Source organism: Bradyrhizobium yuanmingense (assembly GCF_029167105.1).
Lineage (GTDB): Bacteria > Pseudomonadota > Alphaproteobacteria > Rhizobiales > Xanthobacteraceae > Bradyrhizobium > Bradyrhizobium yuanmingense_A.
In genome coordinates, this window is sequence record NZ_JARFML010000007.1 from 1 (window position 1) to 110,018 (window position 110,018).

Below are 110,018 nucleotides of genomic sequence, written 5' to 3' on the forward strand. Positions count from 1 at the left end.
CCCCTCCCCCCATACCCCCCCTGCTGCTGGAAGGGGGCGCGGTGCTGGTAGCACCGCGCCCTCCCAGCAGGGGGAGGTCGGGGTAAGGGAGAAACTTTGAAATGCTGACGCGACTTCCCGCTCACCTTTTCCACTTCGTCGGAACGTCGGTCGTCGAAATCAATGGGGCGCGTCGACAGGCGCGCCCGACAACTTCGAAAAGGAACAATGGATCGTGAGTGCCAGGGCTCGCACGGCAACCCAGCGGAAACAGGATCAGCGCCAGCGCGAGCGGCTCGGCGAGTACATCGTCGCCTGCCGTGTCGGGCTGGATGTCGTCGACCTCTTGGTGGACAAGGGATACTTGCAAATGCACGAAAGCGAAAATCGTGCGCGGATCGCCGAAGCGTTCGCGCAGTGGGTCGAAGATATGGCCGACGCTCACGCGCGCTAGGGCGTGTACTCTCATAAACGCTTGCCGCGGATCAGCGCGTCGATGTCTGCTCTACGCCCGACAGCGGCGGAATAGCGGACATCCCTTAACCGCGCGGCTTGGGGCCAAAAAGCCGGACACACGTCCGACGAGAGCGAGCTAAACCGGCGCCGGTATGTAACCTAGGGCGCCGGCACGCCCAACGACTTGAGTCCGTCCATGGCATTCGCGTTCTTTGGATCAATCGCCAGCGCCGCCTTGAAGTCGGCAACCGCTTCATTGCTTTTGCCAAGGCTCTGGTAAGCAGTACCACGCCACGCCAGCGCAGTGCTCGATCGCGGCACGACCCTTAACACCGCGTCGAAATCGGCGATCGCGTCTTGATAGTGACCGAGACGCAACGACGCGTAGCCGCGTCCAAGATTGGAGTCGGCAGCTTCGCGCGGGATTGGAATTGAATAGCCGAGAGCGAGAGCCAGAGCCTTGTCATAGTCGGCCTTGGCCTCCTTGAACTTGCCGAGACGGTTGTAAGCACTGCCGCGCTCGCGATAATAGCGCCAGACTTGAGAGTTCCGTCGTATCGCCTCGCTGTACAGTTCGGCCGATTTTTCATGCTGCCCGAGCTCTGCATAGACTTCGCCTTCGCCGAACGGGAAGGTGCCGTCGCTAGGAACAAGTTCGCCACCCTTGCGGAAATCGGCCAGCGCATCGTCGTAACGTCCGCGCCTGATAAGATAGAAGCCGCGCTTGGCATAGAAGGAGGGATCAAGCGGCTCGATCTGCAAGGAGGCGTTGTAGTCGGCCTCAGCGCGGTCGTACTGTTTCAAATCCTCATAGGCGAAGGCCCGCTGGCGGAGCAGGGCGCGGCGAGCGTCGGCGCCATACGAGCTCTCCTCCAATCCTTGGGTGTAAAGGTCAACCGCACGCTGGTAGTCATGTGAGCGCTTGGCCTGACGGGCGCGCTTGTTAAGGGCCGTCAGCGAATCGTCAGTCGTCAGGACCTCGTCGCTAGGCGGAGGTCCATTCAAGAGGCTTGCGAGTCGCCACTGATGCCAAAAATGCAGGGCAGAACGCAGAATGCCCGCAGACATCACGATCATGAGAATGAACGCGGCGATTACAATGATCCAGCGGCGGGGCGTCATGGCGGTAAGTCTAAGCGCGACTGGTAAACAAGCAAGCAACACTTTAAGGTTGAGTAACGATGGATCCCCAAAGCGGGAAAGCATCTGCTCGGGTTGAGCTTTACCGCTTTTGACCCGAGGCGGCTGAGTCACGCGTGACAGTTTTAGGTTTTGCGGCTGCTAATATTCGCGGCATGACCCATAAACCAGTTACTATTCGCCCCCGCCCCGGCGCCCTCGGCGCTCCGAAACATCTCCCGTTTGTCCGGGCCGCCTTCGCGGTCGCGCAAGGGAGGGCGATGGGCGTCGACACCGATCAAGTCCTGGAACGCCTTGGGTGCGAGGTGGCCCCCCTGATCTTGAACCGCGCCAACGCGACGCCCGGCTCGACCACGACGACCGGTTGGGCTGCAGAACTCGCAGAACAGAGTTTCGGCGCGTTCCTGGCGGACCTTGGCGCCTACAGCGGGGCCTCGCGTTTGATCGCGCAGGCTGTCCCGGCTCGCCTGGGCACGAGTGTGTCGGCCGTCTATCCCGCCCGCACCGGTGCCCCTGTCGCGCCTGCATGGGTTTCCGAGAGCGGCGCGATCCCGATCCGCTCGGCTGCATTCAGCAACGTCGAGATTGGCCCGGCGCGCGAGATGGCTCACATCATCGCGTGGAGCCGCGAACTCGGCAAGCGCTCCGACGCCATCGCGATTTTTGAGCGGATGCTTCGCGAAGATGTCGCCGCCGGCATCGATGCCGCGTTCTTCGCAACGACCGCCGGCTCGGCATCGGCCCATGAGGGCCTGTTGCACGGCGTCTCGCCGATCACTGCCTCGATCGCTGCGGGCAAGGCCGGTGCCGAGGATGATCTCGCCGCGCTAGCCTCCGCCGTTGCGACTGGCGGGTCCGGCGCCGTCACCTTCATAGCGGCCCCGGCGCGACTTGCGCGGTTGCGCATCATCGCACCAGAACTTGCGGCCCGCATCGACATGGTGCCGAGCGCCGCCCTGCCGGCCGATCGCGTGATCGCGGCCGACGGCGCGGGACTGCTCGTCGCGATCGATGAAGCGCCGGACATTGTTGAGGGCAGCGACGGCGTCGTTCACATGAGCGATACGCCGTTGGAGATCGTCAACGACACAGGCCCGACCACGGCAGACCCCGTGCGCAGCTTCTGGCAGACTGCGACTGTCGCGCTGCGCATCATGCATGATCTTGCCTTTGCAAAGCGCCGCTCGACGGCGGTGGCTTATGTCGACGGGGCGGATTGGACGTGATTGACGAAACTCATAAGCGGGAGAATGGTGGTGGTGACACAAGCAGACCTGGAAAATTTCGCTGGTATGATCGGCGAGGAAGTTGGCCGCGCGCAGAAAACCGAGCGCGAGCAAATCGAACGTCAATTCGAGCGGATGCGCCGCAGGATCGCCGATCTCGAAGCGATGATTGCGACGCCGCGACGTTCTGCTACGACGCCGGCTGAGAACACTGCTAGTCTGATCGCAGGCCGCGCGTCATGATCGAAAGCCAAGTTGCAAGCGAAGCCGCCGATAAGATCTTTCGGTTTCTCTCGGCGCACATGACGCCGCAGGTCGTCGCCGACGCCATGATCGTCGCTGCCGTCGCCGAGATGGTCGCCGCCGTCGGCCGCCCCGGAGCAGCCGACATGCTGCGGCGACTTGCTGATCGCGTCGAAGCCGAAAAGCCGCCCGCTGTTCATTGACCGGGGGGCGGCGAGTAAAATCTAGACGCGGCGGCCCCCGCGACCGGTCCGGGGGTCCAAATGGAGAGGCCGCAGGTATCCCGAGATGGTGGAAAACACAGTTATGAACGCCTCCAAGCCCGGCCCGTCCGGCGCCAAACGCCGCGTCATCAGGTTTGAACGCAAGCGGCAAGCTTTGCTCGGCAACCAGCGTGCGGTCACGCATGGCCGTACCACCGCAGCAGCCAAAGCGGCCCGCCTGGAGGCCCTGAAAGAGCACCAGTCTGCCGAGAAGGCACGTTCGGACACCTGGGCCAGGACCGTCCCGCAGACCGACTACGGCGCGATCGTCGATCAGTTGCGCGCCCTTCGGCGTGCGAAGCGGTAGCGAATGAGCGGCAATTCGGAGAATAATTTCCCGATCGGGATTCGGATTCCAGATTCGCGCAGGGCGGCCCTGGAGCGGGCCGCCGCGATGCGCGGGCTGTCGGTCGCCTCGTTCGTCGAGTTGCTGGTTGATCGCGCGCTGGCCGAGGCTGAGGCGCAGAAGTCGGCTGTTGGTGGCTAAGCAGAATCCTCTGCTCAGTCAGAGCATTGCCGGTTTTGACCCTAAGCAGACCAGAGATCGATCTTGTGGTAAGGCTTTCCCAGTCCAATTTCGTCGAACGGGTCAGCCTGCGATGCACAACATTCGTCGCCTTTCAGTCCTGCAATTTCTCGCAGCATCAGCAATTGCTCACGGTTCGCAGCGAAGCGAGAACTGCGCATGACGGAATTTTGGGCGATCACTTCAGAGTACGCCCGTCAGCCTCAGGTGCAGGTCTGGTTTCTTGTCGGCGTCATCGTCGGCTCGATCTTCGGCCTCTACTTTCGGAAAAGCGCTGGGCCGCCGATAATCAGCGCATTAGTGTTTCTAGCTCTCTTGTTGCCCGCGCGGTTCTTGACGCCGCCGACGTGGTTCACCATCACCTACGCTATCCTTTTTGTCCTGACGGGTTTCGTTGGCTTCTGCGCCGGTTGGCTACCCGGACTATTGCTTGGTCACGTTTGGGGCTTGGTATTGGACCGCACCAAGGGACGGGCAGCATCCCAGCCACCACACGATGACTAGCCACGCAGACGAGACTCGCCCAAACCGACGTGAATGACCCGAAGCGGAAGTTCAGTGGGACGCCTTCCAGCTACGGCGCCGTGCCAAGTGCTCTTACTGACGCGATGACCGTCCTAGCGCGCTCGGGATCAAACCGGCCAAGGCCCATGTGGACGGACTAGCCCATTCGAGATACTTCATCAGAGCCTCGTCGGTCGCATTGTCGCGAACCATGGCGGCGATAGTACCAACATAGCCATCGTATTCATCGGCGGGACATCCGCCAATTGGGTCCCACTGCTGATTCAAAATATCTCTGATCTGACCGCGCCAGATTCGAGAGGCTTCTTTGTCTATTGCCATAGACCCGATCCTCACTTGATTGGCGGCATCTTTCACCATCTCATAGGACATGTTGCCTCATTCAATGGCCGCACGTATGGGGCTGATTTACCGCCCGATCTTCTTGATGCAAGTGGGCTCGCCGCTGGGGTGAGGCGTGCAATCCCAGTCCGGTCCAAAGCCCGCATTGGAGTTCCGCTGTGGCAGAAATGGGTTATAAATGACAACTGTCGCAAAGATGGCGACTGCAATAAATGCTGACACCAGCATCCATACAATGCCTGCACGATCCGGACTCCAGTGGAGTTGCCGAATGGATCGATGTTTTCTTGGATTGGGATGCTTCACAGCCGAACCATCGATTGCATGCGATCTGCACTAACGCTTTCGATTATGTTGATCACAACTTAAGCGGTAATCTTCCAAATCGCACGCCAAGCACGCGCTCACAATTAACAGATCGTTGCTGGAGACTTTACAGGCGGCTGATGTCCGGAATTGGCCCTTAACGGCCCTGCCGCGATACCCGCATTGACGCCCGCTGCTGAGGGAAAGCGGACATTCGGGCCGTGCCGTACTCGCGACGTTCTTCGCCGAGCTGTCGAGGTACGAGGTGCTCGGCATCGGCATCATCGGTCGCGTCGTCGCCAAGGTGTAGCGCCAGCACCTCGCCCCGCGCACGGGGGGCAACGTCAGCAGCAAGTACGGCTAACTGCCCCTCGCTCGCCGAAAGAGGAGATCATTCACTAATTCTGCGCCTCGGCGCGGCTTCTCATTGTCCCGACGAGAGTAGGTGAACTCTGTATCGTGCGCGTAAACTTGACGCTCGGCATACGCCACAACCGCGCCATTCACGCGGGCAACGTTTTCCTCCGTCAACTCGATCTCATCCTCTTCAAGCTCGAAAGCTCCGACAACCGCCAGACGCCTGCCGACAGGGAAAATGATTTCGGTGCCAGCGACACCATGCCCCGGTCCGTAAAACTTCCCTCGCATTTTTGGATCGGAAAACATCAAGCAAACAGGATGATCAGAGGTGATGAAGCCGCTTGAATCGGCGGGAGGAGTGAGGCTGACCCACTTGCGTTTGAACAAGGTGGGAAGGATGGCGTCAAAACCCTTCAATTCGCTGGCTATGTGGAATCCCGTGTTGAGCTCGATCCGATATTCTTTCCTGCGAACAAAATCCCGCATCTCCTCATGAGAGACGTGCTTTGAGTCGCTCGTAATGTAACCCCTCTCGCGCATCTTTTTTTGTTGTGCTTGCCATCTATCCTTGTCGGCGGTGACGAGGTTCATCATTTGGTTGAGAACCTGCTCATTGAATTCACGGAATGTCTCGCGAAATCGCGGGTTTCGAATTGCAATGAGCCCGAGGAAATTGAATAGTATAGTTCGATCTTCTGCGTTTCGCAGATTGCGGGCCTGAAGCACGCGATTGAGTGCAGGACCAAGCTCACCTTCAAAGGCAGCCATTATTTGCTCGAAGACATCCGGGGCGTGGCCGTCGATTTCGACCCGGTTGAAATCTTGCTCCACGGCGATGTTGAGAATGTTAGACGTGAACGATTTGCCGTCTCGATCAAACACCACAACTTGGTGTGTCTTGCCCCGCTTTTTCGGTCGGCTAAAGCCCTTGAGATAGCATTGCGGCAGAAAATGATGCCGACGAGCGACCATCAACTTTCTTCCTATGATCATTTGTTGAAGTAAGCCAAAACACCAAAGATGCTGCCGATCAGAGCTAGTCCCAAGGTAACTCTGTTCGCCCAGTAATCCCAATCAGCCTTTTGCTCTGCCCGGATATCAGCCCGCAGCTTTTGAGCCGCCGCCGCCGTCAAGTAGCGTTCTTCGGGAGCGGTAGCATAGGGATGCAGCTGCCAATCCTCTTCCTTCGTTGGAATAGGAACGTGATATCTGACTGCCTGATCCAAAAGATATTTGGATCGAAACATGTCCAGCATGGTGGATTGGAAATTTAGCGCTTTGCCTGCCGAGTATTTGGAAAAATTAGTGCCGTCTGGGTCTGGCTCATCTGGCGTCTGATCGTATGATCGGCGCGCCGCATGGTGCCCTTTCAGAAATTTCCTTAGCGCCCAACGATACCGAAGCTCATCAAACATGCCCCACCTTCACCGGTTTTGAACTTCCTTAAAAACCCTTTCCATTGCTTCGATGACGGTCCGGATTTGAGCCTGCCCTACCACGATCCACACATCATCCTCTTCATCCCATGCGCGGCGACGCCTGATCACGAGGTCACCATCCGGGTTACTGTAGACGGCAATGGCGTCCTGCTGGCGCACGACTACAGCGTCTGCGTCTTGCCAGCTAAAATCTTCGCTGTTGTCATTCATGGCTTTGACCTTTGCGAATCGGGGAGGCGCACACGATGGCACAATGCAGGGTAGTGATACGAGGATTGGGATGTTTTTCCCGGTTATTCACAGTCGTGCCTGGATCAAGGTCAAGAAACGGGCGCATCCAGCGTTCGCCCGCATGCTAGTTACAGAACGCTGGAGACGGATCGAACCAAAGGAGCCGAAACTCATGCCGCAGCCCGATTATGACCTGGATGATCCCGACGAGGTGTGGGACCATGTGCAGGCAACGATACTCGATGCCGTGAACCCGAAGGACCTCGAAACACCGCAACTCTATGCCGCGATCGCCGTGCGACTCCTGCCCGAAATTCCAAAACTCCAGGCCGTGCAGCTCGCGCTTCAACTGTTCATAGATCAACACGGCGAGGCGAATGAGTTTCTCGAAGAAGCCTCCGTCGAGAATGCAAAGATACTCTTGGACGACATCGAAACGAACCTGCCGCCGCACGCTCCGGGATTCGCGAAAAATCCGCCAACGCTCGGAGATTGAGAGAACGGGGCTGCGAGGGGGCGCCGATCTCCTGGACGCTTACAGCCGCAACAATGATCCGGCCAGCTGTCGCGCGGCTCTCGGCAGAATGGCTGAGGTCGCGAGTAGACACGTGCCGACGCCAAATTCACATCCAAGAGGTGCACCTCTTGGCGTTCGGTCCAAGGTGCACGCCACTAATCGCAAGTGCACCCAAATGTGCACCCAAATCGGGCTTTCGCTGATTTCCTGCGCCGAGGGATTAGAAGGCTAAAAATTCAGAAAACGCCTGTATTGCAGGGGGTTTCTGCTGGTGCCGGCTGAGGGGATTGAACCCCCGACCTTCGGTTTACAAAACCGCTGCTCTACCGCTGAGCTAAGCCGGCGATGCCTCAAGAGGCAGGGACGGAGCTCGGCTCGCGCCGGGGCCGTCCACCCGTGCGCGCCGCAATACCAGACTTGATCGGAAAGTGCCAGAAGCGGGAGGACGTCGTCGCAGGACGCGAATCGGGCGGCCGCGCGGGCCGCCCGATGTGTCGCGGTCGGCTCAAGCGGCCTTACTGGCAGAGTTGCCGGCGGCCGTCTGCGCCCTTGAACCAGGTGCCGGGCGTACAGACGAAGCCATTGCGTTCGGCGTAGCTGCGCCTGTCCCAGCTACGATTGTCCCAGCCGCGGTCCCACGAATTGTCATAGGCGTAGGAATTGTCCCAGCCGCGGAATGGTGCGGTGGCAATCGCACCGGCGGTGCCGATCGCAGCGCCTGCAACGCCGGCCGCCGCGCCCGCTGCGCCAGCCGCAACGTCGGTCGGCCAGAAGCCGGTGGGGCTCCTGTTCCAGTCGTTATTCCAGTCGCGGTTCGCCTGACGATAGGCCGCGCGGCGATGGCGATAGCCGCTCTCGGTGGTGGCCTGTCCCGGTCCGAAAGTCTGGCAGTTGGCGTTTGGGAATTGCGCCGAGCAGCGGCCCTGATTGTTGACGACGGTCTGCGCCATGGCAGAGCCTGCCAGCATGGTCGCTGCGATCGCCGTGGCCCCGAGAAGCTTGATGGTCATGGTTGTTCGCTCCCATTTTGTTGACAGGAGCTAAACGCTGACGGCGCGGGACGTTCCGATGCAACCCTGGGATTTTTCGGGTGCGAGCCGTCAAACCGATGTGAGCAGCGTGAGTGTTCCAGCCGCGCGGTTCCGCGCCGTTAACGCTTCGCTAGCTCGCCGTGCAGCATTTGAGCGGCGCGCAATCCTTGCACGTTAGGCTTACCGGAAATTGGTGAGCAGGCCTTAACTCTCTCTGCGTCGCGATCGGTTAGGTTGCGCCCGGATAACCGGGGTCTCCTCATGCGTGCCGTGGCACTCGCCGCCTTTCTGATCGGACTGCCTGCGACGGCGTTTGCAGCCGGCTTCGAGGTCGTCGTTCCCGGCCGTCCCGGCGTGCCGATCATTATCAACAACATCGATGCGTCCTACGCCGTCGTCGAGGGCACCTGGGGCCTCGGCAAGGGCCAGCAGGTGCAGCCCACGATCTATGGCGGTCGCTATATCGCCGAGCGGCAGCCCGACCACGTCGGCCATTATTATCCGACGCTGGGCTTGCGACCGGGCTACGGCCGGCTCGAGGTCGAGCCGCCGGCGAACCGCAAATTGCCCAAGCCCGCCGAGAGCTACCACCAGAGCTGGGGCGCATCGTCCGCGCCGCTGCCGGTGCAGATGGATCCGCCCGTCGATCCGCCGCCGGTGATCTACGCGCCCGAGATCAACGACCGTCCTCGGCCGCCTCGGCCGCGGCCGCGCACAGAGATCCCCGGCAGGCCGCCGGGTTGAGAACGTCAAAACCAAAAACGGAAATCAACAGGAGAGAGTAATGCGTCAGATGATTTCGGGACTGGTCGCGGCAACTGCCGTGATGTTCGCCGCCACCGCGCCTGCCGCGGCCTGCGGCTTCACCACCTGCGCGCCGATTGCGCCGGTCTATTCCGGCTGCAACACCGGCTGCGGCGGTTACGGCTACGGGTATGGTTACGGCTACGGCACCTATGAGCGTCTCGCCGAACCGACCACGCAATATTACTACGTCAATCAGGGTCCGACCTATACAGGTCCGGGCGCCTTCGCGCCGTATCCGACCTATCGCGAGGACGCGGTCGTCGCGCCCGCCAATTACGGCTATGGCTATGGCTATCGTGCCGCTGCGGTCGCGCCGCCGGCCGCTTATCCCTATCGCCGCCCGTACTTCCGTCCCTATCGCTACGGCTACGGCCCGCGCTACGGCTATCTGCCGCGCGTGCACTACGGCCATGCTCACCGCTACGGCTACGCCCACCGCCATGCGCCGCGTTATTATGGCGGTCACCGCGTGCTGCGCCGCTATTACTGATCTCTGATCGGTCGAGTGAAGAGACGCCCGTTCGCGTGATGCGGACGGGCGTTTTGCTTTATCTTGAAAACAACCCCATGCACAGTAGCCGGCAACAGGGAAATCAAGGACTTGAAGCGCAATGTGCGCGAGATGAGCGAGCATCGCTCATTAGCCCGTTGTTCGAGCCCAGATTTCGGAAAAACAGAGATCTCGAATTGATCCGTCGGGCAAAACAGGGCTAGTATGGCATCGTCCGGATATGCGCGGTGCCCTAAGCGCTAGCGCTTCATCAGCCCCAGCCGGGTCGCGCCGACATAAAGCGAGAGTACGGCCGCATTCGAGACGTTGAGGCTCTTGATCTCGCCTGGCATGTCGAGCCGCGCCACGACGCTGCAGGTCTCGCGCGTCAATTGCCGCAAGCCTTTGCCTTCGGCCCCGAGCACCAACGCGAGCGGCTCGCGCAATGCGACGTTCGAGAGATCCTCGGTACCTTCGCTGTCGAGACCGACCGTCTGGAAGCCGCGCTCGTTCAACGCCGTCAAGGCGCGGGCGAGATTTTGCACCGTGACGACAGGCACAAGCTCCAGCGCGCCGGAGGCGGCCTTGGCGAGCACGCCGGTCGCCTCGGGGCTGTGACGCGCCGTGGTGACGATCGCGTTCACAGCGAAGGCTGCGGCCGAGCGCAGGATGGCACCCACATTGTGGGGATCGGTGATCTGATCCAGCACCAGCACCATGCCTTCCTGCTTGAGCGTCTCGATGTCCGGCGAGGGCAGGGGATCGGCCTCGGCGAGCAGGCCCTGATGCACGGCGTCGGGCGACAGCAGCCGGTCGATCTCCTGGGGACGGACGATCTCGGGCGCGATGGGGGTCGCGATGTTTTCGTCCGCCAGCCGCCGCGCGGCGTTCTCGGTCAGGGTCAGCTTGCGGATCCGCCGCTGCGGGTTGGCGAGCGCCATGGTGACGGTGTGCCAGCCATAGAGAATGACCGGGCCGTCGCCTTGCGAATCACGGTCGCGCCAGGCCGGCCGGCCGGCCGATTTTCCGGGCCTGTTGAAGGGCTTAGCCCCGCCGCGAGCCCCCTTGGGGCCGAATTTTCGATCCTTCATGGGCTCGCTTCTGTCATGGGTTCCGGAATATGGCAATTTCGATGCCTGCGAGGGCGATTTTAGCTGCCTGCCTCGGTTGACTTTGCCCCACCGCTTCGCCCATAAACGCGCCCGGTCGCGCCCCGATCCGGGCTGTCGCGGCCTTCACGTTCCATGGCCGTCTTCGGTCCGCCGGCAAGGTCCGGCCCGATTGTGCTGCCGTCGAGCGGGGGAGTGTCCCGAGTGGCAAAGGGAGCTGACTGTAAATCAGCCGCCTCATGGCTTCGCAGGTTCGAGTCCTGCCTCCCCCACCATCCTGCTTCGCGCTGACGCGCTTCGCAGGATTGTAGCCTTTCACTGCGCGAAGCAGGATGCCCTCCGAAGCCTTGGCGAAGGAGGGCGGCGTCGATGCACTATGTCTATCTTCTGGAGAGCGAAGCGTTCGTAGGTCAGCGTTATATCGGCCTGACGACGAATCTCAAGCAGCGCTTGGCAAACCACAATGCAGGCAAGTCACCGCACAGGTCGAAGTACATGCCCTGGCGACTGGTGACTTACGTGGCCTTCTCGGACATCGCGAAGGCACGTGCGTTTGAGCGTTACTTGAAATCTGGTTCGGGCCACGCCTTCGCGAAGAAGAGACTCTGGTGAGCGAACACGCTCCGAAACCGCTACCCCATCATCTCCCGCACCATCGGCACCACCTTCCGCCCGTAGAGCTCGATGCTCCGCATTAGCTTCTCGTGCGGTAACGGCCCCGCCGAATACTTCAGCTGAAACCGCGAAAGGCCGAGCGCCTTCGCCGTCTTCGCGATCTTGCGCGCCACCGTCTTGGGCGAGCCGACATAGAGCGAGCCGTGCTCGGCCTCGTGGACGAACTCGTCGCGTCCCATCGGCGGCCAGCCGCGCTCCTTGCCGATGCGGTCGCGCATCGCCTTGTAATCGGGCCACAGTTCCTCACGCGCCTGCGCGTCCGTCTCGGCGACGTAGCCCGGCGAATGCACCCCGATCGGCTGGGCCGGGCGGCCGAATTCCTTGAATGCGCGGTGATAGAGCTCGACGTAAGGCGTAAAGCGCGCGGGATCGCCGCCGATGATCGCGAGCATCAGGGGCAGATCGTAATGCGCGGCGCGCACCACCGATTGCGGACTGCCGCCGACGCCGATCCAGGTTTTCAGCTTGCCGTTCTCGACCGGCGGATAGACCAGTTGATCTTTCAGCGGCGGACGCAGCTTGCCTTGCCAGGTGACCGGCTGCTGCGACAAGAGCGCGGCGAACAGATCGAGCTTCTCCTCGAACAGCTCTTCGTATTTGCGCAGGTCGAAGCCGAACAGCGGGAAGGATTCGGTGAACGAGCCGCGGCCGAGGATCACCTCGGCGCGTCCGTTCGAGACCGCATCCAGTGTGGCAAAGCGCTGGAACACGCGGATGGGATCGTCCGAAGACAGCACCGTCACGGCGGAGCCGAGATGGATGCGCTTCGTGCGCGATGCGATCGCCGCGAGCACGGTTTCAGGCGAGGAGATCGCAAAATCGGCGCGGTGATGCTCGCCGAGTCCGATGAAGTCGAGCCCAAGCTCGTCGGCCAGCACCGCCTCGTCGACGACGTTGCGGATCACCTGCGCATGCGGGATCATGTCGCCTGAGGTGTTCCTGGTGACGTCGCCAAAGGTATCCAGTCCGAATTCGAGCGGTGCGGTCATCGATCAAGTCTCTGTGGGAGCATGGACGACACTTAATGGGCAGGTGCACCGTCACAAGGCAGCATTTCGGAAATGCTCGGTTTCCGTTTGCTTGACCGCGGCAGCGCTACCGCCACATCCCGCGCATCCTTGCCCCGATGTCGATCTTCGGCCCCTGCGCCGCGCTGCGCGCGGCGCCGCTTGCTGCCTTCGGCCAGGCCGTGCGCTCGAACAAATAGACCAATTGCTCCGGGATGAAGCGGGTGCGCGAGGCATAGACGTGGCGGTCGCCCCTGGCGGCCTGGCCGTGCACGAAGAAGCGCTGCGGCACGACGAGGTGGAGATCGTCCTTGGCGCGGGTCATCGCGACATAGAGCAGGCGGCGCTCCTCCTCGAGCTCGGCGCTGGTCCCGGCGCCGAGATCGGACGGCATGCAGCCGTCGACGACGTTGAGCACGAACACCGATTTCCACTCCTGGCCCTTGGCGGAGTGGATGGTGGAGAGGATCAGGTAATCCTCGTCGCGCAAGGGTGGACCTGATTTGTCGCTGGTCGCATCCGGCGGATCGAGCGTGAGCTCGGTCAAAAATTTCTCGCGCGAGGCATAGCCGCTCGCGATCTGCTCGAGCTGCATCAGATCGGCGCGGCGCGTCTCGGCATCCTCGTGCATGCGATCGAGGTGCGGCTCATACCAGAGCCGCACCCGTTCGAGGTCGACGGGCCATTCCGAATAGCGCAAGTTCTCGACCGTGCGGACGAAACAGGTCCAGTCCTCGCCCGTGCGCGCCGGCCCCGGCAGCCGGCCGAGCGCGGCGAGCGGGTCGGTGCTCTCCGCCATCTGGTCGAGCACGCGCTGTGCGGTCGCGGGGCCCACGCCTGGCAGCAGGTGCAGGATACGAAAGCCGGCGACGCGGTCGCGCGGATTCTCGGCGAAGCGCAACAGGGCCAGCACGTCCTTGACATGCGCGGCATCGAGGAATTTCAGCCCGCCGAACTTGACGAAGGGGATGTTGCGGCGGGTCAGCTCGATCTCCAGCGGACCCGAATGCGACGAGGTGCGGAACAGCACCGCCTGGTGCTTGAGCAGCGCGCCTTGCTCGCGGTTCGCCAGCACCGCCTCGACGATGTAGCGCGCCTGGTCGGCCTCGTCGTGCACGGTGACGAGCTGCGGCTTTTGCCCGGAAGCGCGGTCGGTCCAGAGGTTCTTGGTGAAGCGCTCGCGGGCGAGGCCGATCACGCCGTTCGCCGCCGACAGCACCGCCTGCGTCGAGCGGTAATTGCGGTCGAGCGTGATCATCTCCGCGCGCGGCGAGAAGCTCTGCGGAAAGTCCAGGATGTTGCGCACGGTGGCGGCGCGGAACGAATAGATCGACTGCGCGTCGTCGCCGACCACGGTGAGGCCGCGTCCGTCGGGCTTGAGCGCCAGCAGGATCGAGGATTGCAGACGGTTGGTGTCCTGATATTCGTCGACCAGCACGTGGTCGAAGCGGCCGCCGATTTCTTCGGCGATCAGCGCATCGCTCATCATCTGCGACCAGTACAGCAGCAAATCGTCGTAATCGAGCACGTGCTGGGCCTGCTTGGCCTCGACATAGGCGGCGAACAGACCCTTCAGCTCGGCGGCCCAGCCCGCGCACCAGGGATAATGCTGGGCGAGCACCTTCTCGATCTCCATCTCGGCATTGACGCAGCGGGAATAGATCGACAGGCAGGTGCCCTTGGCCGGAAAGCGGCTCTCGGTCTTCGACAGGCCGCGCTCGTGCCGAACCAGGTTCATCAGGTCGGCAGAATCCTCGCGGTCATGGATTGTGAAGGCGGGATCGACGCCGATCCGCTCGGCATATTCGCGCAGGAGCCGCGCGCCGATGCCGTGGAAGGTGCCGGCCCAGGTCAGCGCATCGCGCATGATCGCGGCGTTGTTCTCGCCCAGCACCTTGCGCGCGATGCGCTCGACCCTTCCGGCCATTTCCGCGGCCGCGCGGCGGGAGAACGTCATCAGCAGGATGCGGCGGGGATCGGCGCCCGCGACGATCAGATGCGCGACGCGGTGCGCGAGCGTGTTGGTCTTGCCGGAGCCGGCACCGGCGATGACGAGCAGGGGGCCGCCCACGATTGCCCCATCGGCCATGCCATGCTCGACGGCGCGGCGCTGCTCCGCATTGAGCGTGTCCAGATATGTCGCCACGAATCGCCCCGGTGAAAGGATGAGACTCGGCGATCCCGGCGCGAATCGCAATGCGGCTGGACGGAACTGGAATTAGGATTTAGGGGGAAGACGGCCCTTTGGTTCCAGCACCCCATGGCGAGATGACCGAGCTCAAGCCCGAACAATTCGAGATGCGGCGGCTGGAGTCGCTCAGCAACACCATTTTCGGCGTCGCCATGACGCTGCTGGCCTACGACCTGCCGAAGTCGGCGGTGTTCACGAGCGCCCCTGGCTGGAGCGAACTGGCCCATGTCTATTCGGGCAAGCTGGCTGGGCTGGCGCTGAGCTTCATCATCGCGGGCGTGTTCTGGATCAGCCATCACCGCCGACTGGCGCGCCAGCCGATCGGCACTCGTGGCGACGTCATCCTCAATCTGTTCTTCCTGCTCTCGATCGTGCTGCTGCCGGTCACCAACGGCCTCTACACCAACTACGCCATGAGCAGCGCGGTGGCGGTGCTCTACGGCCTGCACCTGACCACGATCGCCGGGCTCAATGCCTTGTTGTGGTGGGCCATCCTGCGCGGCTGGGGCCGCGAGATCATGGCTTCGCTGTTTCCGGTCGCCGTGTTCATCCCGGGCACGATCGTTGCGGCGTTCGCGCCGCAAGCCGCACCCTTCCTTTGGTTCATCGCTTTCGGCGGCATCGTGATCCGGCGCTTCCTTCCCAAGGGGGCCGGGCCGGACGCGTAGGGCTCAGCCGGATGTCGCGCCGAACCCATCGGCCGGCACGTAAAGCTTGACCGGGCGGATCTCGTACACCGCCGTCGGATTGACCGCGCGCAGCTTCCGCGCCGCTTCGATCGCCTCCTCCTCGGAGGCGCATTGCATCAAGTGGAAGCCGAGAAGCTGCTCCTTGGTCTCGGCAAACGGCCCGTCCAGCACCATTCCCGCGCCGGGGCCCCGCAAGGTGCGGGCCTTCCGGGTCTCATCCAGCCGGGCCGCCGGTCCAAACTGCCCGCTGGCCCGCAGCGGCGCCTGAACCTCGATGACTTTGGCGACGACCGCGGCGTCCTGCTCCGGCGTCCAGGACAGGACCTCGTCTTCCACGTGATAGGCCAGGATGGCGTACAGCATCGTCACCTCGTTCTTTTCTGCTTTTGTTTCTGCGCAAGTCCTGAGGACGTGGCATGGCGGCCCGTGCCGACACTCGAAGCAAAATATTGCGTGGCCGGCAAGCGGTGAAACCGTCCTGAAACCCGATTGCGCCCTTGCCACATGAACGCCGCCGGAACGGGTCGCGACTGATGAACCACAAACAACAAGTTCTTTGCTGGAGGCGGCAATGTCGGGTCACACCATCAAGATCATCTGCGACGCGCGGCGGGCGGGACAATCGGAGCCGGCCGATCTGCACGACCAGGCCGGCCACCACCGCTATTACGGCAGCTCGGCCGAGAACGGCGGCGAACGAATTGTCGAGAGCCGGCGCGGCAAACGGCGGCGCGTGCTCGGCATCTTCGGCTTCTGAAGCCTTTCGCCGAGACCGGCGTTCGAAATGGACCTCCTGCAGATATCGATCGCGGCGATTCCGTTCCTGCTCGCGCTGATGAGCCGGACCTCAAAGGCCATCGTCCCCTGCCTTCTGACGAGCCTGTTCACGGTGCTGCTCGGCGAGGCGCCGCATCGCGCGGTCGTGGCCTGGTGCGTCGGCATGCTGATCGCCGCCGTCGCGCTGCGCGAGCGGCTTCGCGCCGGATGACCCGGCCGATCCCATTTCCAAGGAAATCTGAGAGAGAGACATCCAAAGAAAAGGCGCGGCGGGGAAGCCCCGTCGCGCCCGATTTCTTGCTCGCTGGTCCAGGGCTGAGAGCGCCCCGATGCCAAGCCCAATCAAAGCCTAGCGGGCGATCCCAGCGAGGTGACAGCGCTTGAGATAAGACACTGGATCACCTCCTTTCGTTGGTTTCGGAAGTCTCCAATATAGGCGGCGATCCCCTCGCTGTTAAGGGGCGGGCGGTCAAGTCGGAGCCTGCCGTCTGGGCAAAGCCGCGAAAAGCCGCCGACCGGGCAGTTGAGACCGCCGCCGAGCCGTGTTAGGGGATCGCCCGACGCGGGTGTAGCTCAATGGTAGAGCAGCAGCCTTCCAAGCTGAATACGAGGGTTCGATTCCCTTCACCCGCTCCAACACCTGTTGGGTCGATATCCTGGCAGGGCGGTTTGTTCGACAGTCATCTGTGGCGCGTCGTGCAGGCTCTATCGCCTGTGATCGTCAATTTCGGCGGCGACCTGTCCGTAGTTCAGCAGCGCAACCAGGGTCGTTCCGCCCAGGATATTGCCGAGCAGCGTCGGCATGAAGAAGTCGGAGGCATATTGGCTGAACGAGGCCAGGCCGCTCTGCACCAGAAAGGCGCACTCGATCGAGCCGGCGACGATGTGCAAGAACTGGCCGAGTGCGACCACATAGGTCATCACCACGATGATGTGTGCGCGCGAGCCTTTGGCGGCCGGAAGTAGCCAGGCCATCGACGCGATCAGCCAGCCGGCAAAGATGGCCTTGACGAAGGTGGTTGAGAATGTCCCTTCGATCGTCGGCCGGCTGAGATCGATGAAGGCGTCCACGATGCGAGGTTCGAAGATGCTGGTGCGAGCGAGCACGGAGGCAGCTGCCCAGGTCCCTGCGATGTTCGAGGCGAGAACCAGGATCCAGAGCTTGAGCACGCTTGCCAAGGTGCCGAGATCTCTATTGTGCAACAGCGGCAGGATCGGTGTCAGCGTGTTCTCGGTGAAGAGCTGTTGTCGTCCCAGCACGACGACCAGGAAGCCGACGGTATAGCCGAGCGGAGCAACCAAGCGGCGGGTCGCCTCATCCGCGATCAGCGCATGAAGCTCGCCCTGAACGATCAGCGACAGGCTTATCGAAAGGCCGGCGGCAAAACCGGACAGCACGATGGCCCACCATCGCCGCTCCAGTTCCTGCTCGCCTTCGGCGCGGATCGTCTCATGGATCAGCGCGGCGCTTGGCCTGCTCTGCGATTCGATCTGCCTGGTCTGGCGCCGCGACACGCCGTCGAGCTTGGATGCTGGGTTGAATGAGGCACCATCGTCAGGCTGATCCACGCTGCGATCTCCGAAAGAATGATCCCAGTCAAGACTTTCGGATGTCCCATTCAGTTCCGCGTGACGGTGTGCCCTAGCTCGGTGCGATGCAGAGTGCGGAGGAACCTTCGTCATGAGCGGGAGTTCGCCGTACGGGCAAGGGTAAAAGTCACGAGGCCAACCGTGCGAGACGACATGCGCGTGCGCTCCACCGCGCAGATCGCGGGACATCCGATTCATCCGATGCTGGTGCCGATCCCGATCACGTGTTTTGTCGGGGCGCTGCTGACCGACATCGCCTATGTCGCCAGCGCCGAGATCATGTGGGCGGATTTTTCGGCCTGGCTGCTGCTCGCCGGAATCATCTTCGGCGTGCTGGCGGCGATCGCGGGCCTGACCGATTTCCTCGGCAATCGGCTGGTGCGGGCGCAGGCGCCGGCCTGGCCGCATCTGATCGGCAATGCCGTGGTGCTGATCCTTTCGATCGTCAATCTGATGATCCACATGCGCGATGGCTGGACCTCGGTGTGGCCGAGTGGGCTGATTCTGTCGGCGCTCACCGTGCTGATCCTGCCGATCACCGGCTGGCTGGGTTGGGCCATGGTCTATCGCCACGGTGTGGGAGTTGCGCGATGAGGTCTGCGATGATCCGCGCACTGTTGTGCGCGTCGCTGCTGGGCTTGGCCGGCTGCAATGACGGCAGCGGCGATCCCAACGCGCAGGTCGGCGCCAACCCCGCACTTCCCGAGATCCAGCAATATCTGCTGCCGCCGGTCCGCATTGCCCGCATCGTCGGCTGGAAGAAGGACGAGACGCCGACGGTTGCGCAGGGCTTGCAGGCCAAGGCCTTTGCCACGGGCTTGCAGCACCCGCGCTCGCTCTACGTGCTCCCCAATGGCGACGTGCTGGTGGTGGAATCCAGGCCGCCGAAGCGCGCGCCGATCAAGCGGCCCAAGGAGATCCTGGTGGGCTTCGTCATGTCCTTGGCGACCTCCGGCGGCGACAGCGGCGAGAGCAACCGCATCACGCTCTTGCGCGACAGCAACGGCGACGGCGTGCCGGAGACGCAGAGCGTCTTCCTCGACCAGCTCAACTCACCCTTCGGCGTGGCGCTGGTCGGCAACGATCTCTACGTCGCCAACACCGATGCCATCGTCAGATATCCCTACACGGAAGGGGAGACCAAGATCACCGCGCCGGGCACGGTGCTGACGCCGCTGCCGGGCGGTCCGATCAACCAGCACTGGACCAAGAGCCTGGTCGCCAGCCCCGACGGCTCGAAGCTCTATGCCGGCGTCGGCTCCAACAGCAACGCCGCCGAGAGGGGCATGGAGGCCGAGCACAACCGCGCCGCGATCCTCGAGATCGATCGCGCCAGCGGCCGCTGGCGCGTGTTCGCAAGCGGCCTGCGCAATCCCAACGGGCTCAGCTTCGAGCCGCAGACCGGTGCACTCTGGACGGTGGTCAACGAGCGCGACGAACTCGGTCCCGATCTCGTGCCCGATTACATGACCTCGGTGAAGGACGGCGGCTTCTATGGCTGGCCCTACAGCTATTTCGGCCAGCACGTCGATCCCCGCGTCAAGCCGGAGCGGCCGGATCTCGTCGCCAAGGCGATCGTGCCGGATTATGCGCTGAGCTCGCATGTCGCCCCGCTCGGGCTCGCCTTCAACACCGGCAGCGGCCTGCCGGCCGCCTATCGCGGCGGCGCCTTCGTCGGGGAGCACGGCAGCTGGAACAGGCATGTGCTGAACGGCTACAAGGTCGTGTTCGTGCCGTTCACGGACGGCAGGCCGAGCGGCCCGCCGCAGGACGTCGTCACCGGGTTCCTCAACAGCGACAACCAGGCGCGCGGCCGCCCGGTCGGTGTCGCCATCGACAAGACCGGCGCGCTACTGGTTGCGGACGACAGCGGCAACACGGTGTGGCGGGTGAGCGCGACTCCGCAGCTGACGCAACGTTAAGCCCGCCGGCGCGTTATCGGGCAGACAGTGCTGAAAGCCAGATTCTGACTCAAGCCAGGAGTGGACAATGGGCCTTGCGCAATATGCCATCGTGCCGGTGCGAGACGAGTGGGGCGTGCTTCATGACGGCGACGTCAAGAACACATACGCCACCAAGGAAGCTGCGTTCGAGTCCGCGGTCGCCGCCGCATCCCTCGCGCTGCGTGAGGGACATGAAGTTCAGGTCAGCGTGCCCGGCCGCGAGGCGGGAGGCAACGCGCTCGGCGTCCGGGACAACGCTTGAGAAGGCAGACGCGATGACCAAGCCCCGTGAGCCCAACGGCGTCGAGCCATCCCGCTCCGAGGACGACATCCAGCGCGACCAGCTCGGCCCGCGCGGCGTGCCGGGCGCGCCCGATCCGGCCAGGATGACACCGCAGCGCGAGAAGAAGACGCCCAAGCACGTGGATCCCGGCCACACCGCGTGAGGCGAGCGCGGCGGGCTATCGGCTCGTCGAACGTCGCGGCGTTACGCCCTGGTCGACTTAAGCGATTGCTGCGATATCGGTCATTGCAAAGTCATCACCGACATAGAGCAGCGCGCAGCCATTCTCCTTCGCGATATCGTAGGCGAAACAGTCGCCAAAGTTGAGGCCGGCAGGATGGTTGCCTTTGCCCCAAAGCGAGTAGATCTGCGCCACGCGTTCGGCGGAGGCCTGGGTCACCGAGATCACGTTCAGGCCGAGATGCGCGATCAGATTCTTCATCTCTTCGTACACGCCGCGGCGTGCCGCGACGATCAGGCTCTCCGCAGCGGTGGCGGCCGAGATCAGGATCTCGTCCGCGGTCTGAAGCGCAGCGATGCAGGCATCGGCTTGCGGCTCGTCGAGCACGATCGCCATGAGTGCCGACGTATCGACTGCGATCATTCCGGCAGTCCATCGTTGCCGAACAGAAAGTCCTGGCTGCGCGCCGCATCCGGGCCGGGAAGAGCTTTGGCCGCGCCGCTCTTGCGGGCGGCCTCGAGCACCGCGCGCCGGGTCGCAGCGTCGGCGGGACGCTTGATCGGAACGAGCCGCACCGCAGGATGTCCATGACGCGTCAGGATCACCTCGTCGCCGGCTTCCGCACGACGGACAAGATCGGTCAATTGTCCCTTGGCCTCGGTGACGGAGACACGCATCGCATTGTTCCTCTTCGCATTTCCATAAAATGGACCAGAGAGTGGTCCATGTCAATCAGCTCCTGGCCTTCGCCGCTCTGCGAAGCAGGCTTCCATGGCATTCGGAACTGACATTCCTCGAGTCTACGATCTCCCGCTAAGAGTGTGCGCCGGCGCAATCTGCGCCTGCCGGGCAGGCGACGTTTGGAATGCAGTTCTTGAAATATGACGGCGGGCTCATCGGGGTCCTGCTGATGCTTGCCACCACGCAGCTGGTCGGATGGGGCACGATCGGGCTTCCCGCCGTCGTCGGGCGCGATCTCGCCGCCGATCTCGGCATGAGCCTGCCGGCGGTGTTCACCGGTACGTCCGTTCTCTACGTCTCGATGGGGCTGTGCGGCCCGTTGCTCGCCAAGTCGTTTGCGCGGCATGGCGCGCGGACGGTCATGATGGTCGGCACGATCGTCACCGCGCCGGGCTTCGTGCTGCTGTCGCTGGCGCGCGAGCCGGTGTTGTATTTCGCCGCGTGGATCGTCCTCGGCATCGCCGGCAGCGCCACGCTGTCGACCGGCGCCTATATTATGCTGAACGAGATCGCGGGGCGGCAGGCCAAGAACGCGATCGGCGCGCTGATGCTGGTGACGGGCCTGTCCAGCAGCATCTTCTGGCCGACGACCTCGTTCCTGAGCGGTCACCTCGGCTGGCGGGGGACGTGCCTGGTCTACGCCGCGATGATGCTCCTCGTCAGCCTCCCGCTCTATGCGTTCGGCGCGCCGCGCCGGAAGATCACAAAGGACGCGGGCGCCGCGCCGGTCAAGCGGTCGCCGCCGCCCGCGATTGCACGGAGCACGTTCGGCCTCGTCGTCGCCGCGATCACGCTGAACGCCTTCGTCAATTTCGGCATCGGCGCGATCCTGATCGAGCTGTTGCGGGCGGAGGGGCTGGCGCCGGCTCAGGCGCTGATGTTCGGCTCGATGCTGGGTGTGATTCAGGTCAGCGCCCGCGGGCTGGATTTTCTCGGCGGCGGACGATGGGACGGCATCACGACCGGGCTCGTCGCGGGCAGCGCATTGCCGGTCGCCATGCTGCTGCTGATGTCGAGCGAGGGCGCCACCTGGGCGGTCGCGGTCTTCATCCTGCTCTATGGCGCCGGCAGCGGCGCAATGGCGGTGGCGCGGGCGACCATCCCGCTGGTGTTCTATGACCAGGCCGAGTTCGCCAAGGCGATGTCGATGATCTCGCTGCCGCTCAACCTCGCCTCCGCGATCTCGCCGCCATTGCTCGCGGGCCTGCTGACGGAGTTCGGCAGCCGTGCTGCGCTCGGTCTCACGCTGGTGTTCTCCTGCGCGACGGTGCTGATCCTCGTTCTGCTCGCTCGCCGCCGGCCGCGACAGCCGGCGGTCGTGACCTGAGCCGATCACGCAATATTCGCGGCGCGGAAAGTTTGCGGACGGCGATCACCTCCGGCCCGGCAGGAGATAGCCGTATGCCGCCAGTGCAGTGCTCAGCGTGCGAAAATGGTGGTATCCGCAGGGAGCGCGGCCTGCGATCCCGCCGCCGCGCCAAGGTTAGTTCCCCGGAGGAAATCGACATGTCGGCCCTGCCGCTCTCAGGCATCAAGATCCTTGACCTCACCCGCGTGCTGGCCGGGCCGCTGTCGGCCCAGATGCTGGGCGATCTCGGCGCGGAGGTGATCAAGATCGAGCGGCCGGGCACCGGCGACGACGCGCGCGCTTTCGGCCCGCCTTACCTGGCCGACCCCGAGGGCAAGGCCAACAACAACAATTCGTTCTATCTCTGCGCCAACCGCAACAAGAAGTCGGTCACCGTCAACATCGCCAAGCCCGAGGGGCAGGCGATCGTCCGCGAGCTCGCCAAGGACGCCGACGTCTTCATGGAGAACTACAAGGTCGGCGATCTCAAGCGCTACGGTCTCGACTACGAGACCATCAAGGCGATCAATCCCGGCATCATCTATTGCTCCGTGACCGGCTTCGGCCAGACCGGACCTTACGCGCCGCGCGCCGGCTACGACGCCATCCTGCAGGCGATGGGCGGCCTGATGAGCGTCACCGGCCATATCGACGGCGAGCCCGGCGAGGGCCCGATGAAGGTCGGCCCCTCCATCGTCGACTACATGACCGGCATGAACGCCTCGATCGGGATTCTCTCGGCGCTCTACCATCGCGATGCCAATGGCGGGCAGGGACAGCACATCGACGTCTGCCTGTTCGATACCGTGATCGCATCGCTGTCGCACTGGCTGCAGATCTATCTCGTCAACGGCAAGATCCCGCCGCGTCGCGGCACCTGGGGCAATGGCGGCATGCCGGCCGGCGTGTTCCGCTGCACCGACGGCGAGCTGATGGTCGTGGTCGGCAATGACGGCCAGTTTCAGCGCACCTGCGCCGTGCTCGGCGCGCCCGAGCTCGCAAGCGATCCACGCTTCGTCAAGAACAACGACCGCGTCGTGCACGGCAAGGAGATCATGGCGATCTTCGCCGGCCTGTTCTTGAAGCAAAAGGTAGCCTACTGGCTGGAGAAGCTGGAGGAGGCCGGCGTGCCCTCGGGGCCGATCAACGATTTCGAGCAGGTGTTTTCCGATCCGCACGTCCAGTCGCGCGGCATGCGCGTGAAGGTGAACCATCCGTTCGAGCCCGATCTGTCGCTGGTCCGCAACGCGCTCACGCTCTCGGAGACCCCGATCAAGGACTATCGCGCCCCGCCGCTTCTGGGCGAGCACACCCAGGAGGTGCTCGGCGGCAAGCTCGGCTATGATGCCGGCAAGATCGAGCAGCTGAAGCAGCAGGGCATCATCTGACGCTCTCCTCCGCGCCTGGGGCCGAGAGGCTGGGATTCAAGCGCAGCGCGACTATTGCGACGGCCATGGACGCGCGCGCCATGCCGGGGCTTGCGTGAAGCTTGCCCGCAATCCCCAGATAATCCCGGTCCGTAGTCGCACAGGCTTCCGCTTTGCCTCCGACTCTGATTCGATCTCTCCACTTGAAGTCGGGGAGGGAAGTGAATTGTCCTACACGATCGGGTTCCAGGCCAAGGACCAGAAGGCCATTCTGGCGACCGAGGCGGCCACCGCCAATCAGGCCGTCGCCATCATTGCCGCGCTGCGGCAGGGCGCCGACGAGATCAAGTTCATCCGCTCGCCGCAGGAAGGCGAGATGGGCATCGAGATGCTGCTGCTGCTCGCCAAGGAAGAGGCCGAGGAGATGCCGCAGCGGGCGTAGTCCCGCCCACCAATCATTCTTCGATCAGATCGACTGCATCGCCTGTTGTGAGGTGAATGACGCTTACTTCACCTCTCCCCGCTTGCGGCGAGAGGTCGGATCGCCCCCGGCGATGCGAAGCATCGTCCGGTGCGATCCGGGTGAGGGGGTACAGCTCTCCCGAAGACCGCACGTGTGGACAGAGGCCCCTCACCCCGACCCTCTCCCCGTAAGAACGGGGCGAGGGAGCGCACCGCGAATGCGGCTTCCAGTTCCGTACCGTCAACGCCCATCCGCGCTAACGCGCCGCCACCTTTGATGGCGCCTTCGGCTCCATCCGTCCCGCCGTCAGCGCCATCGTCGCCACGCTGACGACGCGGGCGATCACGTCCTCGACGTCGTCGAGGTCGCATTTGCCTTCCGACAGCTTGGTCAATCGCTCGCTCTCGCGGATGGTGTGATGCGCCATCGCGAGCGCGAAATTGAGGCCCCAATAGATATCGACCTCGCTGCGGTCGGGCAGGGACCGCCGCATCGCGCCGACAAATTTGCGCAAATGGTCGATCTCGCGGTTCTTGATGCGCCGGATCGGCGGCACGGATTCGATCGAAGCGCGGATCATGAAGCGCGCGGCAGTCGATCGCTGGTTCTCAGGCCCCAGGCAGCCGCGCAAGGTCGGCCCGACCAGCGCGCGCAGGATTACCTCGATCGGCGCGCGGCAGCCGCCATCTTCCTCAGCGGCCTTCAATTCGCGCAGGCGCTCGCGGTTGGTGGCGATCGACCGCGAGACGAACAGTTCCGCGATCAACTCGTCCTTCGAGCCGAAATGATAGTTCACCGCGGCGAGGTTCACGCCCGCCTCCGCGACGATGTCGCGCAGCGTCACGTCGCCGAAGCCGCGATCGGCATAGAGCCGCTCGGCGGCGGCGAGAATGGCAGACCTCGTATGATCGCTGGCCATAGGTGCCCTCGGGGAGGGAGTTGCAATTCAAACAGTTGTATGAAACTATCGTTTGAAGGCCGGGAAAAGTCAATCCGCAATCGGGACTCGTTCGCAGCTGCGACCGGGTGTCGACAGGCCCGCATGACGCGCATTCGCGCTTGCGGGCCGCGCAAAGCGGGAGGACAGTCCGGCGCAAAAGCACTAGTGAGAGAGAGGAGCGTCGCATGGACTTCGATATGTCGCCCAAGCAAAAGGAATGGCTCGACCGCGTGCGGTCCTTCATGGCCAAGCACGTACGCCCGGCGGTGCCGATCTACGATCAGCAGGACAAGGGCGGCGACCGCTGGAAGGTGATCCCTGTTCTCGAGGACCTCAAGAAGAAGGCGAAGGCCGAAGGCCTCTGGAACATGTTCATGCCGCCGTCGGAGCACGAGGACGACGAATTCCGTGGCGCGGGACTGACCAATCTCGAATACGCGCTGCTGTCGGAAGAAATGGGCCGCATCACCTGGGCCTCGGAAGTGTTCAATTGTTCCGCGCCCGACACCGGCAACATGGAAGTGTTCATCCGCTACGGCACCAAGGAGCAGAAACGGAAATGGCTACGGCCGCTGATGGACGGTGAGATCCGCTCCGCCTTCCTGATGACGGAGCCGGCGGTGGCCTCGTCCGACGCCACCAACATCGAGACCCGCATCGAGCGCGACGGCGACCATTACGTCATCAACGGCCGCAAATGGTGGTCGTCCGGCGTCGGCGATCCCCGCTGCAAGATCGCGATCCTGATGGGCAAGACCGACTTCAAGGCCGCCAAGCACCAGCAGCAGTCGCAGATCCTGGTTCCGCTCGACACGCCTGGCATCAAGGTCGAGAAGATGCTGCCGGTGTTCGGCTTCGACGATGCGCCGCACGGCCACGCCCAGGTGCTGCTCGAGAACGTGCGCGTGCCGAAGGAGAACATCCTGCTCGGCGAAGGCCGCGGCTTCGAGATCGCGCAGGGCCGCCTCGGCCCGGGCCGTATCCATCACTGCATGCGCACCATCGGCAAGGCCGAGGAGGCGCTGGAGAAGATGGTGAAGCGGCTCGCCTCGCGCACCGCGTTCGGCAAGAAAATCGTCGAGCACAGCGTGTGGGAGCAGCGCATCGGCGAGGCCCGCACCAACATCGAGATGACGCGTCTTCTGTGCCTCAAGGCTGCCGACATGATGGACAAGGTCGGCAACAAGACCGCGCAGGCCGAGATCGCCATGATCAAGGTCGCCGCGCCCAACATGGCGCTGAAGATCATCGACGAGGCGATCCAGGCCTTCGGCGGTGCGGGTGTGTCGGACGAAGCCGGCCTTGCCAAGGACTACGCCCACATCCGCACGCTCCGTCTCGCCGACGGCCCGGACGAGGTGCATAACCGCGCCATTGCCAGGCTCGAACTTCGGAAGTATGCAAACTCTACAAGTCACTGAGAGGGAGTCCCCGCGGCGCTCCCGACCTGAAGAAACGACACGACGTGATCCGGTGACCGCTTGACGCAAGTGCGTCAGCGGTTACCGATTAGGATCATGCTCGACCCGAAATGGTCAGGACTGAAGAGGGAGCGTCATCGTGGCTGACGGCGTCAGAAAGGACGAAGAATTCTCGGGCACCAAGCCGGTCGAGGAGCGGCATCGTTTCGACGAGATGCGCCTGGAAGCCTGGATGCGCGAGCACGTCGAAGGCTATGAGGGCCCGCTGGTCGTCCTGCAGTTCAAGGGCGGCCAGTCCAACCCGACCTATCGGCTGAACACGCCGAACCGTTCCTACGTGATGCGCCGCAAGCCGTTCGGCAAGCTGCTGCCCTCGGCGCATGCGGTCGACCGCGAATATCGCGTCATCGCGGCCCTCGGGAAACAAGGTTTCCCGGTCGCGCGCGCTTATGCGCTGTGCCAGGACGACGGCGTCATCGGCGCGGCCTTTTACATCATGTCGATGGAGGAGGGCCGCGTGTTCTGGGATCCGACGCTGCCGAGCCAGGATCCTGACGCGCGACGCAAGATCTTCACCAGCAAGATCGAGACGCTGGCCAAGCTCCACATGTTCGACCCTGTTGCCATCGGGCTCGGCGACTTCGGCAAGCCCGGCAACTATTTTGCCCGCCAGATTGACCGCTGGACCAAGCAATATCGGGCGTCCGAGACCCAGCACATTCCGGAGTTCGAGAAGGTCGCCGAATGGCTGCCGAAGACGGTGCCGGAGCAGGCGCGCGTCTCCATCGTCCATGGCGACTATCGCCTCGACAACATGATTTTCCACGCGACGGAACCGCGCGTGCAGGCGGTGCTGGACTGGGAGCTGTCGACACTCGGCGATCCCATGGCCGACTTCACCTATCTCTTGATGCAGTGGATCATGCCGGGCCTGGAGGGAGCCGACCTCAAGGCGCTCAACATCCCGAGCCTCGAAGAGGCCGCGCAGATCTATTGCAACGTCACAGAGATGACGGTGCCCGATCTCAACTGGTACTTCGCCTACAATTTGTTTCGTCTCGCCGGCATCACCCAGGGCATCGCCGGCCGCGTCCGCGACGGCACCGCCGCCAACGCCAAGGCGCTCGAATCCGCCAAGCGCACCGTGCCGCTGTCGAAGGCCTCGTGGGAATACGCGCAGAAGGCGGGGGCGGTGTAGGAATGACAAAGGCGCGGCCGATGGCTGCGCCTTTTGCTTCACCGGAGCTCTTGTTGGGTGGGCAAAAGCGCGCAGCGCCGTGCCCACCATTTCTTCGGTGACCGCGGTGAAAGTGGTGGGCTCGCTTCCGCCTTCGCTCTCCGAGCTACGGTGGACAAGTCGCTTTGCCACCGTACGGCAGCTGCGCTCCTCGCAATGACGGGCGACGAGTGGTGAGCCCAGCATCTGTTCAGGTAGAGACCGACGCATGATCGACCAGGCCACCTTCATCACCTACATCCTCATTGTCCTCGGCTTCGTCTTTATCCCCGGGCCAGCGACGCTGCTGACAATAGCGCGGGCGGCGAGCTCCGGCACAAAGGTAGGCATCGCGACCGGAGCGGGAATTGCTGCGGGCGACATCATCCACACCTGCATGGCCATCGTCGGACTGTCGGCGATCATCGCGACCTCGGCGCTGCTGTTCAGCATCGTCAAATATGCCGGCGCCGGGTTCCTGATCTATCTTGGCATTCGGGCGATGCTGGACAAGACACCGATCGAGTTGAACGGCAGCGCCCCCACGATCGGCGCAGGTCGCGCATTCCGCGAGGCCGTGCTGACCGAGGTGCTCAATCCCAAGACCGCACTGTTCTTCCTGGCGTTCCTGCCGCAATTCGTGAAGCCGGAGCACGGCGCGCCTGCACTTCAGCTTGCCATTCTCGGTGTCGTCTTCGTGCTGCTTGGTCTGCTCAGCACTGTCGTGTTTGCCGTCGGCGCCGGTCGTCTCGGCAACCTACTGCGCCGCCATCCGGCGGTGGTGCAGTGGCAGGGCAAGGTGGTCGGCGCGATCTACTGCGCCGTCGGTGTGCGGCTGGCCCTGCAGGAGCGCTGAGGCGCGGTGAGCCCGTAGCGGCAATGAGTGCGACGATATCCGACAGGTGGTACGCACACGCTCCGTCATTGCGAGCGAAGCGAAGCAATCCAGAGTCCTCCCGCGGTGGCAGTCTGGATTGCTTCGTCGCTTCGCTCCTCGCAATGACGACGAGCTACCCCTTCGCACAATGCGCGATCAGCTTTTCCACGAACCCCGCGCATTTCTCCAGCTCCGCCATCTCCACGAACTCATCAGGCGTATGCGCTTGTGCGATCGAGCCCGGGCCGATCACCACGGAGGGAATGTCGGCGATGTCGGCGAACAAGCTCGCCTCGGTGCCGAAGGCGACCTTGGCGTGGTCGTTGCGCCCTGAGAGGCTCTTGGCCAGCGTGACGATGGCGGCGTCGGCGGCGGTGTCGAGTGCGGGATAGTCGAGGATCTCCTCGAAATCGATGCCGCAATCGGGATGTCTCGCCTTCATCGCCGGCTCGATCTCGGCCTTGGCCCAGGCGACGATCGCATCGGTCACCTCCTTGGACTCGGTGATGCCGATGCCGCGGCATTCGAAATCCACGGTGCAGGTATCAGGCACGATGTTCAGCGCAGCGCCGCCGTGCACGATGCTCGTGAGCAGCGTCGAATGCGGGACGTCGTAGAGGCTGTCCGTCGACCGCACGGCCGCGAGCGCCACGGCGCGGCGGCGGATCTCGACGATCAGCTCGGCGGCATATTCGATCGCATTGACGCCGTCGGGCGCGATCGAGGAATGACGTGCAAGCCCGTGGAATGTGGCGCGCACGCCGTGCTTGCCCTTGTGGCCGATGATGACCTGCATCTGGGTCGGCTCGCCGATGAAGGCGCCGAGCGGCCGGACCCTCTTCTTCGCGACCTCGTGCAGCATCGGCCGCACGCCGACGCAGCCGATCTCCTCGTCATAGGAGATCGCCAGATGAATCGGCGTCTTGAGTCTCGCCTCCACCATCTCCGGCACCATGGCAAGGCACACCGCCACATAGCCCTTCATGTCGGTGGTGCCGCGGCCGTACAGCTTGCCGTCGCGCTCCACCAGCTTGAACGGATCATGGCTCCAGTCCTGGCCCACGACAGGCACCACGTCGGTATGGCCCGACAGCACAAAGCCCGGCCGGTCCTCCGGTCCGATCGTGACCCAGAGCGAAGCCTTCTCGCCGGTCTCGTCGACGATGCGCTCACCCTTGAGGCCGAACGCGGCGAGATAGCTCTCGATATGGGCAATCAGGGGCAGGTTAGTGCAGTCGCTGACGGTGTCGAACGAGACGAGGTCGGCGAGGAGTTTTCGGATGCGGTCGGGTCTTGAGCTTGGCATTGTCTCGGTCTTGTCAGGGAATGGAGGCTGAGTTGCCTGCAGGAACCATACCAACGTGGCGGTCGGTCGGGCAAATCAACACAGTCCCGCAGCCCGGATGGAGCGCAGCGCAACCCGGGACGGCTGTATCCGTTGGTGAGAGCCCCGGATTACGCTCCGCTCCATCCGGGCACCCGGTTTCCCTACGCCCTCTTTCAATGATGAGGGTGAGCAAGAAGCAAAGCTTGGGCGAGTCCGCCGCGAGGATGCGAAGGCGTGTCCGCGACCGAAATGCGAATTGAGGAACGCGCTTCCCACCGCACACTCCGTCGTTGCGAGCGCAGCGAAGCAATCCAGAGTCTTTCCGCGGAGGGATTCTGGATTGCTTCGCTGCGCTCGCAATGACGATGCGGGAGCAGTATCGCGCCAAACTCCGCTCTCGTGCCCCGGACGCAGCGCAGCGTCTCTTCGACGATGCGCTGGAGAGCCGGGGCCCATGTCACAGCGAGCTGTGCGGATTCCTGGGTCCCGGCTCTGCAACGCAAGCTCACGCGCCGCACCGCGTCCGGGACGCAAGACCATGCTACACCGGCTTGCCCGTATACGGCATCGATGCCGTCAAACCGCCGTCGACCGGGAACGCCTGCCCGTTGACATACGAGGCCTCGTCGCTCGCCAGGAACAGTCCCATCGCCGCGAGCTCGTGCGGCTGTCCCGGCCGCTTGAGCGGGTTGAGCTGGCCGATCTTGTCTTGGGTGCCGCGCTCCTTGGCGCGATCGAAGATCGGCTTGGTCATGCCTGTTTCGATCAGGCCGGGGCAGACCGCATTGATGCGCACGCCGGTGCCGGTGAGCGAATAGGCCGTGGTCTGCACCAGGCTGATCACGCCGGCCTTGCTCGCGGCATAGGGGTGCCCGCTCGCGCCGGCCTTGAGGCCCGCGACAGAGGCGGTCAGCACGATCGCGCCGGACTGCTGCTTGACCATATGCGGCATGGCGTACTTTACCGCGAGGAACGGCCCGATCAGGTTCACGCGCAGGATTTCCTGCCAATGCTCGACGGTCTGCTCGGCGAGCGGAACGAGTCCGCCGGAGACGCCGGCATTGGCCCAGATCACGTCGAGCCGGCCGTGCGTCTTCACCGCCTTGTCGATCACAGCGATGACGTCTTGTTCGGAGCCGGCATCCGCAACCATCGCTTCCGCGACGCCGCCGGCCTTCTTGATCTCCTCGACCGTCTCCTTCACCGCCTCGGTGCGATCGACCGCGATCAGCTTGCCGCCCTCCTTGGTGAACAGCAGCGCAGCCGCCCGGCCGATGCCGCTGCCGGCGCCGGTGATGATGACGGATTTGCCTTGCAGGCGACCCATGCGTTTCTCCCTTTGCTCGTGCACGACGCTTGCCGCGCGACGGAATTTCAAACAAGATTTCAAACGGCAAAGTGTCTTGAGACACATTCACTACTCACGTACAGCGACAATAGACGGGATGGAAGGGTTTCGATGGCAGGTGCAGACAAGCCGAACGTGGTCATCACGCGGTGGTGGTGGGTCCGTCACGCGCCGGTGCGCAACGACGGCGGCAACATCTACGGGCAGAGCGACATCGCCTGTGACACCAGCGATACTTATGTGTTCAATGCTGTTGCCAAGGTGCTGCCACGCCAGGCGGTCTGGTATTCGAGCAATCTGATGCGCACCCATCAGACCGCCGAGGCGATCTGGGCCGCGGGTTTTCCAAGGCCGGCAGCGCTGAAATGGGAGGCGGATCTCGCCGAGCAGAACCTCGGCCGCTGGCAGGGCATGAACCGCGCCCAGTTCATTGCGAGCCGCCCCGTCGGCGCGAGCTGGTTCGCCGACATCAACGAGCCCGCGCCCGGCGGTGAAAGCTTCATGGACCTGTACAACCGCACGCGCCGCACCATCGAGCGGATCAATGCCGAGGCGGCCGGGAAGGACATCATCGCAGTCGCGCATGGCGGCACTATCAGGGCGGCAGTGGGGTTCGCGCTCGGCGGGCAGCCGGAACGCGGGCTGTCGTTCGACATCGACAATTGCTCGGTGACGCGGCTGGATTATTTTGCGAGTCCCGATCGCACGGTCTGGCGGCTGCCGATGGTCAATCAGCAGCCGTGGATCGCCGATCCCGCGCACGCGGCGATGCATCAGCCGGCGGGACCGGAAGTCAAGAAGCTGGCCTGAAGTGAACTGTCATTCCGGGGCGATGCGAAGCATCGAACCCGGAATCTCGAGATTCCGGGTCCGGTCCTGCGGACCGTCCTGGAATGACGTTGAAGATAAAAATCAATCTGGGAGAGAAACATGACCTTGTTCGACATGAAGGGGAAAGTCGCCGTCATCACGGGCTCGACGCGGGGCATCGGGCTTGCGATCGCCGAGCGCATGGCCGAGCACGGCGCCAAGGTGGTGATCTCCTCGCGCAAGGCCGACGTGTGCGAGCAGGTGGCGAAAGGCATCAACGACAGATTTGGCAAGGGCACCGCGGTCGCGGTCGCCGCCAACATCTCCTCGAAAGAGAATCTGCAAAACCTCGTCGACGAGAGCAACCGCGCCTTCGGCAAGATCGACGTGCTGGTCTGCAACGCCGCATCGAATCCATATTACGGCCCGCTCGCCGGCATCTCCGACGATCAGTTCAGGAAGATCCTCGACAACAACATCGTCGCCAACAATTGGCTGATCTCGATGGTGGTGCCGCAGATGATCGAGCGCAAGGACGGCTCGATCATCATCGTCTCCTCGATCGGCGGCCTCAAGGGCTCGACAATCCTCGGCGCTTACGCCATCTCGAAAGCCGCCGACATGCAGCTCGCGCGCAACCTCGCCTGCGAATACGGCCAGCACAACATTCGCGTGAACTGCATCGCGCCGGGCCTGATCAAGACCGATTTTGCCAAGGCGCTGTGGGACAATCCGGAGAACCTGAAAGCCTCGACCTCGCGCTCGCCGCTCTTGCGCATCGGCATCCCCGACGAGATCGCCGGCGCGGCCGTGTTCCTGGGCTCGAAGGCCGGCGACTTCATGACCGGCCAGACCATGGTCATCGACGGCGGCGCGACGATCAGTTGACGCGATAGAGCGTCATCCCGGGGCGCGCTTAGCGCGAACCCGGGATCTCGAGATTCTCAGGTGCGCAACTGCGCACCATACGGTCCTGCGGACCGCCCCGGAATGACCCTTCGGGTCACTCCACCGCCGCGTAAACCAGATCCCGCACCATGGTCCGCGTGTAGTCGCGCTGTCCCGGCCCCTGGCTCATGAACACTGCGAACAGATCCTCCTTCGGATCGATCCAGAAGAACGTGCCGGCAATGCCGCTCCAGAAATACTGGCCGACGCTGCCTGGGAAGGGCGCGATGCCGGCCTCGCGGCGCACGGCAAAGCCGAGGCCGAAGCCATGGCCCGGCGATAGCAGCGTGCCGTTGGTCGGCACGCCTGGCCCGAGGTGATCGGAGGCCATCAGCTCCAGGGTCTTGCGGCCGATGATCCTGTTGCCGTCGAGCGTGCCGCCATTGCGCAGCATCAGGCAGAAGCGGGCGTAATCCATCGTGGTCGAGACCAGGCCGCCGCCGCCGGATTCCATCACGGGCTGCTCGAGCATGTTGAACAGGGCGACCTTGTCGCCGGTCCACGGGTCGGCCGCGAACGGCTCGGCAAGGCGGCCGGCATTGGCCTGGCTTGTCGAGAAGCCGGTTTCGGCCATCTGCAGCGGCGCAAGCACGCGCTCGGTGAGGAACGCGCCGAGCGATTTGCCGCTGACGACTTCGATGATGCGGCCCAAAATATCTGTGGAGCGGCTGTAGTTGAACTCCGCGCCGGGCTGGCAGACCAGCGGGAAGCTCGCCACCAGCGCGGCATGTTCGGCGTTGGTGATCTTGCGGCTGCGGACGCGGGACTCCTGGTAGAGTTTGTGCACGGGGCCGTCGCCCTGGTGCTCGTAGGTGAGGCCGGAGGTGTGGCGGAGCAGGTCCTGCACGGTCATGGGCCGCGCCGGCGGCACCAGCTCCAACCGGCCGTCCTTGACGACGCCGACCTGCTGGCTCGCGAACTCCGGGATGAACTTTGCGACGGCATCGCTGAGCAGGAGCTGACCGTCCTCGACCAGCGCCATGATGCCGACCGAGACGATCGGCTTGGTCATCGAGAAGATGCGGAAGATCGAATCGCGTCCCATCGGCGCCGCGCCTGCCGGGCTCTGCTTGCCGAGCGCCTCGAACCAGCCGATTTGGCCGCGCCGCGCCACCAGCACGGTGACCCCGGGAACGGTTCCCTTGTCGATTTCGCGCTTGAAGGCGTCCGACATGGCCTGGAGCCGCGGCCGCGACAGCCCGAGCGTCTCTGGGCGCGCTTCCGGCAAAGCTGGGGTGTGGGGCGCGTTTGCGGCCTGCGGGGCGGCAGTGGCGGTCGCTGTAGCGGTCATGGGCACTCCCGATTGTTCTTCGTTATGGCGAAGGGACTGTGGCCCAGAAACCCCGGCACAAACAAGCGAAGCCGGCGCGGTTCACCCTTGCAAACCGGCCGCTCTCTGTGCTTGAAAGCGCCCCTGATCCGCGGCGACGCGGGTTCGTAGGAGTGTAGCTCAATTGGTAGAGCACCGGTCTCCAAAACCGGGGGTCGCAGGTTCGAGCCCTGCCACTCCTGCCAGCAATTTCAAAGACTTAGACTAGATTTCGGCGGGAGGCGTCCCGCGCGCAGGAAATCCTGCAGTCGCCGTGCTGGACGTCCCGTTCCGGGCCTAGCGCGCCGGGGTCCGTTCCGCGTCGGCGGGAATCTGCCTGAGGTTGACGTTCCGGATGGGAACGCGGCGCAGCAGGGAAAGGATGGTCCCGCCGAGCTCGAGATAGGTGCGCAGCCGCAGCGCGCGCGACGAGCCCTTCAGCTCCGCGTTCAGGCTCACCGGAACCTGGACGTAGGTGAGGCCGAGCTGGAGCAGAGAGATCAGCGCACAGATCTGGTAGCCGTAGCCGTCGGCCTTGACCGCGATCTGGCGCAGCCATTTCACGGGATAGACGATCATGCTGTGATAGTCGGACAGCCAGAAGCCGAACAGGCAGTTCAGGATGAACCGCAGCGAATGCGACTGCAACGAGCGGTTGACCGAGCGGTCCGACTGGTTGTCGCGATAAGTAATGACGAGGTCGGCGGCACCGGCCGCCTTGAACATCCGGGCAATACCTTCGTTCTGGAAGGCGTGATCGCCGGGGATGAGCGTGATGGCATCGAACTTCGCGCGCGACAGCGCATATTCGAAGCCGGCACCGACACCCCGCGGTTCGGCATTGTGATGCACGATGATGCGCGGCTCGCCGGCTGCGAACTCGTCCATGATCGCGCCGGTTGCGTCGGTGCTGCCGTCGTCGATCAGGAAGATCTCGAAATCGTCGAGCAGCTCGCGGGCGAGCGGCAGCACACCGCCGATGGTGTCGGCGATCTTGTCCTGCTCGTTCAGTGCAGGGATGACGATCGTAAGCCTTTTTGCCGCCTTGGAAGGTGTCATCTCATGCCGCCCGTCGCCGGCCACTCTTTACTGGTGGACCCCAAGGCGACTCTAGGTCATCTGCGCGGGGCGAACAATGCGGCTCGCCGATATGGTCCACACAACCGGCACGAAACCGACCATGTGTGTGTTCCGCGCAACTAGTCGGAAAAATCATAGAGGCTGGTATGGCCGATACCGAAGGCGTAGCGCAGTCGCCCGACGCGGCCTGCCAGATTCCGGCCCGCCGCGGTCGCCACGAAGCCTGAATTGGCCCGTTCGACCAGGCCGCGATCGACCAGGATCCCAATTCGTCCCTGGAACAAACCTGGAACCTGCCTTTCGGTGATCTCGGAAAGCGGCGCCGCCCGACCGGGGCGGTCGATGAGGCCGAGCAGGATCTCCAGGGACACCGATTTGTACACTGCGCCGAAGGCGAAAACGTAGGCCATGACGCAGAAAGCGAAAATCGATGCGGCGTCCCAATACCGAAACTGCGGCAGCGCGACGATTCCGAGCGCCACGCCGAGACCATGCGAGACGAGCGCGGCGATTGCGAGCAGGGTGACGGGTCCGAGCGGCCAAGCGCGGGCGCGGGCCGTGATCTGCAAGGTGGGCGCGAGCAGGGCGAAAACGGCAACGGCGATGAGCCCGATGGCGAACGACATCGTGCGACTCACCCAAGGCCCGTCGACAAACGAACGAGCTTGGCGAGATGCGCGACCGCTACCCCCTTGGCCGTCGGGGCCAGCCTGCCGTCTGCCGTGATCACCATCCCCGCGCCGACCAGGAGCTTCAGGCGGTTGTGCGTGAACGTGCCGAGATCTCCGCCCTGCATATACGCCTCGGCCCATTGCTCCGGGGTGAGGGGACGTTCGGCCTGGACGAGGGCCGTGAGCAGCGTCAGCGTAAAGCCCCAGGCCAGCAGGCTGAACAGGACGTAGCAAAACATCATCGCTGTCCCCAACAGCAGGAGACCGCTGAGCACGTCATCGAGCTGACGTTGCCCTGGAAGCGCGATACAGGCGATCGCGTAGAGCACGACGACGCTGATGCAGCCCAGCCGGAAGCGGCGGCCGGATCCGCCGGTGGCGGTGATGCGCGCGTAACACAGCAACAGCAATGGAAGGGCAATGCTGAGACCAATCGCAGCGGCTTGCGCCGGGCCTGGTAGCATGTTCATTGTAGAAAATCGTCCCGGACGCCCCTCTGGCCCAGCCAGAGCGGCAGTCTATAGGAGGTCGCATTTTTGCGGTCAAGGGAGCTCCGGCGCCGGCCTTGCGGTCGCGACGCGGGCATGCGAATCCTCGCCGGCGATGTCCTCCCTTTCCCCTCCGCGCTTGTCCCCGTCGCTGCGCGCGATAGCGATCCTGATCGTCGTGCTGCTGGTTGCGCATGCGCCGATGCTCCTCAATGACGGCCTGTTCATGGACGACTGGCTGGTGCTCAAGCCGCGTCCGGACTATTTCATCGACATCGATTTCCTGCTGAATGGCGCCGGCCATCCGATCTTCTACAGCTACGACACGTTCGCGAACTGGACCGGCGCCCCGGTCGTCGTGATGGTATCGCTGGCGCTGGCCGGAATCGTCTTCGGCGCAGTGTGTCTGATGCTGACGGCGACACGGCTCGATCTGCTCGACCGCGCCGAGGCCGTCGGCTTCGCCCTGATCGTCTGGACCTATCCCGGCTACCAGCTTTGGGCAGGCAAGGCCAACGCGGTTTACGTCTTCAGCTTCGGACTGTTGTTCGTCGGTGCATGGCTGTTGACGCTCGCCTTCGGCGCCGTCGGCCTGCGTCGTGTGCTGCTTCGCGTGCTCGCGTCACTGGTGTTCCTGCTGAGCTTCGCGCTCAATTCGACGATCGTGCTGTATGCCACCGTGATGTTCGGCCTGTTCGTTGCCATATGGCGGAGCGGAGACGCGGCGCATGGCTTCGTTCGCCGGACGTGGCTCGCGGCCTGGCGCTGTGTCCTGCGCTATCCGGAATTGGTGGTGCTTCCGCTGGTCTATTGGGGCACGCTCAATATCTGGTTCAAGCGGATCGGCGTCTACTCACAGCACTATGACGCCCATTTCCCGACGCTCGGCGAGTTGGTACGGGGGTGGTCTGCGTTCTTCGCCACCGGCTACAGGGATGTCCTGGCCCACGCGATCCGTGCCGCGATTCAGGTCCCGGCGTTGTTCATCGCGGTTGCGGTCCTCGTCGGAATCCTGTTGCTGCTGTTGCGTCCCGACGCGAAGACGGCCGCGTCCAGAAGCGCGATCACGGTGCCGCTCGCACTCGCGGTGGTCTTGTTCCTCGCATTGTCGTCGCCCTATCTGATCGCCGGCCTGCGGCCGTCTTCCGCGCACTTCTATGAGAGCCGCCACCTGCTGATGTTCGGCCTGCCGCTCGCGCTGACACTGCTGGCGTTCAAGCGACAGGCCGAACGTTGGTCCGGCCCCGGCCCCGCCTTTGCTGCGATATTCGGGGTAGGCCTGATCGTGTCGATCGGCATGCTATGGAGCGACTACCTCTTCATGCAGGCGAGAACCCTGAAGCAGCAGGCCCTGGCGCGCGACCTTGCCAGTCGGATCCAGCCGGCGGCGACGGTTTATGCGCTGGATGACGGCTTCGCCGACTTCCCGTCGCGGCATGTGCCTTTCGGTCTCGCCGAAGTCACCGGCATGCTCCGCCTTGCCTGGGGCAATCAGCCGGTCTTCGGATTTGCGCTGCGTGCCGAGCGGCCCGCGGTCCTCCGAGAGATGGACGAGGCGCGGAAGGCTCCGGGAAGTGCGTTCCGTCATTTCGATCCGACGGGGCCGCAGGCAACGATCACGCTGCAGCCGGGGCCGGGGGCCGCGCCGAACCACATTTTGGCGCGGAAGTACTATGTGTGTCGGTTGCTGGCGCGCTGCGATGTTGCCGAATTGCTGGCGCAGCTTGCGGAGGTCACGATCAAGCTTGGCCCGATCGCCGGCGTCCTGACGCTCGACGGCCCGAGCAAGAACGTCACGCCTGGCCGCTAGCCCGCCGCTTCCAGACCGCTTCTGCGAGCGCGATGTCGGTCATCGAGTCCTCGCCGGAGGCCAGGGGGGTGCGTCCCTCGGCGATATCGGAAACGAAGGCGTCGGCCTGGCGCCGAAATGCCCAGCTCTCTTCACCCGTCAGATGCGTGCTTTGACCATCGTGCTCGACGATGACCTCCGCCTCTTGCTCGGCAAAGGGCGGGGGCAATTTCAAGGTCACCGCCCCGCGCTCGAAATCGATCGTCAGTCCCTCGCGCCAGGCTCCCTCGGACCCGTTCACGAGATCCAGCGTACAAGCGATGCCGTCGAAGTCGAGGGTGATGCGCGCGGCTCCCGAAGTTTCGACAGAGCTGTCGGCGACGGTTGGCGATGATCCGAGCAGGTAGCGCGCCAGATTGATGATATGGCTGAAGACGTTCAGAAAGTTGTCGTAGCCGGCCCGCATCGCGCTCGGCATCCAGTCGGGACTGTCCTGCCAGAGTTCGATTCCGTCCGGCCGTGTTTCGCCGGTCATGACGAAATTGTCGCGCGACCGGCCGGTGTCGCCGCCGAAGCACCAGCCCTTGGCGCGGACCACCCGGCCAAGCGATCGGTCGTTGCGCAAGCGCGTCAGCACCTCGAGCGCGCGCGCCACACCGGCATCGTGACGCTTCATGTATCCGATGCTGTAGACGAGGTTTCGCTGCCGCGCCGCTTCGACCAGTAAATTCGCCTGGGTCGTCGTATAGGCCATCGGTTTCTCCGACAGCACGTGGCGGCCGCTGTTCAACGCGTCCAGCACGATCGGACCGGTGGCTCGCCGCTTCGTCACGACCACGACGGCGGACACCGCAGCGTCCGCGAGCAGCTCCCGATGCGTTCCGTAGATCTGCGAGATGCCGAACTTCTGCGCTGCGGCGGCAGCGAGATCCGGCCGGAGATCGGCGATGGCGACGACGCGGCAGGCGGGATTGGCGACGAAATTGGCGAGGTGGCACATCTGGCCGACCATCCCGGTTCCGATGATGCCAATGCCTGGCCTCACTGGCTATGATCCCTTGAAGCGCTTCCGGATGACGAGGAAATGCGCCGGCTGTCCCCAGGTGTTCATGAACGCCGGATCTGTCTGGGTCAGGGCCGTGACCGCGGGCGCATCGCGTCGCTCGATCGCGCCGAAGATGCGGTGGAAACTGTCGAGCGTCGCAACGATGGTTTCGATGTCGGAAGCATCGTCCGCGAGAATGTCCGTCGTTCGGATCGCCTCGCGTAAGGACGCAAGGCTCGCGATCACGCGCGGCAGGCTCTCGCCGAAGGGGGCGTCGATCATCGCGTCGACGTCGAGAACCAGCGTCTCGATCGATGCCGAAATCGCCGCCACGGCATCGGCCTTGCCGACCAGGTAGAGCTTGCGTCCGCCGAGGAAGCTGAGGCGGCTGCGGTCGAGATGGCGCGCCGCACGCCGCAGCTTCTCGTCGGCGGAGAGAACCTTCTTGTGCCAGTAGACGTCCAGGCTGTCGCGATAGGCTGGCCACGCCGAATGGATGTCGAATCCCTGCTCATGCGCTGCCGTGCACAAGGCGGCTGCGTCGAGGAAGTACCGATGCCGGACGAACGGGTTCTCGAGCACGTCCATCAGCCAGGATTCGAAGCTGCGGGTGTGCGGAATGCTGTTCCATTTCGCGTCGAAAAGCGTCTTTGCGGTTTCGAGTGCGGGACGGCCCGACAAAGCCTTGCCGGCTGCATGGATTGCCTTGAGCGCGAGCTCGAAGAAGCCGCCATAGCGCTCGTAATAGGACACGACGGCGAAACCGTCCGGATTGAGCAGCCGATGGAAGACGCCGAGCCAGTTTTCGGTCGGCTGCACGGTGTAAATGAAACCTTCGGCATCGATGATGTCGTAGCGGCGCTCGCTGCGAAATCCCTCGACATCGGCCAACGCGAGTTCGCGCAGGCGCTCGCTCAGGCCAAAATGCGCGAAATAGGCCTCAATTTTCGGATGCGCATGCCGGTTCGGTTCGGCGAGCGCCATGTTCGCGCCCCAGCCGGCAAACACCAGCGCATTCTCACCGGAATCTGGACCGAATTCGAGCACCTGCGCATCGCGGAACAGCCGCGGCGACAGCACGAGCTTGTCTGAAAACAGCTCGCGCCGCTGGCTGGCATATGCATCGAGTTCGGCGGCCGATTTGAAATTCCCGAACGTCGGTAGGACGTCCTGACGTTCGTAGTAGTTGAAGAGCTTCTCGTCAGCCATGCTGCGTCCCTAACCCAAGGCCGCCTCGAGCCGGTCGAGCTCGCTCCAGATGTCGGAGGGCGCGAAAATCGAAACGATGTGCAGCGGCCGCTTCACGTTCTCGCGCAGCCGGCTGCTGACCTTGGCTTCGTTTTCCTGGTTCACGGCGAGAAGGCAGACGAGCGGCTCCGACTTGCCGGCGAGCTCGTCCGGCGAACGGATCGGTATGCCGGTGCCGGGCAGGAACAGTCCCTGACGCTCCTTCTGGTCGTCGACCGAGACGTCGACGAGATCCGCCAATTCGTGCGCGTTGGTGAAGGTGCAGGCGCGGCAGCCCGCGCCATAGATGGCGATCTCGGCGCCGCTCGCACGGGCCTTGGCGAGGATCGGCCGCAGGCGCGCGCCATACTCCCTTGCGCGCTGGCCGAATTTCTCGCCGACGCCGGAGGGCGCAGGCGGCGGCGTCACGTCGCGGGTTGCACGACGGGCGGCGATCGCGAGGCTGCCGCCGCTGAAATTGTAGGTCTTCACCGACACCGGCTCGAAGCCGTGGCGCGCCAACAGGGCGAGCAGGGTCGGCTCGGTGAAATAGCTGACGTGCTCTTCCCAGAGTACGGAGAGGTCGCCCACAGCCGAGCCGGGCGCGAAATCGGGCACGTCGATGAACAGCAGCCCGTCCTCCTTCAGCGCGATCTTCACGCAGGCGAAGAAGTTCTCGAAGTCGACGATGTGCTCCAGCACCTGGCGCGATATGACCAGGTCGAACTTGCCGGACTGAGCGACTGCGTCGTGAGCCATCTCCGGGCTGAGCATGTCGGCATAGACCTTGATGCCGCGCTCGCGGGCGATCTTGCCCGACACCGGATTGGGCTCGACGCCGACCATGATCTTGGTGCCGCGCTCGCGGAGCCTGTCCATGAACAGGCCGTCGTTGCATCCGATCTCGAACACGGACTGATGCTTCGAGAATTTCGCGATGGTGTCGAGCTCGTCGACCTGGTGCGGCTCCGGCTTCCAGCTGCTGAAATTGTAGTTGAACTGGCGATACAGGATGTCTGGATCGATCGGCTTGACGATCTGCGGTAGGCCGCACTCGCCGCACGCCAGCACCTCGAACGGATAGCGTTCCTCCTGCTCGTTTCGGCTATGCCGAAGCCGATGCGCGATCGGCATCAGGCCGAGGTCGATGACCGGTCGCAGGTCGGTCGAATGGCAGAGGCGGCAATGGTCGGTCACGGCTCTAGCTCTTTGCAGGAAAGCATGGAACGTCGGCGCCGCGAAGCGATGCGGGCACTGTTGAAGCCTATATAGGGCCACAGGCCGCGCCACAATTCTTAAGTTGCCCCGGACGGACTATACACAACTGAAGCTGGTACCCCGCGGCCTCTATCGCAGGCTTCGATCTTGCCGGACATCGCGGAACCGCGGCAATCGCACGCGAAACACGGCTCAGTGACAGGTGAAGAGTTGGTCGAGCGCCCTGATGTCTGCGCGCTGGCCGTTGGGAGGCAGGCGGTGCTTCACCACCTCGAACGGCTCAATCCCGTAGGCCTGCCGGTAGATGTCTTTCGACCTCGTTCGTAGCTCGGAAATACCGGCCTCGACTTGGGGGCTCAATGTTTGCCCGCCATCTCTCCACGTCAACAGCCAGTAGTTCGGGGTCTCGCTGAAAAGGGCGAACCGCTTCTGCAACTCGGCGCCCTGAAAGAGGTCAGAGAAGCCGTTGAGCCAGAAATCACAATTCTGCTTTTGGACATAGAACAGCTTGACGCCGAGGGAACGAAGGGCGGCCTCTGCCGTGTCGGCGGTCCCCAGTGCGATCTTCCTGAAGTCGCGCGCAACGTCGCTCTCGTACGTGTGGATGATCTTGCCGCGTGTGAGCAGAGGCGAGAAATAGCACGGCACCATCGCGCGGTAGCCATTAAGGGGGAGAATACGGTCGGAGCCCGTCGCTTGCTGCAGTTCGTCACAGCGTTGCCAGTTCAGGGCGACGCGGGGCATCTGATCGAGGGGGCGCCCTCGCGCAAAGGCGATGGCCTGGTCCTCTTTCAAGCTCTGCCAGGGAAACGAGATCGATGTCCAGGCGCAAGCGAGCAGCAGCGCCAAAATGGCGACACTGGGCGCAAAGCGCCCGACGAACAGCGCCGGGACCAGCCGCCGCACGATGACGAGCGCCCAGCAAGCGATTGCGACAGTTGCGAGCGGGAACAGCGCGTTGACGTGAATGGACAGTCTGATCAGGCTCGGAATATTCAGCGTCATATCCAGCAGCCGCACGCTCGCGACATAGGCGATAACGATGAAAAGTCCCGCAATGCCGGGCAACGCCCGCGATTTCGTTGCGCTGGAGCGATCAGGAGACAGCTTCGAGTCGACGAAAGCGATCGCACACGTTACCGCCGCGAGGAGAGCTGCAACCAGGAGAACCGACCGGCTTTGCCTGCCGAAGGCGACCAACCCCGACTTGCTGAGGAAGTTAGTGACCTCGATCGACTGCGCCACCACGAAGAAATCAAGAATGTCCAGGCTGCCGAATTGTGAGAAACGTTCGACTGATGCGACCTTTCGAAAGAGCGAGTATGGATTGGTCGCGGGGATTCCGAGATAGAAATAGTTGATGGCGAAAGCCAAGATGCATCCGGCAATCGCCCCTAACCCCAGCAGCAGACTGGTGACGAGGCCGGATCGGTCTCGCTGAAGCGCCTTGGTGAGCACGCCTAGCGACGAGATCAGGAAGACGAACGCCGCGTAGAGCGGATAGGAGGCGGCGACGGCAAGGCCACAAAGGCCGGCGGCAAACCTGTCGCGACTTTGGGAGGACCGAATGACGACCAGCAGGAAATAGACGAAGAAGGCTGCCGTCTGAAGGTGGTACTTGCCGAACTCCATGATGTAGAGGCCGGCCTTGACGCTCGGCATCGTCCGTGGCCACGCAAGTCCGAGGATTGCCAATCCGAGTGCAATCGGTATCGCGGCGTCTTCCCAGCGGCGTCCAAGAGCCTGCAACGGCACAATGAGACGGGCGAGCTCAAAAATGACCGCGCCGATTCCGACGAAGTAGAGAAACGAAATGATCTGGGCGACATGGGGAGGCAGGAATGCCGCCAGGAACAGATGCAACCCGTTTCCGCGGCCGATCTCGAAGTCGGAAAAGATGGGATTGTCGGCCGCAAGCCAGATGCTGTGATTTCTCGCAACCTCCGCAAGATACGGCGCGTAAAGCTGCTGAACGTCGGTCGAAATGACGTCGGGTATGACGGCGCGATCGAGGAACACCGTTGCCAGCAGCCAAAGACCCAGCAACGATGTTGCGACCAGCGGCAAAGTCACCGGGAGCTTGCGGGGCGTCCTGAGGTCGCGGCTGTCCCACAGCAGAACCGCGACCGCAAATCCGAGAACGATTTGCGGATAGAGGATGGAAAGAGCGCCGAGCCCGAATCCCGTCAGGATGAGCGTGGCCGCGCCGACAAAGAATTCGTCGACGCGCTGAGTGGGCTCGTGCCTGATAAGCGAGAACGTCAGGCGTCCGGTCGCCATGATGAGCCAGCCGAGATACGGTGTCAGGACGATCCAGGCGAGCACGTAAAATCGCGTCGTCCAGCCTCCGTCGAACAGCAGGGTACGGTAGGTGCCGTTCCGGTTCACGAACCAGATGGAAAGTGCGACAGGCGCGAAAACGAGGATACGCCACCACCAGGCCTCGACGGTGGTGCGCAAACTCACTTCGGCAGTTGTCATCGCTTGTTCTTGTCCAGGGTTGCTCATGCTAAACCGGCGCTGCATCCGTTCGCTCGGCGATGGCCCGTGCCTGCTCGGGGCTGAAGCCGGCGCGCTCGGGCGCGAGCAGCCAAACCAGCCCGCCGAACAGCCCGACGATCAGGCCGCCAAGTCCCAGCAAGACCGATATTGCGAGCGCCTTGTCGGATCCGATTCCGGCGAGACCGAGCGCGGCAACCATCGCGCCTTCGCGAACGCCCCAGCCCCCGATCGAGATGGGAACCGCGGAAGACAGAATGACGAGCGGGATGAGCGCGAAGGCGTCAAGTGCGGAGAGGGGAACCTGCAGCCCGATCGCGAGCAGATAGCAGGTCAAGACGGTAATCAGGTGGACGACAATGGCTGATACGACCAGCATGACTCGCCCATCGGCCGCCAGCAACGGAGCCCGGATCAGCATCGCAAACTGTGCGATCCTGGCCGGCACCGCCGCGATCAGGCGCTGCGGCCAGCGGTCCAGTGTCACCAGGGCGATTGCGCCGAGGCATGCAGCCGCCAGAACGGCTAAGATCGCGAAAAGCAGCGAGTTGTCGCGGACGCGAGGCAGCAGAAACGGCATTCCCGCCAGCACGATGACGCCGAGAGCCAGCAATGCCAGGAAGCGATCGGCCACAATGCTGCTAATGGTCGGCGACCATTGCACACCCTGCCGCCGCAGCATCCAAATCCGCACCGCGTCGCCGCCCGCGGGCAGCACCTGATTGAAGAAGTTGCTGACCATGAGAATGCGCCAGCCGGGCAGCCAATCCAGCGGCACGTTCATGGCGCGGAGGATCAGGATCCAGCGGTGGCAAAGAACGACGGTCTGGGCGAGCAGAAGCAGCACCGCAAGCGCCAGCACGCTCAGATCGACGGCGAGAAGATCGGCTTTCAGCGACGACAGATTCTGGCTGCGCAACAGCAATATCAGGATCCCGGCCGACACGGCGAACTTGGCCAGGGTTACCATTGCTTTTGCAGGCGGCTTCATCGGCTGGTTTCGTTCTCGATCATTTGCGGTGGGACCGTCGATGCGACAGTGGTCGAAATCTACTATCTCGCCAGATGCTCCGCTGCCAGGGCACCAATCCTCGTCACGTAGTCCTGCACCGCGGCAGCGTCGCTGCCGTCGGGCGCCCAATCGGGAAAGGCCGTGCGCGAAGGATCGAACGGGCCAGCGGTGGTTTCGTGAAACACCAGCCATTCCGAGGTGATCAGGATCGAGTGGAAGACCTGTTCCGGCATGCGGTAATAGCAGCGCTTGCCCCGACCGTAGGGCGCCATCTCGAGCACCTCGCTTATGCGGCCGTCGTCCTCGAAGATCACGACCTGCGCGGTCCCCTCGATCACGTGGAACGATTCAGGTTTGCCAAGGTGCTTGTGCGGCCGCACATAGGCTTCGCGATGGTGCACGATCAGCATCTCGTGCAGTCCGGACGAGGGATCGGGATGCGTGCACAGTCGGCTGCGCAGGCGCGGGTTGCCGGCGGCGATGCGTTTCAGCTCCGCGATCGTGGCGTCATCCGCGGTGACGATGGCGTCGTCCGAATAGTACACTTCCGGATTTTGTGCGCGCAACGAGGTCGGCCGGTGCGGGCCTGCCTCATTCGAAGAAGATGAACCCATGGTCGCCCCGATACCCGCATTTGTCGTAGATCCAGGCCCATGTTTGCGGACCGTGGAAGCTCAGGCAGGTGAGCTGCCAGTAAAGCAGATTGGCCTTCTCGCGCTCGTTGCGGAAGGATTCGACCATCAGATATTTCGAGGTGCCGCGTCCGACCCGCTCGATTTCAGGTACCGCGCGGAACACGTCTTCGAGCGGAAGGTTGTGCAGCACGCCGAGCGAGACGACGAGGTCGAAGCTGTGGTCGGGGTAGGGGAGCTCGACGGCGCTGCCGACCTTCAAATGCGGCCGCACCTCCTCCTTGGCGTTGGCGATGCCATACTCGGAGATGTCGATGCCGGCGATCCTGAGGTCGGGGACGAGCTGAGTGAACTCGTAGAGCAGGTAGCCCTTGCCGCAGCCGACGTCGAGCACGCTCATGCCCGGCTTGATGCCGTAGCGATCGATCAGGGTCTGGGCGAGCGTGCGCCACCGTCCGTCATAGCGATAGCCGCCGTAGCCGTAGCGCCGGTCGCCGTCCCAATAGTCGCGCCCCCATTGCCGCGCGACGGTGGCGGATTCCGCCTTGTCGTGCTCGACCACGCGCTGGACGTAGTCCCGCCTCGTCGATGCGTGCATCGGCTGGAGCAGGTTGATCTCGGTCATGGGGCCCAACTGCTCCGCGGCATCGTCACAGGATGGTTGCGAACTTGTTGACGAGCAGGATGTCCTCGACGGCCTGGATGTCCTTCTGAGACGCCAGCGTGATCTCCTCGACCGCCGCATGGAGATCGCAGGCCTCGCGCAGCACGCGGTCGTAGATCTGCCGCCGCCGAGCCTCGTCGGGCGGCAGCATGAAAATGCTGTAGAGGATCAGCCCACGCAGCTGCGGCAGCTCGTCCAGAATGTCTTCCAGCACCATGTAGCTGCCGGGCATGGTGTGCTCGGCGGCGCTCAACAGATAGTGCAGGTTCTTGCGCCGCGCATAGTCGCGGATCACGATGTTCTGGACGTGCTGCGGGGTGCGGCTGCCGTTCAGCGGCCTGGCGCCGATATAGCCGCGGTGGCCGGCTCGTTCAGCCATGGAAGCCTCCCGGCAGCTTGTACTGCATCCCGACCCGGGTTGCGGGGCGCAGCAGGATCGGCTCGAAGAACTCGCCGAAGCGCTTGTCCGCGTAGGGCGACATGATGCTCTTGAAGCGGCAGTTCATGCTCCAGCGCGTGCCGGCTTCCTCGTTGACGCGATTGCCGTGCATCAGGGTCTGGTTGAACAGCATGACGTGACCGTAGGGAATCTCGATGAAGGTCGCGTGCGGCTTGATGGTCTTGTAGAGCTCTTCGGCGCTGCGCAAGGCCGCCATCCGGTCCTGCATCTCGCCGTTCAGGGACGGCGGCAGCAGATACATCGACTTGGTGCGGTGGACATCGACCAGGGGCACCCACACCACGACCTCGAACGGCGAGTCGCCCGACCAGACGTCGGAATGGGTGGCGAGCAGCGAGGAGCTGTCGCCGGGAAGCTGGATGCTGAGATTGACGCGGCGCTGCATGCAGAGCTCGTTGCCGACGATGGTCTCGATCGTCGAGCGCGCCAGGCGGAAATAGGTCGGCCGGAACCAGGGCTCGGCGTTCAGGCCGTTGAAGACGTGCAGCCGCAGGCCGTTGAGATCATCCACGCTCACCCGCGTGTGGATGGTGTCGAGCATCGCGTAGGGATCGTTGCTGTGCGGCAGCTTCAGATAGTCCGCCGCGAGCTCGGCAGCACGGCGCTGTATCCGGTCGAGCCCGGCGCGATCGTCGGCCGGGGTGGTGACGAAGCCATCGTCGATGAAACGCTGCGCCAGCGCCTGCTCGTCGGCGTGCAGGAAGTCCGTGTCCGTCATGCAAAATACTCCCGGGCGGTCGCGCAAATATAGCTGATGTCGGCCGCCGACAGGAACTGGTTGATGGGAAGCGTGAGGATCTGGTCCGCCTGCCGTTCCGTCACCGGGAACGCGCCGCGGCCATGGCCGAGATGCGCCGCTGCCGGCTGCAGGTGGATCGGAACCGGATAATGGATCGCGGTCTCGATGCCTTTGTCGGCAAGATATTTCTGGAAGTCGTTGCGGCGCTCGGTCTGCACCACGAAGGTGTGGAAGGTGTTGAACTCGATGTTCCGGCAGGGCGGGATGAACAGGGGCAGGCCGGCGAGCTCGGCGCGGTATTGCGCGGCGTTGCGCCGCCTACGTTCGATCACCGACGGCAGATGGCGCAGGCGGATGCGCAGCACTTCGGCCTGGAGCGTGTCGAGCCGCGATACGATCCCCCATTCCTGGACGTCGCTGCGGTTGATCAGACCGTGACTGCGCAGCCGGCGGATTCTGGCGGCGAGCTCGGCGTCGGCAGTGACGAGGAAGCCGGCATCTCCGGCGGCATTGAGGTTCTTCAAGGGGTGGGCGGAGAAACAGCCGAAGGTGCCGATGGTGCCGCTCATCCGGCCATCATAGGTCGAACCGACCGCCTGGGCGCTGTCCTCGATCACGGCGAGCGCGTGCTTGGCAGCGATCGCCATCAGCGGAGCCATGTCGGCCATACGTCCGGTCAGATGCACCGGCATGATCGCCTTGGTCCGCGGCGTGACGGCGGCCTCGACCGCGGCCGGATCGATGTTCTGGTCCGGCAGCACGTCCGCAAACACCGGCGTGGCGCCGACCGCGACGATCGCGGCGGTCGATGCTACGAACGAATTCGGCGGCGTGATCACCTCGTCGCCCGGACCGATGTCGAGCGCCCGCATGGCGAGGATCAGCGCGTCGGTGCCCGAATTCAGCGTCACCACATGCGGCGAGCCGAGATAGGCGGACAATTCCTCCTCGAGCCTCCCGACCGCCGCCCCGCCGATGAAGTCGCCGCGCTGGAACACGCCCTCGACCGCCTGCATGATCTCGGCGCGCTCTTCCTCGAACTGCGCGGGAAGATTGACGTAGCCGATGCGCCGGCGGCCGGTGTCAGCGTCCATGGCAGAACTTCCTGACGGTCTCGATGACGCGGTCCTGTTGGGCGCGCGTCAGGTGCTGGTCGACCGGGAAGCTGATGACTTCCTTGGCATGGCGGTCGGTGACCGGGAAGGTGCCCGGCGCGTAGCCGAGATGCTTCAGGCCTTCCTGCTGATACAGCGGGATGGGATAGTGGATCTTGGCCTCGATGCCGTTGTCCAGGCAATATTTGTAGAGCTCGTCGCGACGTTCGGCGAACACCATGTAGAGATGGTAGACGTGCTTCACGTTGGGACGGCGCGGCGGGACGCGCAGGCCGGGCAGGCCGGCGAGACCCGCATCGTAATAGGCCGCATTTTCGATTCTGCGGCGCGTGATCTCGCTGGTCTGGCCGATCAGCCAGTTGCCGACCACGGCCTGCAGGGAATCGAGCCGCGAGTTGCAGCCGAGGATCGCGATCTCGTCGCGGTTCTTCATGCCGTGGTTGCGGATCAGGCGGAGCTTTTCGTTCATGCCGTCGTCATTGGTGACGACGACGCCGGCATCGCCCCAGACGTTTAGGTTCTTGAGCGGATGCAGCGAGAAGCCGGCCGCGATGCCATGAGTGCCGGAGCGCTTTCCCGCAAACTCCGACAGGATGCCCTGGCAGGCGTCCTCGACCACCGGCAGGTTGTGGCGCTGCGCGATCGGCATCAGCTTGCCCATGTCGGTGACCTCGCCGGTCAACTGGACCGGCATGATCGCCTTGGTCTTCCCGGTGATGGCAGCCTCGACCTGGTCCACGTTCATGCAGAAGGAATCGTCGCAATCGACAAGAACCGGCGTCGCGCCGGTTTCCGCGATCGCCCCGACCGTGGCGATGAAGGTGTTCGCGGCGGTGATGACCTCGTCGCCATGACCGATGCCGAGCGCCTTGAGCGGCAGCTTGAGCGCGTCGGTGCCGGATCCGACGCCGATGGCGTGACGGACGCCGATCAATTCGGCGAAGCGTTTCTCGAATTCGGCGACGGGCTTGCCAAGAGTGAAGTCACCGGTCGCAACCAGCCGGCCGATCTCGGCGAGGATGGGTGCGGGATCCGCGAATTGCTCGAGCAGATAGGAATATCGAACGTCGTACATGTGACCCGTCAGGTGGAGTGAAGTTGAGGTGAGGGGGTGTGCGACGCCGCGAGCGCATGCTCGATCGAGGTCGCAATGGCGCCGGCGGAGAGCCCGTGCTTCTTCAGCAACGAGTCCTGCGAGCCGTAATTGTGCATGAAGCGGTCGGGCAACGACAGCCGCAGCATCGCAGGGAAACCGGAGCCGAGCTTGTCGATCAGCGCCTCCGCGACCGCGCTGCCGAGGCCGCCGGAGGGCACGTGCTCCTCCAGCGTTGCCACGAGCCTGGTGCCGCGGATCGCCTGCAGCAGCGCTGCGGTATCGAGCGGTTTCACGGTATGCATGTGCAGGATGCCGGCGCGAATGCCTTGCGCGGCCAGCAGGTCGGCTGCGGCGAGGGCGCGCTGGAGCATGATGCCGGTGGTCACCATGAGGACGTCGCCGGGCGGGCGCATCAGGATGGCCTTGCCGATCTCAAAGCCGTGCTCGGCCTTGGACACGATGGCATCGCCGCCCTTGCCGAGCCGGATGTAGATCGGGCCCTTCCAATCCAGCGTCTGCTCCATCATGCGCGCGGCCTCGTCGGCGTCGCACGGGCAGATCACCGTCATGTTGGGCAGCGCCCGCATGATGGCGATGTCCTCGATCGCCTGGTGCGTGGGACCGAGCGGCGCGTAGACGAGGCCGCCGCCATTGGCGATCAGCCGTACCGGCAGATTGTGCAGGCAGAGATCGACCGCGACCTGCTCGTAGCAGCGGCGGGTGAGGAAGGTCGCGATGGTGTTGACGTAAGGCACGAAGCCCTCCATCGCGAGACCGGCCGACATGCCGATGATATGCGCTTCCGAGATGCCCTCGATCAGATGGCGCTTGGGGAACTCCTTGCTCATCGCACGTAGCGTGCCGGCACCCGGATCGGAGCCGATGTAAAGCACACGCTCGTCGCGCGCGGCGAGCTTGTGGACCATGTTCATCGCGGTGTTGCGCATGGGGAGCCGATCAAAAATCGCCGACGGCGACGCGAATGGCGTCGAGCTCGCTGTCGGTCAGCTTGTTCTTGTGATGCCAATCGGCATTGGATTCCGCAGCCGGAAGGCCCTTGCCCTTGACGGTATGGCAGATGATGGCGGCGGGCTTGCCGGCAACGGCCGGGAGCTGCTTCAGGACCGTGCGCAGTGCGCCGACGTCGTGGCCGTTGACCTCCTGCACCGCGAAGCCGAAGCTGCGCCATTTGTCCGCGAGCGGCTCCAGCGGCAGCACGTAGTCGGTGGGGCCATAGCTCTGCAGCTTGTTGTAATCGATCAGCGCGACGAGGTTGTCGAGGCCGTGCTTGGCCGCGCCCATCGCCGCTTCCCACACCGATCCCTCGTTGATCTCGCCGTCGCCGAGCAGCACGAAGGTGCGGTAGCTGCGCTCGCGCATGCGGGCGGCGAGCGCAAGGCCGACGCCGATCGAGAGGCCATGTCCGAGCGCGCCGGTCGAGGCCTCGACGCCGGGCACCATGCCGTATTCGGGATGCCCGCCCAGAATGCTGTCGGGACCGCAAAAGCCGTCCAGCTCCGACAGCGGGAAGAAGCCGCGGTCGGCCAAAAGCGCATAGAGCGCCAGACATCCGTGTCCCTTGCTGAGGATGGCGCGGTCGCGATCGGGATCGCCCGGGTTCTTCGGGTCGATCCGCAGCACGTCGTCGTAGAGCACGCGAACCATCTCGATCAGCGACAGGGCAGGCCCGACATGGCCGCGTCCCGCGGAGCGGACAGAACCGAGGACCAGGCGGCGCAAATAGAGGCTCCGCTCGTCCAGCGTGCAGGTGAGAGCAGCTTCAGCGTGGGGTGAGATCTGGATCACGTTGGCAAATCGTTTGGTGGAGCCGACGGGCTTTGTCGAGCTGGCCGGCAAGGCGGACCGTCAGATCGCCACCTTGCGCAGCCAGGGCACGCCGGGAGCGGCTTTCCGGCAAATAGGCATTCAGGACAATCAGGCACCAAATCGCCCCGAACACAGGATACAGTACGTCAAGGCGGACCGCAAACGCGTCATCCCCAGCCGCGAAAGCGCGCGAGAGCCGTTCGATCAATCGGTTCGCATCGGCCATGGGCAGACCGCTGCCGGGGTGAATCGCGGTGTCGGACACGAGCTTGACCGGGTCGTCCCAGCCGAAATACTCGAAGTCGATGAAGCGCAATTTGCCGTCGTCGGTGCGCAGTGCGTTGTGCAGTCCGCAATCCGACGGGCTCAATGCACGTTGGGCGGGCGCAAGGTCCGCGGCGGGATCCAGGCCCCGTTCCGCATAGCGCCGCCGGAGTTGCCGGATCGCGACGGCAGCGGTGGGAACAAGGCTGCCGTCCATGAACGCACGCAGGTCCGGATGATCATCCGAGGCCCGCCTCAGGTCGTCGAGGCGTTGCTCGTATTGGGCGATGGCCGCCTCGGCCGAGAAGACGCTGGCTGACGCATTCCGCAGAGTCTGCGCGCCTTCAGCGTCGTGCAGCTTTTGCAGCTCGATCAGGAAATCGGCCAACTGGTCGGCGTCGTCGGGCTGCGGATGCAGGACCGCGGGTTCACCGTCTAACCATTGATACAGCGCACAGAACGCGGCCGGATCTTTTGCGATCGGCCGCGGCGTCGCATTGATGCCGTGGCGCGAGAGAAACGAAAGCGCGTCATATTCCTGTCCAAGGCGATCACGTCCGTCGGACGGATAGTGCTTGAGGGCGAGGGGCGGGCCGTCCGCCATCTCCAGCCGAAACACCCGGTTGTTGCCGCCGGCCCGCGCCGGATGCGCCGCCGCGACCCGCGCCCCGGAGAGGCGGCTGCCGATCGAGACCGCATCCTGTACGCTGAGGTCCGACTGGCTCATGCTCCGAACACTCGGCGGTGGATATCGGCCCAGGTCGCGAGCGGCTCGCAATGCGCGGGATGCGGCGGCCGCGACTGCGTGAACAGGATCGATCGCGTCGCCTTCGGAAAATGCGGCTGCTCGAAGACGTCGACGAGATCGTCAATGAAGATGTCGAGCTGCAGGCTTGCCAACCGCTCGACCTTGGCCGCCAGGGTGTCCTCGAAATAGACATTGCCCGCCGAGATCGCCGCGTCGGCGGTGTCGATGAGGCCCGCGCTCTTCAGCCAGCCGCGCGCAGCCTCGCGCAAGTCGACCCGATCGGGATCCTGATGGCCGAACTGCGTCTTGTGGCTGACGATATGGACGCTCGCGCCGGCCTTGCGGCACGCGGCAAGGAACTCGCGGACGCCAGGGTTGATCTCGGCGCCGCCGATTCCATTGCCGTAGACGAAGCCCTGCAGCCCCTGCCAGGCAAGCTCGCCGCCGGCGCGGGATCGCAAGAAATCCCGCACGTCGGTCTTCAGCCCGTCCCAGCCCTCCGGCACCAGCCCGCGCTGGCGCGCGGCGGCGGCAAAGACCTTGTCGTAGCAGATGATCGTGTTGTCGAAATCGATGCCGATCCGCACGCCGCTCACTTCAGGCTGATGTTCTGCATCATCTTGATGTTGAAATACCTGGGATCGTTGAGCGAGTTCGGCAGGCGGCCCGCCCTGAAGGCGTCCACGAGGCCTGACACGGCCTGCTCGATCGTGTGCGTCGGCGCAAAGCCGAGCTCGCGGCGGATCTTCTCCGACGACACGTGGTAGGAACGGAGATCGTCGGTCGGCTCGACGGCCACGTCGACATTGTCGCCGACCACCGACTTGACGATGTCGGCGATCTTCATCAGCGAGTGGTTTTCGTAGCCGATGTTGTAGGTCTTGCCGTCGATCTTCGCATCATCCTGCTGCAGCAGGAAGAGATAGGCCGCCGTCATGTCCTGGATGTGCAGATTGGGCCGCTTCTGCGTTCCGCCGAACACGCGGATGCGGCCGGTGTTGACGGCCAGATTGGTCAGGATGTTGACGACGACGTCGAGCCGCTGCCGCGGAGCGTAGCCGCAAACGGTGGCGGGGCGAACCGTGCAGGTGACGAAGCCGGACGCGGCCTCGTCGGCAAGATCGGTCTCGCACATCGCCTTGAACTTGGAGTAGTCGGTGAGCGGCTCGCAGGACAGCTCCTCGGTCACCTCGGCCTCATCCTTGATGCCGTAGACGCTCGAGGAGGAGGCGTAGATGAAGCGCTTGATACCCGCCTTCTTCGCGGCGCGTACCATCGGACGGAAGCAGTCGTAGTTGATGGACTTGCCGAGCGCGGGATCCAGCTCGAACGAGGGGTCGTTGGAGATGCAGGCGAGGTGGATCACCGCGTTGTTGCCGCGCAGGGCCTCGTTGACCGCGGCCTCATCGCGGATGTCGCCCTTGATCAGGCGGAGGTTCGGATTGTCACGAACGGCGAAGACGTCCTCGCCATACATGAACAAGTCGAGCACGGTGACCTTGTGGCCCGCGGCAAGCAATTGCGGAACCAGCACGCTGCCGACATAGCCGGCGCCACCGGTGACCATCACATTCCATTTCCGATCAATCACTGTCGTTCTCCGGATTCTTCGATCGCGCTACTTCAACAACGCGGTGACGAACTTGACCAGCGGCGCCTTCTCGACCGAGTTGCGGTGGCCGACGATGCCGACCTTGATCGCGCCCGCCGCATTGCCGATGAAGGCGACGTCCTCGATGTTGCCGCCGGCCGCCACCAGCGGCGCCGTGATTGTCAGGAAGGCATCGCCCGCACCGACGGTGTCGACGACGGTCTTGGTGAAAGCAGGGACGCGCGCAACGCCGGTCTTCGACGAGAAGGGGTAGCAGCCGAAGGAGCCGTGCGTGATGATCATGTTGTCGCAATCGATCTTGCGATGCAGGCCGCCCTCGATCACCGATGCGATGTCGTTGAACTTGTCGGTGGCGGCCAGACGCGCTTCCGGTGCGTCGATGCAGATGTAGTCGGCCCGCGGGTACTTCGTGATCAGGTTGTAGCCGTGGTTGCCGCTGTTGCTCTGGGCGTTGACTGCCAGGAACTTGGAATTCGCCATCAAGGCGTCGATCGTGCTGGATGCGATCATGCCGTGACCGAAATCGGTGACGATGACGACGTCGGCCCCGCGGACGCGCTCGGCGGTGACGCGGTCGATCTCCGTGCGCGCGGCCTCGTCGAGCGGCGTGTCGTCCATCGTGTAGACTTCGAACAGCTTGTGCAGATAGCCCATCTCGACGTACCGCAGCTTGCGGGTGGTCGGACGGCCCTGAATGCGGATCGGCGTGAGCTTTACGTTCGGGCGGACATGCGCCCGAATGAACTCTTCGGGGTAGTCGTTGCCACCCAGCGTCGTGACGATCTCGACCGACTTGCAGAAGCTCGCGACGTGATTGGCCGCGGCAATGACGCCGCCGGCAAACTGCTCGCCGTTCTTGAGCAGGGTCGCGACGATGTTCTCCTTGGAGGCCTTCCCGAGCGCCGTGACGTATTGGTATTCGTCGATGATGGTGTCGCCGACCAGCACGACGTGCATGTCCTGGATCTTGTCGATCAGCTTCAGCAGGCGTTCGGCGCCGCCGCCATCGCGCACCTTCTGGAGGTAGTCGCGCAGCGGGGGATCGTAGATGTCGAAGTAGCGGTTCAGCAGCGACGACGAGCTGAACGTCACGTCCCGCGTGAAGACGATGCGCCCGCCGTGACGCTCGACCGCCTCGCGCTCCACCGCGATCTTGCCGGTCACGTCATCCTCGGGATTCTCGTAGTCCGAGCCCTTCACGTAGATGTCGGGGCGCACGGTATCGAGGACCGGCTCGGCGCTGGAGGTCTGATTGATGCCGACCCAGTCGACCGTGCCGAGCGCGGCCAGCATCTCGGCGCGCATGTTCTCCGGAAAGATCGGCCGTCCCGGGCCCTTGTTGACGTAACGGTCCGCGGTGATGGTCACCACGACGACGTCGGCCTCGTTGCGGGCTGCCAGGATGTGCCGGACGTGACCGAGATGCACCAGATCGAACACGCCGTGGCAGAGCGCAACGGTCAGGCCCTCAGCCTGTGCGGCGCGCGCAATCTCGCCGAGCTCCTCAATCGTCTTGATCTTCTCGTGCGGTGCCGGATGGCCGGCCGGCCTGTCTGTCGCAGCATTACCCATGTGAATGACCCAAGGCGCCGGTCGGTCTCAGTTGGCCGGCCCGGACATGATCGGCTGGCGGCAAAATTGGGGGGTGAACGAATCTGCTCAACGGCTTGCCTTCTGCGGGGTGACCTTGTCGTCACCGAGATATTTGAACCAGTCCTTGGTGGCGTCGGCGATCTTGTCCACCGTCCAGAGCGGAGCGTCCTTGTACTGGTCCATCGACTTCAACATCGTCGCGACGCCGTCCTCGAACTTCACCTTCGGCGCCCATTTCAGGACCCGCTTTATCTTGCTGATGTCGGCGTAGGTGCAGTCGGGCTCGCCCGGGCGCTTGGGAATGTGGACCTTGTCGCCGCCGAGGAGCTCGACCAGGCGGTTCACGCTGTAGGTGTTGTCCGAGCCGACATTGAATATCTCGTGCGAGACGTCGGAGCGCGCGGCGGTCACGAAGGCATCGGCGACGTCGCTGACGAAGGTGAAGTCGCGCGTCTGCTCGCCGTCGCCGACCACCGTGAAGGGCTTGCCCGCGAGCTTCTGTGCCATGAACACGCCGAACACGGCCCCGTAGGTGCCGGTGGTGCGATGGCGCGGTCCGAACACGTTGAACAGGCGCAGCGCCACGGCGGGCAGCTTGTAGACCTGGCACCAGTGCATGACGCATTGCTCACCGAGATTCTTGGTGAGCGCGTAGGGATACATCGGCCGGATCTCGGCACTCTCCGGCGTGGGATAGACATCCGGAATGCCGTAGCAGGAGGAGGAAGCCGCATAGATGAAGCGGCTGGCGCCCGCGTGCCGTGCCGCTTCGAGAACGTTGACCGTGCCATCGACATTGGCGCGATGATAGGGGATCGGCGATTCGATCGAGGGTACGATGTCCGCCAGCGCGGCGAGATGGAAGACCCAATCCACCCCGTGGAAATACGGTTTGATCGCGTCGAGGTCGGTGACGTCAGCCCGCACGACCTTCAACTGGCTCGAACCGGCGCGTGCGGCGAGGTTTTCAGCGCGTCCGATCACGAAATTATCGAGCGCAATGACCTCATGGCCGTCATCGAGCAGGCGATCGACGAGATGACTTCCAATGAACCCGGCGCCGCCAGTAACAATGCATTTCATGGGGAACATCCGTGACGCGAATGCCCAGCGAAATAGGCTCGCCAATGTTGAGTGAAACCCGAAAAGCCGACTATCAGCCGCCCGCAAACTTTGCAAGTATTATACCTTTGCAATCCTTGGTAATAGCCGGTATCACCCGGTAATGTTGCAATCGAGCCGTCAGCCCATGCCTGCCGAATCCGTCGATCCCGACCACAAGGCGTTCCTCGACGATTACGTGGGGCGCCTGCATCGCGCGACGGCGGTCGACGACGGTATTTTTGCGAGGATCTCCGCGACGCGCGCATCCTGGTTGCGCACGCGCGAGCAGGGCGGTCGCGTCATCTTCATCGGCAACGGCGGGTCGGCCGGCATCGCTTCGCATCTGGCGATCGATCTGGCGAAGAATGCGTCGGTGCCCGCTCTCTGCTTCAGCGATGCGAGCATGATGTCGTGCCTTGCCAACGATTACGGGTTCGAGGACTGGATCGCGCACGCCGTGCGGCTGAACGCGCGCGCCGGCGATTGCCTCGTCGCGATCAGCTCGTCGGGGCGTTCGAAGAACATCCTCAACGCGGTCGCGCAGGCGCGCAAGATGAAGCTCGACGTGATCACGTTGTCAGGCATGAACGCGGACAATCCGCTGCGCAATCTCGGCGACGTCAATTTCTGGGTCGATAGCCGCAGCTACAACATCGTCGAGACCACGCACCAGTTCTGGATGATGGCCGCAATCGACCTCATCATCGGTCGCGCGGAATATCCGGCGTCCTGAGGCGGGCATCCGATGCAGTCGCGATTCAAGCATGCGGCCCTGTTTTCGGTGAAGCTGCTGCTGTCGATCGCCGTGCTGGTCTACATCGCGCGTGGTCTCGACCTGCGCCAGCTGCGCGACCATCTCGTCTCGGTCGATCCGGTCCTGTTCGTCGTCGCGCTTGCGCTGATCTTCTTTCAGACCTTCCTGCTCAACGGCCGGTGGGAGCTGATCATGCGCGCGCTCGGCGTCTCGCTGGATTGGCTCGCCGGCTGGCGGATACTGATGACCAGCCTCTGGTTCAATCAGGTTTTGCCGTCATCGGTCGGCGGTGACGCGGTGCGGATCTGGCTGCTGCGCCAACGCGGCGTGCAGTGGCCGGAGGCGGTCAAGGGCGTTGCAGCCGACCGCTTCACGGCATTAATCGGACTGGTCGTGCTGATGGTGGCCGGATTGCCGTTTCTGCTGTCACGTGTGTCGAATCATGCCGCGATACTGGCCATCGGCGGACTGACGGTGGCGGGCGTCGCAGGCACGGTGGTCCTGTTGACGCTCGACCGTCTGCCGAAGCGTTTCATCGCGCTTCCCGCGATTGCAAGCTTCGTGCGGTTCGGATCGTTGGTCAGGTTCTTGCTCCTGCAGTCCAATCATCGTGCGCTGCTGTTCGGATCGGCGCTCCTCATCCATCTCGTCACCGCCGCGGCCTGCTACACCTTGGCGCGCGGTGTTGGAGCGCAGCTCTCTGTCCTCGACGCCGGCATCCTGATTCCGCCGGTGGTGCTGTTGACGGCGGTTCCCATCTCGATCAGCGGCTGGGGCGTTCGCGAGGGAGCGATGGTCGCCTGCCTGGGTCTGGCGGGTGTGTCGTCCGAGGAGGCGCTGTCGGTATCGCTCCTGCTGGGCGCTATCAGCGTGATCATCGGGCTCGTCGGTGGCGTAATCTGGCTGTCAAGTCCGGAGCGCGGCTCGTATTCGGCCGACAAGGCAGCCAAGGCGGCAGAGGGCGCGCCCAGCTACGGGCTGGGCAACGAGGCCTCGAGCCACCCATGACCCGCTTGAGCCCGTTGTCGATCTGGTCTTCACAGGGTGGGATTATCTCACTCGCGCGCGTATCTCATTCTTCGGTTGCACGATGAAAAACCTGTTCTACGTCCGCAATACTTGCCGCCTCTGTCATTCCGACAAGCAAGAGCTGGTCGTCCCGATGGCAGGCATGCCGATCGGCACGCCGAACTTCCAGGTGCCGGACGCCAGCGTCGACGATCCCGTTTTCCGCGCTGCGGTGCCGATGGCGCTGCATCTGTGCCGGGACTGCGGCCACCTCCAGATTCTCCATGTCGGCAATCCGGAGATCCAGTACCGAAACTACGTCTATACCACCTCGCTCTCGCTCGGCCTGCGCGAGCATTTCGCTACCTATGCCGACGACGTCGTCAGCCGTTTCGGCGTTGCGCCGGGTTCGCTGGTGGTCGAGCTCGGCAGCAATGACGGATCGCTGCTCGGCTTCTTCAAGGAGCGGGGGATGCGGGTGCTGGGTGTTGATCCCGCCGTCGACATCGCGCGGCGCGCCACGGAGGCGGGCATCGAGACCATCGGCGATTTCTTCACCGATGCCGTTGGTCGCCGCATCCTGCAGAGCCATGGCGCGGCGAGCGTCGTGATCGCCAACAACATGATCGCCAATGTCGACAATCTGGATCCGCTGGTGATCGGGGTTCGCGACGTGCTCGCGCCGGACGGATTGTTCGTCTTCGAAACGCAATACGGCGTCGACGTCACCGAGAAGAACCTGCTCGATACCGTCTATCACGAGCATCTGTCGTATTTTAACATCAAGCCGCTGATCCGTTTCTTCGCCCGGCTGGGCATGGAGCTGATCGACGTCCAGCACATCTGGACCAAGGGCGGCTCGATCCGCGTGACCGTGCAGCGCGCCGGCGGCGCCAAGAAACCGTCGGCCGAGGTCGCGCGCTTCGTTGCCGAGGAAGACCGGCTCGGCGTCGATCAGCCGGCCTATTATGTGCCGTACGTGAAGAGGATCGCCGCCATCCGTGACGAATTGGTCGCGATGGCCGATGCCGCCCATGCGCGCGGTCAGCTGGTCGCCGGCTATGGCGTCTCGGTGGGCACCACGACGCTGCTGCCGCAGTTCGGCCTTGAGAACAAGATCGACTTCCTGGTGGACGACGATCCCAACAAGGGGAAGGTGATGGCCGGTCCCGGCTATGACATCCCGATCCTGCCGCCTGCCGCCCTTTACGAGCGCAAGCCCGCTTTCGTCGTCGTCTTCGCCTGGCGCTATGTCGACCCGATCCGGGCCAAGCACGCCCGCTATTTCGCCGAAGGTGGGAAGTTCGTGGTGCCGCTGCCGGGGATTTCCATGGTCGACCGGGCCGACTGACGGCTGCCGGCTCCCGATAGCCTTGCCGGGGATGGGATGGCGCGTTCCGGGCGATCGACAAGTCCTTGATCCACATGGCCTCTGCACGACCGTCGGGGAAGGGCGGTCTGCCCGGGCGAACTCTCTCTACCTTGACCTTTGGCCGCATCCGCAGTAGATACCCGGCACTCGCAGCCGGCCCGTTAGACGCGGATCTCCGGCGCGGCCTTGAAATCCCCGAACAATCGAGCCCGGTTTCCGGCTCATCCTTCGAGACAGAGGGCTGGGCCAACGGCGGCTGTTCGGATCCCTGAAATTCATTTGCGTCTGTCGACGGACGCTGGACCTCAAGCGATGGCAGTCAGCCCGTTCAAGTTCTTGCAGGAAGTGCGCTCGGAGACTGCCAAGGTCACCTGGCCGACCCGCCGTGAGACCACGATCACCACCATCATGGTGTTCGTCATGGTCGCGGTGGCCTCGATCTTCTTCTTCGCCGCCGATCAGATCATCCGCTACCTCATCACCTTCCTCCTGGGCATTCACTGATGGCAACAGCAACCGCTCAAGTGTCCGACAAGCGCTGGTACATCGTCCACGCCTATTCGAACTTCGAGAAGAAGGTCGCCGAATCGATCCGCGAGCAGGCCAAGCAGCGCGGGCTCGAGGAGCTGTTCGAGCTGGTGCTGGTTCCAACCGAGAAGGTCACGGAAGTGCGCCGTGGCCGCAAGATCGACGCCGAGCGCAAGTTCTTCCCCGGCTACGTGCTGGTGAAGATGAAGCTGACCGACGAGGCGTTCCATCTGATCAAGAACACGCCGAAGGTCACGGGCTTCCTCGGCGCCGAGAACAAGCCAATGCCGATCTCGGAAGCCGAGGCCATGCGCATCCTGCACCAGGTGCAGGAGGGCGTGGAACGGCCGAAGGCGTCGGTGTCGTTCGAGATCGGCGAGAACGTGCGCGTGGCCGATGGCCCGTTCGCCTCGTTCTCGGGTGTGGTCGAGGAAATCGACGAGGCGCGCTCGCGCGTGAAGGTCGCGGTGTCGATCTTCGGCCGCGCGACGCCGGTCGAGCTGGAATTCGGTCAGGTCGAGAAGGTCTGATCGGGTAACGCGGGAGGCTTCGGTCTCGCGCAACAAGAGGCCGTGGGAGGGAGGGGCGGTTGCCAGCCGCATCTGACCCAGACCACGAACCTGAAACCGCCGGTCCTGCCGGCACAACAGGAGTGATACATGGCAAAGAAAGTGACCGGATACCTGAAGCTTCAGGTCCCGGCCGGTGCGGCGAATCCCTCGCCCCCGATCGGTCCCGCGCTTGGTCAGCGCGGTCTCAACATCATGGAGTTCTGCAAGGCGTTCAACGCCCAGACCCAGAAGGAAGAGAAGAACACCCCGATCCCGGTGATCATCACCATCTATGCGGACCGTTCCTTCACCTTCGAGATGAAGACGCCGCCGATGTCCTACTTCCTCAAGCAGGCTGCAAAGATTCAGTCTGGCTCGAAGGCGCCGGGCCGTGACAAGGCCGGCAAGGTGACCAAGGCGCAGGTGCGCGAGATCGCCGAGAAGAAGATGAAGGACTTGAATTGCGACACCATCGAATCGGCCATGAAGATGGTCGAGGGCTCGGCCCGTTCGATGGGTCTGGAAGTTGCGGGGTAAGCGGCCATGGCAATCGGAAAGCGTTTGAACAAAGCCCGCGAAGGCATTGACCGCGAAAAGCTTTACCCGCTCGCGGACGCCATCAAGATGGTCAAGGAACGCGCGAAAGCGAAGTTCGACGAGACCATCGAGGTCGCGATCAATCTCGGCGTCGATCCGCGTCACGCCGACCAGATGGTCCGCGGTGTCGTGACCCTGCCGAACGGCACCGGCCGTACGCTCCGCGTCGGCGTGTTCGCCCGCGGCGCCAAGGCCGATGAAGCCAAGGCCGCCGGTGCCGACGTCGTCGGCGCCGAGGACCTGGTCGAGAAGGTGCAGAACGGCACGATCGATTTCGACCGCTGTATCGCCACCCCCGACATGATGCCGCTGGTCGGCCGCCTCGGTAAGGTGCTCGGCCCGCGCGGCCTGATGCCGAACCCGAAGATCGGTACCGTGACCATGGACGTCACCGGTGCGGTGAAGGGTGCCAAGGGCGGTTCGGTCGAGTTCCGGGTCGAGAAGGCCGGCATCCTGCAGGCCGGCGTTGGCAAGGCCTCGTTCTCCGAGGAGAAGCTGGTCGAGAACATCAAGGCTCTGGCTGACGCGGTCTCCAAGGCGAAGCCGGCCGGTTCCAAGGGCACCTACATCCAGCGCGTTGCGGTGTCCTCGACGATGGGCCCCGGCGTGAAGGTCGAGCCGGGCACCATTCTCGGCTGAGGTTTGGAAATTGCATGAGGCGAGGGGCGGGATCGGGCGACCGATTCCGCCCCTCGTCGTTTGTGGCGGCGCTCTTCGGAAACAACAATGGCTGACAAGGTCCTGATCTACTCGCGCTTTCCCAAGTCGATGATGGCGCGCTTCGCCGAGCGGTTCGAGCTGCTCGATACCGGCGGCAAGCCCGCGCGGGAGGTGTTTCCGGCGGAGGAGCTGGGCGGCATCCGCGCACTGCTGACTGCTGGCGGCTCGCCACTCGGTGCGGAGGCGATGGACCTGTTTCCGAAGCTCGGCGCCATCGTCTGCTATGGGACTGGCTATGATGGCGTCGACATAAAAGCGGCAGCCAGCCGCAATATCGCGGTCGGCCACAGTCCGGGGGCGAATGCGGCCTCGGTCGCCGACATCGCGATGACCCTGATGCTGGCGACGACGCGGCGGATCCTCGTCGCGGACCAGTATGTCCGCAGCGGCGATTGGGCGGCGTCAAAACAGTCGCCGATGATGCGGCCGCAGGCCGGCATGCCCGGCCGCCGCATCGGCATCTACGGCATGGGTGAGATCGGCCGCAAGATCGCGGCGCGCTGCGCCGCCTTCGAGAGCGAGGTCGGCTATTTCAGCCGCACCAAATACGATCTGCCCTATCAGTACTTTCCGACCCTGGAGGCGCTCGCCGATTGGTGCAGCGTCCTGATGATCGCGGTGCGGGCAGGGGCCGAGACCCAACATGTCGTCAACGCCGATATCCTCAGGCGCCTCGGCGCGGACGGCTATGTCGTCAACATCTCCCGCGGCTCCGTCATCGACGAGAAGGCGCTGGTCGCGGCGCTCACCGACAAGACCATCGCGGGGGCGGGCCTCGACGTCTTCGAGAAGGAACCGCACGCGCCTGACGCCCTGACCGAACTCCCCAACGTGGTGTTCGCCCCGCATATCGGCGGCCACACCCTGGATTCGCACGTCGCCATGCAGAACTGCGTGCTGGCCAACCTGACGGCGTTCTTCGCGGGCAAACCGCTGCCGTATCGGGTCAAATCGGCCTGAATCGGCCCTTGTTGGGCCATCTCAAGCCCAACCGCCAATCGATTGGAACTGGTGTGAATTTTGCTCTTGGCAAGCAGGCTCCGAGCGGTTAAAGAACCGCCTCCGGACGTGCCGGCCTCGGCTGGCGCGTTCGTGCACGTATTCCGAAAACCCGACACGACAGGAGATCATTCCTTTTCAGGACGTCCGCGAGGATTTGCCCGAAAAGGAAGGAAGATCCGTCGTTTGGCAGGGATGCGGGCAGAGGTCGGGCGGTTCGCCGGCTGACCTCGTCCTGTCCAAGACTGCAGGCGCCCGCGAAGAATTTCGATTCCTCAACGGCTTAATCGCACGGCCTGCATAGACGGGTGAAGACCGGATTCACTTCGCATCCAGCTTTAAGGGCTGGTTTTGCGAAACGGGTCTGGTTCGGACCTCGACACGCCGTGGGCCCTTGGGCTCCCGGAGGGCAGGCTTTGAATTGTCGTCTTGCCCGGCGTGTCCGATGGGTTTTTGGCCCGGAGGTTCAGGTTTGGGCGGGACGATGGGTGCAACCCGGCGGTCCCGCTTCTCGCGATGACCGCCAACCGGAGAGAGCTTGCTGTGGAACGAGCGGCAAAAAAAGAAGCGGTCGAACAGCTCAACGAGGTCTTCAAGACCACGAGCGTCGCGATCGTTGCTCAATATTCCGGCCTCACCGTCGCCCAGATGCAGAAGCTGCGCCAGCAGATGAAGCAGGCGGGTGCCGCGGTGAAGGTCTCGAAGAACCGTCTCGCCAAAATTGCTCTTGAAGGCACTGACGTCGTTGCCATCGGCCCCATGCTGAAGGGGCCGACCGTGATCGCGACTTCGAACGATCCGGTAGCGGCGCCAAAGGTCGCCATCGAATTCGCCAAGGCGAACGAAAAATTCGTCATCGTCGGCGGATCGATGGGGAAGACCGTCCTGAATGTCGACGGCGTGAAGGCGCTTGCCTCGCTGCCGTCGCTTGACGAACTGCGCGGCAAGATCGTCGGCCTCATCGTGGCCCCGGCGACCAAGCTGGCCCAGCTCGCCAACGCGCCCGCGGGCAAGCTCGCGCGCGTCATCCAGGCTCATGCCTCAAAGGGCGAAGCGGCCTGACGCCCTTCGCAAAACTCAAACCCGAACCAGACTTACAGTTAAGGAAACTGAACAATGGCTGACCTGCAGAAGATCGTTGACGACCTCTCGAGCCTGACCGTGCTCGAAGCTGCCGAACTCGCGAAGCTCCTCGAAGAGAAGTGGGGCGTTTCGGCTGCCGCGGCTGTCGCCGTGGCCGGCCCGGCTGCTGGCGGCGGCGGTGCTGCCGCTCCGGCGGAAGAGAAGACCGAGTTCACGGTCGTTCTCGCCAGCGCCGGCGACAAGAAGATCGAGGTCATCAAGGAAGTCCGCGCCATCACCGGTCTCGGCCTGAAGGAAGCAAAGGACCTCGTCGAGGGTGCTCCGAAGCCGCTGAAGGAAGGCGTGAACAAGGACGAAGCCGACAAGATCAAGGCCCAGCTCGAGAAGGCTGGCGCCAAGGTCGAGCTCAAGTAAGCACTGCTTACTGGCGGGATCCCCGGGTGGGCCACGGCTCTGCCCGGGATCCTGGTCCCCCTTCGAGAGGGTGGACCGGAATGCAAAAGGCGTGCGACGGAACGATCCGACGCAGGCCAAACACGAAAAAGTGTGGGGATTTGAGGGTTTGACCCTCGAATCTGCACTATTGTCGCCCCATATCGGGTCGGCAGCACGAAAGCGCGGTGGGCAGGGATGCCGGATTTCCCTGTAAGCCGTTGGGAGAGCAGGCTATTTCGGGCTTTTGCAGTCCGTGAAGATGATCGTTGTGACGGGCGGGCGCGCATCTGCGCCCCGCGCGTCGTTTTGCGTTTTGAAGGTCTGAAGAACAGATTCAGGACATCGGCGCCTGAAACTGCGTCTCCGGCCCCAAAGACGGGTTCGAAAATTCAACCCGGAAAGCGGTGGCAGCCGCGGTCCGGACGGTGCGCCCAGAGCGGGCGACGAAAATGAGAGGCCACGATGGCGCAGCAGACATTCACCGGTCGCAAACGCGTTCGCAAGTTCTTCGGACACATCAAGGAAGTTGCCGAGATGCCGAACCTCATCGAGGTTCAGAAGGCGTCCTATGACCAGTTCCTGATGGTGGACGAACCCCAGGGCGGACGTCTCGACGAGGGTCTGCAGGCGGTGTTCCGCTCGGTGTTTCCGATCTCCGACTTCTCGGGCACCTCGATGCTGGAATTCGTCCGCTACGAGTTCGAGCAGCCGAAATACGACGTCGACGAGTGCCGCCAGCGCGGCATGACCTTCGCTGCGCCCCTCAAGGTGACGCTGCGCCTCATCGTGTTCGATATCGACGAGGAAACCGGCGCGAAGTCGGTGAAGGACATCAAGGAGCAGGACGTCTACATGGGCGACATCCCGCTCATGACGATGAACGGCACCTTCATCGTCAACGGCACCGAGCGCGTCATCGTCTCGCAGATGCACCGTTCGCCGGGCGTGTTCTTCGATCACGACAAGGGCAAGACCCATTCCTCGGGCAAGCTGCTGTTCGCCGCCCGCGTCATTCCGTATCGCGGTTCCTGGCTCGACATCGAGTTCGACGCCAAGGACATCGTCTATGCGCGTATCGACCGTCGCCGCAAGATTCCGGTGACGTCGCTGATGTTCGCCCTCGGCCTCGACGGCGAGGCGATCCTGTCCACCTTCTACAAGAAGATCCTCTACAAGCGGACCAAGGAAGGCTGGCGCGTTCCGTTCGACGCCAACCGCTTCCGCGGCTACTCGACCGTCAACGACCTGATCGACGCCGACACCGGCAAGGTCGTGCTCGAGGCCGGCAAGAAGCTCACCGTCCGCGCCGCCCGCCAGCTCCAGGAGAAGGGGCTGAAGGCGCTGCGCATGGCCGACGAGGAACTGGTCGGCAATTACGTCGCCGAGGATCTCGTCAACCCCAAGACCGGTGAGATCCACGCCGAGGCCGGTGAGGAGATCACCGACAAGCTGATGAAGGCGCTCAACGAGCAGGGCTACAAAGAGCTGCCGCTGCTCGACATCGACCACGTCAATGTCGGCCCCTACATCCGCAACACGCTCTCGGCCGACAAGAACATGACGCGCGAGGACGCGCTGTTCGACATCTACCGCGTGATGCGTCCGGGCGAGCCGCCGACGCTGGAATCGGCGCAGGCCATGTTCCAGTCGCTGTTCTTCGACGCCGAGCGCTACGACCTCTCCGCGGTCGGCCGCGTCAAGATGAACATGCGCCTCGACCTCGATGCGCCCGACACCCAGCGCACGCTGCGCAAGGAGGACATCCTCTCCGTCATCAAGACGCTGGTGGATCTGCGCGACGGCAAGGGCGAGATCGACGACATCGACCATCTCGGCAACCGCCGCGTGCGTTCGGTCGGCGAGCTCATGGAGAACCAGTACCGCATCGGCCTGTTGCGCATGGAGCGCGCGATCAAGGAGCGCATGTCCTCGGTCGACATCGACACGGTCATGCCGCAGGACCTGATCAACGCCAAGCCGGCGGCCGCCGCGGTGCGCGAGTTCTTCGGCTCCTCGCAGCTGTCGCAGTTCATGGACCAGACCAACCCGCTCAGCGAGATCACCCACAAGCGCCGCCTCTCGGCGCTCGGACCGGGCGGTCTCACCCGCGAGCGCGCCGGCTTCGAGGTGCGCGACGTGCACCCGACGCATTACGGCCGCATCTGCCCGATCGAGACGCCGGAAGGTCCGAACATCGGCCTGATCAACTCGCTCGCGACCTTCGCGCGCGTTAACAAGTACGGCTTCGTCGAGACGCCGTATCGCAAGGTCAAGGATGGCCGTGTCACCGACGAGGTCGTGTACCTGTCGGCGATGGAGGAAGGGCGCTATTCCGTGGCGCAGGCCAACGTGCCGGTCGACGCCAAGGGCCGCTTCACCGAAGACCTCGTGGTCTGCCGCTCGAGCGGCACCCGCGACGTCGTGCCGATGACGCCCGACAAGGTCGACTACATGGACGTGTCGCCGAAGCAGCTCGTTTCGGTCGCCGCGGCGCTGATCCCGTTCCTCGAGAACGACGACGCCAACCGCGCGCTGATGGGCTCGAACATGCAGCGCCAGGCGGTGCCGCTGGTTCGCGCCGAGGCGCCGTTCGTCGGCACCGGCATGGAGGGCGTGGTTGCCCGTGACTCGGGCGCTGCGATCGCGGCGCGCCGTTCGGGCGTGATCGACCAGATCGATGCGACCCGCGTCGTCATCCGCGCCACGGAAGATCTCGACCCGACCAAGTCGGGCGTCGATATCTACCGCCTCATGAAGTACCAGCGCTCCAACCAGTCGACCTGCATCAACCAGCGTCCGCTGGTGAAGGTCGGCGACGTCGTCAAGAAGGGCGACATCATCGCCGACGGTCCCTCGACCGATCTCGGCGAGCTCGCGCTCGGCCGCAACGTGCTGGTCGCGTTCATGCCGTGGAACGGCTACAACTTCGAAGACTCGATCCTGCTCTCCGAGCGGATCGTGAAGGAGGACGTCTTCACCTCGATCCACATCGAGGAGTTCGAGGTGATGGCCCGCGACACCAAGCTCGGACCTGAGGAAATCACCCGCGACATTCCGAACGTCTCGGAAGAAGCGCTGAAGAACCTCGACGAAGCCGGTATCGTCTACATCGGCGCGGAAGTGCGCGCCGGCGACATCCTGGTCGGCAAGATCACGCCTAAGGGCGAAAGCCCGATGACGCCGGAAGAGAAGCTGCTGCGCGCCATCTTCGGCGAGAAGGCCTCCGACGTCCGCGACACCTCGCTGCGCGTTCCCCCGGGCGTGCAGGGCACCATCGTCGAAGTGCGCGTGTTCAACCGCCACGGCGTCGACAAAGACGAGCGTGCGCTGGCGATCGAGCGGGAGGAGATCGAGCGCCTCGCCAAGGACCGCGACGACGAGCAGGCGATCCTGGACCGCAACGTCTACAACCGTCTTGCCGAGCTGCTCGAGGGGCGGCAGGGCATTGCAGGTCCCAAGGGCTTCAAGAAGGACACCAAGATCACCCGTGCGGTGCTCGAGGAGTATCCGAAGTCGCAATGGTGGCTGTTCGCTTCGCCGAACGACAAGCTGATGGCCGAGATCGAGGCCATGCGGAAGCAGTACGACGAGTCGAAGAAGGGGCTGGAACAGCGCTTCCTCGACAAGGTCGAGAAGCTTCAGCGCGGTGACGAATTGCCGCCCGGCGTGATGAAGATGGTCAAGGTCTTCGTCGCCGTGAAGCGCAAGATCCAGCCCGGCGACAAGATGGCCGGCCGCCACGGCAACAAGGGCGTGGTGTCGAAGATCGTGCCGATCGAGGACATGCCGTTCCTCGAAGACGGCACGCATGCCGACATCGTGCTCAATCCGCTCGGCGTGCCCTCGCGCATGAACGTCGGACAGATCCTCGAGACCCATCTCGGCTGGGCCTGCGCCGGCCTCGGCAAGCGTATCGGCCAGACCGTCGATGCGTACCTGTCGAAGCAGGACATCAAGCCGCTGAAGGAGACCTTGAAGAAGGTCTACGGCGAGGACGAGACGATCAAGTCGCTCAACGACAACGAGCTGCTCGAGCTCGGCCATAACCTCAGCCGTGGCGTGCCGATCGCGACCCCGGTGTTCGACGGTGCCAAGGAAGCCGATATCGAGGAGATGCTGAAGCTCGCCGGTCTCGACGCTTCGGGTCAGTCGACCGTCTATGACGGCCGCACCGGCGATCCGTTCGATCGTAAGGTGACGGTGGGCTACATCTACATGCTCAAGCTGCACCATCTGGTCGACGACAAGATCCATGCGCGTTCGATCGGTCCGTACTCGCTCGTCACCCAGCAGCCGCTGGGCGGCAAGGCGCAGTTCGGCGGCCAGCGCTTCGGCGAAATGGAGGTGTGGGCGCTCGAGGCTTACGGCGCGGCGTACACGCTCCAGGAGATGCTGACGGTGAAGTCGGACGACGTCGCCGGCCGTACCAAGGTGTACGAGGCGATCGTGCGCGGTGACGACACGTTCGAGGCCGGTATTCCGGAATCGTTCAACGTGCTGGTCAAGGAAATGCGCTCGCTCGGCCTCAACGTCGACCTGCACAACTCCAAGATGGGACCGGCGCCGACGTCGGAAGCGGCCGAGTAATTCGACCTGTCATGCCCGGCCTTCGCGGCCGGGCATCGGCGCCCCGCCCGAGGCCTTGAGGGCAGGGCGCCATGCAGAAATGATTTTCGAATTTGCGGCCGGAGGCGACCGGCACGCGAGGAGAAGACGATGAACCAAGAAATTATGAATCTCTTCAACCCGACGACGCCGGCTCAGGTCTTCGACCAGATCCGGATCTCGATCGCGTCTCCAGAGAAGATTCTGTCCTGGTCCTACGGCGAGATCAAGAAGCCGGAGACCATCAACTATCGTACCTTCAAGCCCGAGCGCGACGGCCTGTTCTGCGCCCGCATCTTCGGGCCGATCAAGGACTACGAGTGCTTGTGCGGCAAGTACAAGCGCATGAAGTACAAGGGCATCATCTGCGAGAAGTGCTCGGTCGAGGTCACGCTGTCGCGCGTCCGGCGCGAGCGCATGGGCCATATCGAGCTCGCGGCTCCCGTCGCCCACATCTGGTTCCTGAAGTCGCTGCCCTCGCGCATCGGCCTCCTGCTCGACATGACGCTGAAGGATCTCGAGCGGATCCTCTACTTCGAATATTACGTCGTGCTGGAGCCGGGCCTCACCGCGCTGAAGGACCGTCAGCTGCTGTCGGAAGACGAGTATCTGAAGGCGCAGGACGAGTACGGCCAGGATTCCTTCACCGCCATGATCGGCGCCGAAGCGATCCGCGAGCTGCTCAAGGGCATGGACCTCGAGAAGCTCGAGGCCTCGCTGCGTGTCGAGATGCAGGAGACCGACTCCGACATCAAGCACAAGAAGCTCGCCAAGCGCCTGAAGATCGTGGAAGCGTTCCGCCACTCCGGCAACAAGCCGGAATGGATGATCATGACCGTGGTGCCGGTGATTCCGCCGGACCTGCGTCCGCTGGTGCCGCTGGACGGCGGCCGTTTCGCGACCTCTGATCTCAACGACCTCTATCGCCGCGTCATCAACCGCAACAACCGCTTGAAGCGGCTGATGGAGCTGCGCGCGCCCGACATCATCATCCGCAACGAGAAGCGGATGCTTCAAGAGGCGGTCGATGCGCTGTTCGACAACGGCCGCCGCGGCCGCGTCATCACCGGCGCCAACAAGCGCCCGTTGAAGTCGCTCGCCGACATGCTCAAGGGCAAGCAGGGCCGCTTCCGTCAGAACCTGCTCGGCAAGCGCGTCGACTATTCGGGCCGTTCGGTGATCGTGGTCGGTCCCGAGCTGCGCCTGCATCAGTGCGGCCTGCCGAAGAAGATGGCGCTCGAGCTGTTCAAGCCGTTCATCTATTCGCGGCTCGACGCCAAGGGCCTGTCCACGACCGTGAAGCAGGCCAAGAAGCTGGTCGAGAAGGAGCGGCCCGAGGTCTGGGACATCCTGGACGAGGTGATCCGCGAGCATCCGGTGCTGCTCAACCGCGCACCGACGCTGCACCGCCTCGGCATTCAGGCATTCGAGCCCGTGCTGATCGAGGGTAAGGCGATCCAGCTTCACCCGCTGGTCTGCTCCGCGTTCAACGCCGACTTCGACGGCGACCAGATGGCCGTGCACGTTCCGCTGTCGCTCGAAGCGCAGCTGGAAGCGCGCGTCCTGATGATGTCGACCAACAACATCCTGCATCCGGCGAACGGCCAGCCGATCATCGTGCCGTCGCAGGACATCGTGCTCGGTCTGTACTACGTCTCGATCATGCGCGAAGGCCTGCCCGGCGAGGGCAAGGTGTTCGGCGACATGGCCGAGCTCGAGCATGCGCTGCACGCGAAGGTCATCCACCTCCACACCAAGATCAAGTACCGGTGGGAAGGCATGGACGAGACCGGCAAGGTCTCCAAGCGCTGGATCGAGACCACAGCCGGCCGCGTCATGCTCGGCAATCTGCTGCCGAAGAACCCGCGCATCTCCTACGAGATCATCAACAAGCTGATGACCAAGCGCGAGATCTCCGGCGTCATCGACCAGGTCTACCGCCACTGCGGCCAGAAGGAGACGGTGATCTTCTGCGACCGCATCATGGCGCTCGGCTTCTACAACGCGTTCAAGGCCGGCATCTCCTTCGGCAAGGACGACATGGTCGTGCCGCACGGCAAGTGGAAGATCGTCGACACCACCCGTACACTGGCGAAGGATTTCGAGCAGCAGTACAACGACGGTCTGATCACCCATGGCGAGAAGTACAACAAGGTCGTCGACGCCTGGTCGAAGGCCACGGAAGAAATCGCCAAGGCGATGATGAAGGAGATCTCCGCCACCAAGAAGACGGCGAGCGGAGCCGACGCCGACATCAACTCGATCTACATGATGGCTCACTCCGGTGCCCGCGGTTCGCCGGCCCAGATGCGCCAGCTCGCCGGCATGCGCGGCCTGATGGCCAAGCCGTCGGGCGAGATCATCGAGACGCCGATCATCTCGAACTTCAAGGAAGGCCTCTCGGTGCTCGAGTACTTCAACTCGACCCACGGCGCCCGCAAGGGCCTCGCGGACACCGCGTTGAAGACCGCGAACTCCGGCTACCTGACCCGTCGTCTCGTCGACGTGGCGCAGGACTGCATCATCACGCAGAGCGACTGCGGCACCAAGCTCGGCATCAAGATGCGCGCCATCGTCGACGCCGGTACCGTGGTCGCCTCGCTCGGCTCGCGCATCCTCGGACGCACGGCCTGCGAAGACGTGCGTGACAGCTCGGGCCAGGTGATCGTCAAGCGCGATACGCTGATGGAAGAGAGCCACGTGGATGCCATCCACCAGGCCGGCATCCAGGAGGTGAAGATCCGCTCGGCGCTGACCTGCGAGCTCATCAACGGCATCTGCGGCAAGTGCTACGGCCGCGACCTCGCCCGCGGCACGCCGGTCAACCACGGCGAAGCGGTTGGCGTCATCGCGGCGCAGTCGATCGGCGAGCCGGGCACCCAGCTCACCATGCGCACCTTCCACATCGGCGGTGCGGCGCAGCTCAACGAGCAGTCCTTCGTCGAAGCCAACTTCGACGGCAAGATCGTGATCAGGAACAAGGCCATCGCCCGCAACAGCGAAGGTCACCTTATCGCGATGGTGCGCAACATGGTTGTCGCGATCGTCGATGCCGACGGCACCGAGCGTGCGACGCACCGTATTCAGTACGGTTCGCGTCTGCACGTCGACGAGGGCGACATGGTCAAGCGCGGCCAGCGCATCGTCGAGTGGGATCCCTACACCCGTCCGCTGCTCACCGAGGTCGAAGGTACCATCGGCTTCGAGGATCTGGTCGAGGGGCAGTCGATCTCGGAAACGCTCGACGAGGCCACCGGTATCGCCAAGCGTGTGGTCATCGACTGGCGCTCGACGCGCGGCGGCTCGGACCTTCGTCCGGCCATCGTGGTCAAGGGCAAGGACGGCAAGGTGCTCAAGCTCGCCCGTGGCGGCGATGCCCGCTACATGCTGTCGGTCGACGCCATTCTCTCGGTCGACATCGGAGCCAAGGTCCAGCCGGGCGACATCCTCGCCCGTGTCTCGACCGAAAGCGCCAAGACGCGTGACATCACCGGCGGTCTGCCGCGGGTGGCGGAACTGTTCGAGGCTCGGCGCCCGAAGGATGCGGCAATCATCGCCGAAATCGCGGGCACCATCCGGTTCGGGCGCGACTACAAGAACAAGCGTCGCATCTCGATCGAGCCGATGGACAAGACCGACGAGCCGCGCGAGTACCTGATCCCGAAGGGCAAGCACATCCACCTTCAGGACGGCGACGTCGTCGAAAAGGGCGACTTCATCGTGGAAGGCAACCCGGCGCCGCACGACATCCTCGCGGTCAAGGGCATCGAGGAGCTCGCGGCCTATCTGGTCAACGAGATCCAGGAGGTCTACCGGCTGCAGGGCGTGCTCATCAACGACAAGCACATCGAGGTGATTGTCCGTCAGATGCTCCAGAAGGTGGAAATCACCGACCAGGGCGACACGGACATGATCTCCGGCGAGCAGGTCGACAAGATCGAGTTCGACGCGCTGAACGTGAAGGCCAAGGAAGAGGGCAAGAAGCCCGCCACGGGAACGCCGGTTCTGCTCGGCATCACCAAGGCGAGCCTCCAGACCCGCTCGTTCTTCTCGGCGGCATCGTTCCAGGAGACCACCCGCGTCCTCACCGAGGCGGCGGTCAACGGCAAGATCGATCCGCTCGAAGGCCTCAAGGAGAACGTCATCGTCGGCCGGCTGATCCCGGCGGGCACCGGCGCCTCCATGGCCAAGATCCGCGAAGTCGCCATGAAGCGCGACAAGCTGATCCTGGACGAGCGCGAGAAGCAGGCCGCCGTCGTGTCGCCAGCGCCGGAAGCCGAGCTTCCTGCGCTGCCGCCCGCGGAATGATCGTTCATCCGTAGGAATACCGAGAACAATGAAAAGGCCGGCTTTCGCCGGCCTTTTTGCTGCTTTGTTTGCTTGTTGCGATGCGGGATCAACCTTTGTTCATCTTTCCTTCAGCCGCAAAAGCGCTTGTGCTATGGCGCTTTAGACCGGTGGTCCCGCCAAGGGGGCAGGGCCGGAAGACCACGGAACTCTCATGCTTGATCTCGCAATCGTAGGCGGCGGCCCCGGCGGGCTGATGAGCGCCTGGTACCTGAAGCGCAAGCTCGGCGACCTCTGCCGCGTCACCATCTACGAGGCCTCCGACAGGCTCGGCGGCAAGATCGTCACCCGCAAGTTCGATTCGGCGCCCGCGATGTACGAGGCCGGTGTTGCCGAGATCTACGACTACTCCATGACGGGCCCGGATCCTCTGCGCGAGCTGATCCAGCATTTCGGCCTTCAGACCATTCCGATGGATGCCGAGCAGGTGCAGTTCGGCGGTGAGCTGCTCAACGACGTTCCCGGCATGCGCCGCAAATACGGTGCCAGGACTGCCGCCGCGATCGAAGCCTTCCGCAAGCGCTGCGCCGAGGTGATGTCGCCGGTGGAATATTACGAGGGCGTCGGCGCGCACGACAACGAACATCCCTGGGCCTACAAGACCGCCGAGCAGGTGCTCGACGAGGAGGTCGAGGACGTCACCGCAAAGCGCTTCTTCAAGGTGATGGCGCGTTCCGACATCGCGACCGAGAGCCACAACACCAACGGGCTCAACGCGCTCAAGAACTATCTGATGGACGTCGACGGCTATATCGGCCTCTATTCCATCCAGAACGGCAACGAGCAGCTGATCGAGTGCCTGCAGTCGGAGGTCAATGCCGACATCCAGCTCAATCACCGCGTACTCACCGTCGGCAAGGCGCCGACCGGCCGGTATCAGCTCAAGATGATGAACGGCAAGGGGCCGGAGACCCGTGACTTCGATCTCGTGCTGGTCTGCCTGCCGCATTCCTGGCTCGCCACTCTCGGCTGGGAGGGCGAGCAGCTGCGCAGGTCGATGGTCAAGCACGTGGCCTATTTCGACCGTCCCGCGCACTATCTGCGCGTCTCGGTCTTGTTCGACGAGCCGTTCTGGGGCGACAAGATTCCGGGCGCCTGGTTCATGTCGGAAGCCTTCGGCGGCTGCTGCGTCTACAACGAGGGCGCACGTCACGACGTCGGCAAGCATGGTGTTCTGAACTGGCTCATTCCCGGCTCTGACGCGCTGGCTTTTGCCAATCTGTCGGACCAGGAGCTGATCGAGGCCGCCCTGAAATCGCTGCCGGCTTCTCTCGGCGATGCGCGTCTGCACTTCATGGAAGGCAAGATCCACCGCTGGCTGTCCTCGGTGAACGCGCTGCCTGGTGGTTTGCCCGCGCGCGACGTCATGACCAATCACCGGCCCGAGCCGAAGGAACACTCCGGCATCGTGGTGGTCGGCGACTATCTGTTCGATTCGACGCTGAACGGCCTGCTGGATTCCTCGGACGCGGCGACCGACATCATCCTGACCGAGATGATGCGCCTGCGCCGCCAGCGCGCGCAGGACGACAAGCCGCTCTCGGACAAGATCGATCGCAAATATTTCGAGAATTATCGCGGTCTCGGCCCCTATCACCAGGCGTGGCGGCACTTCACCGATCCCGACTACCTGACGAAGCTGATCGGCATCGTCTGGGGCAGGGCGGCGGGCGCCAAGCTGCTGGTCGCGGGCTCCGCCAGCGGCGAACTGGTCGGCGCCCTGCGCGATCGCGGCATCGATGCATGGGGGATCGAGAACAACCGCGCGATCCACGCCAGGACGCCGAAAGCGTTGAAGAAGTACAACAAGCTCGGCACGATCACCGACATGCCGTTCAAGGACGGCACCTTCGACTTCGTGTTCGAGACCAGCCTCTGCCACGTTTCCCCGAAGCAAGTGGTCCGCGCGATCCGCGAGCTCAACCGCGTGGTCAAGACCGGCCTCGTGTTCGGCTCCATCACCTCGGACATGGCGCCGGCATTGATCGACCGCTACGACCTGCTGCGCGGAGTCAAGAAGCTCGGCACCTGGTGGGAATGGTCCGAACTGTTCTTCGGCAACGGCTTCGACCTGTCGATGCACCGCAAGGATTGCACCGATGCGCTGTGGGAGGCGACGCTTGCCGCCAACAAGGGGCCGGGGCAGTGGTACGCCGACGCGGACAGCTTGCGCTATTCCTTCTTCGACAAGGTCGAGGACGAGGACTAGCCTCGGGGGACGCCAACCGAATTCGCCAATTGTTTTGCCGAATTCATCCTGATCGCATAGAATCGGTGCAATAGCGGTTGCCGCTATTTCCTGCGTTCTCTGCGGTCATGCCGGCCGTCAGCATCGGTTGGTTTCATGGCGTCCAAGCCTTTCTTGCCCGGCGACAAGCCTCTATCTCCCGATCAACAGAAGCTCGCCGCGGAGGAGGCGGCCGGGCTCGACGGCAAGCTCGCCGACGCTGCCAAGCCGGATCTCAAGGACGACGAGGACGCCGAAGACGAGGGGGATGACGAGCTGGAGCTCGACGAGGACGATGAGGACGAGGACCTCGTCGTCTTTACCGCGCGCGAAGCCGCCGGGGCCCTCGCGACCATTGTCGGGTTCGTCAAGCCCTATCTCTCCAACTACAAGCGGATGCTGTCATTCGTGGCATTCGGCGTCGTGGTCGAGACGTTGTTCAACGTCATCATGCCGCTCAGCCTCAAGTTCCTGATCGACGATGCGCTCGGCGAGGAGGATTTTCAGGCGCTCTACAAGATCCTCGGCGTGCTCGCCGTCGCCGGCATTTTCACCTCGATCGTTGCAGTCTGGTACGAACGCTGGGACGCCCGACTTGCCGCTGGCGTCATCTCCGATGTCCGCAAACGCCTGTTCGAGCACGTCCAGGACCTGCCCGCCGCCTATTTCGGCCGCACCAGGCGCGGCGAGATCCTGTCGCGCTTCTCGGTCGATCTCTCGGCCTTCGAAGGCTCGGTCAAGACGTTCGCCAACAGTGCCGCGCTGCCGTTCCTGGAGCTGATCGCCGGCATCATCCTGATGCTGTTCCTCAACTGGCAGCTCGCCGTCGTCGCGCTGCTGGTGTTCCCGATCACACTGATCGGCCCGCGGATCCTGACGCCGAAGGCGGTGCAGGCCAATTACGAACAGAAGCTCAATGAATCGGCGTTGCTGGGCCAAGTCCAGGAGAACGTGGCCGCCCAGGCGGTGATCAAGGCGTTCAGCCTGCAACGCAAGATGTTCGCCTTCTTCACCTTGCGCAACGACGAGACCCGCAACAAGATGGCCTCGGCCACGTTCCTCTCGACCATGGTGGAGCGGACGGTCACCATCTCGGTGCTCCTCCTGCACCTCGTGGTGCTCGCGATCGGCGCGTATCTGGCGACCAAGGGCCATATCACCATCGGCACCTTTGTCACCTTCGAGAGCGCGTTCTGGGAGGTCTCCTACAACATCGCCCATGTGATGCATTTCATCCCGGTGTCGATCTCCTCGGCCGCCGCGATCCGCCACATCCAGGAATTGCTCGACGAGCCGACCCGCAGCGCCGATCGCCCGGGCGCGCCCGATCTGCCGCGCATCACCCACGACATTACCTTCGATCACGTCACCTTCCAGTACGAGGGTGGTCAGACGCCGGTGCTGGACAATCTCAGCCTCAAGCTCGATGCCGGCAAGCGCATCGCGATCGTCGGTCCGAGCGGCTCCGGCAAGAGCACGCTGCTCAATTTGATCCTGCGGCTCTACGTGCCCGACGAAGGCCGCGTCACCATCGACGGCGTCGACGTCCGCAAGGTGACGCTGGACTCGCTGCGCCGGAGCATGGCGGTGGTGTTCCAGGAGAACATGCTGTTCAACATGTCGATCCGCGAGAACATCCGGCTCGGCAAGGAGGGCGCGACCGACCAGGAGGTGGAGGAGGCGGCCAAGAAGGCCGAGATCCACCGCTACATCATGGGCCTGCCGCAACGCTACGACACGCCGGTCGGCGAGCGCGGCGACACGCTGTCGGGCGGCCAGCGCCAGCGCATCGCGATCGCGCGCGCGATCATCCGCAACCCCTCCGTGCTGCTGCTGGACGAAGCCACCTCGGCGCTGGACCAGACCACCGAGGCCGCGATCAACCGCACGCTGCTCAGGGTCGCCAAGGGTCGCACCATGATCTGGTCGACCCACCGCCTGACCTCGGTGGTCGAGATGGACGAGATCATCGTGATTTCAGGGGGCAGGGCGATCGAGCGCGGTTCCCATGCCGAGCTGCTGGCCAAGAATGGCACCTATCGCAAGCTGTGGAACGACCAGATCCACCAGCCCCATGGCGCGGCAGCTCATGCCGACGCCGACCGCGATGATGACGACGAGGACGAAGACCTCGAGGACGATGACCTCGAGGACGATGAGGACGAGGAGGAGTAACCGCGGGCGGTCAGCTTCGAGCGGCCGCGTCTGATCGTCTCGTCTCACAGGCAACGCGCGGTTCAGCGCCGACTCGTCGATTCTCTGAAGCAAGGCGTTCGGCCGCCGCGACGCCGCTTTTTTGCAGGGCATGGCTTGGGGCGAGAGCCATCCGCGGGTCGGCAGGTCCGGGCTGAAGCCCCGTCACACCGGGCATCGCGGCGGGCCGGGAAAAGCTGGTAGACCGGCCACCAGCCAGCAAACTGAGCGCAGGCAGGAGAAAAGCCCCTCAGCTTGGTAATAAAACTACATTAAGCCCGGGTATAATTGGTTTCAGATCTGGCAGGTCAGTCGCCTCGGTCCTATATCAGGCAGGCGCGGGGAGGCGGCCATGAGGCTATTTTTTGCAGGCGCATGAAGCGCTTTGTGACTGTCGTTTCACCTTGACTTGACCGATTCTCACTTATAGAAAGCGCCTCACTTAACGACAGGCGGTGAGCATCGCCAGCGTCGGAACGGGCCACCCGTTGATCCCCAAAGACTAGATCTGCCAGGGGTCGCAAAGACGGGCACCAACCTCGACGAATGCCGCTCAAACGCTGTCGATCATAGCTAGGCAATGCCAGTGCGACTTTAGTTCTCTCGAGCGCGTTCTCTTGAGATCGAATTCGGATGCATGACCTCAGTGCGCGGGCCGCGGCGTTACGCTGAACGGCTCCGAGACTGCGGTCCTCTGTGGCGTCGAAGCGCTTTCCGCTCGTTGATGGAGCGGTTGGCGCAATTTCGCTTTGCGCGGGTCATTCGCGCCAGGCGGCCCGTTCGGGCGGGTAGCTCGAGCAGAATTTGCGGACCCGGTGACGGGCCGCGGCAAGACAGCGGACCCGAGAGGGGCCGCGGCAGAAAAAGGGTGAAGGCCAGAATGCCGACGATCAACCAGCTGATCGCTCAACCGCGGGAAGTGCAGAAGTCGCGCAAGAAGGTGCCGGCGCTGCAGCAGTCGCCGCAGAAGCGTGGTGTTTGCACGCGCGTCTACACCACGACCCCGAAGAAGCCGAACTCGGCGCTTCGTAAGGTTGCCAAGGTGCGCCTGACCAACGGCTTCGAGGTGATCGGCTACATCCCCGGCGAGGGCCATAACCTCCAGGAGCACTCGGTGGTCATGATCCGCGGCGGCCGCGTCAAGGACTTGCCGGGCGTGCGCTATCACATCCTCCGCGGCGTTCTGGACACCCAGGGCGTCAAGAACCGTAAGCAGCGTCGTTCGAAGTACGGCGCCAAGCGTCCGAAGTAAGCGGGAACCAAGCCTATGTCTCGTCGCCACTCTGCGGAAAAGCGCGAAGTTCTTCCGGATCCGAAGTTCGGGAACATCATCGTCACGAAGTTCATGAACTCGGTGATGTACGCCGGCAAGAAGTCGGTTGCGGAAGGCATCGTCTATGGTGCGTTCGGCATCATCGAATCCAAGACCAAGCAGAACCCGCTCGGCGTGTTCGAGCAGGCGCTCGAGAACGTCATGCCGACCATCGAGGTCCGCTCCCGCCGCGTCGGCGGCGCGACCTACCAGGTTCCGGTCGAGGTCCGCTCGACCCGCCGGCAGGCGCTCGGCATTCGCTGGCTGATCGCGGCTGCGCGCGAGCGCAACGAGAAGACCATGACCGAGCGGCTCTCGGCGGAGCTCTTGGACGCATCGAACAACCGGGGGAACGCCGTCAAGAAGCGCGAAGACGTGCACCGCATGGCGGAAGCCAACCGCGCCTTCTCGCACTACCGCTGGTAACGGCGACACACTCGGACTCGCAAGGAACGACCCATGCCCCGCCAACATGCCATCGAGGACTACCGTAACTTCGGTATCATGGCGCATATCGACGCCGGCAAGACCACGACGACCGAGCGCATCCTCTATTACACCGGCAAGAGCCACAAGATCGGCGAAGTGCACGAAGGTGCCGCGACGATGGACTGGATGGAGCAGGAGCAGGAGCGTGGCATCACGATCACCTCGGCTGCGACCACCGCGTTCTGGAACGGCAAGCGCCTGAACATCATCGACACGCCCGGTCACGTCGACTTCACCATCGAAGTCGAGCGTTCGCTCCGCGTGCTCGACGGCGCCGTCTGCGTGCTCGACTCCAACCAGGGCGTCGAGCCCCAGACCGAGACCGTCTGGCGCCAGGGCGACAAGTACAAGGTTCCGCGCATCGTCTTCGCCAACAAGATGGACAAGATCGGTGCCGACTTCTTCAAGTGTCTGTCGGACATCGTCGACCGTCTGGGCGCCAAGCCCGTCGCGATCCAGCTTCCGATCGGTGCCGAGAACAACTTCAAGGGTCTTGTCGACCTCGTGAAGATGAAGGGCGTCGTCTGGAACGACGAGTCGCTCGGTGCCAAGTTCGACTATGTCGACATTCCGGAAGACCTCGTCGACCAGGCCAAGGAATACCGCGAGAAGATGGTGGAAGCCGCCGTCGAGCTCGACGACGATGCCATGGCCGCCTATCTCGACGGCAAGGAGCCGGACGAGGCGACCCTGAAGCGCCTGATCCGCAAGGCGGTGCTGACCGGCGCGTTTTATCCCGTGCTGTGCGGCTCGGCCTTCAAGAACAAGGGCGTGCAGCCGCTGCTCGACGCCGTGGTCGACTATCTGCCGTCGCCGCTCGACGTGCCCGCGATCAAGGGCACCGACGACAAGGGCAACGAGGTCGTGCGCAAGGCGGACGACAAGGAGCCGCTGGCGCTGCTCGCGTTCAAGATCATGGACGACCCGTTCGTCGGCACCATCACCTTCTGCCGCATCTATTCCGGCATTCTGCAGAGCGGCACCGGCGTCGTGAACTCGACCCGCGAGAAGAAGGAGCGGATCGGGCGCATGCTGTTGATGCATGCGAACAACCGCGAGGACATCAAGGAAGCCTATGCCGGCGACATCGTCGCGCTGGCCGGCCTGAAGGAAGCGCGCACCGGTGACACGCTGTGCGATCCCGACAAGCAGGTGATCCTGGAGAAGATGGAATTCCCCGAGCCGGTCATCGAGATCGCGATCGAGCCGAAGTCCAAGGCCGACCAGGAGAAGCTGGGCGTGGCGCTGGCCAAGCTCGCCGCGGAGGATCCGTCCTTCCGCGTGTCGACCGACCACGAGTCCGGCCAGACCATCCTCAAGGGCATGGGCGAACTCCACCTCGACATCAAGGTCGACATCCTCAAGCGCACCTACAAGGTCGACGCCAACATCGGCGCGCCGCAGGTCGCCTTCCGTGAGCGCGTCACCAAGCGGGTCGAGCACAGCTACACCCACAAGAAGCAGACCGGCGGTACCGGCCAGTTCGCGGCCGTGTCGTTCATCGTCGAGCCGAACGAGGCCGGCAAGGGCTTCGAATTCGAATCGAAGATCGTCGGCGGCGCGGTGCCGAAGGAATACATCCCCGGCGTCGAGAAGGGCCTGGAGAGCGTGCTGTCGTCCGGCGTGGTCGCGGGCTTCCCTGTGGTCGACGTCAAGGTGCAACTGGTCGACGGCAAGTATCACGACGTCGACTCGTCGGCGCTCGCCTTCGAAATCGCCTCGCGCGCCTGCTTCCGCGAAGCGCTGCAGATGGGCAAGTCGGTCCTGCTCGAGCCGATCATGAAGGTCGAGGTGGTGACCCCGGAAGACTACACCGGCTCGGTCATCGGCGACCTGAATTCCCGGCGCGGTCAGATCCAGGGGCAGGACATGCGCGGCAACGCCAACGTCATCAACGCGATGGTGCCGCTCATGAACATGTTCGGTTACGTGAACAATCTGCGCTCGATGAGCCAGGGTCGCGCGACCTTCACCATGCAGTTCGATCACTACGCAGAAGCGCCGGCCAACGTGTCGGCAGAAGTCCAGAAGAAGTTTGCCTGATTGTCGTCGGTTGAAAGCTGACGATTGAACGGAGAGTCAAATGGCCAAAGCAAAGTTTGAACGTACCAAGCCGCACTGCAACATCGGCACCATCGGTCACGTCGACCATGGCAAGACGTCGCTGACCGCGGCGATCACCAAGGTTCTCGCCGAAGCCGGCGGTGCGACGTTCACCGCGTACGACCAGATCGACAAGGCGCCGGAAGAGAAGGCCCGCGGCATCACCATCTCGACCGCGCACGTCGAGTACGAGACGCCGAACCGCCACTACGCCCACGTCGACTGCCCCGGCCACGCCGACTACGTCAAGAACATGATCACCGGCGCCGCCCAGATGGACGGTGCGATCCTGGTCGTGTCGGCCGCTGACGGCCCGATGCCGCAGACCCGCGAGCACATCCTGCTCGCCCGCCAGGTCGGCGTGCCCGCGCTCGTCGTGTTCCTCAACAAGTGCGACATGGTCGACGATCCGGAGCTGCTCGAGCTCGTCGAGCTCGAAGTCCGCGAGCTCCTCTCCAAGTACGAATTCCCCGGCGACAAGATCCCGATCATCAAGGGTTCGGCGCTCGCAGCTCTCGAAGACTCCGACAAGAAGCTCGGCCACGACGCCATCCTCGAGCTGATGAAGAACGTCGACGAGTACATCCCGCAGCCGGAGCGTCCGATCGACCAGCCGTTCCTGATGCCGGTTGAAGACGTGTTCTCGATCTCGGGCCGCGGCACCGTCGTGACCGGCCGTGTCGAGCGCGGCGTCGTCAAGGTCGGCGAGGAAATCGAGATCGTCGGTCTCCGCGCCACCCAGAAGACCACCGTCACCGGCGTCGAAATGTTCCGCAAGCTGCTCGATCAGGGCCAGGCCGGCGACAACATCGGCGCGCTGCTCCGCGGCACCAAGCGCGAGGACGTCGAGCGCGGCCAGGTTCTGGCCAAGCCCGGTTCGGTCAAGCCGCACACCAAGTTCAAGGCTGAGGCCTACATCCTCACCAAGGAAGAGGGCGGTCGCCACACCCCGTTCTTCACCAACTACCGTCCGCAGTTCTACTTCCGCACCACCGACGTGACCGGTGTCGTGCACCTGCCGGAAGGCACCGAGATGGTGATGCCGGGCGACAATATCGCGATGGAAGTGCACCTGATCGTGCCGATCGCGATGGAAGAGAAGCTCCGCTTCGCGATCCGCGAGGGCGGCCGCACCGTCGGCGCCGGCGTCGTCGCCTCGATCATCGAGTAATTACGAGAATAGGGACGGCGAGTAGCGAATGGTGACATTCGCTATTCGCTATTCGCCACCCACTGAAGAGAGACCACGGCAATGAACGGCCAAAACATTCGTATCCGTCTCAAGGCGTTCGACCATCGTATCCTCGATACGTCGACCCGTGAGATCGTGAACACGGCGAAGCGCACCGGCGCGCAGGTCCGCGGACCCATTCCGCTGCCCACCCGCATCGAGAAGTTCACCGTCAACCGTTCGCCCCACGTCGACAAGAAGAGCCGCGAACAGTTCGAGATGCGCACTCACAAGCGCCTGCTCGACATCGTCGATCCGACCCCGCAGACCGTCGATGCTTTGATGAAGCTCGACCTGGCCGCCGGTGTCGACGTCGAGATCAAGCTCTAAGATTTTGGATCCCGTTCGCCAAAAGCGGACAAAGAGAACAGGAAGCAAGCCGATGCGCTCCGGAGTGATCGCACAAAAGGTCGGGATGACGCGGGTCTTCACGGAGGCCGGCGAACATATCCCCGTGACCGTGCTAAAGCTCGGCAATTGCCAGGTCGTAGGCCACCGCACCGAAGAGAAGAACGGTTACGTCGCGCTCCAGCTCGGTTCGGGCAGCCGCAAGACCGTTTACATGCCGAAGGCCGAGCGCGGCCAGTTCGCGGTCGCCAAGGTCGAGCCGAAGCGCCGGGTCGAGGAATTCCGCGTCACCGCGGACGCCATGATCCCGGTCGGCGCCGAGATCCAGGCCGACCACTTCGTTGTCGGCCAGTTCGTCGACGTCACCGGCACCTCGGTCGGTAAGGGCTTCGCCGGCGGCATGAAGCGCTGGAACTTCGGTGGTCTGCGCGCCACGCACGGTGTGTCGATCTCGCACCGCTCGATCGGTTCGACCGGTGGCCGTCAGGACCCCGGCAAGACCTGGAAGAACAAGAAGATGCCCGGCCACATGGGTGTCGACCGCATCACCACGCTCAACCTTCGCGTCGTCCAGACCGATGTCGAGCGCGGCCTGATCCTCGTCGAAGGCGCCGTTCCCGGCTCCAAGGGCGGCTGGATCCGCGTGCGCGACGCCGTCAAGAAGCCGCTGCCGAAGGAAGCCCCGAAGCCCGGCAAGTTCAAGGTTGCTGGCGACGCGGAAGCCGCTCCGGCTGCGCAGGAGGCGTGAGATGGAATTGAAGGTCACCACCCTCGAAGGTAAGGAAGCCGGCTCCGTCCAGCTGTCCGACGCCATTTTCGGCCTCGAGCCGCGCGAGGACATCATCGCGCGCTGCGTGCAGTGGCAGCTCAACAAGCGCCAGGCCGGCACGCACAAGGCCAAGGGGCGCGCCGAGATCTGGCGCACCGGCAAGAAGATGTACAAGCAGAAGGGCACCGGCGGTGCTCGTCACGGCTCGGCCCGCGTGCCGCAGTTCCGCGGCGGCGGTCGTGCCTTCGGTCCGGTGGTGCGTTCGCACGCCACCGACCTGCCGAAGAAGGTCCGTGCGCTCGCCCTGAAGCATGCGCTTTCGGCCAAGGCCAAGGACGGCGATCTCGTCGTGATCGAGAAGGCCGCTCTGGAAGCCGCCAAGACCAAGGCGCTGCTCGGCCACTTCTCGGGCCTCGGCCTCACCAACGCGCTGATCATCGACGGTGCCGAGCTCAACAACGGCTTCGCCGCTGCGGCTCGCAACATCCCGAACATGGACGTGCTGCCGATCCAGGGCATCAACGTCTATGACATCCTGCGCCGTCAGAAGCTCGTTCTGACCAAGGCCGCCATCGATGCGCTGGAGGCGCGCTTCAAATGAGCAAGAACATCGAGCCTCGCCACTACGACGTGATCCTGTCGCCGGTCGTGACCGAAAAGGCGACGATCGCCTCGGAGCACAACAAGGTGCTGTTCAAGGTGGCCGCCAAGGCGACCAAGCCGCAGATCAAGGAAGCGATCGAGAAGCTGTTCGACGTCAAGGTCAAGAGCGTCAACACGCTGGTCCGCAAGGGCAAGGTCAAGGCCTTCCGCGGCACCATCGGCTCGCAGTCGAACAGCAAACGCGCGATCGTGACCCTCGAAGAGGGTCACCGGATCGACGTCACCACCGGTCTGTAAGGTCGTACGACGATGGCACTGAAGACATTCAATCCCACGACGCCGGGCCAGCGCCAGCTGGTCATGGTCGATCGTTCGGCCCTCTACAAGGGCAAGCCGGTCAAGGCGCTCACCGAAGGCAAGAAGTCCTCGGGCGGCCGCAACAACACCGGCCGCATCACCGTGCGCTTCCGCGGCGGTGGTCACAAGCAGACGCTGCGTACCGTCGACTTCAAGCGTGAGAAGATCGACGTGCCCGCGACCGTCGAGCGTCTCGAGTATGATCCCAATCGCACCGGTTTCATCGCCCTGATCAAGTATCAGGACGGCGAGCAGGCCTACATCCTGGCGCCGCAGCGCCTGGCGGTGGGTGACACGATCATCGCCGGCAATTACGTCGACGTGAAGCCGGGCAACGTCATGCCGCTCGGCAACATGCCGGTCGGCACGATCATCCACAACATCGAGGTCAAGATCGGCAAGGGCGGCCAGCTGGCGCGTTCCGCCGGTACCTACGCCCAGCTCGTCGGCCGCGACCAGGACTACGTCATCATCCGCCTGAACTCGGGCGAGCAGCGCCTGGTGCACGGCCGCTGCCGCGGCACGATCGGCGCGGTGTCGAACCCGGATCACATGAACACCTCGATCGGCAAGGCCGGTCGCAAGCGTTGGATGGGCCGCAGGCCGCACAACCGCGGTGTCGCGATGAACCCGATCGACCATCCGCACGGCGGTGGTGAAGGTCGTACCTCGGGCGGCCGCCACCCGGTCACCCCGTGGGGCAAGCCGACCAAGGGCAAGAAGACCCGCACCAACAAGTCGACCACCAAATTCATTCTCCTAAGCCGCCACAAGCGGAAGAAGTAAGGAACGCCGGACATGGTTCGTTCAGTCTGGAAAGGCCCGTTCGTCGAGGGTTCTCTGCTCAAAAAGGCAGATGCCGCGCGCGCGTCCGGCCGTCACGACGTCATCAAGATCTGGAGCCGTCGCTCGACGATCCTGCCGCAATTCGTCGGCCTGACCTTCGGCGTGTACAACGGTCAGAAGCACGTGCCGGTGGCCGTGAACGAGGAAATGGTCGGTCACAAGTTCGGCGAGTTCTCGCCGACCCGGACCTTCCATGGCCACTCCGGCGACAAGAAAGCCAAGAAGGCTTGAGGATTAAACGATGAGCAAACCTAAGCGCGAACGGAGCCTCGCCGACAACGAGGCCAAGGCGGTCGCCCGGATGCTGCGGGTGAGCCCGCAGAAGCTCAACCTGGTCGCCCAGCTCATTCGCGGCCGGAAGGCGTCTGCCGCGCTCGCCGACCTGCAGTTTTCGCGCAAGCGGATCGCGGTCGACGTGAAGAAGTGCCTGGAATCGGCGATTGCCAACGCCGAGAACAACCACGACCTCGACGTCGACGATCTCGTCGTGGCCCAGGCCTTCGTCGGCAACGGCCTCGTGATGAAGCGCTTCGCCGCCCGCGGCCGCGGCCGCTCGGGCCGTGTCTACAAACCGTTTTCGCAGCTGACGATCATCGTTCGTCAGGTCGAAGCTGAAGCCGCCGCTTAAGGGCGCAGGAGAACACGATGGGTCAAAAGATCAATCCGATCGGTCTGCGTCTCGGCATCAACCGGACCTGGGATTCCCGCTGGTTCGCCGGCAAGCAGGAATACGGCAAGCTGCTGCACGAGGACGTCAAGATCCGCGAGATCCTGCACAAGGAGCTCAAGCAGGCGGCCGTCGCCCGCATCGTGATCGAGCGTCCGCACAAGAAGTGCCGCGTCACCATCCACTCGGCCCGTCCGGGCGTGGTGATCGGCAAGAAGGGCGCCGACATCGACAAGCTGCGCAAGAGGGTCGCGGACATCACCTCGTCCGACGTCGTCATCAACATCGTCGAGATCCGCAAGCCGGAGCTCGATGCGACGCTGGTGGCCGAATCGATCGCGCAGCAGCTCGAGCGCCGCGTGGCGTTCCGCCGTGCCATGAAGCGCGCCGTGCAGTCGGCGATGCGTCTCGGCGCGGAGGGCATCCGCATCAACTGCTCGGGACGTCTGGGCGGTGCGGAAATCGCGCGCATGGAGTGGTACCGCGAAGGCCGCGTGCCGCTGCACACGCTGCGTGCCGACATCGACTACGGCGTTGCGACCGCGTTCACGACCTTCGGCACCTGCGGCGTCAAGGTCTGGATCTTCAAGGGCGAGATCCTCGAGCACGATCCGATGGCCCAGGACAAGAGAATGGCCGAAGGCGAGACCGGCGGCAGTGGTGATCGCGGTGGCCGTCAGCGCCGCGAGACGGCCGCTGCCTAAGGTCAGACAGGAATTTGAGGGCTTAAAGCCATGATGCAACCTAAGAAAACGAAGTTCCGGAAGGCGCATAAGGGCCGCATCCACGGCGTCGCGTCTTCGGGCGCGACGTTGGCGTTCGGCCAGTTCGGCCTGAAGGCGACCGAGCCCGAGCGCGTCACCGCGCGCCAGATCGAAGCCGCCCGCCGCGCGCTGACCCGCCACATGAAGCGCGCCGGCCGCGTCTGGATCCGCGTGTTCCCCGACGTTCCGGTGTCGAAGAAGCCGGCCGAAGTCCGCATGGGCTCCGGCAAGGGTTCGCCGGAATTGTGGGTCGCGCGCGTCAAGCCGGGCCGGGTGCTGTTCGAGATCGACGGCGTCAACACCCAGACGGCGCGTGAGGCGCTGACCCTGGCGGCCGCCAAGCTGCCGATCAAGACGCGCTTCGTCGAGCGCATTGCGGAGTAATGGCCATGGCACAGATGAAGATCGAAGACATCCGCGCGATGAGCCCCGACCAGCAGGATGAGGCCATCCTGAACCTGAAGAAGGAACGCTTCAACCTGCGCTTCCAGCGCGCCACCGGGCAGCTCGAGAACACCTCGCGCCTGCGCGAGGCCCGCCGTGACATCGCCCGGATCAAGACCATCGCCGCGCAGACGCGCGCGAAGAAGAAATAAGAGGCTTACGAAGATGCCGAAACGTACTTTGCAGGGCGTGGTCGTCAGCGACAAGCAAGCCAAGACCATCGTGGTGCGCGTCGACCGCCGCTTCACGCACCCGATCTACAAGAAGACGATCCGCCGTTCGAAGAACTACCACGCGCACGACGAGAGCAACCAGTTCAAGCCGGGCGACATGGTGTGGATCGAGGAAACGAAGCCGATTTCGAAGTTGAAGCGCTGGGTCGTGATCCGGGGCGAACACAAGAAAAGCGCCTGATCTGTTGGCTTTAGCCGACTGACTTCAGGGAAATGTTGAGCGCCGGCTGGGCTGGCGCAAAGAGAAAGAGGACGAGGTGCATCAATGATTCAGATGCAGACCAACCTCGACGTGGCCGACAATTCTGGCGCACGCCGTGTCATGTGTATCAAGGTGCTCGGAGGCTCCAAGCGCCGCTACGCCACGATCGGCGACATCATCGTCGTGTCGATCAAGGAAGCCATTCCGCGTGGCAAGGTGAAGAAGGGCGACGTGATGAAGGCCGTCGTGGTGCGCGTCCGCAAGGACATCCGCCGCGCCGACGGCTCGGTCATCCGTTTCGACCGCAACGCCGCCGTGCTGATCAACAACCAGTCCGAGCCGGTCGGCACCCGTATCTTCGGGCCCGTGCCGCGCGAGCTGCGCGCCAAGAACCACATGAAGATCATCTCGCTCGCGCCGGAGGTGCTGTGATGGCTGCGAAGATCCGCAAGGGCGACAAGGTCGTCGTGCTGACCGGCCGCGACAAGGGCCGCACCGGCGAAGTGTTCGAGGTTCGCCCCGACGCCGGCACCGCGCTGGTGCGCGGCATCAACATGGTCAAGCGTCACCAGAAGCAGACGCAGGCCCAGGAGGGCGGCATCATCTCGAAAGAGGCGCCGATCCAACTGTCCAACATCGCGTATGTCGGCAAGGACGGAAAGCCGACCCGCGTCGGATTCAAGATTCTGGCGGACGGCAAGAAGGTCCGCATCGCCAAGAGCTCGGGAGCTGAGATCGATGGCTGAGGCCGCTTACACGCCGCGCCTGCGCGCGGAATATGACGCGAAGATCCGCACGGCTCTGACCGAGAAGTTCGGTTACGAGAACGTCATGCAGGTTCCGCGCCTGGACAAGGTCGTGCTGAACATGGGCGTTGGCGATTCCGTCAACGACCGCAAGAAGGCCGAGACCGCCGCTGCCGAATTGACCCAGATCGCCGGCCAGAAGGCGATCGTGACCTATTCGCGCATCGCGATCGCGACATTCAAGCTGCGTGAGAACCAGCCGATCGGCTGCAAGGTCACGCTGCGCAAGGCCCGCATGTACGAGTTCATCGATCGCCTGGTGAACGTCGCGTTGCCGCGCGTGCGCGACTTCCGCGGTCTGAACCCGAAGAGCTTCGACGGCCGTGGCAACTACTCGCTCGGCATCAAGGAGCACATCATTTTCCCCGAGATCGACTTCGACAAGGTCACGGAAGCCCGCGGTATGGACATCACCGTCTGCACCACGGCCAAGACCGACGAAGAGGCGAGGGCCTTGTTGACCGCTTTCAATTTCCCGTTCCGGCAGTGAGACGCTGACTTAGAGCCTCTCAAACGCGGATACCCAGGAGCCAAGCATGGCAAAGAAGAGTTCAGTCGAGAAGAACAACCGGCGCAAGCGGATGGTGAAGAACGCCGCCGCCAAGCGCGAGCGGTTGAAGGCGATCATCGCCGACAAGACGCTGCCGATGGAGGAGCGGTTCGCCGCGACCCTGAAGCTGGCGGAAATGCCGCGCAACTCGTCGGCGACCCGCATCCGCCTGCGTTGCGAGCTGTCGGGCCGCCCGCGCTCGAACTATCGCAAGAACAAGCTGTCCCGTATCGCGCTGCGCGAACTTGGCTCCAAGGGCATGGTCCCGGGCCTCGTGAAGTCCAGCTGGTAAGGAGGGGCGTTTAGATGTCTACGCACGATCCAATCAGCGATCTGATCACCCGTATCCGCAACGCGCAGATGCGTTCGAAGACCAAGGTCTCCACGCCCGGCTCGAAGATGCGCGAGAACGTGCTCGAGGTTCTGAAGGCTGAGGGCTACATCCGCGGTTACGCCACGCTCGAACACTCCTCGGGCCGCAGCGAGATCGAGATCGAGCTGAAGTATTTCGACGGCGAGCCCGTCATCCGCGAGATTGAGCGCGTTTCCAAGCCCGGGCGCAGAGTCTACGCCTCGGTGAAGAACCTGCCGCGGGTGAACAACGGTCTCGGCATTTCGGTGTTGTCGACGCCGAAGGGGATCATGGCCGACCACAGCGCGCGCGACGCGAATGTGGGCGGTGAAGTCCTCTTCACGGTGTTCTGAGAAGGATTTTTCATCCATGTCACGAGTTGGCAAAAGGCCTGTGGCGGTTCCGTCGGGTGTGACCGCGACCGTCGATGGGCAGACCGTCAAGATGAAGGGCCCGAAGGGCCAGCTTCAGTTCGTCGTCCACGACGACGTCGAAGTGAAGCTCGAGAACGGCCAGGTCAAGGTCAAGCCGCGGACCGAGACCAACCGCGCGCGGGCGCTGTACGGCACCGCTCGCGCCCAGGTCGCGAATCTGGTCGAAGGCGTCACCAAGGGTTTCGAGAAGAAGCTCGAGATCACCGGCGTCGGCTATCGCGCCGCGATGCAGGGCAAGAACCTGCAGCTCGCGCTCGGCTACAGCCATGACGTGATCTACCCGATCCCCGAGGGGATCACGATCACCGTCCCGAAGCCGACCGAGATCACGGTGGCGGGCAGCGACGTCCAGCGCGTCGGCCAGGTCGCCGCCGAGATCCGCTCCTATCGTCCGCCGGAACCCTACAAGGGCAAGGGCGTGAAGTATGTGGGCGAATTCATCTTCCGCAAGGAAGGCAAGAAGAAGTAACGGAGCCGGTCATGTCGAAAGCCAAGGTTACGAATGCCCGGCGCAAGCGGAGTGTGCGGCTGAAGCTGCGCCGTTCCGCCGGCGGCCGTCCGCGCCTGTCGGTGTTCCGCTCGTCCAAGCACATCTACGCCCAGGTCATCGACGACCTGAAGGGCGAGACGCTGGCCTCTGCCTCGTCGCTCGAGAAGTCGATGCGCGACGGCGGCAAGACCGGCGCTGACATCGATGCGGCGAAGGCGGTCGGCAAGCTGCTGGCTGAGCGCGCTGCAGAGAAGGGTGTCAAGGAAGTCGTGTTCGATCGCGGCAGCTATCTCTATCACGGGCGCGTCAAGGCTCTTGCCGATGCAGCGCGTGAGAGTGGGCTGAGCTTCTAACAGAATTTGAGGATTGAGGCGTAAGTCTCTGAAGGATTAGAAAAATGGCAGAACGCGAACAACGTGGTGGACGCGATCAACGCGGCGGCGGACGTGAACGCAGGGAGCGCGAGGAGCGCGACAGCGAGTTCGTCGACAAGCTCGTCCACATCAACCGCGTGGCCAAGGTCGTCAAGGGCGGCAAGCGCTTCGGTTTCGCAGCGCTGGTCGTGATCGGCGACCAGAAGGGCCGCGCCGGCTTCGGTCACGGCAAGGCGCGCGAAGTGCCTGAGGCGATCCGCAAGGCGACCGAGTCCGCCAAGCGCAACCTGACGCGGGTGTCGCTGCGCGAGGGCCGCACGCTCCATCACGACATCGCCGGCCGTCATGGCGCGGGCCGTGTCTATCTGCGTGCAGCTCCGGCCGGTACCGGCATCATCGCCGGCGGCCCGATGCGCGCCGTGTTCGAGACGCTCGGCGTCCAGGACGTGGTGGCGAAGTCGATCGGCTCGTCGAACCCGTACAACATGGTGCGCGCGACCTTCGACGCGCTGAAGCACCAGGATTCGCCGCGTTCGGTCGCAGCCCGCCGCAACATCAAGGTGTCCACCCTCCAGTCCCGCCGTATCGGCGGCGATGCCGAGGCGGCCGCCGACTAACGGAAGCTTTTCGGAGTAGACTCCCATGGCCAAGGCCGCAAAGACGATCAAGGTCGAGCAGACCGGCAGCGCGATCCGCCGCCATCACTCGCAGCGTTCGACCCTGATCGGGCTCAAGCTCAACAAGATCGGCCGCACCAGCGAACTGCCGGATACCCCGGCGGTCCGCGGCATGATCGAGAAGGTTCACCATCTCGTCCGCATCATCGACGAGAAGTAAGCAAAGGCGTACGGTCCCGGAGAGCGGGAAGCGGTTTTCGGTGAAGATCGTGCGCAAGACACAAGGAGAAGGGCGATGAAGCTCAGCGATATCGCCGACAACGCCGGCTCGCGCAAGAAGCGTATGCGCGTCGGCCGCGGCATCGGTTCCGGCAAGGGCAAGCAGTCCGGTCGCGGCGGCAAGGGCCAGACCGCGCGTTCGGGCGTGCGCATCAAGGGTTTCGAAGGCGGCCAGATGCCGATGCATCGCCGTCTGCCCAAGCGCGGCTTCAACAACATCTTCCGCGTCGAGTTCGCCGAGATCAATCTCGACCGGCTCCAGGAAGCGGTCGACGCCAAGAAGATCGACGCCGGCAGCGTCGTCAATGTCGAGGCCCTGGTGAAGGGCGGCGTGCTGCGCCGCGCCAAGGGCGGCCTGCGGCTGCTCGGCCGAGGCGAGCTCAAGTCCAAGCTCAACATCGAAGTGCACGGCGCCAGCAAGACCGCGATCGCCGCGGTCGAGAAGGCCGGCGGTTCGGTGAAGATCCTCGCCCAGCCCAAGGAAGAAGGCGAGGCAGCGTAACAACTGCGTCATTGGCCCGCGGCGCGCGGGCCTTTACGCATGCGGGACGTGGACTTATCGAAGCCGAGCCCCAGATAATGTCCGGCGTCCGCTAAACTAGCCCGGCCGCGGGCATGACGGCGCAACAGGCGGCGGGAGAAAGTCCAAGATGGTCTCTGCAGCGGAACAACTGGCAGCCAATCTCAATTTCGGCGCGTTTGCCAAGGCCGACGAACTGAAGAAGCGCATCTGGTTCACCCTGGGTGCGCTGCTCGTTTATCGGCTCGGGACGTACATCCCGCTGCCGGGCATCGATCCCAACATCTGGGAGCAGGTGTTCCGCTCCCAGGCGGGCGGCATCCTAGGCATGTTCAACATGTTCGCCGGCGGCGGCATCCACCGCATGGCGATCTTCGCGCTGAACATCATGCCGTACATCTCGGCCTCGATCATCATCCAGCTCCTCACCACCGTCTCGCCACAGCTCGAGGCGCTGAAGAAGGAAGGCGAGGCCGGCCGCAAGACGCTGAACCAGTACACGCGCTATCTGACCGTCATCCTGGCCGCATTCCAGTCCTACGGCATCGCCGTCGGCCTCGAAGGCGCCGGCAACGTCGTCAGCGAGCCCGGCATGTTCTTCCGCCTGTCCACGGCGATCACGCTGACCGGCGGCACCATGTTCCTGATGTGGCTCGGCGAGCAGATCACCTCGCGTGGCATTGGCAACGGCATTTCGCTGATCATTCTCGCCGGCATCGTCGCCGAGTTGCCCGCGGCGCTCGCCGGCATGCTCGAGCTCGGCCGTCAGGGCGCGATGTCGACCGGCCTGATCCTGGTCGTCATCATCATGGCCGTCGTCGTGATCGCCTTCATCGTGTTCATGGAGCGCGCCCAGCGCCGCCTCTTGATCCAGTATCCGAAGCGCCAGGTCGGCAACAAGATGTTCGAGGGCCAGTCCTCGCATCTGCCGCTCAAGCTCAACACCTCCGGCGTGATCCCGCCGATCTTCGCATCCTCGCTGCTCCTCTTGCCGACGACGGTTGCGAACTTCAACACGGGCAGCGGGCCGGAATGGTTCCAGTGGATCACCACCCAGCTCGGCCATGGCCGTCCGCTGTTCCTGATCATGTATCTGGCGCTGATCGTGTTCTTCGCCTTCTTCTACACCGCGATCGTGTTCAACCCGACCGAGACCGCGGACAATCTGAAGAAGCACGGCGGCTTCATTCCCGGCATTCGCCCGGGCGAACGCACCGCGGAATACATCGACTACGTGCTGTCGCGCATCACCGTGCTGGGTGCGATTTATCTCGCCATCGTCTGCTTGATCCCGGAAATCCTGATCTCCTACGCCTCGGTGCCGTTCTATTTCGGCGGCACCTCGCTGCTGATCGTCGTCAGCGTCACCATGGACACGGTGGCGCAGGTCCAGGGCTATCTGCTGGCGCACCAGTATGAAGGTCTGATCCGCAAGTCCAAGCTGCGGGGCCGCCGTAGATGAGCAGGGAGCTCGCGCGCCGAATCGCTTTCACGATCGGCGCGCTGCTCCTTTTCAGGCTCGGCACGCAGATCCCGATTGCGGGTGTAAATCTCTCCGACGTCTCGCCGACGCTGGATCTCGTCTCCCGGCTTTCGATCTTTGCGCTCGGCCTCATTCCCTATCTGACTGCGGCAATCTTCATCCGACTGCTGTCCGTGGTGTGGCGCGGCCCGAATTCGCTCGAACGCTCCGGCGAGGGCGGACGGCGTAAGATCGCACGTGCCACGCTCGGGCTCACACTCGGAATTGCGGCCTTCCAGGCCTATGGCATCGCCTCGGCAATGACGTCGATCCCGGGCCTCGTCAAAAATCCCGACGGCTGGTTCGTGACGACCGCTACCGCCTCGATGGTCGGCGGCGTCTTCGTGCTGGTGTGGCTCAGCGAACAGATGACCCGCTACGGCATCGGCAATGGCTTGGCGCTGATCTTGAGCGCCGGCTTCATCGTCGCCATTCCGCAAAACATTGCCGGTATCGCGGATCTCGTGCGGAGCGGGACGATCTCGGGCAATCTTGTGCTCGGCCATGTCGTGTTCTGGATCGCGATCGTCGTCGTGATCGTGCTTGTCGAAGGCGCGCGGCGAAATATCCGGGTCCAGTTCGCCGCACAAAGCGTCGGTACGCGGCAACTGCCTGTGCGCGATGCGATACTGCCGATCAAGCTCAACAGCGCCGGCTTCCTGATTCCCGTCACCGTAGCGCCGTGGATATTCTATCTGCCGCTTGCCTTTGCGGGCTTCATCCTGGGAGGCGATCATCCCCTGGTTGCCGCAACCTACCGGCATCTCCAGCTGGGGCAGCCGGCGCACCTCATCCTCGTGTCGATCGCCGTGTTCGTGCTCGCCTTCGTCTACACTGCTTATGTGGTCGATCCCGAATACACCGCCAAATCCCTGACCCGCCACGATGGCGCAATTCCAGGTGTCGCTCCCGGCGAGGCCACCGCGGACTATCTCGATCGCGTCGTGTCATTGACGACAGTCGTCGGAGCCGTCTACCTGACGGCGTTGCAGTTGATTCCGGAGGTGTTCGAGCTTTACGGGATCGGGCTGCCTTATAGTATGGTCGTCAATGGTGGTGCAGTGCTGGTTGTGGTTTGCACCGTTCTTGATATCAAAACGCAGGTGCGCGAGGTGTCGCTCACCAATCCGGGGGGCGTACGCCGATGAGAATTATACTTCTGGGACCGCCGGGGTCGGGCAAGGGGACCCAGGCCCAGCTCCTGGTGCAGCGCTATGGCATCGTCCAGCTCTCGACTGGCGAGATGCTGCGTGCCGCGGTTGCGGCCGGCACCCCGGTCGGGTTGAAGGCCAAGGAGATCATGGCGAGCGGCGGCCTGGTGCCCGATGACGTCGTGGTGGGAATCATTTCCGATCGCATCGAGCAGCCGGACGCCAAGAGCGGTTTCATCCTCGACGGTTTCCCCCGCACCGTGCCGCAGGCCGAGGCGCTGGACGAGCTGCTCAAGCGCAAGCACCTCAAGCTCGACGCCGTGATCGAGCTCCGGGTCAATGAGAGCGCGCTTCTGAGCCGCGTCGAGACCCGCGTCGCCCAGATGCGGGAGCGCGGCGAGGAGGTCCGGCTCGACGATACCCCGGAGGTCCTGACCAAGCGGCTGGCCAGCTATCGCAGCCAGACGGAACCGCTGATTCACTACTATTCCGAGCGGCGGAAGCTCTCGACCATCGACGGCATGATGACCATCGACGAGGTCACCCGCGCCATCCACCGCCAGCTGCTGGCTCTGGGGGCGATCGAGCCCAAGACGCATGCCCGGAGCGCCGCCAAGGCGGCGCCGGCTAAAAAGGGCAAGGCGGGGAAGAAGGCGGCTGCAAGGCCGGCAAAAACGGCCAAAAAGGGCGCGAAATCGGTAAAAAAGGCCACCAAATCGGCGGTGAAAGGCCCAAAGAAGGCGGCCAAGAAAGCCTCCAAGAAAACCGTCAAGAAAGCAGCCAAGAAGACCGTCAAAAAGGGTGCCAAAAAGGCCGCAAAAAAGGTCACGAAAAAGCGAGCCAAACGCTAGCAGCGGTTGACGAAAGCCCCCGGAATCCCCTAATAAGCCCCGCATCCAAGTCGGATAGTTTCAGACGATGCCGGGCCCCAGGAAGACCGGGGGTGGGCGTCGTGTTCGCGTTTGTGAACACCTGCCCGAGAACGCAAGCACTTAAAGCCCGATCCCTGACGAGGGATCGGCAACAGGAGAGAAGGCCGTGGCCCGTATTGCCGGCGTGAACATTCCCACCAACAAGCGCGTGCTGATCGCGCTCCAGTACATCCATGGCATCGGCCAGAAGATCGCTGGTGAGATCCTCGAGAAGGTGAAGATCCCCGTGGATCGTCGCGTCAATCAGCTCAGCGACGCCGAAGTGCTCCAGATCCGCGAAGTGATCGACCGCGACTATCTCGTCGAGGGCGACCTGCGTCGTGAGGTCGGCATCAACATCAAGCGTCTGATGGACCTCGGCTGCTATCGCGGCCTGCGTCATCGTCGCGGTCTGCCGGTGCGCGGTCAGCGGACCCACACCAATGCGCGCACGCGCAAGGGCCCGGCCAAGGCCATCGCCGGCAAGAAGAAGTAAGTTTTCGAATCCAATCGCGGCGTGTGGCGAAAGGGCATGGCCCGTTCGCCACGCGCTTTTCGTTCCACAGGTGTAGCCGCTGGCATTACGGCGGCGTTTGAGATCTTCAGGAAAGGGACTCAATGGGCAAGGAAGCCACCCGCGTTCGTCGTCGTGAGCGCAAGAACATCGCCTCCGGCGTCGCGCATGTGAACTCGTCGTTCAACAACACGACCATCACCATCACCGACGCGCAGGGCAACACGATCGCCTGGTCTTCGGCCGGCACGATGGGCTTCAAGGGCTCGCGCAAGTCGACCCCGTATGCCGCGCAGGTTGCCGCCGAGGACGTGTCCAAGAAGGCGCAGGAGCACGGCATGCGCACGCTGGAAGTCGAGGTCGCCGGTCCCGGTTCGGGCCGCGAATCGGCGCTCCGCGCGCTCCAGGCCGCCGGCTTCACCGTCACCTCGATCCGCGACGTGACCACGATCCCGCACAACGGTTGCCGTCCCCGCAAGCGTCGGCGCGTTTGATTTTGACGAGCTGCGGGCGCGTCGGCGCCCGCGGCGACTTTGCAAGAAGCCGCGGGAATGATCTGCGGCCTTTCTCCAACGCCAGTATTTGCACCGTCAAATTGACTGGCCTGTATGGGTGAAACAGTGACGATCCAGAAAAATTGGCAAGAACTGATTCGGCCGAACAAGCTCCAGGTCACGCCCGGCAGCGATCCCTCGCGTTTCGCGACCATCGTCGCCGAGCCGCTCGAGCGTGGCTTCGGCCAGACCCTCGGCAATGCGCTGCGCCGCATCCTGCTCTCCTCGCTCCAGGGCGCGGCGGTGCAGTCGGTGCACATCGACGGCGTGCTGCACGAGTTCTCCTCGATCGCGGGCGTCCGTGAGGACGTCACCGACATCGTGCTCAACATCAAGGACATCTCGATCAAGATGCAGGGCGAAGGCCCCAAGCGCATGGTCGTGAAGAAGCAGGGCCCGGGTGTCGTCACCGCCGGCGACATTCAGACCGTCGGCGATGTGGTCGTGCTCAACCCCGATCTGCAGATCTGCACGCTCGACGAGGGCGCCGAGATCCGCATGGAGTTCACGGTCTCGACCGGCAAGGGCTACGTGCCCGCCGAGCGCAACCGTCCCGAGGATGCGCCGATCGGCCTGATCCCGGTCGACAGCCTGTACTCGCCCGTCCGCAAGGTCTCCTACAAGGTCGAGAACACCCGCGAGGGCCAGATCCTCGACTACGACAAGCTGACCATGACGATCGAGACCAACGGCGCGATCACGCCGGATGACTCGGTGGCCTACGCCGCCCGCATCCTGCAGGATCAGCTCAACGTGTTCGTCAACTTCGAAGAGCCGCGCAAGGAAGTCGCCCAGGAGATCATCCCGGACCTCGCCTTCAACCCGGCCTTCCTCAAGAAGGTGGACGAGCTCGAGCTGTCGGTGCGTTCGGCCAACTGCCTGAAGAACGACAACATCGTCTATATCGGCGACCTCGTGCAGAAGAGCGAGGCGGAAATGCTCCGCACCCCGAACTTCGGCCGCAAGTCGCTGAACGAGATCAAGGAAGTGCTGGCCCAGATGGGTCTGCACCTCGGCATGGAAGTGCCGGGCTGGCCGCCGGAGAACATCGACGAGCTCGCCAAGCGCTTCGAGGATCATTACTGAGCGAATGGCGAGTAGGGAGTGGCGAATAGGGGAAGAAGATCTATTCGCTACTCACCATTCGCCACTCGCAGCCTAGGGCGAACGCAGGAAGCCCACCTGAAAACCAGTCGCTGAACCACCGCGACACAATCGAAGAAGGACTACACACATGCGTCACGGCAAGGTTCATCGGAAGCTCAACCGGACGGCCGAGCACCGCAAGGCGATGTTCGCCAACATGGCGGCCGCGCTGATCAAGCACGAGCAGATCGTCACCACGCTGCCCAAGGCCAAGGAGCTTCGCCCGATCGTCGAGAAACTCGTCACCCTCGGCAAGAAGGGCGGCCTGTCGCTGCGCCGTCAGGCCATCTCCGAGCTGCGCGACGTCGACATGGTCAAGAAGCTCTTCGATACGCTCGCGACCCGCTACAAGGACCGCCAGGGCGGCTACACCCGCATCATCAAGGCCGGCTTCCGCTACGGCGACAACGCCGCGATGGCCGTGATCGAGTTCGTCGATCGCGACGTCGATGCCAAGGGCCAGGATTCGGGCCCGGTGCAGGAAAAGGAAGCCGAAGCGGCGTAAGCCCGACCGGTATCGAGTTTCGAGAAAGCGGCGCTTCGGCGCCGCTTTTTTTTGACATGAGTGCAGCACTTGCTACAGGCGGCCGCGCTGGCGATATGTCAGGCGCGGCAAGGCGGAGCTTCGCAATGAGCGATACTGAATTGCGTGTCGTTTACTGGACGGATGAAGAGTACACGGGTCAGATCACTGCGACAGTTAAGTCAGGTCAATTCTCTGCACAGGGTGCGGCCTGGTTTGATCGAACCCACGTGAAGGGCACCTTCTTAACAGCGCTTCGGGCATTTCCCTTGCCGTCAGTCGGCCCGCCAACGCTGGCAGGCGGCTTTTGGGCCGAAGGCGATCCCAGGTACCAATGCCATCTCCGGATTACAATCAAGCCGCACGACAGCCGAGGAACGCTCCTCGTGCAAGTGGACGTCTCTTCCGAGGTCTGGAAGACTCCCGATGCCGACATGCAGAACTCCGCAACGGTTCGCTTTCGGGCGGAATATGCGGCCCTCGACCGGTTCGTGGAGGAGTTTGAGCAAGTTCTGGACGGAACGAGGGACGTTGCAATTCTGAAGGGCATCACGAATTAGGCCATGGTCCAGCCTCACGCGTCGGTGAGCCCTGATTGCAGCTGAGGGAGCCGCTTCCGATATCTCCAGCCACATCCATGGAGGCATCGCATGAACATCGACCTTTCCGGAAAGACAGCCCTCGTGACCGGCTCGACCGCCGGCATCGGCCACGCCATCGCCAAGGGCCTCGCAGACTCCGGCGCCAGCGTCGTGATCAACGGCCGCAGCCAGGACAAGGTCGATGCGGCGGTGCGCAGGCTGGAAGGAACGGGCGCCAAGGTCCGCGGCATCGCGGCCGACGTCTCGACCGCAGCAGGCTGCAAGGACCTCGTTGCGGCGCTGCCCGAGGTCGATATCCTCATCAACAATGCCGGCATCTTCGAGCCCAAGGATTTCTTCGACATCCCCGACGAGGACTGGAGCCGATTCTTCGAGGTGAATGTGATGAGCGGCGTGCGCCTGTCGCGCGCGTACATGAAGGGCATGCTCCCGCGCAATTGGGGCCGCATCGTCTTCATCTCCTCGGAATCCGGGCTCAACATTCCCGTCGAGATGATCCACTACGGCATGACCAAGACGGCCCAGCTTTCGGTCGCGCGCGGCCTGGCGCAGCTCACCGCTGGCACCGGCGTCACCGTCAATTCCGTGCTGCCGGGCCCGACCATGTCGGAAGGCGTCGAGACGTTCGTCAAGGATCTCGCCAGGCAGAACGGCCAGTCCGTGGATGAAGCCGCCGCCAACTTCGTCAAGCAGCATCGCCCGAGCTCGCTGCTGCAGCGCTTCGCGAGCGTCGACGAGATCGCCAACATGGTGGTCTATGTCGCCTCGAAGGAGGCATCCGCCACAAACGGCGCAGCGCTGCGCGCGGAAGGCGGCATCGTCAACACGATCGCCTGAGGAGATGCGCATGGCGGCCTATGTGATCTCGGAGGTCGAGGTGCGCGACCGAGCCGCATTCGAAGCCTATCGCGCGCTGGCCGCCAAGACGATCGCGCAGTACGGCGGGCGTTATCTCGTCCGCGGCGGTCACGCCGAGCTGCTGGAGGGCGGTCCACCACCCAACGCCATCGTCATCGCGGAGTTCCCGACGATGGCGCGGCTGAAGGAGTGGTACGCCTCCTCCGAGTATGCCGAAGCCCTGAAGCTGCGCACGAGCGCACTGGAGCGCAGGCTGCTGCTTGTCGAAGGCGTATCGACGCCGTAGGCGATCGGCTACTCGTCCTTGATTCCGGCTTTTTGCGCGATGTCCTTCATCTTGGCCGTCTCCTTGGTCACCGCACCGGCCCAGTCGTCGAAGCGTGCGAAGCCGGGCTCGAAGCCGACCTTGACGAAGCGCTCGGCAACCGAGGGGCTGTTGATGATGTCCTCCAGCGTCGCCGTGAGCTTGTCGCGAACCGGTGGCGGCAGCCCCTTGGGCGCGACCACCGCGCCCCATGACGAGAAGTCGATGGCGGGATAGCCGAGCTCTGCCAATGTCGGTACGTCGGGCAGGAATGGTGTGCGCTGGCTCGAGAACACGGCCATCACCTTGACGGCGCCGGCCTCGATTTGCGGTTTAACGGCGATCACGGTGTCGACATGGTATTGAATGTGCTTGCCGATGAGATCGTTCATGGCCGGCGCGCTGCCCTTGTAGGGCAGGTGGACCATCTTGATTCCGGCATTCGACTTGAACAACTCGCCGGCGAAATGCGACACCGTGGCGACGCCGAAGGAGGCCAGCGACAGCTTGTCCGGATTGGCCTTTGCCTCCGCGACCAGCGCGGGCAGATCCTTGACCGGATTGTCCTTGTAGGTGACCAGCGCCAGGGTGATCTTGCCGACCCGGCCGAGCGGTTCAAAATCCTTGGCCGCGTCGTAAGGAACGCTCTCCTTCACGGCGGCCGGCAAAGTGAAGCTCGAATTCGAGCTGAAGAACAGCGTGTATCCATCGGGCGCCGCGCGCGCGACCTCCTTGGCGGCGATCGTGGTGCCGCCGCCGGGACGGTTCATGATGATCACGGGCTTGCCGAGCCGCGCTTCGAGCTCGCCGCCGATGATGCGGGCCACCACGTCGGAGGCTCCGCCCGGCGGGAACGGGACGATCAGTTGCAAGGATTTCTCGGGATAGGCCGATTGCGCGGTTGCGAGCGCGTTGACGCTGATCGAGCCGATGGCGGCGAGCGCAAGCGTCAGGAACGTTGTTTTCATCGTGTCGTTTTTCCGCAGGTGAGGTTCAATCGAAGGCGAGAAATCCCGGCTTGCCCGCAATTGGCGGCTGTTTGGCAAGCCATGCAATGTCGGGAACGGGGCGGGCGGTGTCCGGATTGGCGGCAAGGACCGCTTCGATTTCGCGCGCGACTGCGAGCGTCAAGAGATCGCCGCCGCGCGGGCCGATCACCTGGATGCCGAACGGCAGGCCGGCGCCGTCGCGTCCGGCGGGGATTGCGACGGTGGGATGGCCGACATTGGTGACGGCATAGGCGAGCGCGAGCCAGTGGAAGTAGCTCTTGGTCGGCCGGCCGTCGATCTCGGCTGGATAGAGCTCCGACCACGGCCGTGGACTGATGGTCACCGCAGGCGCGAGAATGAAATCATGATCCGCGAAGAAGGTCTGCCAGCGCCGGTAAAGGTCGGTCTGCATCGAAAGCGCACGTGCGACGTCGGCAGCGGAATAGCCGAGCCCCTCCGCAACGTTGTCGCGAACGTTGGGCCCGACCTTGTCCGGAAATTTCTCCACGAGCTCACGGTGGCGGCCGAGGAATGCGACGGCGCGCAGGATGCTGAACACCTCGTCCGCGCCAGTGCAATCAGGATGGGTCCAGTCGACCGTGCGAAACACCGTTTCGAACGAATTGAGCTTCTGTTTGAAGGCGCGGGCGACCGCCCCCTCGGTCGGCGCAAAGCCGAAATCGGTGGTCGCAGCAATGCGGAGCGCGGAGAGATCGACGCGCAGCGGATTGCGATAGGGCACTGGCGAAGGCGCACCGCCCGCATGAAGGATCGCCGATAGCGGATCGCGGGCGTCACGATCCAGCATGCAGGACAACATGAGGCAAGCGTCCGACACGGTTCTCGCCATCGGCCCGAGCTGTGAGATCTGCAGCCAGGCCATGTTGCGGCTGTTGCTGGCGATCAGTCCTGGCGAGGGCCGGAATCCGACCACGCCGCAAAAGGATGCCGGATTCCGTACCGAGCCGCCGGTATCGGATCCGGTCGCGAGCGGCACCATCCCAGTGGCGAGTGCGACGGCCGATCCACCCGACGAACCGGCGGCGGATCGATTGGGATCGAAGGGATTGCCGGTCGCGCCATAGACGGCGTTGCGCGTATTGCCTCCGGCGCCCCATTCCGGCACGTTCGTCTTGCCGATGACGATCGCGCCCTCGCGCTTGAGCATCGCGACGATGGCCTCGTCCTGCGAGGCGACATTGTCCGCGAACAGCACGCTGCCGAAGCTGGTCGGCAATCCTTCGGCGTCGATCAGGTCTTTGACACCGAGCGGCAACCCGTGCACGGCGCCGAGGGTCTCACCGCGCATCACGGCGGCCTCGCGCTCGCGCGCCGACTTGCGCGCGGTTTCGAACGAGCGCGCAACGACGGCGTTGACCGCCGGATCGACCGCTTCGATGCGGCGGATGCAGCTATCGGTGAGCTCGACGGGGGATAGCTTGCGTTGGCCGATCAGCGCGCGTGCCGCGACCGCCGACAGGTCGCATGGTTCGGTCATCATCAACCTGCTTGTTGCTGGTCCCGGAGGGCGGGGGGCGACCCTCTTTTCCGGGACCGCAGATGCATGATGCCTCAATTGACGCGGAGTGCCAAGCCTACCACCCCTCCAGCACGATCTTGCCGCGCGACTTGCCGCTCTCCAGCAGCGCGTGCGCGCGCTTGAGGTTGGCGGCGTTGATCGTGCCGAAGGTCTGGTCGAGCGTGGTGCGCAACACGCCTTTATCGATAAGGTCTGCCACATCATTGAGCAGATGATGCTGCGCGATCATGTCAGGGGTCTGGAACGAGGAGCGCGTGAACATCGATTCCCAGTGCACCGAGATCGCCTTGCCCTTGAATGCGGCAATCGTGAACTCCGGAGGATCGTCGATCAGGCCGAACTTGCCCTGCGGTGCCATGAATTCCGCAATCGCCTTGTAGTGCTGGTCGGTAAAGGTGAGGCTTGCCACGAGTGCGACCGGCGGCAGCTTCAGTTTCTCGATCTGCTCCTTCATCGGCTTGCCATGGTCGATCACCGCATGCGCGCCGAGATCGAGGCACCATTTCTGCGATTCCGGCCGCGTGGCGGTGGCAAGCACCGTCAGCCCGGTGAGGCGGCGGGCGAGCTGGATCAGGATCGAGCCGACGCCGCCGGCGCCGCCGGTGATCAAGAGGGTGCGCGGATCGACGCTCTTGCCCGGCACTGCGCCGAGCCGGTCGAACAGCAGCTCCCAGGCGGTGATGGAGGTGAGGGGAAGAGCGGCGGCTTGCGCGAACGACAGGCTCTTCGGCTTGTTGCCGACGATGCGCTCGTCGACCAGGTGGAATTCGGCGTTGGTGCCCTGACGCAGGATCGAGCCGGCGTAGAACACCTCGTCGCCCGGCTTGAACAGCGTCACGTCGGGACCGACGGCATCGACCACGCCGGCCGCGTCGTAGCCGAGGATTTTCGTCTCGCCCTCGGGCGGGGCGGCGCGCTTGCGCACTTTGTAGTCGACCGGATTGGCCGAGATCGCCTTCACGGCGACGCGGATGTCGCGCCCTTTGGGGTCGGGTTTAGCGGTCTCGAAATCGAACAGTGATTCCGCGTCCTCGATCGGAAGCGATTTCTTGTAGCCGACGGCTTTCATGGCGTGTCTCCATCAAATGGCTTTGTTCGCCCGCTGCCCTAACTGTCGCTCTGGCTCCGATTTGGCAAGTACTGTAAATTCGGGGATATAGTCCCTGTTTGGATACTATTGGGAAAAGCCGCATGAAACGCCGTAATTTCGCCCGCCGTCCAGGCTGCTCGGTCGAGGCGACGCTGGACCTGATCGACGGCAAGTGGAAGGGCGTGATCCTCTACCACCTGCAGAGCGGCACCCAGCGCTTCGGCGAATTGCGCCGCCGGATGCCCGGCATCACCCAGCGCATGCTGACGAAGCAGCTGCGCGCGCTGGAGGAAGACAAGCTCGTCATCCGCAAGGTCTATGCCGAGGTGCCGCCGCGCGTGGAGTATTGCCTGTCCGAGCTGGGCGAGAGCCTGAGGCCCGTGATCGACATCCTGAAGGCCTGGGGCGAGAGCCACCAGGAGCGGTTGTCCTGCGCGCCGCCGCCCGTGGTCGTGAAGAAGAAGCGCGCGGCGTGATGAAGGTGAGGGGGCGGTGCCGTCACCTCTCCCCGACGGGGAGAGGTCGAATTGCGGAGCAATTCGGGTGAGGGGGCGCGGCATCCTCAGTGGAGCGTAACCCCTCACCCGCGCCTTCGGCGCGACCTCTCCCTGCGGGAGAGGTGGAAATTTAGAACGCGAATTGCGTGCGCATCGCGACCGCGTCGAACTTCGAGCCGACGTCGGCGGTCGAGATCGGCGAGGCCTGTCGCGATACCGTGCCGTGCAGATAGTCGAGCATGAAGCGCACGTTGCCGTTGACGTACCAGTTGAGCGCGAGCGTATAGACGGTCTGCCGGCCGCCTGCGACGCCGCTCGCCGTCGCGAGCTGATCGTTGAGGTCGATCGTCGAGAACCGTCCTGCGATCTCCCACGCGCCCCAGCCGCCGCCGTCGAGCGAGAACGGATGCGCCGGCTTGACGCCGCTATAGGCCGCGTTCGCCGCATTGTAGGACCGGCCTTCGCCGGTCAGCACATAGCCGGCCTGCGCGTAGCCGCCTTGGAATTTCAGGCTCGGTGCACCCGTCAACGGCACGGCTGTGTTGGCGGTGCGATCGACATTGTACCAGAAATACTCGCCCTGGACGATGAACGGACCGTAGGTCGCCGCCGCCTCGACGCTGTAGACCTGCGCGCCCGAGGCATTGGCGATAGCGCCGGTCGAGATCAGCGTGGTCGGGTCGAGACGCAATTCCGGACGATCGCTGAGCGTGACCGTCTGGGTGTTGGCGATCAGATTGCGCGGCGGCTGGATCAGCCATTGCGCATTGGCGCCGATATGCACCGAGTAGTCCTTGGTGCTGATCGGATTGCCGGCGACGCGCGCCACGGCACCATATTGCTCGCTGGTGCCGGGCGGCGCCGCGCTCGAGGCGGAATGGATCGCACCGGTCGTCGGTCCCGTGACATAGCCGCCGATCCAGAGCTGGTCGTTGAACCAGCGCGCACCGGCCGCGGAACGGAAGTCACCGGCAGCGATGTTGGTCGCGATCACGCCGGGCGAGGCGCGCTCCATGAACATGATGTCGTTCGAGCTCGTCGCTTCGTCGAGCGTGTATGGCAGATCCATGATGCCGGCCTCGATCGCCATCTTGCCGCCGAACGGTTTCAGGCCGGTGTAACTGATATAGGCGTTTTCGACGCCGGAGACGCCGCCACCGGGCAGCGATCCCGGCGCGGCGCCGCCAAATCCGTCGGACGAGCCGCCGAAATCGTAGACGAGGGCGAAGTTCCAATCGTGAAAGAACTTGCCGGTGACACCGATGCGCGCGCGGCGGACGTTCTGGCCGCTGTCAAGCTTCTGCGGCACCGTCGCCGCGGTGTTGGGACGATAGTCGTAGCCGCCGACATCCCAATGCAGGCGGCTGGTGATGGCGACGCAGTTGGCCTGGTCGGCGGTGCAGATCGTCGGCCGGTTGTTCGGCATCGTCACGACGACGCCGGACGCCGGCGCCGGCCCCTTGACGGGGATTGCCGCGTTGGCATTGGCCACCGCGGCCTTTGCCTCCGCGCGCGCCTCGGCCTTTGCCTCTGCCTTGGCTTCGACTTTCGCCTTTGCTGTGGCGGCCGTGTTCGCCGCGGTCTGGCTCTGCAGCTTGTCGAGCTTCTGCTCGAGCATCTTCAACTGCTGCTTCAACAGCGCGATCTCCTGCTCGCTGCTGCTTGCCGACTGGGCCTGGGCCTGCGAGGCCGTCAGCGCGCCGGCGAGACCCATCGCTGCAGCCGCAATTCTTCTTTTGCTCACATACGCCTCCATCATCTGACTGTTTTCCCCAAGTCGCAAACGGAGAGCCTAGGTGTGATCGATGACTGCTCCGCGACGCTGCGAGCGGTTGCGTCGGTTCCTACTGATGCAAATTCGCCGCAACCGAATCCGCCTCACACCACCATGCAAGATGACGCACATCATGCCAATCCGACGCTGGGCAAATTGCCGATTCGCACGGCACCCTTGCATCCCGGACACGGCTTCGAGGCGGCCGAATATTGCCCTCCGGCGCTCTTCTATTGGGAGGCGAACGCGCCTATATTCCGGCGTCATTTCCAAGAGGTAGGAATGTTTCGAGCGACCTGGACTGCCGCCCTTACGGCGCTGTGCGTAGCCTTTTCGGCCACCTTCAATCCGACTGCTGCGCAGGACCGTCGGGTCCCGTCGTCGCCGGCCGAGCTGCGGATGTCCTATGCGCCGATCGTGCAGCGGGTGCAGCCGGCGGTCGTCAACGTCTATGCCGCAAAGGTGGTGCAGAACCGCAATCCGCTACTGGACGATCCGATCTTCCGCCGCTTCTTCGGTGTGCCGGGCCAGCAGCCCGAGCAGATGCAGCGCTCGCTCGGCTCCGGCGTCATCGTCGATGCCTCCGGCCTCGTCGTCACCAACGTCCACGTCATCGAGGGCGCCGACCAGGTGAAGGTGTCGCTGTCGGACAAGCGCGAGTTCGAGGCCGAGATCCTGCTCAAGGATTCCCGGACCGATCTCGCCGTGCTGCGCCTGAAGGACAGCAAGGAGAAGTTCCCGACGCTGGACTTCACCAATTCCGATGAGCTCTTGGTCGGCGACGTCGTGCTCGCGATCGGCAATCCGTTCGGCGTCGGCCAGACCGTGACCCAGGGTATCATTTCGGCTCTGGCGCGCACGCAAGTGGGCATCACCGACTATCAATTCTTCATTCAGACCGATGCGGCGATCAACCCGGGCAATTCCGGCGGCGCGCTGGTCGACATGGGTGGTAAGCTCGCCGGCATCAATACCGCGATCTATTCGCGCTCCGGCGGCTCGCAAGGCATCGGCTTTGCGATTCCCGCCAACATGGTGCGCGTCGTCGTCGCCTCCGCCAAGAGCGGCGGCAAGGCGGTGAAGCGGCCCTGGCTCGGTGCGAAATTGCAGGCAGTGACGCCCGACATCGCCGAGAGCCTCGGCTTGCGCTCGCCGACCGGTGCGCTGGTCGCGAGCGTGGTGTCGAACGGTCCGGCGGCGAAAGCCGGCCTGAAATCCTCCGACCTCATCACCGGGATCGACGGCCAGATCGTGGATGATCCCAACGCGTTCGACTATCGCTTCGCAACCCGTCCGCTCGGCGGCACCGCGCAGCTCGACGTGCAGCGCGGCGGCAAGTCGGTGAAGCTCACGGTAGCGCTGGAGACCGCGCCCGACACCGGGCGCAACGAGATCGTCGTCACCGCGCGCTCGCCGTTCCAGGGCGCGAAGGTTTCGACCATCACGCCGGCCGTCGCCGATGAGCTGCGTCTGGATGCCGACACCGAAGGCGTCGTGATCACCGATATCGGCGGCGATACCGCTGCCGCGAGTGTCGGCTTCCAGAAGGGCGACATCATCCTGGCCGTCAACAACCAGAAGATCAGCAAGACCGGTGACCTCGAGAAGGCCGCAGGTGAACGGGCACGGATCTGGCGCATCACGCTGGTGCGCGGCGGCCAGCAGATCAACGTCACGCTGGGCGGATGAGTCCGAAGCGACCAACGGAGACACCGACTCTCTTTGCCGCGGCGGGGCTCGATCACGATGCTCCGCATCCGCTGCCGGACCGGCTGCGCCCGCGCACGCTGTCGGAGGTCGTCGGCCAGGATCACATCCTCGGCCCGGACGGTGCGCTGACGCGCATGCTGGAGACGCGCACGCTCGGCTCGCTGGTGTTCTGGGGCCCGCCCGGCACCGGCAAGACCACGGTGGCGCGGCTCCTGGCTGACGCGACGGATCTGCATTTCGAGCAGATCTCGGCGGTGTTCTCCGGCGTCGCCGACCTGAAGAAAGCGTTCGATGCCGCGCGCGCCCGTCGCGAGATGGGCAAGGGCACGCTGCTGTTCGTCGATGAGGTGCACAGATTCAACCGCGCCCAGCAAGACTCCTTTCTGCCGGTGATGGAAGACGGCACCGTCGTCATGGTCGGCGCCACCACCGAGAACCCATCCTTCGAGCTCAATGCGGCGTTGCTCTCGCGCGCGCGCGTGCTGGTGTTTCGCTCGCTCGATGCCGCTGCGATCGAGAAGCTGTTCGTGCATGCCGAAGCCGTCGAGGGCAGGAAGCTGCCGCTCGACGCGGAGGCGCGCGCGGTGCTGGTGCGCATGGCCGACGGCGATGGCCGTGCGTCGTTGACGCTTGCCGAAGAGGTCTGGCGTTCCGCGCGGGCGGACGAGATTTTCAATGCCGCGCAGCTGCAGGAGATCCTGCAGCGCCGCGCGCCGATCTACGACAAATCGGCCGACGGCCACTACAATCTGATCTCGGCGCTGCATAAATCGGTGCGCGGCTCCGATCCTGATGCCGCG

At 63.7% G+C, this 110,018-nt stretch carries 121 protein-coding genes and 4 tRNA genes (1 of these 125 running past the window's edge); 81 read left to right on the top strand and 44 right to left on the bottom strand.

Going from position 1 to position 110,018, the window contains the following annotated elements; all coding sequences use genetic code 11:
• Positions 1–121 precede the first annotated feature (121 nt).
• Positions 122–424 (bottom strand): hypothetical protein, encoded by a 303-nt coding sequence (locus P0R31_RS10865; RefSeq protein WP_275514075.1) that lies wholly within the window; start codon positions 422–424, stop codon positions 122–124.
• Positions 425–594: 170 nt separating this feature from the next.
• Positions 595–1,557: a tetratricopeptide repeat protein gene (locus P0R31_RS10870; RefSeq protein WP_275514076.1), complete on the bottom strand. Its 963-nt coding sequence runs from the start codon at positions 1,555–1,557 to the stop codon at positions 595–597.
• A gap of 278 nt (positions 1,558–1,835) precedes the next feature.
• On the opposite strand from P0R31_RS10870, the gene P0R31_RS10875 reads away from it, so the two are divergent.
• The 6 genes from P0R31_RS10875 (at position 1,836) to P0R31_RS10900 (ending at position 4,337) form a co-directional block, all read left to right on the top strand.
• Positions 1,836–2,801: a phage major capsid protein gene (locus P0R31_RS10875; RefSeq protein ID WP_275514077.1), complete on the top strand. Its 966-nt coding sequence runs from the start codon at positions 1,836–1,838 to the stop codon at positions 2,799–2,801.
• 24 nt (positions 2,802–2,825) lie between these two features.
• Positions 2,826–3,044, top strand: coding sequence for a hypothetical protein (locus P0R31_RS10880; protein WP_275514078.1), 219 nt, complete (start codon positions 2,826–2,828; stop codon positions 3,042–3,044).
• Positions 3,041–3,247 (top strand): hypothetical protein, encoded by a 207-nt coding sequence (locus P0R31_RS10885; RefSeq protein WP_275514079.1) that lies wholly within the window; start codon positions 3,041–3,043, stop codon positions 3,245–3,247. Before P0R31_RS10880 ends, P0R31_RS10885 begins: the two co-directional genes overlap by 4 nt.
• Positions 3,248–3,350: 103 nt before the next feature.
• Positions 3,351–3,614 (top strand): hypothetical protein, encoded by a 264-nt coding sequence (locus P0R31_RS10890; RefSeq protein WP_275514080.1) that lies wholly within the window; start codon positions 3,351–3,353, stop codon positions 3,612–3,614.
• Between the two features lie 3 nt (positions 3,615–3,617).
• Positions 3,618–3,794: a hypothetical protein gene (locus P0R31_RS10895; RefSeq protein ID WP_275514081.1), complete on the top strand. Its 177-nt coding sequence runs from the start codon at positions 3,618–3,620 to the stop codon at positions 3,792–3,794.
• A gap of 198 nt (positions 3,795–3,992) precedes the next feature.
• Positions 3,993–4,337 (top strand): hypothetical protein, encoded by a 345-nt coding sequence (locus tag P0R31_RS10900; protein ID WP_275514082.1) that lies wholly within the window; start codon positions 3,993–3,995, stop codon positions 4,335–4,337.
• Positions 4,338–4,430: 93 nt separating this feature from the next.
• Here P0R31_RS10900 and P0R31_RS10905 read toward each other — a convergent pair whose 3' ends face one another.
• From P0R31_RS10905 to P0R31_RS10920, 4 genes are all read right to left on the bottom strand, one after another.
• Complete coding sequence (locus P0R31_RS10905; RefSeq protein ID WP_275514083.1) at positions 4,431–4,730, bottom strand: hypothetical protein; 300 nt, start codon at positions 4,728–4,730, stop codon at positions 4,431–4,433.
• 636 nt (positions 4,731–5,366) lie between these two features.
• Complete coding sequence (locus P0R31_RS10910) at positions 5,367–6,338, bottom strand: DUF4238 domain-containing protein (protein ID WP_275514084.1); 972 nt, start codon at positions 6,336–6,338, stop codon at positions 5,367–5,369.
• A gap of 17 nt (positions 6,339–6,355) precedes the next feature.
• A complete protein-coding gene (locus tag P0R31_RS10915) occupies positions 6,356–6,781 on the bottom strand; it encodes a hypothetical protein (protein ID WP_275514085.1) in 426 nt (141 codons plus the stop codon).
• Positions 6,782–6,790: 9 nt separating this feature from the next.
• Positions 6,791–7,015 (bottom strand): hypothetical protein, encoded by a 225-nt coding sequence (locus P0R31_RS10920; RefSeq protein WP_275514086.1) that lies wholly within the window; start codon positions 7,013–7,015, stop codon positions 6,791–6,793.
• 70 nt (positions 7,016–7,085) lie between these two features.
• On the opposite strand from P0R31_RS10920, the gene P0R31_RS10925 reads away from it, so the two are divergent.
• Positions 7,086–7,532, top strand: a complete 447-nt coding sequence (locus P0R31_RS10925; RefSeq protein WP_275514087.1) for a hypothetical protein — start codon at positions 7,086–7,088, stop codon at positions 7,530–7,532.
• A gap of 290 nt (positions 7,533–7,822) precedes the next feature.
• Here the strand turns inward: P0R31_RS10925 and P0R31_RS10930 are convergent.
• Together P0R31_RS10930 and P0R31_RS10935 are read right to left on the bottom strand one after the other, a co-directional pair.
• Positions 7,823–7,897, bottom strand: a tRNA-Thr gene (locus tag P0R31_RS10930).
• A gap of 171 nt (positions 7,898–8,068) precedes the next feature.
• Complete coding sequence (locus P0R31_RS10935) at positions 8,069–8,563, bottom strand: hypothetical protein (RefSeq protein ID WP_275514088.1); 495 nt, start codon at positions 8,561–8,563, stop codon at positions 8,069–8,071.
• A gap of 282 nt (positions 8,564–8,845) precedes the next feature.
• On the opposite strand from P0R31_RS10935, the gene P0R31_RS10940 reads away from it, so the two are divergent.
• Both P0R31_RS10940 and P0R31_RS10945 read left to right on the top strand, forming a co-directional pair.
• Complete coding sequence (locus P0R31_RS10940) at positions 8,846–9,328, top strand: hypothetical protein (protein WP_275514089.1); 483 nt, start codon at positions 8,846–8,848, stop codon at positions 9,326–9,328.
• A gap of 40 nt (positions 9,329–9,368) precedes the next feature.
• Positions 9,369–9,881, top strand: coding sequence for a hypothetical protein (locus P0R31_RS10945; protein WP_275514090.1), 513 nt, complete (start codon positions 9,369–9,371; stop codon positions 9,879–9,881).
• 260 nt (positions 9,882–10,141) lie between these two features.
• On the opposite strand, the gene rlmB is transcribed toward P0R31_RS10945, so the two are convergent.
• Positions 10,142–10,972 carry a 23S rRNA (guanosine(2251)-2'-O)-methyltransferase RlmB gene (rlmB, locus tag P0R31_RS10950; protein WP_275514091.1) on the bottom strand — a complete coding sequence of 277 codons (831 nt, stop codon included), beginning with the start codon at positions 10,970–10,972 and terminating at the stop codon, positions 10,142–10,144.
• 207 nt (positions 10,973–11,179) lie between these two features.
• Between rlmB and P0R31_RS10955 the strand changes: the two genes are divergently transcribed.
• Positions 11,180–11,265: transfer RNA gene (locus tag P0R31_RS10955), tRNA-Tyr, on the top strand.
• A 94-nt stretch (positions 11,266–11,359) separates the two neighbouring features.
• A complete protein-coding gene (locus tag P0R31_RS10960) occupies positions 11,360–11,602 on the top strand; it encodes a GIY-YIG nuclease family protein (RefSeq protein ID WP_275514092.1) in 243 nt (80 codons plus the stop codon).
• Positions 11,603–11,622: 20 nt separating this feature from the next.
• Here P0R31_RS10960 and P0R31_RS10965 read toward each other — a convergent pair whose 3' ends face one another.
• Both P0R31_RS10965 and P0R31_RS10970 read right to left on the bottom strand, forming a co-directional pair.
• Complete coding sequence (locus P0R31_RS10965) at positions 11,623–12,654, bottom strand: LLM class flavin-dependent oxidoreductase (RefSeq protein ID WP_275514093.1); 1,032 nt, start codon at positions 12,652–12,654, stop codon at positions 11,623–11,625.
• A 106-nt stretch (positions 12,655–12,760) separates the two neighbouring features.
• A complete protein-coding gene (locus P0R31_RS10970) occupies positions 12,761–14,818 on the bottom strand; it encodes an ATP-dependent helicase (protein ID WP_275514094.1) in 2,058 nt (685 codons plus the stop codon).
• A 122-nt stretch (positions 14,819–14,940) separates the two neighbouring features.
• Between P0R31_RS10970 and P0R31_RS10975 the strand changes: the two genes are divergently transcribed.
• Positions 14,941–15,531 (top strand): TMEM175 family protein, encoded by a 591-nt coding sequence (locus P0R31_RS10975; protein ID WP_275514268.1) that lies wholly within the window; start codon positions 14,941–14,943, stop codon positions 15,529–15,531.
• Positions 15,532–15,534: 3 nt separating this feature from the next.
• Here P0R31_RS10975 and P0R31_RS10980 read toward each other — a convergent pair whose 3' ends face one another.
• Entirely contained in the window at positions 15,535–15,915 is a 381-nt protein-coding gene (locus tag P0R31_RS10980) for a YciI family protein (protein ID WP_275514095.1), read from the bottom strand.
• 208 nt (positions 15,916–16,123) lie between these two features.
• On the opposite strand from P0R31_RS10980, the gene P0R31_RS10985 reads away from it, so the two are divergent.
• The 3 genes from P0R31_RS10985 to P0R31_RS10995 all read left to right on the top strand — a co-directional run bounded on the left by P0R31_RS10985 (position 16,124) and on the right by P0R31_RS10995 (position 16,965).
• The gene (locus P0R31_RS10985; RefSeq protein WP_275514096.1) at positions 16,124–16,309 is read left to right on the top strand and encodes a hypothetical protein; all 186 of its coding nucleotides are present in this window, start codon (positions 16,124–16,126) and stop codon (positions 16,307–16,309) included.
• Between the two features lie 27 nt (positions 16,310–16,336).
• Positions 16,337–16,540, top strand: a complete 204-nt coding sequence (locus P0R31_RS10990; protein WP_275514097.1) for a hypothetical protein — start codon at positions 16,337–16,339, stop codon at positions 16,538–16,540.
• Positions 16,541–16,891: 351 nt separating this feature from the next.
• Positions 16,892–16,965 (top strand) — tRNA-Gly (locus P0R31_RS10995).
• Positions 16,966–17,034: 69 nt separating this feature from the next.
• Here P0R31_RS10995 and P0R31_RS11000 read toward each other — a convergent pair.
• Entirely contained in the window at positions 17,035–17,898 is an 864-nt protein-coding gene (locus tag P0R31_RS11000; protein WP_275514098.1) for a formate/nitrite transporter family protein, read from the bottom strand.
• Between the two features lie 174 nt (positions 17,899–18,072).
• On the opposite strand from P0R31_RS11000, the gene P0R31_RS11005 reads away from it, so the two are divergent.
• From P0R31_RS11005 to P0R31_RS11020, 4 genes are all read left to right on the top strand, one after another.
• Positions 18,073–18,513, top strand: coding sequence for a DUF2231 domain-containing protein (locus P0R31_RS11005; protein WP_430516823.1), 441 nt, complete (start codon positions 18,073–18,075; stop codon positions 18,511–18,513).
• Positions 18,510–19,841 carry a PQQ-dependent sugar dehydrogenase gene (locus tag P0R31_RS11010; RefSeq protein ID WP_275514100.1) on the top strand — a complete coding sequence of 444 codons (1,332 nt, stop codon included), beginning with the start codon at positions 18,510–18,512 and terminating at the stop codon, positions 19,839–19,841. The genes P0R31_RS11005 and P0R31_RS11010 overlap by 4 nt, the downstream gene beginning before the upstream one ends.
• Before the next feature lie 67 nt (positions 19,842–19,908).
• Positions 19,909–20,124, top strand: coding sequence for a hypothetical protein (locus P0R31_RS11015; protein ID WP_036010879.1), 216 nt, complete (start codon positions 19,909–19,911; stop codon positions 20,122–20,124).
• Between the two features lie 13 nt (positions 20,125–20,137).
• Positions 20,138–20,308: a hypothetical protein gene (locus tag P0R31_RS11020; RefSeq protein WP_275514101.1), complete on the top strand. Its 171-nt coding sequence runs from the start codon at positions 20,138–20,140 to the stop codon at positions 20,306–20,308.
• Positions 20,309–20,365: 57 nt separating this feature from the next.
• On the opposite strand, the gene P0R31_RS11025 is transcribed toward P0R31_RS11020, so the two are convergent.
• Both P0R31_RS11025 and P0R31_RS11030 read right to left on the bottom strand, forming a co-directional pair.
• Positions 20,366–20,749, bottom strand: a complete 384-nt coding sequence (locus P0R31_RS11025; protein WP_275514102.1) for a type II toxin-antitoxin system VapC family toxin — start codon at positions 20,747–20,749, stop codon at positions 20,366–20,368.
• Positions 20,746–21,003 (bottom strand): type II toxin-antitoxin system Phd/YefM family antitoxin, encoded by a 258-nt coding sequence (locus tag P0R31_RS11030; RefSeq protein ID WP_157280592.1) that lies wholly within the window; start codon positions 21,001–21,003, stop codon positions 20,746–20,748. The genes P0R31_RS11025 and P0R31_RS11030 overlap by 4 nt, the downstream gene beginning before the upstream one ends.
• Before the next feature lie 188 nt (positions 21,004–21,191).
• Between P0R31_RS11030 and P0R31_RS11035 the strand changes: the two genes are divergently transcribed.
• The 3 genes from P0R31_RS11035 to P0R31_RS11045 all read left to right on the top strand — a co-directional run bounded on the left by P0R31_RS11035 (position 21,192) and on the right by P0R31_RS11045 (position 24,224).
• Complete coding sequence (locus tag P0R31_RS11035; protein WP_275514103.1) at positions 21,192–22,394, top strand: MFS transporter; 1,203 nt, start codon at positions 21,192–21,194, stop codon at positions 22,392–22,394.
• A gap of 179 nt (positions 22,395–22,573) precedes the next feature.
• Positions 22,574–23,803, top strand: coding sequence for a CaiB/BaiF CoA transferase family protein (locus P0R31_RS11040; RefSeq protein WP_275514104.1), 1,230 nt, complete (start codon positions 22,574–22,576; stop codon positions 23,801–23,803).
• A gap of 205 nt (positions 23,804–24,008) precedes the next feature.
• On the top strand, positions 24,009–24,224 hold the full coding sequence (locus tag P0R31_RS11045) for a hypothetical protein (protein ID WP_129268033.1): 216 nt from the start codon (positions 24,009–24,011) through the stop codon (positions 24,222–24,224).
• A gap of 277 nt (positions 24,225–24,501) precedes the next feature.
• Here the strand turns inward: P0R31_RS11045 and P0R31_RS11050 are convergent, their stop codons facing one another.
• Complete coding sequence (locus P0R31_RS11050; protein WP_275514105.1) at positions 24,502–25,164, bottom strand: TetR/AcrR family transcriptional regulator; 663 nt, start codon at positions 25,162–25,164, stop codon at positions 24,502–24,504.
• Positions 25,165–25,370: 206 nt separating this feature from the next.
• On the opposite strand from P0R31_RS11050, the gene P0R31_RS11055 reads away from it, so the two are divergent.
• The 3 genes from P0R31_RS11055 to P0R31_RS11065 all read left to right on the top strand — a co-directional run bounded on the left by P0R31_RS11055 (position 25,371) and on the right by P0R31_RS11065 (position 28,678).
• Positions 25,371–26,606 (top strand): acyl-CoA dehydrogenase family protein, encoded by a 1,236-nt coding sequence (locus P0R31_RS11055; protein ID WP_275514106.1) that lies wholly within the window; start codon positions 25,371–25,373, stop codon positions 26,604–26,606.
• Positions 26,607–26,745: 139 nt separating this feature from the next.
• Complete coding sequence (locus tag P0R31_RS11060; RefSeq protein WP_275514107.1) at positions 26,746–27,804, top strand: phosphotransferase family protein; 1,059 nt, start codon at positions 26,746–26,748, stop codon at positions 27,802–27,804.
• Positions 27,805–28,051: 247 nt separating this feature from the next.
• Entirely contained in the window at positions 28,052–28,678 is a 627-nt protein-coding gene (locus tag P0R31_RS11065; protein ID WP_275514108.1) for a LysE family translocator, read from the top strand.
• Positions 28,679–28,832: 154 nt separating this feature from the next.
• Here the strand turns inward: P0R31_RS11065 and argE are convergent, their stop codons facing one another.
• Entirely contained in the window at positions 28,833–30,005 is a 1,173-nt protein-coding gene (gene argE / locus P0R31_RS11070; protein WP_275514109.1) for an acetylornithine deacetylase, read from the bottom strand.
• 562 nt (positions 30,006–30,567) lie between these two features.
• Positions 30,568–31,353, bottom strand: a complete 786-nt coding sequence (locus P0R31_RS11075) for an SDR family NAD(P)-dependent oxidoreductase (protein WP_109143341.1) — start codon at positions 31,351–31,353, stop codon at positions 30,568–30,570.
• A 132-nt stretch (positions 31,354–31,485) separates the two neighbouring features.
• On the opposite strand from P0R31_RS11075, the gene P0R31_RS11080 reads away from it, so the two are divergent.
• Positions 31,486–32,184 carry a histidine phosphatase family protein gene (locus P0R31_RS11080; protein WP_057029612.1) on the top strand — a complete coding sequence of 233 codons (699 nt, stop codon included), beginning with the start codon at positions 31,486–31,488 and terminating at the stop codon, positions 32,182–32,184.
• 120 nt (positions 32,185–32,304) lie between these two features.
• Positions 32,305–33,072: an SDR family NAD(P)-dependent oxidoreductase gene (locus tag P0R31_RS11085; protein WP_036010906.1), complete on the top strand. Its 768-nt coding sequence runs from the start codon at positions 32,305–32,307 to the stop codon at positions 33,070–33,072.
• 115 nt (positions 33,073–33,187) lie between these two features.
• Here P0R31_RS11085 and P0R31_RS11090 read toward each other — a convergent pair whose 3' ends face one another.
• Positions 33,188–34,423: a serine hydrolase domain-containing protein gene (locus P0R31_RS11090; protein ID WP_275514110.1), complete on the bottom strand. Its 1,236-nt coding sequence runs from the start codon at positions 34,421–34,423 to the stop codon at positions 33,188–33,190.
• A gap of 148 nt (positions 34,424–34,571) precedes the next feature.
• On the opposite strand from P0R31_RS11090, the gene P0R31_RS11095 reads away from it, so the two are divergent.
• A tRNA-Trp gene (locus P0R31_RS11095) sits at positions 34,572–34,647 on the top strand.
• A gap of 91 nt (positions 34,648–34,738) precedes the next feature.
• Here the strand turns inward: P0R31_RS11095 and P0R31_RS11100 are convergent.
• The 3 genes from P0R31_RS11100 to P0R31_RS11110 all read right to left on the bottom strand — a co-directional run bounded on the left by P0R31_RS11100 (position 34,739) and on the right by P0R31_RS11110 (position 36,662).
• On the bottom strand, positions 34,739–35,500 hold the full coding sequence (locus P0R31_RS11100) for a glycosyltransferase family 2 protein (protein WP_275514111.1): 762 nt from the start codon (positions 35,498–35,500) through the stop codon (positions 34,739–34,741).
• A 140-nt stretch (positions 35,501–35,640) separates the two neighbouring features.
• Entirely contained in the window at positions 35,641–36,147 is a 507-nt protein-coding gene (locus P0R31_RS11105) for a hypothetical protein (RefSeq protein ID WP_275514112.1), read from the bottom strand.
• A gap of 8 nt (positions 36,148–36,155) precedes the next feature.
• Positions 36,156–36,662 (bottom strand): hypothetical protein, encoded by a 507-nt coding sequence (locus P0R31_RS11110; protein ID WP_275514113.1) that lies wholly within the window; start codon positions 36,660–36,662, stop codon positions 36,156–36,158.
• A 133-nt stretch (positions 36,663–36,795) separates the two neighbouring features.
• Between P0R31_RS11110 and P0R31_RS11115 the strand changes: the two genes are divergently transcribed.
• The gene (locus P0R31_RS11115) at positions 36,796–38,490 is read left to right on the top strand and encodes a hypothetical protein (RefSeq protein ID WP_275514114.1); all 1,695 of its coding nucleotides are present in this window, start codon (positions 36,796–36,798) and stop codon (positions 38,488–38,490) included.
• Here the strand turns inward: P0R31_RS11115 and P0R31_RS11120 are convergent.
• The 18 genes from P0R31_RS11120 to P0R31_RS11205 form a co-directional block, all read right to left on the bottom strand.
• Positions 38,474–39,514, bottom strand: coding sequence for a Gfo/Idh/MocA family protein (locus P0R31_RS11120; protein WP_275514115.1), 1,041 nt, complete (start codon positions 39,512–39,514; stop codon positions 38,474–38,476). The two genes, P0R31_RS11115 and P0R31_RS11120, sit on opposite strands and share 17 nt — an antisense overlap.
• Positions 39,515–39,517: 3 nt before the next feature.
• The gene (locus P0R31_RS11125) at positions 39,518–40,723 is read right to left on the bottom strand and encodes a class I SAM-dependent methyltransferase (RefSeq protein ID WP_275514116.1); all 1,206 of its coding nucleotides are present in this window, start codon (positions 40,721–40,723) and stop codon (positions 39,518–39,520) included.
• 9 nt (positions 40,724–40,732) lie between these two features.
• Complete coding sequence (locus P0R31_RS11130; RefSeq protein WP_275514117.1) at positions 40,733–41,938, bottom strand: class I SAM-dependent methyltransferase; 1,206 nt, start codon at positions 41,936–41,938, stop codon at positions 40,733–40,735.
• 213 nt (positions 41,939–42,151) lie between these two features.
• The gene (locus P0R31_RS11135) at positions 42,152–44,485 is read right to left on the bottom strand and encodes a hypothetical protein (protein ID WP_275514118.1); all 2,334 of its coding nucleotides are present in this window, start codon (positions 44,483–44,485) and stop codon (positions 42,152–42,154) included.
• Entirely contained in the window at positions 44,469–45,449 is a 981-nt protein-coding gene (locus P0R31_RS11140) for a lysylphosphatidylglycerol synthase transmembrane domain-containing protein (protein WP_275514119.1), read from the bottom strand. The genes P0R31_RS11135 and P0R31_RS11140 overlap by 17 nt, the downstream gene beginning before the upstream one ends.
• Positions 45,450–45,511: 62 nt before the next feature.
• The gene (locus tag P0R31_RS11145) at positions 45,512–46,084 is read right to left on the bottom strand and encodes a WbuC family cupin fold metalloprotein (protein WP_275514120.1); all 573 of its coding nucleotides are present in this window, start codon (positions 46,082–46,084) and stop codon (positions 45,512–45,514) included.
• On the bottom strand, positions 46,062–46,727 hold the full coding sequence (locus P0R31_RS11150) for a class I SAM-dependent methyltransferase (protein WP_275514121.1): 666 nt from the start codon (positions 46,725–46,727) through the stop codon (positions 46,062–46,064). Before P0R31_RS11150 ends, P0R31_RS11145 begins: the two co-directional genes overlap by 23 nt.
• Before the next feature lie 25 nt (positions 46,728–46,752).
• The gene (locus tag P0R31_RS11155; RefSeq protein WP_275514122.1) at positions 46,753–47,145 is read right to left on the bottom strand and encodes an LIC12192 family sporadic carbohydrate cluster protein; all 393 of its coding nucleotides are present in this window, start codon (positions 47,143–47,145) and stop codon (positions 46,753–46,755) included.
• Complete coding sequence (locus P0R31_RS11160) at positions 47,138–47,944, bottom strand: sporadic carbohydrate cluster 2OG-Fe(II) oxygenase (protein ID WP_025037016.1); 807 nt, start codon at positions 47,942–47,944, stop codon at positions 47,138–47,140. The genes P0R31_RS11155 and P0R31_RS11160 overlap by 8 nt, the downstream gene beginning before the upstream one ends.
• Complete coding sequence (locus tag P0R31_RS11165) at positions 47,941–49,059, bottom strand: DegT/DnrJ/EryC1/StrS family aminotransferase (protein ID WP_275514123.1); 1,119 nt, start codon at positions 49,057–49,059, stop codon at positions 47,941–47,943. Before P0R31_RS11165 ends, P0R31_RS11160 begins: the two co-directional genes overlap by 4 nt.
• Positions 49,049–50,155, bottom strand: a complete 1,107-nt coding sequence (locus tag P0R31_RS11170) for a DegT/DnrJ/EryC1/StrS family aminotransferase (RefSeq protein WP_036041517.1) — start codon at positions 50,153–50,155, stop codon at positions 49,049–49,051. Before P0R31_RS11170 ends, P0R31_RS11165 begins: the two co-directional genes overlap by 11 nt.
• Positions 50,156–50,163: 8 nt before the next feature.
• On the bottom strand, positions 50,164–51,123 hold the full coding sequence (locus P0R31_RS11175) for a transketolase family protein (protein ID WP_036010951.1): 960 nt from the start codon (positions 51,121–51,123) through the stop codon (positions 50,164–50,166).
• 10 nt (positions 51,124–51,133) lie between these two features.
• Positions 51,134–51,982, bottom strand: coding sequence for a transketolase (locus P0R31_RS11180; protein ID WP_275514124.1), 849 nt, complete (start codon positions 51,980–51,982; stop codon positions 51,134–51,136).
• Complete coding sequence (locus P0R31_RS11185; protein WP_275514125.1) at positions 51,957–52,994, bottom strand: phosphotransferase; 1,038 nt, start codon at positions 52,992–52,994, stop codon at positions 51,957–51,959. The genes P0R31_RS11180 and P0R31_RS11185 overlap by 26 nt, the downstream gene beginning before the upstream one ends.
• Positions 52,991–53,602, bottom strand: coding sequence for a hypothetical protein (locus tag P0R31_RS11190; protein WP_275514126.1), 612 nt, complete (start codon positions 53,600–53,602; stop codon positions 52,991–52,993). The genes P0R31_RS11185 and P0R31_RS11190 overlap by 4 nt, the downstream gene beginning before the upstream one ends.
• Positions 53,603–53,607: 5 nt before the next feature.
• Entirely contained in the window at positions 53,608–54,606 is a 999-nt protein-coding gene (locus P0R31_RS11195) for an NAD-dependent epimerase/dehydratase family protein (protein ID WP_275514127.1), read from the bottom strand.
• 27 nt (positions 54,607–54,633) lie between these two features.
• Positions 54,634–56,199, bottom strand: a complete 1,566-nt coding sequence (locus tag P0R31_RS11200) for a PfkB family carbohydrate kinase (RefSeq protein ID WP_275514128.1) — start codon at positions 56,197–56,199, stop codon at positions 54,634–54,636.
• 87 nt (positions 56,200–56,286) lie between these two features.
• On the bottom strand, positions 56,287–57,303 hold the full coding sequence (locus P0R31_RS11205) for an SDR family oxidoreductase (RefSeq protein WP_157280566.1): 1,017 nt from the start codon (positions 57,301–57,303) through the stop codon (positions 56,287–56,289).
• A 166-nt stretch (positions 57,304–57,469) separates the two neighbouring features.
• On the opposite strand from P0R31_RS11205, the gene P0R31_RS11210 reads away from it, so the two are divergent.
• The 49 genes from P0R31_RS11210 to P0R31_RS11450 all read left to right on the top strand — a co-directional run bounded on the left by P0R31_RS11210 (position 57,470) and on the right by P0R31_RS11450 (position 101,600).
• Positions 57,470–58,057 carry an SIS domain-containing protein gene (locus P0R31_RS11210; protein ID WP_275514129.1) on the top strand — a complete coding sequence of 196 codons (588 nt, stop codon included), beginning with the start codon at positions 57,470–57,472 and terminating at the stop codon, positions 58,055–58,057.
• A 12-nt stretch (positions 58,058–58,069) separates the two neighbouring features.
• The gene (locus tag P0R31_RS11215; protein ID WP_275514130.1) at positions 58,070–59,086 is read left to right on the top strand and encodes a lysylphosphatidylglycerol synthase transmembrane domain-containing protein; all 1,017 of its coding nucleotides are present in this window, start codon (positions 58,070–58,072) and stop codon (positions 59,084–59,086) included.
• A gap of 82 nt (positions 59,087–59,168) precedes the next feature.
• Positions 59,169–60,437, top strand: coding sequence for a class I SAM-dependent methyltransferase (locus P0R31_RS11220; protein WP_275514131.1), 1,269 nt, complete (start codon positions 59,169–59,171; stop codon positions 60,435–60,437).
• Positions 60,438–60,770: 333 nt separating this feature from the next.
• Positions 60,771–60,962 (top strand): preprotein translocase subunit SecE, encoded by a 192-nt coding sequence (secE, locus tag P0R31_RS11225; protein WP_007611620.1) that lies wholly within the window; start codon positions 60,771–60,773, stop codon positions 60,960–60,962.
• Positions 60,962–61,516 (top strand): transcription termination/antitermination protein NusG, encoded by a 555-nt coding sequence (gene nusG / locus P0R31_RS11230; protein WP_018647229.1) that lies wholly within the window; start codon positions 60,962–60,964, stop codon positions 61,514–61,516. The genes secE and nusG overlap by 1 nt, the downstream gene beginning before the upstream one ends.
• A 129-nt stretch (positions 61,517–61,645) precedes the next feature.
• Complete coding sequence (gene rplK, locus P0R31_RS11235; RefSeq protein ID WP_011088164.1) at positions 61,646–62,074, top strand: 50S ribosomal protein L11; 429 nt, start codon at positions 61,646–61,648, stop codon at positions 62,072–62,074.
• A 6-nt stretch (positions 62,075–62,080) separates the two neighbouring features.
• Complete coding sequence (rplA, locus tag P0R31_RS11240) at positions 62,081–62,773, top strand: 50S ribosomal protein L1 (protein WP_025037003.1); 693 nt, start codon at positions 62,081–62,083, stop codon at positions 62,771–62,773.
• A gap of 87 nt (positions 62,774–62,860) precedes the next feature.
• Positions 62,861–63,814 carry a 2-hydroxyacid dehydrogenase gene (locus tag P0R31_RS11245; protein WP_275514132.1) on the top strand — a complete coding sequence of 318 codons (954 nt, stop codon included), beginning with the start codon at positions 62,861–62,863 and terminating at the stop codon, positions 63,812–63,814.
• Positions 63,815–64,396: 582 nt separating this feature from the next.
• Complete coding sequence (rplJ, locus tag P0R31_RS11250) at positions 64,397–64,915, top strand: 50S ribosomal protein L10 (RefSeq protein WP_036010998.1); 519 nt, start codon at positions 64,397–64,399, stop codon at positions 64,913–64,915.
• 54 nt (positions 64,916–64,969) lie between these two features.
• Positions 64,970–65,350, top strand: coding sequence for a 50S ribosomal protein L7/L12 (rplL, locus tag P0R31_RS11255; protein WP_036027614.1), 381 nt, complete (start codon positions 64,970–64,972; stop codon positions 65,348–65,350).
• A 483-nt stretch (positions 65,351–65,833) separates the two neighbouring features.
• Positions 65,834–69,958, top strand: a complete 4,125-nt coding sequence (gene rpoB / locus P0R31_RS11260; RefSeq protein ID WP_158668572.1) for a DNA-directed RNA polymerase subunit beta — start codon at positions 65,834–65,836, stop codon at positions 69,956–69,958.
• Between the two features lie 129 nt (positions 69,959–70,087).
• Complete coding sequence (gene rpoC, locus P0R31_RS11265; RefSeq protein WP_275514133.1) at positions 70,088–74,284, top strand: DNA-directed RNA polymerase subunit beta'; 4,197 nt, start codon at positions 70,088–70,090, stop codon at positions 74,282–74,284.
• 193 nt (positions 74,285–74,477) lie between these two features.
• The gene (locus tag P0R31_RS11270; RefSeq protein ID WP_275514134.1) at positions 74,478–76,532 is read left to right on the top strand and encodes an FAD-dependent oxidoreductase; all 2,055 of its coding nucleotides are present in this window, start codon (positions 74,478–74,480) and stop codon (positions 76,530–76,532) included.
• 135 nt (positions 76,533–76,667) lie between these two features.
• Entirely contained in the window at positions 76,668–78,725 is a 2,058-nt protein-coding gene (locus tag P0R31_RS11275; RefSeq protein ID WP_275514135.1) for an ABC transporter ATP-binding protein, read from the top strand.
• An 898-nt stretch (positions 78,726–79,623) separates the two neighbouring features.
• Positions 79,624–79,995, top strand: a complete 372-nt coding sequence (gene rpsL / locus P0R31_RS11280; RefSeq protein WP_007603006.1) for a 30S ribosomal protein S12 — start codon at positions 79,624–79,626, stop codon at positions 79,993–79,995.
• Between the two features lie 15 nt (positions 79,996–80,010).
• Positions 80,011–80,481 carry a 30S ribosomal protein S7 gene (gene rpsG, locus P0R31_RS11285; RefSeq protein WP_018647239.1) on the top strand — a complete coding sequence of 157 codons (471 nt, stop codon included), beginning with the start codon at positions 80,011–80,013 and terminating at the stop codon, positions 80,479–80,481.
• 33 nt (positions 80,482–80,514) lie between these two features.
• A complete protein-coding gene (fusA, locus tag P0R31_RS11290) occupies positions 80,515–82,587 on the top strand; it encodes an elongation factor G (protein ID WP_275514136.1) in 2,073 nt (690 codons plus the stop codon).
• Between the two features lie 40 nt (positions 82,588–82,627).
• Positions 82,628–83,818, top strand: a complete 1,191-nt coding sequence (tuf, locus tag P0R31_RS11295; RefSeq protein ID WP_025036994.1) for an elongation factor Tu — start codon at positions 82,628–82,630, stop codon at positions 83,816–83,818.
• 81 nt (positions 83,819–83,899) lie between these two features.
• Complete coding sequence (gene rpsJ / locus P0R31_RS11300; RefSeq protein WP_002712302.1) at positions 83,900–84,208, top strand: 30S ribosomal protein S10; 309 nt, start codon at positions 83,900–83,902, stop codon at positions 84,206–84,208.
• Positions 84,209–84,260: 52 nt separating this feature from the next.
• Positions 84,261–84,974 carry a 50S ribosomal protein L3 gene (rplC, locus tag P0R31_RS11305; RefSeq protein ID WP_025036993.1) on the top strand — a complete coding sequence of 238 codons (714 nt, stop codon included), beginning with the start codon at positions 84,261–84,263 and terminating at the stop codon, positions 84,972–84,974.
• 1 nt (position 84,975) lies between these two features.
• Positions 84,976–85,596, top strand: coding sequence for a 50S ribosomal protein L4 (rplD, locus tag P0R31_RS11310; RefSeq protein ID WP_018647243.1), 621 nt, complete (start codon positions 84,976–84,978; stop codon positions 85,594–85,596).
• Positions 85,593–85,895 (top strand): 50S ribosomal protein L23, encoded by a 303-nt coding sequence (locus P0R31_RS11315; RefSeq protein WP_025036992.1) that lies wholly within the window; start codon positions 85,593–85,595, stop codon positions 85,893–85,895. Before rplD ends, P0R31_RS11315 begins: the two co-directional genes overlap by 4 nt.
• Positions 85,896–85,907: 12 nt before the next feature.
• On the top strand, positions 85,908–86,741 hold the full coding sequence (gene rplB / locus P0R31_RS11320; protein WP_271544512.1) for a 50S ribosomal protein L2: 834 nt from the start codon (positions 85,908–85,910) through the stop codon (positions 86,739–86,741).
• A gap of 12 nt (positions 86,742–86,753) precedes the next feature.
• On the top strand, positions 86,754–87,032 hold the full coding sequence (gene rpsS, locus P0R31_RS11325) for a 30S ribosomal protein S19 (protein ID WP_008136357.1): 279 nt from the start codon (positions 86,754–86,756) through the stop codon (positions 87,030–87,032).
• Between the two features lie 10 nt (positions 87,033–87,042).
• Positions 87,043–87,429, top strand: a complete 387-nt coding sequence (gene rplV / locus P0R31_RS11330; protein ID WP_008549264.1) for a 50S ribosomal protein L22 — start codon at positions 87,043–87,045, stop codon at positions 87,427–87,429.
• A gap of 17 nt (positions 87,430–87,446) precedes the next feature.
• Positions 87,447–88,172: a 30S ribosomal protein S3 gene (rpsC, locus tag P0R31_RS11335; RefSeq protein ID WP_036011029.1), complete on the top strand. Its 726-nt coding sequence runs from the start codon at positions 87,447–87,449 to the stop codon at positions 88,170–88,172.
• Between the two features lie 30 nt (positions 88,173–88,202).
• Positions 88,203–88,616, top strand: coding sequence for a 50S ribosomal protein L16 (gene rplP / locus P0R31_RS11340; RefSeq protein ID WP_008136349.1), 414 nt, complete (start codon positions 88,203–88,205; stop codon positions 88,614–88,616).
• A 5-nt stretch (positions 88,617–88,621) separates the two neighbouring features.
• Positions 88,622–88,828 carry a 50S ribosomal protein L29 gene (gene rpmC, locus P0R31_RS11345; RefSeq protein ID WP_025036989.1) on the top strand — a complete coding sequence of 69 codons (207 nt, stop codon included), beginning with the start codon at positions 88,622–88,624 and terminating at the stop codon, positions 88,826–88,828.
• A gap of 13 nt (positions 88,829–88,841) precedes the next feature.
• Positions 88,842–89,090, top strand: a complete 249-nt coding sequence (gene rpsQ / locus P0R31_RS11350; RefSeq protein ID WP_024342452.1) for a 30S ribosomal protein S17 — start codon at positions 88,842–88,844, stop codon at positions 89,088–89,090.
• Positions 89,091–89,174: 84 nt separating this feature from the next.
• Positions 89,175–89,543 carry a 50S ribosomal protein L14 gene (gene rplN / locus P0R31_RS11355; protein WP_007603030.1) on the top strand — a complete coding sequence of 123 codons (369 nt, stop codon included), beginning with the start codon at positions 89,175–89,177 and terminating at the stop codon, positions 89,541–89,543.
• Entirely contained in the window at positions 89,543–89,857 is a 315-nt protein-coding gene (rplX, locus tag P0R31_RS11360; RefSeq protein ID WP_011088142.1) for a 50S ribosomal protein L24, read from the top strand. The genes rplN and rplX overlap by 1 nt, the downstream gene beginning before the upstream one ends.
• Positions 89,850–90,407 (top strand): 50S ribosomal protein L5, encoded by a 558-nt coding sequence (gene rplE, locus P0R31_RS11365; RefSeq protein ID WP_025036988.1) that lies wholly within the window; start codon positions 89,850–89,852, stop codon positions 90,405–90,407. Before rplX ends, rplE begins: the two co-directional genes overlap by 8 nt.
• A gap of 46 nt (positions 90,408–90,453) precedes the next feature.
• Positions 90,454–90,759, top strand: coding sequence for a 30S ribosomal protein S14 (rpsN, locus tag P0R31_RS11370; protein ID WP_028137018.1), 306 nt, complete (start codon positions 90,454–90,456; stop codon positions 90,757–90,759).
• Positions 90,760–90,773: 14 nt separating this feature from the next.
• A complete protein-coding gene (gene rpsH / locus P0R31_RS11375) occupies positions 90,774–91,172 on the top strand; it encodes a 30S ribosomal protein S8 (RefSeq protein ID WP_024342456.1) in 399 nt (132 codons plus the stop codon).
• A 16-nt stretch (positions 91,173–91,188) separates the two neighbouring features.
• The gene (gene rplF / locus P0R31_RS11380) at positions 91,189–91,722 is read left to right on the top strand and encodes a 50S ribosomal protein L6 (RefSeq protein ID WP_036011036.1); all 534 of its coding nucleotides are present in this window, start codon (positions 91,189–91,191) and stop codon (positions 91,720–91,722) included.
• An 11-nt stretch (positions 91,723–91,733) separates the two neighbouring features.
• Positions 91,734–92,096 carry a 50S ribosomal protein L18 gene (rplR, locus tag P0R31_RS11385; protein WP_024342458.1) on the top strand — a complete coding sequence of 121 codons (363 nt, stop codon included), beginning with the start codon at positions 91,734–91,736 and terminating at the stop codon, positions 92,094–92,096.
• 44 nt (positions 92,097–92,140) lie between these two features.
• The gene (rpsE, locus tag P0R31_RS11390; RefSeq protein WP_025036985.1) at positions 92,141–92,734 is read left to right on the top strand and encodes a 30S ribosomal protein S5; all 594 of its coding nucleotides are present in this window, start codon (positions 92,141–92,143) and stop codon (positions 92,732–92,734) included.
• A gap of 25 nt (positions 92,735–92,759) precedes the next feature.
• A complete protein-coding gene (rpmD, locus tag P0R31_RS11395) occupies positions 92,760–92,954 on the top strand; it encodes a 50S ribosomal protein L30 (RefSeq protein ID WP_025036984.1) in 195 nt (64 codons plus the stop codon).
• Between the two features lie 75 nt (positions 92,955–93,029).
• Positions 93,030–93,515 (top strand): 50S ribosomal protein L15, encoded by a 486-nt coding sequence (gene rplO, locus P0R31_RS11400; RefSeq protein WP_036011044.1) that lies wholly within the window; start codon positions 93,030–93,032, stop codon positions 93,513–93,515.
• A 148-nt stretch (positions 93,516–93,663) separates the two neighbouring features.
• Positions 93,664–94,995, top strand: coding sequence for a preprotein translocase subunit SecY (secY, locus tag P0R31_RS11405; protein WP_157280554.1), 1,332 nt, complete (start codon positions 93,664–93,666; stop codon positions 94,993–94,995).
• Positions 94,992–96,203 carry a preprotein translocase subunit SecY gene (locus tag P0R31_RS11410; RefSeq protein WP_275514137.1) on the top strand — a complete coding sequence of 404 codons (1,212 nt, stop codon included), beginning with the start codon at positions 94,992–94,994 and terminating at the stop codon, positions 96,201–96,203. The genes secY and P0R31_RS11410 overlap by 4 nt, the downstream gene beginning before the upstream one ends.
• Positions 96,200–97,057: an adenylate kinase gene (locus tag P0R31_RS11415; RefSeq protein ID WP_275514138.1), complete on the top strand. Its 858-nt coding sequence runs from the start codon at positions 96,200–96,202 to the stop codon at positions 97,055–97,057. Before P0R31_RS11410 ends, P0R31_RS11415 begins: the two co-directional genes overlap by 4 nt.
• A 187-nt stretch (positions 97,058–97,244) precedes the next feature.
• Positions 97,245–97,613, top strand: coding sequence for a 30S ribosomal protein S13 (gene rpsM, locus P0R31_RS11420; protein WP_008549231.1), 369 nt, complete (start codon positions 97,245–97,247; stop codon positions 97,611–97,613).
• Between the two features lie 122 nt (positions 97,614–97,735).
• On the top strand, positions 97,736–98,125 hold the full coding sequence (gene rpsK / locus P0R31_RS11425; protein WP_007603045.1) for a 30S ribosomal protein S11: 390 nt from the start codon (positions 97,736–97,738) through the stop codon (positions 98,123–98,125).
• Positions 98,126–98,239: 114 nt separating this feature from the next.
• A complete protein-coding gene (locus P0R31_RS11430) occupies positions 98,240–99,271 on the top strand; it encodes a DNA-directed RNA polymerase subunit alpha (protein WP_029674561.1) in 1,032 nt (343 codons plus the stop codon).
• Positions 99,272–99,419: 148 nt separating this feature from the next.
• Positions 99,420–99,836, top strand: coding sequence for a 50S ribosomal protein L17 (gene rplQ, locus P0R31_RS11435; protein ID WP_025036979.1), 417 nt, complete (start codon positions 99,420–99,422; stop codon positions 99,834–99,836).
• Positions 99,837–99,961: 125 nt separating this feature from the next.
• On the top strand, positions 99,962–100,414 hold the full coding sequence (locus P0R31_RS11440; RefSeq protein ID WP_275514139.1) for a hypothetical protein: 453 nt from the start codon (positions 99,962–99,964) through the stop codon (positions 100,412–100,414).
• 90 nt (positions 100,415–100,504) lie between these two features.
• Positions 100,505–101,293 (top strand): SDR family NAD(P)-dependent oxidoreductase, encoded by a 789-nt coding sequence (locus P0R31_RS11445; RefSeq protein ID WP_275514140.1) that lies wholly within the window; start codon positions 100,505–100,507, stop codon positions 101,291–101,293.
• 10 nt (positions 101,294–101,303) lie between these two features.
• Complete coding sequence (locus tag P0R31_RS11450; RefSeq protein ID WP_275514141.1) at positions 101,304–101,600, top strand: DUF1330 domain-containing protein; 297 nt, start codon at positions 101,304–101,306, stop codon at positions 101,598–101,600.
• Positions 101,601–101,608: 8 nt separating this feature from the next.
• On the opposite strand, the gene P0R31_RS11455 is transcribed toward P0R31_RS11450, so the two are convergent.
• The 3 genes from P0R31_RS11455 to P0R31_RS11465 all read right to left on the bottom strand — a co-directional run bounded on the left by P0R31_RS11455 (position 101,609) and on the right by P0R31_RS11465 (position 105,216).
• Entirely contained in the window at positions 101,609–102,586 is a 978-nt protein-coding gene (locus tag P0R31_RS11455) for a Bug family tripartite tricarboxylate transporter substrate binding protein (protein WP_275514142.1), read from the bottom strand.
• 25 nt (positions 102,587–102,611) lie between these two features.
• The gene (locus tag P0R31_RS11460) at positions 102,612–104,105 is read right to left on the bottom strand and encodes an amidase (protein WP_275514269.1); all 1,494 of its coding nucleotides are present in this window, start codon (positions 104,103–104,105) and stop codon (positions 102,612–102,614) included.
• A gap of 97 nt (positions 104,106–104,202) precedes the next feature.
• Positions 104,203–105,216: a zinc-binding alcohol dehydrogenase family protein gene (locus tag P0R31_RS11465; RefSeq protein ID WP_275511141.1), complete on the bottom strand. Its 1,014-nt coding sequence runs from the start codon at positions 105,214–105,216 to the stop codon at positions 104,203–104,205.
• A 122-nt stretch (positions 105,217–105,338) separates the two neighbouring features.
• Between P0R31_RS11465 and P0R31_RS11470 the strand changes: the two genes are divergently transcribed.
• Positions 105,339–105,713, top strand: a complete 375-nt coding sequence (locus tag P0R31_RS11470; protein WP_057029641.1) for a winged helix-turn-helix transcriptional regulator — start codon at positions 105,339–105,341, stop codon at positions 105,711–105,713.
• A gap of 151 nt (positions 105,714–105,864) precedes the next feature.
• Here P0R31_RS11470 and P0R31_RS11475 read toward each other — a convergent pair whose 3' ends face one another.
• Positions 105,865–107,478, bottom strand: coding sequence for an OprO/OprP family phosphate-selective porin (locus P0R31_RS11475; protein ID WP_275514143.1), 1,614 nt, complete (start codon positions 107,476–107,478; stop codon positions 105,865–105,867).
• Between the two features lie 312 nt (positions 107,479–107,790).
• Here P0R31_RS11475 and P0R31_RS11480 point away from each other — a divergent pair, with 312 nt between their 5' ends.
• Entirely contained in the window at positions 107,791–109,197 is a 1,407-nt protein-coding gene (locus P0R31_RS11480; RefSeq protein WP_275514144.1) for a DegQ family serine endoprotease, read from the top strand.
• Positions 109,194–110,018, top strand: the 5' portion of a protein-coding gene (locus P0R31_RS11485) for a replication-associated recombination protein A (protein ID WP_275514145.1). Its footprint extends 513 nt past the window's final position; 825 of the gene's 1,338 nt are visible here — the first part of the coding sequence; its start codon is at positions 109,194–109,196; its stop codon lies off the right edge, out of view. Before P0R31_RS11480 ends, P0R31_RS11485 begins: the two co-directional genes overlap by 4 nt.

Bases quoted from the DNA above. Each gene is read 5' to 3' on its own strand.
- P0R31_RS10870 (WP_275514076.1), bottom strand. From the start codon at position 1,557: ATGACGCCCCGCCGCTGGATCATTGTAATCGCCGCGTTCATTCTCATG.
- P0R31_RS10875 (WP_275514077.1), top strand. From the start codon at position 1,836: ATGGGCGTCGACACCGATCAAGTCCTGGAACGCCTTGGGTGCGAGGTG.
- P0R31_RS10880 (WP_275514078.1), top strand. From the start codon at position 2,826: ATGGTGGTGGTGACACAAGCAGACCTGGAAAATTTCGCTGGTATGATC.
- P0R31_RS10885 (WP_275514079.1), top strand. From the start codon at position 3,041: ATGATCGAAAGCCAAGTTGCAAGCGAAGCCGCCGATAAGATCTTTCGG.
- P0R31_RS10890 (WP_275514080.1), top strand. From the start codon at position 3,351: ATGAACGCCTCCAAGCCCGGCCCGTCCGGCGCCAAACGCCGCGTCATC.
- P0R31_RS10895 (WP_275514081.1), top strand. From the start codon at position 3,618: ATGAGCGGCAATTCGGAGAATAATTTCCCGATCGGGATTCGGATTCCA.
- P0R31_RS10900 (WP_275514082.1), top strand. From the start codon at position 3,993: ATGACGGAATTTTGGGCGATCACTTCAGAGTACGCCCGTCAGCCTCAG.
- P0R31_RS10905 (WP_275514083.1), bottom strand. From the start codon at position 4,730: ATGTCCTATGAGATGGTGAAAGATGCCGCCAATCAAGTGAGGATCGGG.
- P0R31_RS10910 (WP_275514084.1), bottom strand. From the start codon at position 6,338: ATGGTCGCTCGTCGGCATCATTTTCTGCCGCAATGCTATCTCAAGGGC.
- P0R31_RS10915 (WP_275514085.1), bottom strand. From the start codon at position 6,781: ATGTTTGATGAGCTTCGGTATCGTTGGGCGCTAAGGAAATTTCTGAAA.
- P0R31_RS10920 (WP_275514086.1), bottom strand. From the start codon at position 7,015: ATGAATGACAACAGCGAAGATTTTAGCTGGCAAGACGCAGACGCTGTA.
- P0R31_RS10925 (WP_275514087.1), top strand. From the start codon at position 7,086: ATGTTTTTCCCGGTTATTCACAGTCGTGCCTGGATCAAGGTCAAGAAA.
- P0R31_RS10935 (WP_275514088.1), bottom strand. From the start codon at position 8,563: ATGACCATCAAGCTTCTCGGGGCCACGGCGATCGCAGCGACCATGCTG.
- P0R31_RS10940 (WP_275514089.1), top strand. From the start codon at position 8,846: ATGCGTGCCGTGGCACTCGCCGCCTTTCTGATCGGACTGCCTGCGACG.
- P0R31_RS10945 (WP_275514090.1), top strand. From the start codon at position 9,369: ATGCGTCAGATGATTTCGGGACTGGTCGCGGCAACTGCCGTGATGTTC.
- rlmB (WP_275514091.1), bottom strand. From the start codon at position 10,972: ATGAAGGATCGAAAATTCGGCCCCAAGGGGGCTCGCGGCGGGGCTAAG.
- P0R31_RS10960 (WP_275514092.1), top strand. From the start codon at position 11,360: ATGCACTATGTCTATCTTCTGGAGAGCGAAGCGTTCGTAGGTCAGCGT.
- P0R31_RS10965 (WP_275514093.1), bottom strand. From the start codon at position 12,654: ATGACCGCACCGCTCGAATTCGGACTGGATACCTTTGGCGACGTCACC.
- P0R31_RS10975 (WP_275514268.1), top strand. From the start codon at position 14,941: ATGACCGAGCTCAAGCCCGAACAATTCGAGATGCGGCGGCTGGAGTCG.
- P0R31_RS10980 (WP_275514095.1), bottom strand. From the start codon at position 15,915: ATGCTGTACGCCATCCTGGCCTATCACGTGGAAGACGAGGTCCTGTCC.
- P0R31_RS10985 (WP_275514096.1), top strand. From the start codon at position 16,124: ATGTCGGGTCACACCATCAAGATCATCTGCGACGCGCGGCGGGCGGGA.
- P0R31_RS10990 (WP_275514097.1), top strand. From the start codon at position 16,337: ATGGACCTCCTGCAGATATCGATCGCGGCGATTCCGTTCCTGCTCGCG.
- P0R31_RS11005 (WP_430516823.1), top strand. From the start codon at position 18,073: ATGCGCGTGCGCTCCACCGCGCAGATCGCGGGACATCCGATTCATCCG.
- P0R31_RS11010 (WP_275514100.1), top strand. From the start codon at position 18,510: ATGAGGTCTGCGATGATCCGCGCACTGTTGTGCGCGTCGCTGCTGGGC.
- P0R31_RS11015 (WP_036010879.1), top strand. From the start codon at position 19,909: ATGGGCCTTGCGCAATATGCCATCGTGCCGGTGCGAGACGAGTGGGGC.
- P0R31_RS11020 (WP_275514101.1), top strand. From the start codon at position 20,138: ATGACCAAGCCCCGTGAGCCCAACGGCGTCGAGCCATCCCGCTCCGAG.
- P0R31_RS11025 (WP_275514102.1), bottom strand. From the start codon at position 20,749: ATGATCGCAGTCGATACGTCGGCACTCATGGCGATCGTGCTCGACGAG.
- P0R31_RS11030 (WP_157280592.1), bottom strand. From the start codon at position 21,003: ATGCGTGTCTCCGTCACCGAGGCCAAGGGACAATTGACCGATCTTGTC.
- P0R31_RS11035 (WP_275514103.1), top strand. From the start codon at position 21,192: ATGCAGTTCTTGAAATATGACGGCGGGCTCATCGGGGTCCTGCTGATG.
- P0R31_RS11040 (WP_275514104.1), top strand. From the start codon at position 22,574: ATGTCGGCCCTGCCGCTCTCAGGCATCAAGATCCTTGACCTCACCCGC.
- P0R31_RS11050 (WP_275514105.1), bottom strand. From the start codon at position 25,164: ATGGCCAGCGATCATACGAGGTCTGCCATTCTCGCCGCCGCCGAGCGG.
- P0R31_RS11055 (WP_275514106.1), top strand. From the start codon at position 25,371: ATGGACTTCGATATGTCGCCCAAGCAAAAGGAATGGCTCGACCGCGTG.
- P0R31_RS11065 (WP_275514108.1), top strand. From the start codon at position 28,052: ATGATCGACCAGGCCACCTTCATCACCTACATCCTCATTGTCCTCGGC.
- argE (WP_275514109.1), bottom strand. From the start codon at position 30,005: ATGCCAAGCTCAAGACCCGACCGCATCCGAAAACTCCTCGCCGACCTC.
- P0R31_RS11075 (WP_109143341.1), bottom strand. From the start codon at position 31,353: ATGGGTCGCCTGCAAGGCAAATCCGTCATCATCACCGGCGCCGGCAGC.
- P0R31_RS11080 (WP_057029612.1), top strand. From the start codon at position 31,486: ATGGCAGGTGCAGACAAGCCGAACGTGGTCATCACGCGGTGGTGGTGG.
- P0R31_RS11085 (WP_036010906.1), top strand. From the start codon at position 32,305: ATGACCTTGTTCGACATGAAGGGGAAAGTCGCCGTCATCACGGGCTCG.
- P0R31_RS11090 (WP_275514110.1), bottom strand. From the start codon at position 34,423: ATGACCGCTACAGCGACCGCCACTGCCGCCCCGCAGGCCGCAAACGCG.
- P0R31_RS11100 (WP_275514111.1), bottom strand. From the start codon at position 35,500: ATGACACCTTCCAAGGCGGCAAAAAGGCTTACGATCGTCATCCCTGCA.
- P0R31_RS11105 (WP_275514112.1), bottom strand. From the start codon at position 36,147: ATGTCGTTCGCCATCGGGCTCATCGCCGTTGCCGTTTTCGCCCTGCTC.
- P0R31_RS11110 (WP_275514113.1), bottom strand. From the start codon at position 36,662: ATGAACATGCTACCAGGCCCGGCGCAAGCCGCTGCGATTGGTCTCAGC.
- P0R31_RS11115 (WP_275514114.1), top strand. From the start codon at position 36,796: ATGTCCTCCCTTTCCCCTCCGCGCTTGTCCCCGTCGCTGCGCGCGATA.
- P0R31_RS11125 (WP_275514116.1), bottom strand. From the start codon at position 40,723: ATGGCTGACGAGAAGCTCTTCAACTACTACGAACGTCAGGACGTCCTA.
- P0R31_RS11135 (WP_275514118.1), bottom strand. From the start codon at position 44,485: ATGCAGCGCCGGTTTAGCATGAGCAACCCTGGACAAGAACAAGCGATG.
- P0R31_RS11140 (WP_275514119.1), bottom strand. From the start codon at position 45,449: ATGAAGCCGCCTGCAAAAGCAATGGTAACCCTGGCCAAGTTCGCCGTG.
- P0R31_RS11145 (WP_275514120.1), bottom strand. From the start codon at position 46,084: ATGGGTTCATCTTCTTCGAATGAGGCAGGCCCGCACCGGCCGACCTCG.
- P0R31_RS11150 (WP_275514121.1), bottom strand. From the start codon at position 46,727: ATGACCGAGATCAACCTGCTCCAGCCGATGCACGCATCGACGAGGCGG.
- P0R31_RS11155 (WP_275514122.1), bottom strand. From the start codon at position 47,145: ATGGCTGAACGAGCCGGCCACCGCGGCTATATCGGCGCCAGGCCGCTG.
- P0R31_RS11160 (WP_025037016.1), bottom strand. From the start codon at position 47,944: ATGACGGACACGGACTTCCTGCACGCCGACGAGCAGGCGCTGGCGCAG.
- P0R31_RS11165 (WP_275514123.1), bottom strand. From the start codon at position 49,059: ATGGACGCTGACACCGGCCGCCGGCGCATCGGCTACGTCAATCTTCCC.
- P0R31_RS11170 (WP_036041517.1), bottom strand. From the start codon at position 50,155: ATGTACGACGTTCGATATTCCTATCTGCTCGAGCAATTCGCGGATCCC.
- P0R31_RS11175 (WP_036010951.1), bottom strand. From the start codon at position 51,123: ATGCGCAACACCGCGATGAACATGGTCCACAAGCTCGCCGCGCGCGAC.
- P0R31_RS11185 (WP_275514125.1), bottom strand. From the start codon at position 52,994: ATGAGCCAGTCGGACCTCAGCGTACAGGATGCGGTCTCGATCGGCAGC.
- P0R31_RS11200 (WP_275514128.1), bottom strand. From the start codon at position 56,199: ATGGGTAATGCTGCGACAGACAGGCCGGCCGGCCATCCGGCACCGCAC.
- P0R31_RS11205 (WP_157280566.1), bottom strand. From the start codon at position 57,303: ATGAAATGCATTGTTACTGGCGGCGCCGGGTTCATTGGAAGTCATCTC.
- P0R31_RS11210 (WP_275514129.1), top strand. From the start codon at position 57,470: ATGCCTGCCGAATCCGTCGATCCCGACCACAAGGCGTTCCTCGACGAT.
- P0R31_RS11215 (WP_275514130.1), top strand. From the start codon at position 58,070: ATGCAGTCGCGATTCAAGCATGCGGCCCTGTTTTCGGTGAAGCTGCTG.
- P0R31_RS11220 (WP_275514131.1), top strand. From the start codon at position 59,169: ATGAAAAACCTGTTCTACGTCCGCAATACTTGCCGCCTCTGTCATTCC.
- secE (WP_007611620.1), top strand. From the start codon at position 60,771: ATGGCAGTCAGCCCGTTCAAGTTCTTGCAGGAAGTGCGCTCGGAGACT.
- nusG (WP_018647229.1), top strand. From the start codon at position 60,962: ATGGCAACAGCAACCGCTCAAGTGTCCGACAAGCGCTGGTACATCGTC.
- rplK (WP_011088164.1), top strand. From the start codon at position 61,646: ATGGCAAAGAAAGTGACCGGATACCTGAAGCTTCAGGTCCCGGCCGGT.
- rplA (WP_025037003.1), top strand. From the start codon at position 62,081: ATGGCAATCGGAAAGCGTTTGAACAAAGCCCGCGAAGGCATTGACCGC.
- P0R31_RS11245 (WP_275514132.1), top strand. From the start codon at position 62,861: ATGGCTGACAAGGTCCTGATCTACTCGCGCTTTCCCAAGTCGATGATG.
- rplL (WP_036027614.1), top strand. From the start codon at position 64,970: ATGGCTGACCTGCAGAAGATCGTTGACGACCTCTCGAGCCTGACCGTG.
- rpoB (WP_158668572.1), top strand. From the start codon at position 65,834: ATGGCGCAGCAGACATTCACCGGTCGCAAACGCGTTCGCAAGTTCTTC.
- rpoC (WP_275514133.1), top strand. From the start codon at position 70,088: ATGAACCAAGAAATTATGAATCTCTTCAACCCGACGACGCCGGCTCAG.
- P0R31_RS11270 (WP_275514134.1), top strand. From the start codon at position 74,478: ATGCTTGATCTCGCAATCGTAGGCGGCGGCCCCGGCGGGCTGATGAGC.
- P0R31_RS11275 (WP_275514135.1), top strand. From the start codon at position 76,668: ATGGCGTCCAAGCCTTTCTTGCCCGGCGACAAGCCTCTATCTCCCGAT.
- rpsL (WP_007603006.1), top strand. From the start codon at position 79,624: ATGCCGACGATCAACCAGCTGATCGCTCAACCGCGGGAAGTGCAGAAG.
- rpsG (WP_018647239.1), top strand. From the start codon at position 80,011: ATGTCTCGTCGCCACTCTGCGGAAAAGCGCGAAGTTCTTCCGGATCCG.
- fusA (WP_275514136.1), top strand. From the start codon at position 80,515: ATGCCCCGCCAACATGCCATCGAGGACTACCGTAACTTCGGTATCATG.
- tuf (WP_025036994.1), top strand. From the start codon at position 82,628: ATGGCCAAAGCAAAGTTTGAACGTACCAAGCCGCACTGCAACATCGGC.
- rpsJ (WP_002712302.1), top strand. From the start codon at position 83,900: ATGAACGGCCAAAACATTCGTATCCGTCTCAAGGCGTTCGACCATCGT.
- rplC (WP_025036993.1), top strand. From the start codon at position 84,261: ATGCGCTCCGGAGTGATCGCACAAAAGGTCGGGATGACGCGGGTCTTC.
- rplD (WP_018647243.1), top strand. From the start codon at position 84,976: ATGGAATTGAAGGTCACCACCCTCGAAGGTAAGGAAGCCGGCTCCGTC.
- P0R31_RS11315 (WP_025036992.1), top strand. From the start codon at position 85,593: ATGAGCAAGAACATCGAGCCTCGCCACTACGACGTGATCCTGTCGCCG.
- rplB (WP_271544512.1), top strand. From the start codon at position 85,908: ATGGCACTGAAGACATTCAATCCCACGACGCCGGGCCAGCGCCAGCTG.
- rpsS (WP_008136357.1), top strand. From the start codon at position 86,754: ATGGTTCGTTCAGTCTGGAAAGGCCCGTTCGTCGAGGGTTCTCTGCTC.
- rplV (WP_008549264.1), top strand. From the start codon at position 87,043: ATGAGCAAACCTAAGCGCGAACGGAGCCTCGCCGACAACGAGGCCAAG.
- rpsC (WP_036011029.1), top strand. From the start codon at position 87,447: ATGGGTCAAAAGATCAATCCGATCGGTCTGCGTCTCGGCATCAACCGG.
- rplP (WP_008136349.1), top strand. From the start codon at position 88,203: ATGATGCAACCTAAGAAAACGAAGTTCCGGAAGGCGCATAAGGGCCGC.
- rpmC (WP_025036989.1), top strand. From the start codon at position 88,622: ATGGCACAGATGAAGATCGAAGACATCCGCGCGATGAGCCCCGACCAG.
- rpsQ (WP_024342452.1), top strand. From the start codon at position 88,842: ATGCCGAAACGTACTTTGCAGGGCGTGGTCGTCAGCGACAAGCAAGCC.
- rplN (WP_007603030.1), top strand. From the start codon at position 89,175: ATGATTCAGATGCAGACCAACCTCGACGTGGCCGACAATTCTGGCGCA.
- rplX (WP_011088142.1), top strand. From the start codon at position 89,543: ATGGCTGCGAAGATCCGCAAGGGCGACAAGGTCGTCGTGCTGACCGGC.
- rplE (WP_025036988.1), top strand. From the start codon at position 89,850: ATGGCTGAGGCCGCTTACACGCCGCGCCTGCGCGCGGAATATGACGCG.
- rpsN (WP_028137018.1), top strand. From the start codon at position 90,454: ATGGCAAAGAAGAGTTCAGTCGAGAAGAACAACCGGCGCAAGCGGATG.
- rpsH (WP_024342456.1), top strand. From the start codon at position 90,774: ATGTCTACGCACGATCCAATCAGCGATCTGATCACCCGTATCCGCAAC.
- rplF (WP_036011036.1), top strand. From the start codon at position 91,189: ATGTCACGAGTTGGCAAAAGGCCTGTGGCGGTTCCGTCGGGTGTGACC.
- rplR (WP_024342458.1), top strand. From the start codon at position 91,734: ATGTCGAAAGCCAAGGTTACGAATGCCCGGCGCAAGCGGAGTGTGCGG.
- rpsE (WP_025036985.1), top strand. From the start codon at position 92,141: ATGGCAGAACGCGAACAACGTGGTGGACGCGATCAACGCGGCGGCGGA.
- rpmD (WP_025036984.1), top strand. From the start codon at position 92,760: ATGGCCAAGGCCGCAAAGACGATCAAGGTCGAGCAGACCGGCAGCGCG.
- rplO (WP_036011044.1), top strand. From the start codon at position 93,030: ATGAAGCTCAGCGATATCGCCGACAACGCCGGCTCGCGCAAGAAGCGT.
- secY (WP_157280554.1), top strand. From the start codon at position 93,664: ATGGTCTCTGCAGCGGAACAACTGGCAGCCAATCTCAATTTCGGCGCG.
- P0R31_RS11410 (WP_275514137.1), top strand. From the start codon at position 94,992: ATGAGCAGGGAGCTCGCGCGCCGAATCGCTTTCACGATCGGCGCGCTG.
- P0R31_RS11415 (WP_275514138.1), top strand. From the start codon at position 96,200: ATGAGAATTATACTTCTGGGACCGCCGGGGTCGGGCAAGGGGACCCAG.
- rpsK (WP_007603045.1), top strand. From the start codon at position 97,736: ATGGGCAAGGAAGCCACCCGCGTTCGTCGTCGTGAGCGCAAGAACATC.
- P0R31_RS11430 (WP_029674561.1), top strand. From the start codon at position 98,240: ATGGGTGAAACAGTGACGATCCAGAAAAATTGGCAAGAACTGATTCGG.
- rplQ (WP_025036979.1), top strand. From the start codon at position 99,420: ATGCGTCACGGCAAGGTTCATCGGAAGCTCAACCGGACGGCCGAGCAC.
- P0R31_RS11440 (WP_275514139.1), top strand. From the start codon at position 99,962: ATGAGCGATACTGAATTGCGTGTCGTTTACTGGACGGATGAAGAGTAC.
- P0R31_RS11445 (WP_275514140.1), top strand. From the start codon at position 100,505: ATGAACATCGACCTTTCCGGAAAGACAGCCCTCGTGACCGGCTCGACC.
- P0R31_RS11450 (WP_275514141.1), top strand. From the start codon at position 101,304: ATGGCGGCCTATGTGATCTCGGAGGTCGAGGTGCGCGACCGAGCCGCA.
- P0R31_RS11455 (WP_275514142.1), bottom strand. From the start codon at position 102,586: ATGAAAACAACGTTCCTGACGCTTGCGCTCGCCGCCATCGGCTCGATC.
- P0R31_RS11460 (WP_275514269.1), bottom strand. From the start codon at position 104,105: ATGACCGAACCATGCGACCTGTCGGCGGTCGCGGCACGCGCGCTGATC.
- P0R31_RS11465 (WP_275511141.1), bottom strand. From the start codon at position 105,216: ATGAAAGCCGTCGGCTACAAGAAATCGCTTCCGATCGAGGACGCGGAA.
- P0R31_RS11470 (WP_057029641.1), top strand. From the start codon at position 105,339: ATGAAACGCCGTAATTTCGCCCGCCGTCCAGGCTGCTCGGTCGAGGCG.
- P0R31_RS11480 (WP_275514144.1), top strand. From the start codon at position 107,791: ATGTTTCGAGCGACCTGGACTGCCGCCCTTACGGCGCTGTGCGTAGCC.